102 protein-coding genes (1 of these 102 running past the window's edge) are annotated in these 115,343 nt (G+C 55.9%); 60 read left to right on the top strand and 42 right to left on the bottom strand.

Annotation, left to right across the window (positions count from 1 at the left end; all coding sequences use genetic code 11):
- From ftsA to mutT, 6 genes are all read left to right on the top strand, one after another.
- On the top strand, positions 1-475 hold the 3' end of the coding sequence (gene ftsA / locus N5C09_RS14475; RefSeq protein ID WP_003856340.1) for a cell division protein FtsA. It extends 782 nt beyond the left edge of the window; the window shows 475 of its 1,257 coding nt (coding positions 783-1,257); the start codon falls outside the window, past its left edge; the stop codon is at positions 473-475.
- Positions 476-535: 60 nt separating this feature from the next.
- Positions 536-1,687, top strand: coding sequence for a cell division protein FtsZ (gene ftsZ, locus N5C09_RS14470; RefSeq protein WP_003856338.1), 1,152 nt, complete (start codon positions 536-538; stop codon positions 1,685-1,687).
- A 101-nt stretch (positions 1,688-1,788) separates the two neighbouring features.
- Positions 1,789-2,706: a UDP-3-O-acyl-N-acetylglucosamine deacetylase gene (lpxC, locus tag N5C09_RS14465; protein ID WP_279749285.1), complete on the top strand. Its 918-nt coding sequence runs from the start codon at positions 1,789-1,791 to the stop codon at positions 2,704-2,706.
- A gap of 281 nt (positions 2,707-2,987) precedes the next feature.
- Positions 2,988-3,491: a secA translation cis-regulator SecM gene (gene secM, locus N5C09_RS14460; RefSeq protein ID WP_279749284.1), complete on the top strand. Its 504-nt coding sequence runs from the start codon at positions 2,988-2,990 to the stop codon at positions 3,489-3,491.
- 58 nt (positions 3,492-3,549) lie between these two features.
- A complete protein-coding gene (gene secA, locus N5C09_RS14455; RefSeq protein WP_063450652.1) occupies positions 3,550-6,255 on the top strand; it encodes a preprotein translocase subunit SecA in 2,706 nt (901 codons plus the stop codon).
- 56 nt (positions 6,256-6,311) lie between these two features.
- Positions 6,312-6,704: an 8-oxo-dGTP diphosphatase MutT gene (gene mutT, locus N5C09_RS14450; protein ID WP_279749282.1), complete on the top strand. Its 393-nt coding sequence runs from the start codon at positions 6,312-6,314 to the stop codon at positions 6,702-6,704.
- Between the two features lie 34 nt (positions 6,705-6,738).
- Here the strand turns inward: mutT and yacG are convergent, their stop codons facing one another.
- The 3 genes from yacG to coaE are packed head-to-tail and all read right to left on the bottom strand — an operon-like array spanning position 6,739 to position 8,306.
- Positions 6,739-6,933, bottom strand: a complete 195-nt coding sequence (gene yacG / locus N5C09_RS14445; RefSeq protein WP_003856332.1) for a DNA gyrase inhibitor YacG — start codon at positions 6,931-6,933, stop codon at positions 6,739-6,741.
- A 9-nt stretch (positions 6,934-6,942) separates the two neighbouring features.
- On the bottom strand, positions 6,943-7,686 hold the full coding sequence (gene zapD / locus N5C09_RS14440; RefSeq protein ID WP_063450650.1) for a cell division protein ZapD: 744 nt from the start codon (positions 7,684-7,686) through the stop codon (positions 6,943-6,945).
- Entirely contained in the window at positions 7,686-8,306 is a 621-nt protein-coding gene (coaE, locus tag N5C09_RS14435) for a dephospho-CoA kinase (protein WP_063450649.1), read from the bottom strand. Before coaE ends, zapD begins: the two co-directional genes overlap by 1 nt.
- Before the next feature lie 228 nt (positions 8,307-8,534).
- Here coaE and N5C09_RS14430 point away from each other — a divergent pair, with 228 nt between their 5' ends.
- Positions 8,535-9,578: a GMP reductase gene (locus tag N5C09_RS14430; RefSeq protein WP_022647054.1), complete on the top strand. Its 1,044-nt coding sequence runs from the start codon at positions 8,535-8,537 to the stop codon at positions 9,576-9,578.
- A 33-nt stretch (positions 9,579-9,611) separates the two neighbouring features.
- On the opposite strand, the gene hofC is transcribed toward N5C09_RS14430, so the two are convergent.
- The 4 genes from hofC to nadC form a co-directional block, all read right to left on the bottom strand.
- Positions 9,612-10,796, bottom strand: a complete 1,185-nt coding sequence (hofC, locus tag N5C09_RS14425; protein WP_279749281.1) for a protein transport protein HofC — start codon at positions 10,794-10,796, stop codon at positions 9,612-9,614.
- A complete protein-coding gene (gene gspE / locus N5C09_RS14420; RefSeq protein ID WP_279749280.1) occupies positions 10,786-12,165 on the bottom strand; it encodes a type II secretion system protein GspE in 1,380 nt (459 codons plus the stop codon). The genes hofC and gspE overlap by 11 nt, the downstream gene beginning before the upstream one ends.
- A 12-nt stretch (positions 12,166-12,177) precedes the next feature.
- A complete protein-coding gene (gene ppdD / locus N5C09_RS14415) occupies positions 12,178-12,615 on the bottom strand; it encodes a prepilin peptidase-dependent pilin (protein ID WP_131636677.1) in 438 nt (145 codons plus the stop codon).
- 175 nt (positions 12,616-12,790) lie between these two features.
- Positions 12,791-13,684 carry a carboxylating nicotinate-nucleotide diphosphorylase gene (gene nadC / locus N5C09_RS14410; RefSeq protein ID WP_102750019.1) on the bottom strand — a complete coding sequence of 298 codons (894 nt, stop codon included), beginning with the start codon at positions 13,682-13,684 and terminating at the stop codon, positions 12,791-12,793.
- A gap of 87 nt (positions 13,685-13,771) precedes the next feature.
- Here nadC and ampD point away from each other — a divergent pair, with 87 nt between their 5' ends.
- Together ampD and ampE are read left to right on the top strand one after the other, a co-directional pair.
- Entirely contained in the window at positions 13,772-14,335 is a 564-nt protein-coding gene (gene ampD, locus N5C09_RS14405) for a 1,6-anhydro-N-acetylmuramyl-L-alanine amidase AmpD (protein WP_279749279.1), read from the top strand.
- Positions 14,332-15,186 carry a beta-lactamase regulator AmpE gene (gene ampE / locus N5C09_RS14400; RefSeq protein ID WP_279749278.1) on the top strand — a complete coding sequence of 285 codons (855 nt, stop codon included), beginning with the start codon at positions 14,332-14,334 and terminating at the stop codon, positions 15,184-15,186. The genes ampD and ampE overlap by 4 nt, the downstream gene beginning before the upstream one ends.
- Before the next feature lie 18 nt (positions 15,187-15,204).
- Here the strand turns inward: ampE and N5C09_RS14395 are convergent, their stop codons facing one another.
- The 3 genes from N5C09_RS14395 to aroP all read right to left on the bottom strand — a co-directional run bounded on the left by N5C09_RS14395 (position 15,205) and on the right by aroP (position 19,098).
- Positions 15,205-16,155, bottom strand: coding sequence for a family 43 glycosylhydrolase (locus N5C09_RS14395; protein WP_279749277.1), 951 nt, complete (start codon positions 16,153-16,155; stop codon positions 15,205-15,207).
- Between the two features lie 10 nt (positions 16,156-16,165).
- A complete protein-coding gene (locus N5C09_RS14390; protein ID WP_063867466.1) occupies positions 16,166-17,563 on the bottom strand; it encodes an MFS transporter in 1,398 nt (465 codons plus the stop codon).
- A 164-nt stretch (positions 17,564-17,727) separates the two neighbouring features.
- On the bottom strand, positions 17,728-19,098 hold the full coding sequence (gene aroP / locus N5C09_RS14385) for an aromatic amino acid transporter AroP (RefSeq protein ID WP_279749276.1): 1,371 nt from the start codon (positions 19,096-19,098) through the stop codon (positions 17,728-17,730).
- A 536-nt stretch (positions 19,099-19,634) separates the two neighbouring features.
- Between aroP and pdhR the strand changes: the two genes are divergently transcribed.
- The 4 genes from pdhR (at position 19,635) to lpdA (ending at position 26,705) form a co-directional block, all read left to right on the top strand.
- On the top strand, positions 19,635-20,399 hold the full coding sequence (pdhR, locus tag N5C09_RS14380; RefSeq protein ID WP_006173806.1) for a pyruvate dehydrogenase complex transcriptional repressor PdhR: 765 nt from the start codon (positions 19,635-19,637) through the stop codon (positions 20,397-20,399).
- A 123-nt stretch (positions 20,400-20,522) separates the two neighbouring features.
- Positions 20,523-23,186: a pyruvate dehydrogenase (acetyl-transferring), homodimeric type gene (gene aceE, locus N5C09_RS14375; RefSeq protein WP_063867468.1), complete on the top strand. Its 2,664-nt coding sequence runs from the start codon at positions 20,523-20,525 to the stop codon at positions 23,184-23,186.
- A 14-nt stretch (positions 23,187-23,200) separates the two neighbouring features.
- Positions 23,201-25,105 carry a pyruvate dehydrogenase complex dihydrolipoyllysine-residue acetyltransferase gene (gene aceF / locus N5C09_RS14370; protein ID WP_279749275.1) on the top strand — a complete coding sequence of 635 codons (1,905 nt, stop codon included), beginning with the start codon at positions 23,201-23,203 and terminating at the stop codon, positions 25,103-25,105.
- A 175-nt stretch (positions 25,106-25,280) separates the two neighbouring features.
- A complete protein-coding gene (gene lpdA, locus N5C09_RS14365) occupies positions 25,281-26,705 on the top strand; it encodes a dihydrolipoyl dehydrogenase (protein WP_063450636.1) in 1,425 nt (474 codons plus the stop codon).
- Between the two features lie 51 nt (positions 26,706-26,756).
- On the opposite strand, the gene N5C09_RS14360 is transcribed toward lpdA, so the two are convergent.
- Together N5C09_RS14360 and N5C09_RS14355 are read right to left on the bottom strand one after the other, a co-directional pair.
- Positions 26,757-27,548, bottom strand: coding sequence for a DUF2950 family protein (locus N5C09_RS14360; RefSeq protein ID WP_107534705.1), 792 nt, complete (start codon positions 27,546-27,548; stop codon positions 26,757-26,759).
- 10 nt (positions 27,549-27,558) lie between these two features.
- A complete protein-coding gene (locus tag N5C09_RS14355; RefSeq protein ID WP_279749274.1) occupies positions 27,559-29,043 on the bottom strand; it encodes a DUF3300 domain-containing protein in 1,485 nt (494 codons plus the stop codon).
- A 388-nt stretch (positions 29,044-29,431) separates the two neighbouring features.
- On the opposite strand from N5C09_RS14355, the gene acnB reads away from it, so the two are divergent.
- Together acnB and yacL are read left to right on the top strand one after the other, a co-directional pair.
- Positions 29,432-32,029, top strand: coding sequence for a bifunctional aconitate hydratase 2/2-methylisocitrate dehydratase (gene acnB, locus N5C09_RS14350; RefSeq protein WP_063450633.1), 2,598 nt, complete (start codon positions 29,432-29,434; stop codon positions 32,027-32,029).
- 208 nt (positions 32,030-32,237) lie between these two features.
- A complete protein-coding gene (yacL, locus tag N5C09_RS14345; RefSeq protein WP_022647069.1) occupies positions 32,238-32,600 on the top strand; it encodes a protein YacL in 363 nt (120 codons plus the stop codon).
- Between the two features lie 31 nt (positions 32,601-32,631).
- Here the strand turns inward: yacL and speD are convergent, their stop codons facing one another.
- From speD to N5C09_RS14330, 3 genes are all read right to left on the bottom strand, one after another.
- Complete coding sequence (speD, locus tag N5C09_RS14340) at positions 32,632-33,426, bottom strand: adenosylmethionine decarboxylase (RefSeq protein ID WP_063450632.1); 795 nt, start codon at positions 33,424-33,426, stop codon at positions 32,632-32,634.
- The gene (gene speE / locus N5C09_RS14335) at positions 33,427-34,296 is read right to left on the bottom strand and encodes a polyamine aminopropyltransferase (protein WP_063867472.1); all 870 of its coding nucleotides are present in this window, start codon (positions 34,294-34,296) and stop codon (positions 33,427-33,429) included.
- Between the two features lie 101 nt (positions 34,297-34,397).
- Positions 34,398-34,745, bottom strand: coding sequence for a YacC family pilotin-like protein (locus N5C09_RS14330; RefSeq protein ID WP_003856306.1), 348 nt, complete (start codon positions 34,743-34,745; stop codon positions 34,398-34,400).
- A 145-nt stretch (positions 34,746-34,890) separates the two neighbouring features.
- Between N5C09_RS14330 and cueO the strand changes: the two genes are divergently transcribed.
- Positions 34,891-36,450 carry a multicopper oxidase CueO gene (gene cueO / locus N5C09_RS14325; protein WP_279749273.1) on the top strand — a complete coding sequence of 520 codons (1,560 nt, stop codon included), beginning with the start codon at positions 34,891-34,893 and terminating at the stop codon, positions 36,448-36,450.
- An 86-nt stretch (positions 36,451-36,536) separates the two neighbouring features.
- Here cueO and N5C09_RS14320 read toward each other — a convergent pair whose 3' ends face one another.
- Complete coding sequence (locus N5C09_RS14320; RefSeq protein ID WP_063450629.1) at positions 36,537-38,927, bottom strand: glucose/quinate/shikimate family membrane-bound PQQ-dependent dehydrogenase; 2,391 nt, start codon at positions 38,925-38,927, stop codon at positions 36,537-36,539.
- Between the two features lie 205 nt (positions 38,928-39,132).
- Here N5C09_RS14320 and hpt point away from each other — a divergent pair, with 205 nt between their 5' ends.
- Complete coding sequence (gene hpt / locus N5C09_RS14315) at positions 39,133-39,669, top strand: hypoxanthine phosphoribosyltransferase (protein ID WP_063450628.1); 537 nt, start codon at positions 39,133-39,135, stop codon at positions 39,667-39,669.
- Between the two features lie 90 nt (positions 39,670-39,759).
- Here hpt and can read toward each other — a convergent pair whose 3' ends face one another.
- Complete coding sequence (gene can, locus N5C09_RS14310; protein ID WP_003856301.1) at positions 39,760-40,422, bottom strand: carbonate dehydratase; 663 nt, start codon at positions 40,420-40,422, stop codon at positions 39,760-39,762.
- A 107-nt stretch (positions 40,423-40,529) separates the two neighbouring features.
- Here can and N5C09_RS14305 point away from each other — a divergent pair, with 107 nt between their 5' ends.
- The 4 genes from N5C09_RS14305 to N5C09_RS14290 all read left to right on the top strand — a co-directional run bounded on the left by N5C09_RS14305 (position 40,530) and on the right by N5C09_RS14290 (position 44,087).
- Complete coding sequence (locus tag N5C09_RS14305; protein ID WP_003856300.1) at positions 40,530-41,456, top strand: ABC transporter ATP-binding protein; 927 nt, start codon at positions 40,530-40,532, stop codon at positions 41,454-41,456.
- On the top strand, positions 41,453-42,223 hold the full coding sequence (locus tag N5C09_RS14300; RefSeq protein WP_006810078.1) for an ABC transporter permease: 771 nt from the start codon (positions 41,453-41,455) through the stop codon (positions 42,221-42,223). Before N5C09_RS14305 ends, N5C09_RS14300 begins: the two co-directional genes overlap by 4 nt.
- 112 nt (positions 42,224-42,335) lie before the next feature.
- A complete protein-coding gene (locus N5C09_RS14295; RefSeq protein ID WP_063867474.1) occupies positions 42,336-42,776 on the top strand; it encodes a PTS sugar transporter subunit IIA in 441 nt (146 codons plus the stop codon).
- A gap of 63 nt (positions 42,777-42,839) precedes the next feature.
- Complete coding sequence (locus tag N5C09_RS14290) at positions 42,840-44,087, top strand: polysaccharide deacetylase family protein (RefSeq protein ID WP_107534710.1); 1,248 nt, start codon at positions 42,840-42,842, stop codon at positions 44,085-44,087.
- Between the two features lie 3 nt (positions 44,088-44,090).
- Here the strand turns inward: N5C09_RS14290 and panD are convergent, their stop codons facing one another.
- The 9 genes from panD to thpR form a co-directional block, all read right to left on the bottom strand.
- Positions 44,091-44,471, bottom strand: coding sequence for an aspartate 1-decarboxylase (gene panD, locus N5C09_RS14285; RefSeq protein WP_006810068.1), 381 nt, complete (start codon positions 44,469-44,471; stop codon positions 44,091-44,093).
- Between the two features lie 32 nt (positions 44,472-44,503).
- Positions 44,504-45,355 (bottom strand): pantoate--beta-alanine ligase, encoded by an 852-nt coding sequence (panC, locus tag N5C09_RS14280; protein WP_107534717.1) that lies wholly within the window; start codon positions 45,353-45,355, stop codon positions 44,504-44,506.
- 11 nt (positions 45,356-45,366) lie between these two features.
- The gene (gene panB / locus N5C09_RS14275; RefSeq protein ID WP_203465670.1) at positions 45,367-46,158 is read right to left on the bottom strand and encodes a 3-methyl-2-oxobutanoate hydroxymethyltransferase; all 792 of its coding nucleotides are present in this window, start codon (positions 46,156-46,158) and stop codon (positions 45,367-45,369) included.
- A 123-nt stretch (positions 46,159-46,281) separates the two neighbouring features.
- Positions 46,282-46,761 carry a 2-amino-4-hydroxy-6-hydroxymethyldihydropteridine diphosphokinase gene (gene folK / locus N5C09_RS14270; RefSeq protein WP_279749272.1) on the bottom strand — a complete coding sequence of 160 codons (480 nt, stop codon included), beginning with the start codon at positions 46,759-46,761 and terminating at the stop codon, positions 46,282-46,284.
- Positions 46,758-48,155, bottom strand: coding sequence for a polynucleotide adenylyltransferase PcnB (gene pcnB / locus N5C09_RS14265; RefSeq protein WP_074177770.1), 1,398 nt, complete (start codon positions 48,153-48,155; stop codon positions 46,758-46,760). The genes folK and pcnB overlap by 4 nt, the downstream gene beginning before the upstream one ends.
- A 42-nt stretch (positions 48,156-48,197) precedes the next feature.
- Entirely contained in the window at positions 48,198-49,088 is an 891-nt protein-coding gene (gluQRS, locus tag N5C09_RS14260; protein ID WP_112791961.1) for a tRNA glutamyl-Q(34) synthetase GluQRS, read from the bottom strand.
- A 57-nt stretch (positions 49,089-49,145) separates the two neighbouring features.
- On the bottom strand, positions 49,146-49,601 hold the full coding sequence (gene dksA, locus N5C09_RS14255) for an RNA polymerase-binding protein DksA (protein WP_001155232.1): 456 nt from the start codon (positions 49,599-49,601) through the stop codon (positions 49,146-49,148).
- A gap of 176 nt (positions 49,602-49,777) precedes the next feature.
- Positions 49,778-50,482 carry a DNA/RNA nuclease SfsA gene (gene sfsA / locus N5C09_RS14250; RefSeq protein ID WP_112791960.1) on the bottom strand — a complete coding sequence of 235 codons (705 nt, stop codon included), beginning with the start codon at positions 50,480-50,482 and terminating at the stop codon, positions 49,778-49,780.
- Positions 50,472-51,026 carry an RNA 2',3'-cyclic phosphodiesterase gene (thpR, locus tag N5C09_RS14245; protein WP_279749271.1) on the bottom strand — a complete coding sequence of 185 codons (555 nt, stop codon included), beginning with the start codon at positions 51,024-51,026 and terminating at the stop codon, positions 50,472-50,474. The genes sfsA and thpR overlap by 11 nt, the downstream gene beginning before the upstream one ends.
- Positions 51,027-51,099: 73 nt before the next feature.
- Here thpR and hrpB point away from each other — a divergent pair, with 73 nt between their 5' ends.
- From hrpB to fhuB, 10 genes are all read left to right on the top strand, one after another.
- Positions 51,100-53,535: an ATP-dependent helicase HrpB gene (gene hrpB, locus N5C09_RS14240; RefSeq protein WP_279749270.1), complete on the top strand. Its 2,436-nt coding sequence runs from the start codon at positions 51,100-51,102 to the stop codon at positions 53,533-53,535.
- A gap of 152 nt (positions 53,536-53,687) precedes the next feature.
- Positions 53,688-56,213 carry a bifunctional glycosyl transferase/transpeptidase gene (gene mrcB / locus N5C09_RS14235; protein WP_063450612.1) on the top strand — a complete coding sequence of 842 codons (2,526 nt, stop codon included), beginning with the start codon at positions 53,688-53,690 and terminating at the stop codon, positions 56,211-56,213.
- 343 nt (positions 56,214-56,556) lie between these two features.
- Entirely contained in the window at positions 56,557-57,129 is a 573-nt protein-coding gene (locus N5C09_RS14230; RefSeq protein WP_279749269.1) for a fimbrial protein, read from the top strand.
- A gap of 42 nt (positions 57,130-57,171) precedes the next feature.
- Positions 57,172-57,885: a molecular chaperone gene (locus tag N5C09_RS14225; protein ID WP_279749268.1), complete on the top strand. Its 714-nt coding sequence runs from the start codon at positions 57,172-57,174 to the stop codon at positions 57,883-57,885.
- A gap of 20 nt (positions 57,886-57,905) precedes the next feature.
- Complete coding sequence (locus N5C09_RS14220) at positions 57,906-60,383, top strand: fimbrial biogenesis outer membrane usher protein (RefSeq protein ID WP_279749267.1); 2,478 nt, start codon at positions 57,906-57,908, stop codon at positions 60,381-60,383.
- A gap of 13 nt (positions 60,384-60,396) precedes the next feature.
- Positions 60,397-61,404 carry a fimbrial protein gene (locus N5C09_RS14215; RefSeq protein WP_279749266.1) on the top strand — a complete coding sequence of 336 codons (1,008 nt, stop codon included), beginning with the start codon at positions 60,397-60,399 and terminating at the stop codon, positions 61,402-61,404.
- A 202-nt stretch (positions 61,405-61,606) separates the two neighbouring features.
- Positions 61,607-63,817, top strand: a complete 2,211-nt coding sequence (gene fhuA / locus N5C09_RS14210; protein WP_063867487.1) for a ferrichrome porin FhuA — start codon at positions 61,607-61,609, stop codon at positions 63,815-63,817.
- 50 nt (positions 63,818-63,867) lie between these two features.
- Positions 63,868-64,665 carry a Fe3+-hydroxamate ABC transporter ATP-binding protein FhuC gene (gene fhuC, locus N5C09_RS14205; protein ID WP_279749265.1) on the top strand — a complete coding sequence of 266 codons (798 nt, stop codon included), beginning with the start codon at positions 63,868-63,870 and terminating at the stop codon, positions 64,663-64,665.
- The gene (fhuD, locus tag N5C09_RS14200) at positions 64,665-65,555 is read left to right on the top strand and encodes a Fe(3+)-hydroxamate ABC transporter substrate-binding protein FhuD (protein WP_279749264.1); all 891 of its coding nucleotides are present in this window, start codon (positions 64,665-64,667) and stop codon (positions 65,553-65,555) included. Before fhuC ends, fhuD begins: the two co-directional genes overlap by 1 nt.
- Positions 65,552-67,534: a Fe(3+)-hydroxamate ABC transporter permease FhuB gene (fhuB, locus tag N5C09_RS14195; RefSeq protein WP_279749263.1), complete on the top strand. Its 1,983-nt coding sequence runs from the start codon at positions 65,552-65,554 to the stop codon at positions 67,532-67,534. Before fhuD ends, fhuB begins: the two co-directional genes overlap by 4 nt.
- A 96-nt stretch (positions 67,535-67,630) precedes the next feature.
- Here fhuB and hemL read toward each other — a convergent pair whose 3' ends face one another.
- Positions 67,631-68,911 (bottom strand): glutamate-1-semialdehyde 2,1-aminomutase, encoded by a 1,281-nt coding sequence (gene hemL / locus N5C09_RS14190; protein WP_063450605.1) that lies wholly within the window; start codon positions 68,909-68,911, stop codon positions 67,631-67,633.
- A 177-nt stretch (positions 68,912-69,088) separates the two neighbouring features.
- Here hemL and clcA point away from each other — a divergent pair, with 177 nt between their 5' ends.
- Together clcA and erpA are read left to right on the top strand one after the other, a co-directional pair.
- Positions 69,089-70,489, top strand: coding sequence for a H(+)/Cl(-) exchange transporter ClcA (gene clcA / locus N5C09_RS14185; protein ID WP_063450604.1), 1,401 nt, complete (start codon positions 69,089-69,091; stop codon positions 70,487-70,489).
- An 85-nt stretch (positions 70,490-70,574) separates the two neighbouring features.
- Positions 70,575-70,919 (top strand): iron-sulfur cluster insertion protein ErpA, encoded by a 345-nt coding sequence (erpA, locus tag N5C09_RS14180; RefSeq protein ID WP_003856230.1) that lies wholly within the window; start codon positions 70,575-70,577, stop codon positions 70,917-70,919.
- Positions 70,920-70,977: 58 nt separating this feature from the next.
- On the opposite strand, the gene N5C09_RS14175 is transcribed toward erpA, so the two are convergent.
- The 3 genes from N5C09_RS14175 to mtnN are packed head-to-tail and all read right to left on the bottom strand — an operon-like array spanning position 70,978 to position 73,125.
- Positions 70,978-71,601, bottom strand: coding sequence for a TRIC cation channel family protein (locus N5C09_RS14175; protein ID WP_063450603.1), 624 nt, complete (start codon positions 71,599-71,601; stop codon positions 70,978-70,980).
- A 23-nt stretch (positions 71,602-71,624) separates the two neighbouring features.
- The gene (btuF, locus tag N5C09_RS14170; protein WP_279749261.1) at positions 71,625-72,434 is read right to left on the bottom strand and encodes a vitamin B12 ABC transporter substrate-binding protein BtuF; all 810 of its coding nucleotides are present in this window, start codon (positions 72,432-72,434) and stop codon (positions 71,625-71,627) included.
- Complete coding sequence (gene mtnN, locus N5C09_RS14165) at positions 72,427-73,125, bottom strand: 5'-methylthioadenosine/S-adenosylhomocysteine nucleosidase (protein ID WP_063867494.1); 699 nt, start codon at positions 73,123-73,125, stop codon at positions 72,427-72,429. Before mtnN ends, btuF begins: the two co-directional genes overlap by 8 nt.
- Positions 73,126-73,207: 82 nt before the next feature.
- Between mtnN and dgt the strand changes: the two genes are divergently transcribed.
- From dgt to N5C09_RS14150, 3 genes are all read left to right on the top strand, one after another.
- Positions 73,208-74,722: a dGTPase gene (dgt, locus tag N5C09_RS14160; RefSeq protein ID WP_063867495.1), complete on the top strand. Its 1,515-nt coding sequence runs from the start codon at positions 73,208-73,210 to the stop codon at positions 74,720-74,722.
- A gap of 132 nt (positions 74,723-74,854) precedes the next feature.
- Positions 74,855-76,291 carry a serine endoprotease DegP gene (gene degP, locus N5C09_RS14155; RefSeq protein ID WP_279749260.1) on the top strand — a complete coding sequence of 479 codons (1,437 nt, stop codon included), beginning with the start codon at positions 74,855-74,857 and terminating at the stop codon, positions 76,289-76,291.
- 146 nt (positions 76,292-76,437) lie between these two features.
- On the top strand, positions 76,438-77,595 hold the full coding sequence (locus N5C09_RS14150) for a CdaR family transcriptional regulator (RefSeq protein ID WP_003856217.1): 1,158 nt from the start codon (positions 76,438-76,440) through the stop codon (positions 77,593-77,595).
- An 89-nt stretch (positions 77,596-77,684) separates the two neighbouring features.
- On the opposite strand, the gene N5C09_RS14145 is transcribed toward N5C09_RS14150, so the two are convergent.
- The 4 genes from N5C09_RS14145 to map all read right to left on the bottom strand — a co-directional run bounded on the left by N5C09_RS14145 (position 77,685) and on the right by map (position 82,575).
- The gene (locus N5C09_RS14145; RefSeq protein ID WP_063867497.1) at positions 77,685-78,074 is read right to left on the bottom strand and encodes a DUF3461 family protein; all 390 of its coding nucleotides are present in this window, start codon (positions 78,072-78,074) and stop codon (positions 77,685-77,687) included.
- A 111-nt stretch (positions 78,075-78,185) separates the two neighbouring features.
- Positions 78,186-79,010, bottom strand: coding sequence for a 2,3,4,5-tetrahydropyridine-2,6-dicarboxylate N-succinyltransferase (gene dapD / locus N5C09_RS14140; RefSeq protein WP_003856214.1), 825 nt, complete (start codon positions 79,008-79,010; stop codon positions 78,186-78,188).
- A 32-nt stretch (positions 79,011-79,042) separates the two neighbouring features.
- Positions 79,043-81,718, bottom strand: coding sequence for a bifunctional uridylyltransferase/uridylyl-removing protein GlnD (glnD, locus tag N5C09_RS14135; RefSeq protein ID WP_203465680.1), 2,676 nt, complete (start codon positions 81,716-81,718; stop codon positions 79,043-79,045).
- Between the two features lie 62 nt (positions 81,719-81,780).
- Positions 81,781-82,575, bottom strand: coding sequence for a type I methionyl aminopeptidase (gene map, locus N5C09_RS14130; protein ID WP_022647104.1), 795 nt, complete (start codon positions 82,573-82,575; stop codon positions 81,781-81,783).
- A 321-nt stretch (positions 82,576-82,896) separates the two neighbouring features.
- Here map and rpsB point away from each other — a divergent pair, with 321 nt between their 5' ends.
- From rpsB to tilS, 20 genes are all read left to right on the top strand, one after another.
- Complete coding sequence (gene rpsB, locus N5C09_RS14125; protein ID WP_003856207.1) at positions 82,897-83,622, top strand: 30S ribosomal protein S2; 726 nt, start codon at positions 82,897-82,899, stop codon at positions 83,620-83,622.
- A 117-nt stretch (positions 83,623-83,739) separates the two neighbouring features.
- Positions 83,740-84,591 (top strand): translation elongation factor Ts, encoded by an 852-nt coding sequence (tsf, locus tag N5C09_RS14120; RefSeq protein WP_006810044.1) that lies wholly within the window; start codon positions 83,740-83,742, stop codon positions 84,589-84,591.
- A 149-nt stretch (positions 84,592-84,740) separates the two neighbouring features.
- Positions 84,741-85,466, top strand: coding sequence for a UMP kinase (gene pyrH, locus N5C09_RS14115; RefSeq protein WP_008501910.1), 726 nt, complete (start codon positions 84,741-84,743; stop codon positions 85,464-85,466).
- Positions 85,467-85,633: 167 nt separating this feature from the next.
- Positions 85,634-86,191, top strand: a complete 558-nt coding sequence (gene frr, locus N5C09_RS14110; RefSeq protein WP_003856180.1) for a ribosome recycling factor — start codon at positions 85,634-85,636, stop codon at positions 86,189-86,191.
- 92 nt (positions 86,192-86,283) lie between these two features.
- Positions 86,284-87,483: a 1-deoxy-D-xylulose-5-phosphate reductoisomerase gene (gene ispC / locus N5C09_RS14105; RefSeq protein WP_279749259.1), complete on the top strand. Its 1,200-nt coding sequence runs from the start codon at positions 86,284-86,286 to the stop codon at positions 87,481-87,483.
- Between the two features lie 185 nt (positions 87,484-87,668).
- A complete protein-coding gene (ispU, locus tag N5C09_RS14100; RefSeq protein WP_003856176.1) occupies positions 87,669-88,427 on the top strand; it encodes a (2E,6E)-farnesyl-diphosphate-specific ditrans,polycis-undecaprenyl-diphosphate synthase in 759 nt (252 codons plus the stop codon).
- A 12-nt stretch (positions 88,428-88,439) separates the two neighbouring features.
- Positions 88,440-89,297, top strand: a complete 858-nt coding sequence (gene cdsA / locus N5C09_RS14095) for a phosphatidate cytidylyltransferase (protein WP_023299368.1) — start codon at positions 88,440-88,442, stop codon at positions 89,295-89,297.
- Between the two features lie 11 nt (positions 89,298-89,308).
- Entirely contained in the window at positions 89,309-90,661 is a 1,353-nt protein-coding gene (gene rseP, locus N5C09_RS14090; protein ID WP_279749258.1) for a sigma E protease regulator RseP, read from the top strand.
- Between the two features lie 31 nt (positions 90,662-90,692).
- Complete coding sequence (gene bamA / locus N5C09_RS14085; protein WP_063450593.1) at positions 90,693-93,110, top strand: outer membrane protein assembly factor BamA; 2,418 nt, start codon at positions 90,693-90,695, stop codon at positions 93,108-93,110.
- Between the two features lie 123 nt (positions 93,111-93,233).
- The gene (skp, locus tag N5C09_RS14080; protein ID WP_006810039.1) at positions 93,234-93,728 is read left to right on the top strand and encodes a molecular chaperone Skp; all 495 of its coding nucleotides are present in this window, start codon (positions 93,234-93,236) and stop codon (positions 93,726-93,728) included.
- Positions 93,729-93,731: 3 nt separating this feature from the next.
- Positions 93,732-94,757: a UDP-3-O-(3-hydroxymyristoyl)glucosamine N-acyltransferase gene (gene lpxD / locus N5C09_RS14075; protein WP_107534733.1), complete on the top strand. Its 1,026-nt coding sequence runs from the start codon at positions 93,732-93,734 to the stop codon at positions 94,755-94,757.
- Positions 94,758-94,861: 104 nt separating this feature from the next.
- Positions 94,862-95,317, top strand: a complete 456-nt coding sequence (fabZ, locus tag N5C09_RS14070; protein WP_003856165.1) for a 3-hydroxyacyl-ACP dehydratase FabZ — start codon at positions 94,862-94,864, stop codon at positions 95,315-95,317.
- A gap of 3 nt (positions 95,318-95,320) precedes the next feature.
- On the top strand, positions 95,321-96,109 hold the full coding sequence (lpxA, locus tag N5C09_RS14065; protein ID WP_102750363.1) for an acyl-ACP--UDP-N-acetylglucosamine O-acyltransferase: 789 nt from the start codon (positions 95,321-95,323) through the stop codon (positions 96,107-96,109).
- Positions 96,109-97,257 carry a lipid-A-disaccharide synthase gene (lpxB, locus tag N5C09_RS14060; protein ID WP_279749257.1) on the top strand — a complete coding sequence of 383 codons (1,149 nt, stop codon included), beginning with the start codon at positions 96,109-96,111 and terminating at the stop codon, positions 97,255-97,257. The genes lpxA and lpxB overlap by 1 nt, the downstream gene beginning before the upstream one ends.
- Positions 97,254-97,850: a ribonuclease HII gene (gene rnhB / locus N5C09_RS14055; RefSeq protein WP_006810035.1), complete on the top strand. Its 597-nt coding sequence runs from the start codon at positions 97,254-97,256 to the stop codon at positions 97,848-97,850. The genes lpxB and rnhB overlap by 4 nt, the downstream gene beginning before the upstream one ends.
- Positions 97,851-97,888: 38 nt before the next feature.
- A complete protein-coding gene (gene dnaE, locus N5C09_RS14050; protein ID WP_063450589.1) occupies positions 97,889-101,371 on the top strand; it encodes a DNA polymerase III subunit alpha in 3,483 nt (1,160 codons plus the stop codon).
- 12 nt (positions 101,372-101,383) lie between these two features.
- Positions 101,384-102,343 carry an acetyl-CoA carboxylase carboxyl transferase subunit alpha gene (accA, locus tag N5C09_RS14045; protein ID WP_006810033.1) on the top strand — a complete coding sequence of 320 codons (960 nt, stop codon included), beginning with the start codon at positions 101,384-101,386 and terminating at the stop codon, positions 102,341-102,343.
- Between the two features lie 100 nt (positions 102,344-102,443).
- Positions 102,444-104,576, top strand: coding sequence for a lysine decarboxylase LdcC (locus N5C09_RS14040; RefSeq protein WP_063867504.1), 2,133 nt, complete (start codon positions 102,444-102,446; stop codon positions 104,574-104,576).
- Between the two features lie 66 nt (positions 104,577-104,642).
- On the top strand, positions 104,643-105,032 hold the full coding sequence (locus tag N5C09_RS14035) for a VOC family protein (RefSeq protein ID WP_063867505.1): 390 nt from the start codon (positions 104,643-104,645) through the stop codon (positions 105,030-105,032).
- Between the two features lie 58 nt (positions 105,033-105,090).
- The gene (tilS, locus tag N5C09_RS14030) at positions 105,091-106,377 is read left to right on the top strand and encodes a tRNA lysidine(34) synthetase TilS (protein ID WP_279749256.1); all 1,287 of its coding nucleotides are present in this window, start codon (positions 105,091-105,093) and stop codon (positions 106,375-106,377) included.
- Between the two features lie 26 nt (positions 106,378-106,403).
- Here tilS and rof read toward each other — a convergent pair whose 3' ends face one another.
- Both rof and N5C09_RS14020 read right to left on the bottom strand, forming a co-directional pair.
- On the bottom strand, positions 106,404-106,664 hold the full coding sequence (rof, locus tag N5C09_RS14025; RefSeq protein WP_063450586.1) for a Rho-binding antiterminator: 261 nt from the start codon (positions 106,662-106,664) through the stop codon (positions 106,404-106,406).
- A complete protein-coding gene (locus N5C09_RS14020) occupies positions 106,651-106,851 on the bottom strand; it encodes a YaeP family protein (RefSeq protein WP_003856146.1) in 201 nt (66 codons plus the stop codon). The genes rof and N5C09_RS14020 overlap by 14 nt, the downstream gene beginning before the upstream one ends.
- Before the next feature lie 195 nt (positions 106,852-107,046).
- Between N5C09_RS14020 and N5C09_RS14015 the strand changes: the two genes are divergently transcribed.
- The 3 genes from N5C09_RS14015 to nlpE are packed head-to-tail and all read left to right on the top strand — an operon-like array spanning position 107,047 to position 108,743.
- Entirely contained in the window at positions 107,047-107,592 is a 546-nt protein-coding gene (locus tag N5C09_RS14015; protein WP_279749255.1) for a YaeQ family protein, read from the top strand.
- Positions 107,589-108,005: an alternative ribosome rescue aminoacyl-tRNA hydrolase ArfB gene (arfB, locus tag N5C09_RS14010; protein ID WP_064910107.1), complete on the top strand. Its 417-nt coding sequence runs from the start codon at positions 107,589-107,591 to the stop codon at positions 108,003-108,005. Before N5C09_RS14015 ends, arfB begins: the two co-directional genes overlap by 4 nt.
- Positions 108,006-108,044: 39 nt before the next feature.
- On the top strand, positions 108,045-108,743 hold the full coding sequence (gene nlpE / locus N5C09_RS14005) for an envelope stress response activation lipoprotein NlpE (protein WP_279749254.1): 699 nt from the start codon (positions 108,045-108,047) through the stop codon (positions 108,741-108,743).
- Positions 108,744-108,788: 45 nt separating this feature from the next.
- Here nlpE and proS read toward each other — a convergent pair whose 3' ends face one another.
- From proS to metN, 6 genes are all read right to left on the bottom strand, one after another.
- Positions 108,789-110,507 (bottom strand): proline--tRNA ligase, encoded by a 1,719-nt coding sequence (proS, locus tag N5C09_RS14000; protein ID WP_063450582.1) that lies wholly within the window; start codon positions 110,505-110,507, stop codon positions 108,789-108,791.
- Positions 110,508-110,619: 112 nt separating this feature from the next.
- Entirely contained in the window at positions 110,620-111,327 is a 708-nt protein-coding gene (gene tsaA, locus N5C09_RS13995) for a tRNA (N6-threonylcarbamoyladenosine(37)-N6)-methyltransferase TrmO (protein WP_279749253.1), read from the bottom strand.
- A complete protein-coding gene (gene rcsF, locus N5C09_RS13990) occupies positions 111,324-111,728 on the bottom strand; it encodes an Rcs stress response system protein RcsF (protein WP_003856133.1) in 405 nt (134 codons plus the stop codon). The genes tsaA and rcsF overlap by 4 nt, the downstream gene beginning before the upstream one ends.
- Before the next feature lie 106 nt (positions 111,729-111,834).
- On the bottom strand, positions 111,835-112,650 hold the full coding sequence (gene metQ, locus N5C09_RS13985; RefSeq protein WP_006810023.1) for a methionine ABC transporter substrate-binding lipoprotein MetQ: 816 nt from the start codon (positions 112,648-112,650) through the stop codon (positions 111,835-111,837).
- A 40-nt stretch (positions 112,651-112,690) separates the two neighbouring features.
- On the bottom strand, positions 112,691-113,344 hold the full coding sequence (locus N5C09_RS13980; RefSeq protein ID WP_003856130.1) for a methionine ABC transporter permease MetI: 654 nt from the start codon (positions 113,342-113,344) through the stop codon (positions 112,691-112,693).
- Positions 113,337-114,368 carry a methionine ABC transporter ATP-binding protein MetN gene (gene metN / locus N5C09_RS13975; RefSeq protein WP_279749252.1) on the bottom strand — a complete coding sequence of 344 codons (1,032 nt, stop codon included), beginning with the start codon at positions 114,366-114,368 and terminating at the stop codon, positions 113,337-113,339. The genes N5C09_RS13980 and metN overlap by 8 nt, the downstream gene beginning before the upstream one ends.
- A 188-nt stretch (positions 114,369-114,556) precedes the next feature.
- Between metN and gmhB the strand changes: the two genes are divergently transcribed.
- The gene (gene gmhB / locus N5C09_RS13970; protein ID WP_102750352.1) at positions 114,557-115,123 is read left to right on the top strand and encodes a D-glycero-beta-D-manno-heptose 1,7-bisphosphate 7-phosphatase; all 567 of its coding nucleotides are present in this window, start codon (positions 114,557-114,559) and stop codon (positions 115,121-115,123) included.
- The last annotated feature ends 220 nt before the right edge of the window (positions 115,124-115,343 follow it).

The raw sequence follows: 115,343 nt of genomic DNA, 5'->3' as shown, positions 1-115,343 counted from the left end.
TGGTTGCGCGCTGGGCTCTATCGTCGGTAAAGACGAAAGCGTTGAAGTGCCGAGCGTAGGTGGGCGACCGCCGCGCAGCCTGCAACGCCAGACCCTGGCAGAGGTGATTGAGCCGCGCTATACCGAGCTGCTCAACCTGGTCAACGAAGAGATTTTGCAGTTACAGGAACAGCTTCGCCAGCAGGGTGTGAAACATCATCTCGCGGCGGGGATTGTATTAACCGGCGGGGCAGCGCAAATTGAAGGTCTTGCGGCCTGCGCTCAGCGCGTGTTCCATACGCAGGTGCGTATCGGTGCGCCGCTGAATATTACCGGTTTAACGGATTATGCTCAGGAGCCGTACTATTCAACGGCGGTGGGCCTGCTGCACTACGGGAAAGAGTCACATTTAAGTGGTGAAGCAGAGGTGGAAAAACGCGTCTCGGTGGGGTCGTGGGTCAAACGACTTAACACCTGGTTGCGAAAAGAATTTTAATTTTTTAAGAGACCGGAGAGAATTAGCGGTCTCGGGCGACAGGCACAACGGAGAGAAACTATGTTTGAACCAATGGAATTAACCAACGACGCGGTGATTAAAGTCATCGGCGTCGGTGGCGGCGGCGGTAACGCCGTAGAGCATATGGTGCGCGAGCGCATTGAAGGTGTTGAATTCTTCGCGGTGAACACCGATGCACAGGCACTGCGTAAAACGGCTGTTGGCCAGACTATTCAGATAGGTGGTGGCATCACCAAAGGTCTGGGAGCAGGGGCTAACCCGGAAGTGGGCCGTAACGCGGCTGAAGAAGATCGTGAAGCGCTGCGCGCTGCACTGGACGGTGCTGACATGGTCTTCATCGCAGCGGGTATGGGCGGCGGTACAGGTACCGGTGCAGCACCTGTCGTCGCTGAAGTGGCTAAAGATTTAGGTATTCTGACCGTTGCTGTCGTGACCAAGCCTTTCAACTTTGAAGGCAAGAAGCGTATGGCTTTCGCGGAGCAGGGTATCACCGAGCTGTCCAAGCACGTGGACTCTCTGATTACCATCCCGAACGACAAGCTGCTGAAAGTGCTGGGTCGCGGTATTTCTCTGCTGGACGCCTTTGGCGCAGCAAACGACGTGCTGAAAGGCGCGGTTCAGGGTATCGCTGAACTGATTACCCGTCCTGGCCTGATGAACGTTGACTTTGCAGACGTTCGCACCGTGATGTCCGAAATGGGCTACGCGATGATGGGTTCTGGCGTGGCAAGCGGCGAAGACCGTGCGGAAGAAGCGGCTGAAATGGCGATCTCTTCTCCACTGCTGGAAGATATCGACCTGTCCGGTGCGCGCGGCGTGCTGGTCAACATTACCGCTGGCTTTGACCTGCGTCTGGATGAGTTCGAAACCGTGGGTAACACCATCCGTGCGTTCGCCTCTGACAACGCGACCGTGGTAATCGGTACGTCACTTGATCCGGAAATGAACGACGAGCTGCGTGTGACTGTTGTCGCCACCGGTATCGGTATGGACAAGCGTCCTGAGATCACCCTGGTAACCAACAAACAGACTCAGCAGCCGGTGATGGATCGTTACCAGCAGCACGGTATGGCGCCTCTGACTCAGGAGCAAAAACCAGCGGCAAAAGTGGTGAACGACCCGACTCCACAAACGGCAAAAGAGCCAGATTATCTGGATATCCCGGCGTTCCTGCGTAAGCAAGCTGACTAAGAATTGGCTGGAATTTGGGGATTTGCGCTCTTTGTGCTAAACTGGCCCACCGTTAGTGATATACACTCTCGGTTGGATAGTTAATTTGGCGAGATTATACGATGATCAAACAAAGGACACTTAAACGTATCGTTCAGGCGACGGGTGTCGGTTTACATACCGGCAAGAAAGTCACACTGACGTTACGCCCTGCGCCGGCCAATACCGGGGTCATCTATCGTCGCACCGACTTGAATCCACCGGTAGATTTTCCGGCCGATGCCAAATCTGTGCGTGATACTATGCTCTGTACTTGTCTGGTGAACGAGCATGACGTGCGGATTTCTACCGTAGAGCACCTGAACGCCGCCCTGGCGGGTCTGGGTATCGACAACATTATTATTGAAGTCGATGCGCCAGAAATCCCGATCATGGACGGGAGTGCTGCTCCGTTCGTTTATTTGCTGCTGGATGCCGGCATCGAAGAACTGAACTGCGCGAAGAAATTTGTTCGCATTAAAGAGACCGTTCGCGTCGAAGATGGCGACAAATGGGCTGAATTCAAACCGTACAATGGTTTCTCGTTGGACTTCACCATCGATTTTAACCACCCGGCGATTGATTCCAGCACCCAGCGCTACGCGATGAACTTCTCTGCGGATGCGTTTATGCGTCAGATCAGCCGAGCGCGTACCTTCGGCTTCATGCGTGATATCGAATATTTGCAGTCCCGCGGCCTGTGCCTGGGCGGCAGCTTCGATTGTGCCATCGTTGTTGACGATTATCGCGTACTGAACGAAGACGGCCTGCGTTTTGAAGATGAATTTGTTCGTCACAAAATGCTGGATGCGATCGGCGACCTCTTCATGTGTGGTCACAATATCATTGGTGCCTTTACCGCGTTTAAATCCGGTCATGCACTGAACAACAAACTGTTGCAGGCAGTCCTGGCAAAACAGGAAGCCTGGGAATATGTGACCTTCGAAGACGAAGCTGAACTGCCGCTGGCGTTCAAAGCACCGACTATGGTCCTGGCGTAACGGTTAAACCCGTTTCGTAAGAAAAGCGACTGGTTCACCTGGTACTCTCTCCGACCAGGGAAGCCAGTCGTTTTTATTTCTACCTTTCTTTGATTTGCCCCTCTCACCCCTGGCGCGTGTCAGGTGCCGAATAACGGTGTGTTCGCTGCATTATTGACCGTTTTTACCTGCTGCAAGGTGTCATTCCTGCTGCCGTGTATTGGCTTTAGTGGTAATATCTGGGCGCTAAAAAAAGAATAACTGAATTCAGCCTGCACCGGCGGGCGAACGTGGTGGAGCAAGTGAGCGGAATACTGACGCGCTGGCGACAATTTGGCAGACGTTACTTCTGGCCGCATCTCTTATTAGGGATGGTCGCGGCGAGTCTCGGCTTGCCTGTGCTCAGCAACAGTGCAGACGCGGCAACGCCAGCACGTTCCACGACGACCAAACACGATCTCACCACGCGGGTTAACTTTACTAATCTCGCCTGGCTTGAAGCCAGCCGTCGTCCCAATTTCTCCGTTGATTACTGGCAGCAACACGCCATTCGCACCGTTATCCGCCATCTGTCGTTCGCGATGGCGCCGCAGACGATGCCCGTTGCTGAAGAAACGCTGCCGGTTCAGGCCCAGCATCTTGCCCTGCTTGATACGCTTAATGCGCTGCTGACGCAGGACAATCAGCCGCCTGTGACCGTAAGCCAGACGGCACAAACCGATTTTGTTCCCCCTTCCTCCTTCTCTGTTTCGACATGGATTAGCCAGGTTCATGGCATCCGTGCCGGGCCTCTGCGCCTCAGCTAAATTAATCTTTTTCAATACCTTAATTTATCTGCCCGTCTGGGGCGTTTGAGAATTTATTATGCTAATCAAATTATTAACCAAAGTTTTTGGTAGTCGTAACGATCGTACCCTGCGCCGTATGCGCAAAGCTGTAAACGTCATCAACGGTATGGAACCGGCGATGGAGAAGCTCTCTGATGATGAGCTGAAGGCGAAAACTGCGGAGTTCCGCGCGCGCCTGGAAAAAGGCGAAACCTTAGAAAGCCTGATCCCGGAAGCCTTTGCCGTCGTTCGTGAGGCGAGTAAGCGTGTGTTTGGCATGCGTCACTTCGACGTACAGCTGCTGGGCGGCATGGTGCTCAACGAGCGCTGCATCGCCGAAATGCGTACCGGTGAAGGTAAAACCCTGACCGCTACGCTGCCGGCCTACCTGAACGCGCTGACCGGGAAAGGCGTTCACGTTGTTACCGTCAACGACTACCTGGCGCAGCGTGACGCCGAAAACAACCGTCCACTGTTCGAATTCCTCGGCATGACCGTCGGCATTAACATGTCCGGCCTGCCAGCACCTGCCAAGCGTGAAGCCTATAACGCGGATATTACTTACGGAACGAACAACGAATACGGCTTCGACTACCTGCGCGACAACATGGCGTTCAGCCCGGAAGAGCGCGTCCAGCGTAAGCTGCACTATGCGCTGGTGGATGAGGTTGACTCCATTCTGATCGATGAAGCGCGTACCCCGCTGATCATCTCCGGCCCGGCCGAAGACAGCTCCGAGATGTACCGTAAAGTCGACAAAATCATTCCACATCTGCTGCGTCAGGAGAAAGAAGACTCCGATACCTTCCAGGGTGAAGGTCACTTCTCCGTGGATGAAAAAGCGCGCCAGGTGAACCTGACCGAACGCGGTCTGGTGAAAATTGAAGAGCTGCTGGTGGCTGAAGGCATTATGGAAGAGGGCGAGTCCCTGTATTCCCCGAGCAACATCATGCTGATGCACCACGTGACCGCCGCACTGCGCGCGCACGCGCTGTTCACCCGCGACGTTGACTACATCGTGAAAGACGGTGAAGTCATCATCGTCGATGAACATACCGGTCGTACCATGCAGGGCCGTCGCTGGTCCGATGGCCTGCACCAGGCCGTGGAAGCGAAAGAAGGCGTGGACATTCAAAACGAAAACCAGACGCTGGCATCCATCACCTTCCAGAACTACTTCCGTCTGTACGAGAAGCTGGCGGGGATGACCGGTACCGCAGATACCGAAGCGTTTGAATTCAGCTCTATCTACAAGCTGGATACCGTGGTGGTGCCAACCAACCGTCCAATGATCCGTAAGGACATGCCGGACCTGGTGTACATGACCGAAGCGGAAAAAATTCAGGCGATCATCGAAGATATTCGCGATCGCACTGCGAAGGGGCAGCCGGTTCTGGTGGGGACCATCTCCATCGAGAAATCCGAAGTGGTGTCTAACGAGCTGACCAAAGCGGGCATTAAACACAACGTACTGAACGCTAAGTTCCACGCAAAAGAAGCGGATATCGTAGCTCAGGCGGGTTATCCGGCTGCCGTGACCATTGCCACCAACATGGCGGGTCGTGGTACCGATATTATGCTCGGTGGTAGCTGGCAGGCCGAAGTCGCGGAGCTGGAAAACCCAACGCCAGAGCAGATCGCGCAGATCAAAGCCGACTGGCAGGTGCGTCACGACGCGGTGCTGGCATCCGGTGGTCTGCACATCATTGGTACCGAGCGACACGAATCTCGTCGTATCGATAACCAGCTGCGTGGCCGTGCGGGCCGTCAGGGTGATGCCGGTTCTTCCCGCTTCTACCTGTCTATGGAAGATGCGCTGATGCGTATTTTCGCCTCTGACCGCGTGTCCGGCATGATGCGTAAACTGGGCATGAAGCCTGGTGAAGCCATTGAGCACCCGTGGGTGACTAAAGCGATCGCTAACGCCCAGCGTAAAGTGGAAAGCCGCAACTTCGATATTCGTAAGCAGCTGCTGGAATATGATGACGTGGCCAACGACCAGCGTCGTGCGATCTACACCCAGCGTAACGAACTGCTGGACGTGTCTGACGTGAGCGAAACCATCAACAGCATTCGTGAAGATGTGTTCAAAGCCACTATCGACGCGCACATTCCGCCGCAGTCTCTGGAAGAGATGTGGGATATCGAAGGCTTGCAGGAACGTCTGAAAAATGACTTCGACCTCGAGCTGCCAATCAAAGAGTGGCTGGACAAAGAGCCTGAGCTGCACGAAGAGACGCTGCGCGAGCGTATCTACGAAACCGCGCTGGACGTCTACAAGCGTAAAGAAGAAGTGGTTGGCGCTGAGATGATGCGTCACTTCGAAAAAGGCGTTATGTTGCAGACGCTGGATTCCCTGTGGAAAGAGCACCTGGCGGCAATGGACTACCTGCGTCAGGGTATCCACCTGCGTGGTTATGCGCAGAAAGATCCGAAGCAGGAGTACAAGCGTGAATCCTTCGCCATGTTTGCTGCCATGCTGGAATCGCTGAAGTATGAAGTCATCAGCACCCTGAGCAAAGTTCAGGTGCGTATGCCGGAAGAGGTGGAAGCGATGGAGCAGCAGCGCCGTGAAGAAGCTGAGCGTCTGGCGCAGATGCAGCAGCTGAGCCACCAGACCGATGAAAGCGAAGCCGCAGCGGCAATCGCCGCGCAGACGGGCGATCGTAAGGTCGGTCGTAACGATCCGTGCCCATGCGGTTCCGGCAAAAAATACAAGGCGTGCCACGGCCGCCTGAGCTAAGACATAACCACTCGAAAAGGCGCAGACTTCTGCGCCTTTTTTATGGACGTGACAAGATGAAAACACTGCAAATTGCTGTCGGGATCATTCGCAACCCGCAAAATCAGATCTTCATAACCCAACGCGCCGCCGATGCGCACATGGCGAACAAATGGGAATTTCCGGGCGGGAAAATTGAATCCGGTGAAACACCGGAGCAGGCGCTGGTGCGCGAGCTTCAGGAAGAGGTCGGCATTACTCCGCTTGGCGCAACGCTGTTTGATAAGCTGGAATACCAGTTTCCGGACAGGCACATCACGCTGTGGTTCTGGCTGGTGGAAAGCTGGGAAGGTGAACCGTGGGGCAAAGAGGGGCAACCGGGGGGCTGGGTTACGCTTCACGCGAGTGATGCCGAAAAATTTCCTCCGGCAAATGCGCCCGTCATATTCCGGCTAACGGGCAACCTGTAGGCCTGCTAAGCGAAGCGCCAGCAGGCTTCAGAGCTTACTGCTGGTTCTCGCTCCAGTCATCGCTATCGGAGAGATCGCCTTCGCTGGGAATGCGTTTCTCTTCCGCCGCCCATTCGCCCAGGTCTATAAGCTGACAGCGCTTGCAGCAGAACGGGCGAAACGGGCTCACTTCTCCCCAGACGACAGTTTTCCCACAGGTTGGGCAGTTTACGGTGGTTACGTCAGACATCGGCACTCCTTAACAACAGGCCAGTTCAAAATCGAGGCGTTCCGGCACGGTGCCATGTTCACTGTCCAGCGGCATGAAGCGGATCGCGAAACGGCTTTTATGCCCGGAAATTTGCGGGTAAAGCTGCTCGCCAAGAGCCAGATTCAGACGCAGAAGATCGGCGTCGTCGCCGTTATCCTGATAGAAACCGTTGAGACTGGTTTGCTTGCGGAACGGGGCGGAGTTACGCACAAGATCGAGGATCAGCGATAACGTCTGATTCATCGGCTCCAGGCTGCCCAGCCAGCTGTTTACCTGACGATCGCGCTGCTCCTGCGGCATGTGCAACCACATATGCAGCGTTGGCAGGTCAAAGCTACAGCACCCGCCCGGTATGCTCAGGCGCTGGCGCACCAGCGCAATGAGACGGTCCTCTCGTAAAAACTGCCCAACGCGCGGCGCAGCCATCAGCGTAGTGCTGCTGTTTTTCAATTGCTGACGTAGAGCGTCGATGCGACTTTGATCGACGCCCGGCACTTCGGCCCAGGCCTGCAATTTGCGCTGCTGGCGCTCCAGCTCTTTCAACAGCTCCGTGCGGACATCGCCGCGTTCAATCACATCCAGCAGATCGCCCACGTTGCGGAAAAAATGCAGCGCGGTGGCGTGATCGTTGACGGGCAGATGTTGTGAAAGCTGTTGAATAAGGAATTCTATGCGTAGCCAGGTACGCATTTTTTCGTTAAGCGGGTGCTCAAAAAGGATATGAGTCGACATTATGGTTTTTCCTGTGCAACGGCCTGCGCGGCGAAGGTCAGATACTGCGCGTGCAGACGAGCAACATCCGATGCAATGGCATCTGGTGCGCCGTTATTATCAATAACATCATCCGCAACGGCGAGGCGCGCTTCGCGCGTGGCCTGTGCGGCAAGAATTTGTTCAGCATGCTCGCGTGAAACGTGGTCACGCGCCATGGTTCTCTGGATTTGCGTTTCGCGGGAAACGTCAATCACCAGCGTTCTGTCTGCTTTATTCTGAAGCTGATTTTCAACCAGTAACGGGACCACCCACAACACATAGGGCGAACGGGCTGCGGCAATTTGACGCTGGGTTTCCTGGTGGATAATGGGGTGGAGCAGGGCATTAAGCCAAGCTTTTTCCGCTGGATCGGAAAATATGCACTCGCGCAGCTGCCGACGATTCAGGGTGCCGTCAGCCTGTATAACGCTGCGACCAAAATGCGCTTCGATGGCGTTTAAGGCGGGTGTATTGGGTTCTACCACCTGACGGGCAATGATGTCGGCGTCGATAATCGTGATGCCGAGACGAGCAAACGCCTGCGCAACGGTGCTTTTACCACTACCGATGCCGCCGGTTAATGCGACGATATACCCCATTAAATCGGATCCTGGGAATTATTCATTTTTAAAATCAGTTGCTTAAAATTCAAACTTACAACAGCCAATGTTTAGCTCTCTTTACCCGCTTTTTACCAGGTAAATTTATAGGATTGTAGCGTAAAAAAAGAGAATTTCGCAGTCTTGCGGAGCAGGTATTAGTGCGTATGATAGCGTCACTGGAGTTGTGCTTTTAATAAATTTGCCTCTAACCCCAGGAATCCGCACATGCGTATCGAAGAAGATCTGAAGTTAGGTTTCAAAGACGTTCTTATCCGCCCTAAACGCTCTACACTGAAAAGTCGCTCAGACGTTGAACTTGAACGTCAATTCACCTTTAAGCATTCCGGTCAGACGTGGTCTGGCGTGCCGATTATCGCGGCCAACATGGACACGGTCGGGACCTTCGAGATGGCGACCGCACTGGCGCAATTCGACATCCTTACTGCGGTACACAAACACTACAGCCCTGAGGAGTGGAATGCGTTTGTCGCCTCCGCCTCCGCTGACGTGGTGAAGCATGTGATGGTCTCGACCGGTACGTCTGATGCCGACTTCGAGAAAACCAAACAGATCCTGAACGCGAATCCTGCGTTGAATTTTGTCTGCATTGACGTGGCAAACGGGTATTCCGAGCATTTCGTCCAGTTCGTCAGCAAGGCGCGTGAAGCCTGGCCAACCAAAACCATCATCGCGGGCAACGTGGTGACCGGAGAAATGTGTGAAGAGCTGATTCTCTCCGGTGCCGACATTGTGAAAGTGGGCATTGGCCCGGGGTCCGTATGCACCACGCGCGTGAAAACCGGTGTGGGTTATCCGCAACTGTCTGCGGTCATTGAATGCGCTGACGCCGCGCACGGTCTGGGCGGCCAAATCATCAGCGACGGTGGCTGCACTATGCCGGGCGATGTCGCGAAAGCCTTTGGCGGCGGCGCAGACTTCGTGATGCTCGGCGGCATGCTGGCAGGCCACGAAGAGAGCGGCGGTACCGTAGTGGAAGAGAACGGCGAGAAATTCATGCTGTTCTACGGCATGAGCTCTGAATCTGCGATGACCCGTCACGTGGGTGGCGTAGCCAAATACCGTGCGGCGGAAGGCAAAACCGTTAAGCTGCCGCTGCGTGGCCCGGTCGAGAACACGGCGCGCGATATTCTCGGCGGTCTGCGCTCCGCCTGTACCTACGTTGGGGCTTCCCGCCTGAAAGAGCTGACTAAACGCACGACGTTTATCCGCGTTCAGGAGCAGGAAAACCGCGTATTTAATAGCCTCTGACGGCTACGGCTGGCGCGCGTCCGTGCGCCAGCGTTACCCCACGCTCATTGCATCCCCCAGATGAAAAATCGGCAGATACATCGCCACCACCAGCGTGCCGATAATCAGTCCCGTCACGACAAGTAACAGAGGCTCAAGCAGCGCCGCCAGATTGTCTGCCTGCTGAAATGTCTGCTCCGTATGGTGACGGGCCAGATTCATCAGCATTACATCCAGCGAACCCGATATTTCGCCGGTGCGAATGAGCTGAATACACAGTGGCGTAAAAACAGAGGCCTTCTGAAAGGAGGACCACACGGGCATGCCCTGTTCGATATCGCTGCGTATCGCGCGGAGTTTTTCCTGCCAGTAGCCACGCTCAACGATCTCCTCCGCGCTTTCCAGCCCTTGTAAAAAGGTAATGCCGGCCTGCTGGGTTAATGACAGCACGGTAAAAATTTGTCCCAGCTTTTGCCCGCGCGTCAGCGTGCCCATTACCGGTACGTGTAACAAGACATACTGCCAGCGTGGGTGCCGCCGCAGTTTACAGGCGATGATAGCCAATATGATGAGCAGGGCGACAAGGGTAAGAATATGCGTCTGAACAAAGGCCGCCAGCCCCATGACTGCCTGCGTGAGCAAAGGGAGCGGGGTGTTAAACGTTTTGTAGATTGCAGCAAACTCGGGCAACACCAGCGTGACCATAGCCAGCACCACGAAAACGGCCAGCGTCAAAATGATCGTTGGATAGCGCAGCGCTTTCTTTACCTTTGCATTGAGCTGCTGCTGGGATTTCTGCTGCTGCGCAAGCTGACGGCAGCACGCTTCGAGCTTTCCCGTCAGCTCACCCGTTTTCACCATGGAGACATACAGGGGACTGAACACCTCAGGCCATTTCTTCATGGCCTCTGACAGGGCGCAGCCTTCACTGAGGTCATCAGCAAGACTGTGCAGCAGCGCCTGCCACTGTTTCAAAGGATGCTGTTCCGCCAGCATTTGCAGGCTTTGGGACAGCGTGAGTCCGGCCTGTAACAGCGTGGCGAGCTGGCGAAAAATCTCGTAGCAGTGCTGCACCTGCCATCGGTGGCGTCCCTGACAGCGCTTGAGCGCCAGCGGGTGCAGCTGTTTAAGCATCAGTGCGGTGAAAGCTGCGTCACGGTCGATGGCCCAGAGGGTGCCCGTTTGCACGTCCCCCTCGGTGGTAAGAGCACGCCAGCGCCAGAGCGAATTAGCAGCCATCGGGCATTCCCAGTACGCGCAACAGCTCTTCGAGCGTGGTCAGCCCTTGCTCCACGGCCATGCAGCCATGCTCAAACAAAGAGGCCATTCCCGCCTGTCGTGCGCTGGAGCCGATCACCTCCGTACTTGCTCCGCTGGCAATGGCCTGACGGAGCGCATCGTCAATGACCAGCACTTCAAAAATGGCTACGCGACCGTAAAAACCGTGATAGCAGCGATCGCAGCCGGTGGGTTGCCAGCGAGGAAGCGGACGGGGCCACAGCGTGCGCGGCAGTTCGGCGTGGCGGCTGGTTTCCTGCCGGCAGTACGGACATAAACGGCGTACCAGCCGCTGGGCAATTACCATCGAGAGCGCCGAGGAGATCATCCAGCGTGCGACGCCCATCTGTTGCAGCCTGACCAGCGTTTCAGTCGTCGAGTTAGTATGAAGGGTGGACAGCACCAGATGCCCGGTTTGCGCGGCCTTAATCGCAATTTCTGCCGTTTCGCCGTCGCGAATTTCACCCACCATAATGATGTCAGGATCCTGCCTGAGCAGCGCGCGCAGCACGCTCTGAAAGGTCAGCCCCGCGCGCGGATTAATCTGCGTCTGGTTTAAGCCTGCAAGGGGAATTTCCACCGGATCTTCCACGCTGCAAATATTGACGTCAGGGGTATTCCGGGCCTGCAACGCGCTGTACAGCGTCACCGTTTTCCCGCTACCGGTTGGGCCGGTGACCAGAATTAAACCCTGAGGGCTGTTAAGCACTCCGGCAAAACGGGCCTGCTGGTCTGCGCTCATTCCCAGCTGTTCAAGCTCCAGAGCTTGCTGTACCTGATGAAGCAGGCGGAGCACGATTTTTTCTCCACCGCTACAGGGAAGGGTTGCGATACGAAAAGAGACGGGGACGCTTGCCAGCTCCACCGTAAACTGACCGTCCTGCGGCAGGCGACGCTCTGCAATATCCAGCTGGCCCAGCACCTTCAGGCGTGCGGCAAGCGTCGTCCCGAGGGCGGCAGGGATCGGCGGCTGCGGGTAGAGAACGCCGTCAATTCGCAACCGGATCTGGTAGCCGTTGTCCGTCGGTTCAATATGGATATCGGAGGCCCGCTGGTTTACTGCCTGCTGCAACGTTGTGTTGAGCACATCTGCGGCTGAGTTCGGCGCTATGCCCGGCAGATGTGATAATGAGACGGGCTGTAGCCGTTTTTCCATCCGCTCGGTCGTCCAGCACTCGATATCAATGCGCTTTTGTGTGGCGAAGCGTAACGCCTCCATCAGCTCAGAGGCAGGGTTACCCACCACCGCAATGCTGATCGTGTCGGTGTCGCTTGCGAGCAGCAGTGCATGATGGCGCTGACAGAGCGTCATAAGCTGTTCGGTATTCATTGCCCACTCCTGTCAGTTGGTGTCGAAGCGGAAAACATCTTCACAGGCTTGTCTGAGCGCACTGTCGGACGCAATTTTGCAGTCGCGCGTCCAGCCCGTCATACCGTTACCGTCGCTCCAGATCGGCGTCATCAGCACTTCGAGTCCGTTAAGACTTTCCTGCCCTGTTAACGATACGACCCCCTTCGCCACGCTCATCGCCGAAACGTAACGCGTGGTTGTCGGAGAGGGAATTCCATTGGTGCCTGCGTCGCAGCGATCCACACCCCCACGATCCAGGGCGCAAAGCTCAATGGCGGTACGGTAGGGAATGAACGTTTGCAGCATATCGGTGAGCGCCGCTTTTCGCAGGTAGTTCTGGTAGGCCGGGACGCCAATCGCGCTCAGGATGGCAATAATGCCAATGACGACCATTAGCTCAATCAGCGTAAATCCTTGTTGTCTGTTCATGTCTGCTCCTTACGTTAGGTGGCGCTACTCTGGCAGTGCCGGGACGCAGAAACGAGGGGCAAAAGCGTGAACGTGAAGGGGCTTTCAGGGAAATGATTCAGCGTTGCAGAGATGGACAGCGTAATTGCGAGCGGTTTCGTATTTCCCCCCTCCGGGCGGAGAGGGGAAGGGCAAATTATTTGAAGCGCATCGAGAGGTCGAGGGCGCGTACGTGCTTGGTCAGCGCGCCAACGGAGATGTAGTCGACGCCGGTTTCAGCAAATTCGCGGAGGGTGTCGAACGTCACGTTGCCGGACACCTCCAGCTGCGCCTGGCCGTTTGTGCGTTTGACCGCTTCACGCATCTGCTCCGTGTCGAAGTTATCAAGCATGATGATGTCAGCCCCCGCCTTAATGGCCTCGTCCAGCTCGTCCAGATTTTCCACTTCTACTTCGACCGGCACATCCGGATGCAGCCAGAAGGCTTTTTCTACTGCCTTGCGCACCGAGCCGGAGGCAATAATGTGGTTCTCTTTGATCAGGAAGGCATCGGATAAGCCCAGACGATGGTTTGCGCCGCCGCCGCAGAGCACGGCGTATTTCAGCGCGGTGCGCAGGCCCGGCAGGGTTTTACGGGTGTCCAGCAGCTGCGTGCGGGTACCTGCCAGCAGGTCAACGTAGCGGCGCACTTCGCTGGCGACGCCAGAGAGCGTTTGCACAAAGTTGAGCGCGGTGCGTTCGCCGGTCAGCAAGACGCGGGACGGACCGTCCAGCTCGAAAAGGGGCTGATTCGCACTGACCGCATCACCGTCGTCAACGTGCCATGTTACCTGCACCTCGTCGCCCGCCAGCTGGGTAAAGACCTCCTCAACCCAGCGTTTGCCGCAAAATACGCCGTCTTCGCGGGTGATGATGACCGCGTGCGAGCGTGTCTCTTTTGGCAACAATTGGGCGGTAATATCGTTATCGGCGCTGACGTCGCCGCCCAAGTCTTCTTTCAGAGCATGGGCAACGCTTGTCGGAATATCACTATTAATACGTTCCAGAAGCGCGTCACGTCGGTGGTCGGGGTTATAGCGGCGAGGCGGCATGATAAAACTCCAAATTGGTAACGAATCATAATATTGAAACATGCTACTCTGAACCGAGTAACTGCACCATAGATAAGGAGTTCCAGCATGTTGTTAGAAAACGGATGGCTGGTGGACGCGCGACATGTACCGTCGCCGCACCACGATTGCCGCCCGGAGGATGAAAAACCCACACTGCTGGTGGTTCATAATATTAGTCTCCCGCCGGGTGAATTTGGCGGTCCGTGGATCGACGCGTTATTCACTGGAACGATAGATCCCGATGCCCACCCTTTCTTTGCTGAGATTGCACACCTGCGCGTATCGGCGCACTGCCTGATCCGTCGTAACGGCGAAGTGGTTCAGTATGTTCCCTTTGATAAGCGAGCCTGGCATGCGGGCGTGTCGATGTACAAAGGACGCGAGCGCTGCAACGATTTTTCCATTGGAATAGAGCTGGAAGGCACCGACACCACGCCTTACACCGATGCGCAATATCAGAAACTGGTTGCTGTGACGCAAACGTTAGTCGGGCTTTATCCCGCTATTGCAGACAATATTACGGGGCACAGCGACATCGCCCCCGAAAGAAAAACTGACCCCGGCCCGGCGTTTGACTGGTCCCGGTTTCACGCCATGCTTACCACGTCGTCAGATAAGGAGATAACATGACGTTGTTTACCATGCTGCTGGTTATGATCGCCGAACGCCTGTTTAAGCTCGGCGAGCACTGGCATCTGGATCACCGGCTGGAAGTGTTATTCCGCCGCATCAGGCATTTTTCCATGCTACGCACGCTGCTGATGACGGCCGGTGTGATGGTCATTACCTTCCTGCTGCTGCGCGCGCTTTACGGCCTCTTTTTCAACGTGCCGCTGCTGGTGGTGTGGATCCTGCTGGGCGTGCTGTGCATCGGCGCGGGCAAGGTGCGTATGCACTATCATGCCTACCTGAAAGCCGCCTCACGGGACGATGCCCACGCGCGCGGCGCGATGGCAAGCGAGCTGACGATGATCCACGGCGTGCCGCCGGACTGCGATGAACGCGAGTTCCTGCGCGAGCTGCAAAACGCGCTGCTGTGGATCAACTTCCGTTATTACCTGGCGCCGCTGTTCTGGTTTGTGGTGGGCGGCCCGTGGGGGCCGGTTCTGCTGATGGGCTATGCGTTCCTGCGCGCCTGGCAGACCTGGCTTGCCCGTTATCTGACCCCGCATGAGCGTTTGCTTTCCGGCATTGATGCCATTCTGCACGTGCTCGACTGGATCCCGGTGCGTCTGGTGGGGGTGGTCTATGCCCTTATCGGTCACGGCGAAAAAGCGCTGCCCGCGTGGTTTACCTCCCTTGCGGACCGCCATACGTCGCAGTATCAGGTGTTAACCCGCCTGGCGCAGTTCTCGCTGGCGCGTGAGCCGCACGCGGACAAAGTCGAAACGCCAAAAGCAGCCGTCTCGATGGCGAAGAAAACGTCGTTTTTGGTGGTGGTGGTGGTGGCGCTGTTGACGATTTACGGCACGCTGGTCTAAGCCAGCGCGCCGAAGCCGTTACAGCGTATCCGCAGGCGGGATGCCGAAATCAGGCATCCCGTTTTCGTCCCAGCGGACGCGCTTCAGGCGAGTGTGGCGATTGGGATCGTACAGCGGATCGCCTTCAATTTCAGTGTAGTTTCGCGCGTGGTAGACCAGCACATCGTCGCCCTCAGGGGTCTGCGTAAAGCTGTTATGGCCTGGCCCATACTGCCGGTTTTCATAGCTGGTGACGAACACCGGGCGCGGGGATTTCTGCCAGTTAGCCGGGTTTTGCAGATCGGCGTTCACGTCTATCCACAGTAATCCCATGCAGTAGTTCTCGTCGGTGGCGCTGGCGGAGTAGCTGATGAACAGCTTATCGCCGTGGAGCAGCACTGCCGGGCCTTCGTTAACCCAGAACCCGCGGCACTCCCAGTCATATTCCGGCTTGCTGAGCATCACCGGTTCGCCCTTCAGCGTCCACGGATTTTCCATTTCACACAGGTAAAGATTGGAGTTACCGGAAATATCCGGGGCTTTTTGCGCCCACAGGTACCAGCGTTTGCCCTGATGAACAAAGGTGGTGGCGTCCAGCGCGAAGGTGTCGAAAGGCGTTTTGATTTGCCCTTTTTCCACCCACGACCCGGTAAGCGGATCGCTGTCGGCGCACGCCAGCGCAAACATGCGGTGCTGGAACATCCCCAGCTTGTCGAGCGCCTGCGTATGCGTGGCGGCAAAATAGATGTACCACTTGTTGTCAATGTGGTGCAGTTCGGGTGCCCAGATCAGCTGGCTCATCGGGCCGGCGTCAGGCTTGCGCCAGACCACCACTTCTTCGGCATCGCGTAAACCTTCCAGCGAGTCCGCGCGGCGGATCGCCAGCCGATCGTACTCCGGCACGGAGGCGATAAAGTAATATTGCCCATCGTGGCGCAGGATGTACGGGTCGGCGCGTTGTTCAATAAACGGGTTTGGCCAGGTTTGCATTCGGCTTTCCTTATTTAGTCTCAGCGGCGCTGATTTCCTGATACTCGTTCAGCTCGCGATAGTTAATGCGGCGCTTCTCCAGGTCTTCCTGGATCCGCTTCATCGTCTCCCGGTCAACTTTCAGCAGACGCACCACGCCAGCGGTTATGAGATACCCGACGCCCGGAATGACGGTAAAGAGCAGCATGATGCCGTTGATGGCATCCGCGCTCTGCGCTTTCGCCCCCGCGTCGTAACCGTACCAGGAGAGCAGAAAGCCCACCATCGCCCCGGCAATCGCCAGGCCCAGCTTGAGGAAGAAGATGTTGCCGGAGAAGCTGATCCCGGTGATGCGCTTCCCGGTTTTCCATTCGCCGTAGTCGTCCACGTCGGCCATCAGGGACCAGTGCAGCGGGGAGGGGATCTGGTGCAGGATATTGAGCAGGACGTAGAGCACCACGATGGTGACGGTGGCTTTCGGGTCGAAGAAGTAGAAGGCGCAGGAGAAGATCGCCAGCGCGATGTTGGTCCAGAAGAAGACCTTCAGCTTACACCAGCGGTCGGTCAGCACTTTCGCCAGCATGCTGCCAAACATCATGCCGACAACGCCCAGGCTGATAAACAGCGTGGCAAAATGGGTGCTTTGACCCATTACCCAGGTAACGTAATACATGGTGGCCGCCATTCGGATAAAGCCCGGGCAGACGTTGCATAGCGTCAGCAGCAGAATACGCACCCACTGGTCGTTCTTCCACACGTCCTTCAGGTCATTTTTCAGCTCGTCATGGGTTTGCACCGCCGGACGTACGCGCTCGCGCACGGTGGCGAAGCAGAACAGGAACATGCAGGTACCCACCAGCGCCAGCACGGTCATCGCCATCTGGTAGCCTTTGGCTTTGTTATCCCCGCCGAACCAGTCGGCCATCGGCAGCAGCGTTAAGGAGAGCAGCAGCGTGGCGATACCGACCATCACAAAACGATAGGACTGGCAGGCAACGCGCTCTTTCGGGTCGTTGGTGATCACGCCTCCGAGCGAGCAGTACGGAATGTTGATGGCGGTATAGGTCAGCGACAGCAGGAAATAGGTGACGAACGCATAGATAACCTTGCTGTTATAGCTCCAGTCGGGCGTGGTAAACATCAGGATGCTGAACAGCGCATAGGGGAAGGCAATCCACAGCAGCCATGGACGAAACCGGCCATATTTGCTGCGGGTACGGTCGGCAATCGCGCCCATGATCGGGTCCGTTACGGCATCGATGACGCGTACAGAAAGCAGCAAAACGCCAACCAGCGCAGGCGCAAGACCAAAAATATCCGTATAAAAATAGTTAACAAATAACATGATGGCGCCAAAGATAATGTTGCATCCGGCGTCACCCATGCCATAGCCGATCTTTTCTTTTACTGACAGTTTGTTGTTATCCATCGACAGCTCTCCGGGTTTCGGTATGGAGAGAATTATTCGCTGGCAAACGAATATATGCGTTGCAGTATAAGGGCGGTGATATGGATGATTTTGCTGTTGGCGTGAATTTGTGAGGAAGGTAACAAGACGCTGCGCCCGGCAGGACGGGCGCAGCGAGAAAACACTTAGTGCGCTTTCACCGTTTTAGCATTTTTCTGCTTCACCAGGTAGCCCACGCCGAGGATCGCAATCCAGACCGGGATCAGGTAAACGGAGATTGCCATGCCGGGGGTGATGAGCATGATAACCAGCACGGCCGCCATGAACACCAGGCAAACCCAGTTCCCCAGCGGATAGAGCAGGGCAGGGAAGCGAGTGGTGACGCCCTGCTGCTGCTTGGCACGGCGGAACTTGATGTGCGCGAGGCTAATCATCGCCCAGTTGATCACCAGCGCGGAAACCACCAGCGCCATCAGCAGGCCGAAGGCCGATTCCGGGGCCAGGTAGTTAATCAGCACGCACAGCGCCGTCACGACCGCCGACACGATAATGGTGTTAACCGGCACGCCACGTTTATCAACGGTAAGCAGCGCTTTCGGCGCGTTGCCCTGCTGCGCCAGGCCGAACAGCATACGGCTGTTGCAGTAAACACAGCTGTTATAAACAGAGAGCGCGGCGGTCAGCACCACGACGTTGAGCGCGTTCGCTACGAAGGTGTCGCCCAGCTCGTGGAAGATCAGCACGAACGGGCTGGTATCCGCCGTGACGCGCGTCCATGGCAGCAGGGAGAGCAGTACCGCCAGGGAGCCCACATAGAAGATCAGAATACGGTAGATAACCTGGTTAGTGGCTTTCGGGATACTCTGCTCCGGGTTGTCGGCTTCGGCGGCGGTGATGCCCACCAGCTCAAGACCGCCGAAGGAGAACATAATGATCGCCATCATCATCACCAGGCCGGTCATGCCGTGCGGCAGGAAGCCACCCTGTTCCCAGAGGTTGCGTACGGAGGCCTGCGGGCCGCCGTTGCCGCTGAAGAGCAGCCAGCCGCCGAAGATGATCATCGCCACCACGGCAATGACTTTGATAATCGCAAACCAGAACTCCATCTCGCCGAACACTTTTACGTTGGTCAGGTTAATGGCGTTGATGATAACGAAGAAGGCCGCGGCTGACGCCCAGGTGGGGATCTCCGGATACCAGAACTGAATGTACTTCCCGACCGCGGTTAGCTCGGCCATGGCAACCAGAACGTACAGAACCCAGTAGTTCCAGCCGGAGGCGAAGCCCGCAAAGCTGCCCCAGTATTTGTAGGCAAAGTGGCTGAACGAGCCTGCGACCGGCTCCTCGACGACCATTTCACCCAGCTGGCGCATAATCAGAAAAGCAATGAAACCCGCAATCGCGTAACCCAAAATAATGCCTGGACCGGCAGACTGGATTACGGATGCGCTGCCCAGAAACAGGCCAGTACCAATAGCACCGCCCAGGGCGATGAGCTGAATATGGCGGTTTTTAAGGCCGCGCTTTAGCTGATCGCCATGCTGTTGAGCTTCCATTTGAAACCTCGTGTGTGGTTGTTATGTTCACGCTGTGCGTGTGTAATTATGAAAGTCCATATTCTGTATTTATTTCTTTACGGTTAACGATGCCGAAAAAAGCGGAGATGGCTTCCGTTAGCGCCAGAATAGTGGTAAGCGCAGCCGAATGCACCTGCTTTATGAAGGGATGAAGACGACTTGAATAAAAAGAAACCAATTGTAAATCGGTACGTTAACCCCTCATACCCAACCTATAGAATAGAAATGCGTCAAAAGCGGGCGAATTTTCATATTTTGCCCTGTTGAATCGCTTCAGATTGCAATAACCCTCGTTTAATTATGGTTAAAACTGCCTCTTTGGGAGTAACCATTTCATTTGTGCAAAGTTACATTCCTGAAACGTTAGTTCTGTAAGGTTGTTAAAATCTGCCGGGTTTACTGATTTCAATCAAAACCAATATGGACAGAAGGTGAATACTTTGTTACTTTAGCGATACGAACATGAAATTGGTAAGACCAATTGACTCCGGGCAAAAAGGCGTAAGACAGGGAATATGGCCTACAGCAAAATTCGCCAACCAAAACTTTCCGATGTGATTGAGCAGCAGCTGGAGTTTTTAATTCTCGAAGGGACACTGCGCCCGGGCGAGAAGCTCCCGCCAGAACGCGAGCTGGCCAAACAGTTCGACGTTTCACGTCCCTCTCTGCGTGAGGCGATTCAACGTCTCGAAGCAAAGGGCCTGTTGCTCCGTCGCCAGGGTGGCGGAACCTTTGTGCAAAACAGCCTGTGGCAGAGCTTCAGCGATCCGCTGGTCGAACTTCTCTCTGACCACCCAGAATCCCAGTTTGATCTGCTTGAGACCCGTCACGCGCTGGAAGGTATTGCGGCCTATTACGCCGCCCTTCGCAGCACTGATGAAGATCGCGTGCGTATTCGCGAGCTGCATCAGGCCATTGAACGGGCACAGCAGTCCGGCGATTTAGACGCCGAGTCCAGCGCCGTCGTCCAGTATCAAATTGCCGTCACCGAAGCTGCACACAACGTGGTGCTCCTCCATCTGCTACGCTGCATGGAGCCGATGCTGGCCCAGAACGTTCGTCAGAATTTTGAATTGTTGTATGCCCGTCGGGAGATGCTCCCGCTGGTAAGCAACCATCGCACCCGAGTATTCGAGGCGATAATGGCCGGGGAACCGGAGCAGGCGCGTGAAGCGTCGCACCGCCATCTGGCTTTCATTGAGGAAATCTTGCTGGACCGCAGCCGTGAACAATCGCGTCGCGAACGTTCATTACGCCGCATACAGCAACGAAAGGATTAAGCGCCAGGTACTTTTAGAGCGCGGCAACTAAACGCAGAACCTGTCTTATTGTGTTTTCTGGGGAAAATACAATGGGACAGGTTCCAGACAAATCAACGTATTAGATAGATAAGGAATACCCCCATGTCAGAACGTCTCCAAAATGACGTGGATCCGATCGAAACTCGCGACTGGCTACAGGCGATCGAATCGGTCATCCGTGAAGAAGGTGTTGAGCGCGCTCAGTATCTGATTGATCAGCTGCTTTCAGAAGCGCGCAAAGGCGGCGTGAAAGTGGCTTCAGGTGCAGGGGCTAACAACTACGTAAACACGATTGCCGTCGAAGACGAACCGGAATACCCGGGCAATCTGGATCTGGAACGCCGTATCCGTTCTGCTATCCGCTGGAACGCCATCATGACCGTTCTGCGCGCATCCAAGAAAGACCTGGAGCTGGGTGGCCACATGGCGTCCTTCCAGTCTTCAGCGACCGTTTACGAAGTGTGCTTCAACCACTTCTTCCGTGCAGCTAACGAGAAAGATGGCGGCGATCTGGTGTACTTCCAGGGCCACATCTCTCCGGGCATCTATGCGCGTGCCTTCCTGGAAGGTCGTCTGACTGAAGAGCAGATGAACAACTTCCGTCAGGAAGTTCACGGTAAAGGTCTGTCTTCTTACCCGCACCCTAAACTGATGCCTGAGTTCTGGCAGTTCCCGACCGTTTCTATGGGTCTGGGCCCAATCGGTGCGATCTACCAGGCTAAATTCCTGAAGTATCTGGAACACCGTGGTCTGAAAGACACCTCTGAGCAGACCGTTTACGCCTTCCTGGGCGACGGTGAAATGGATGAGCCAGAATCTAAAGGTGCGATCACCATCGCAACCCGTGAGAAGCTGGACAACCTGTGCTTCATCATCAACTGTAACCTGCAACGTCTGGATGGTCCGGTAACCGGTAACGGCAAGATCATCAACGAGCTGGAAGGCATCTTCGCGGGCGCTGGCTGGAACGTGATCAAAGTCATGTGGGGCGGTCGTTGGGATGAGCTGCTGCGTAAAGACACCAGCGGTAAGCTGATCCAGCTGATGAACGAAACCGTTGACGGCGACTACCAGACCTTCAAATCCAAAGACGGTGCGTACGTACGTGAACACTTCTTCGGTAAATACCCTGAAACCGCAGCACTGGTTGCAGACTGGACTGATGAGCAGATCTGGGCCCTGAACCGTGGCGGTCACGATCCGAAGAAAGTCTACGCTGCACTGAAAAAAGCGCAGGAAACCAAAGGTAAAGCGACTGTAATCCTGGCCCACACCATCAAAGGTTACGGCATGGGTGATACCGCAGAAGGTAAAAACATCGCTCACCAGGTTAAGAAAATGAACATGGACGGCGTGCGTTACATCCGCGACCGTTTCAACGTTCCAGTGACCGATGAGCAGGTAGAAAACCTGTCTTACATCACCTTCCCGGAAGGTTCTGAAGAGCACAAGTACCTGCACGAACGTCGTCAGGCGCTGAAAGGCTACCTGCCTGCTCGTCAGCCTAACTTCACCGAGAAGCTGGAACTGCCAGCGCTGGAAGACTTCTCTCAGCTGCTGGAAGAGCAGAACAAAGAGATCTCCACTACCATCGCTTTCGTTCGTGCCCTGAACGTGATGCTGAAGAACAAGTCGATCAAAGATCGTCTGGTTCCAATCATCGCCGACGAAGCGCGTACTTTCGGTATGGAAGGTCTGTTCCGTCAGATCGGTATCTACAGCCCGAACGGCCAGCAGTACACCCCGCAGGACCGTGAGCAGGTTGCCTACTACAAAGAAGACGAGAAAGGTCAGATCCTCCAGGAAGGTATCAACGAGCTGGGTGCAGGCGCATCCTGGCTGGCTGCTGCGACCTCTTACAGCACCAACAACCTGCCGATGATCCCGTTCTATATCTACTACTCCATGTTCGGGTTCCAGCGTATCGGTGACCTGTGCTGGCAGGCAGGCGACCAGCAGGCTCGCGGCTTCCTGATCGGTGGTACTTCTGGTCGTACGACCCTGAACGGTGAAGGTCTCCAGCACGAAGATGGCCACAGCCATATTCAGTCTCTGACTATCCCGAACTGTATCTCTTACGATCCGTCCTACGCGTACGAAGTGGCAGTCATCATGCATGACGGCTTGCAGCGCATGTACGGCGAAGCGCAAGAGAACATTTACTACTACATCACCACCCTGAACGAAAACTACCACATGCCGGCAATGCCAGCAGGTGCCGAGGAAGGTATCCGTAAAGGTATCTACAAACTCGAAACCATTGAAGGTAGCAAAGGTAAAGTTCAGCTGCTGGGCTCCGGCTCTATCCTGCGTCACGTTCGTGAAGCAGCGCAGATCCTGGCGAAAGACTACGGCGTCGGTTCCGACGTGTACAGCGTTACCTCCTTCACTGAACTGGCGCGTGATGGCCAGGATTGTGAGCGCTGGAACATGCTGCACCCACTGGAAACCCCACGCGTTCCGTACATCGCTCAGGTGATGAACGACGCGCCAGCGGTGGCGTCTACTGACTATATGAAACTGTTCGCTGAGCAGGTTCGTACTTACGTTCCAGCTGATGATTATCGCGTACTGGGTACTGACGGCTTCGGTCGTTCTGACAGCCGCGAAAACCTGCGTCACCACTTCGAAGTTGATGCTTCCTACGTGGTGGTAGCAGCACTGGGCGAACTGGCTAAACGTGGCGAAATCGATAAGAAAGTGGTTGCGGACGCAATTACCAAATTCAACATCGATGCAGATAAAGTTAACCCGCGTCTGGCATAAGAGGTAAAAGAATAATGGCTATCGAAATCAATGTACCGGACATCGGGGCTGATGAAGTTGAAATCACCGAGATCCTGGTCAAGGTGGGCGACAAAGTTGAAGCTGAACAGTCGCTGATCACCGTAGAAGGCGACAAAGCCTCTATGGAAGTCCCGTCTCCTCAGGCTGGCATCGTTAAGGAGATCAAAGTTTCCGTTGGCGATAAAACCGAGACCGGCAAACTGATCATGATTTTCGATTCCGCCGACGGTGCAGCAGCTGCTGCACCTGCGCAGGAAGAGAAGAAAGAAGCCGCTCCGGCCGCCGCTGCTCCAGCAGCTGCCGCAAGCGCGAAAGACGTTAACGTGCCTGACATCGGCGGTGACGAAGTTGAAGTTACCGAAATCCTGGTGAAAGTGGGCGACAAAGTTGAAGCTGAGCAGTCACTGATCACCGTAGAAGGCGACAAAGCCTCTATGGAAGTACCGGCGCCGTTCGCGGGTACCGTGAAAGAGATCAAGATCAACACCGGTGACAAAGTGTCTACTGGTTCCCTGATCATGGTCTTTGAAGTGGCGGGCGCTGAAGGCGCTGCGGCTCCAGCGAAAGCGGAAGCTGCTCCGGCTCAGGCGGCTGCACCAGCGGCTGCTGGCGGTGCGAAAGACGTTAACGTACCGGACATCGGCGGTGACGAAGTTGAAGTCACCGAAGTGATGGTGAAAGTGGGCGATAAAGTTGCCGCTGAACAGTCACTGATCACCGTTGAAGGCGACAAGGCTTCCATGGAAGTGCCTGCGCCGTTCGCCGGTACCGTTAAAGAGATCAAAATCAGCACCGGCGACAAAGTGTCTACCGGGTCGCTTATCATGGTCTTCGAAGTGGAAGGCGCTGCGCCTGCCGCAGCTCCGGCTGCCGCGGCTGCTCCAGCACCGGCTGCTGCACCGGCTCAGGCTGCTAAACCAGCGGCTGCCCCTGCTGCGAAAGCGGAAGGCAAATCTGAGTTCGCTGAAAACGACGCTTACGTCCACGCAACTCCGCTGATCCGTCGCCTGGCGCGCGAGTTCGGCGTGAACCTGGCGAAAGTGAAAGGCACCGGCCGTAAGGGTCGTATCCTGCGCGAAGACGTTCAGACCTACGTGAAAGACGCGGTGAAACGCGCCGAAGCTGCACCTGCGGCAGCCGCTGGCGGCGGTATCCCGGGCATGCTGCCATGGCCGAAAGTGGACTTCAGCAAGTTCGGCGAAATCGAAGAAGTGGAGCTGGGCCGTATCCAGAAAATCTCTGGTGCTAACCTGAGCCGTAACTGGGTGATGATCCCGCACGTTACCCACTTCGATAAGACCGATATCACCGATCTGGAAGCGTTCCGTAAACAGCAGAACGCCGAAGCCGAGAAGCGTAAGCTGGACGTGAAATTCACCCCAGTGGTCTTCATCATGAAAGCCGTTGCCGCTGCTCTGGAGCAGATGCCACGCTTCAACAGCTCCCTGTCCGAAGACGGCCAGAAGCTGACGCTGAAGAAATACATCAACATCGGTGTTGCGGTAGATACGCCAAATGGTCTGGTTGTTCCGGTCTTCAAGGACGTGAACAAGAAGAGCATTACCGAGCTGTCCCGTGAACTGACCACCATCTCCAAGAAAGCGCGTGATGGTAAGCTGACTGCCGGCGAAATGCAGGGCGGCTGCTTCACTATCTCCAGCATCGGCGGCCTGGGGACCACCCACTTCGCGCCGATTGTTAACGCGCCGGAAGTGGCTATCCTCGGTGTGTCCAAGTCCGCGATGGAGCCGGTGTGGAATGGCAAAGAGTTCGTGCCGCGTCTGATGATGCCAATCTCTCTGTCCTTCGACCACCGCGTGATCGACGGGGCTGATGGTGCGCGTTTCATCACCATCATCAACAACACCCTGAGCGACATTCGCCGCCTGGTGATGTAATCGAAAAGCCGGCCAATCGGCCGGCTTTTTTCTGATAATCTCATGGGGCTTTTGAGGTTATTGGTGAAAGCGATAATTCGTGAGCCGTTTGTTGTTTCAAAATTGTTAACAATTTTGTAAAATACGGGCGGATAGAACGACCCGGTGGACGACGGGTATACATTAAGAGGTCATGATGAGCACAGAAATCAAAACTCAGGTCGTAGTACTTGGGGCAGGCCCGGCAGGTTACTCCGCAGCATTTCGCGCAGCGGATTTAGGTCTGGAAACCGTCATCGTAGAACGTTACAGCACCCTCGGCGGTGTTTGTCTGAACGTCGGCTGTATCCCTTCTAAAGCGCTGCTGCACGTAGCGAAAGTTATCGAAGAAGCCAAAGCGCTGGCTGAACACGGTATCGTCTTCGGCGAGCCAAAAACCGACATCGACAAAATCCGTACCTGGAAAGAGAAAGTTATCACTCAGCTGACCGGTGGTCTGGCTGGCATGGCGAAAGGCCGTAAGGTAAAAGTGGTTAACGGTCTGGGTAAATTCACCGGTGCGAACACCCTGGAAGTGGAAGGCGAAAACGGCAAAACCGTGATCAACTTCGACAACGCGATCATCGCGGCAGGCTCTCGCCCAATCGAACTGCCATTCATTCCACATGAAGATCCGCGCGTGTGGGATTCCACCGATGCCCTGGAGCTGAAAACCGTTCCTAAGCGCCTGCTGGTGATGGGCGGCGGTATCATCGGTCTGGAAATGGGTACCGTGTACCATGCGCTGGGTTCAGAGATCGACGTGGTTGAAATGTTCGACCAGGTGATCCCGGCTGCTGACAAAGACATCGTTAAAGTCTTCACCAAGCGCATCAGCAAGAAATTCAACCTGATGCTGGAAACCAAAGTGACTGCCGTTGAAGCGAAAGAAGACGGTATTTACGTTTCCATGGAAGGCAAAAAAGCCCCTGCTGAACCACAGCGTTACGACGCCGTGCTGGTGGCTATCGGCCGCGTGCCGAACGGTAAAAACCTCGACGCCGGTAAAGCGGGCGTGGAAGTGGACGACCGTGGCTTCATCCGCGTTGATAAACAGCTGCGCACCAACGTGCCGCACATCTTTGCTATCGGCGACATCGTCGGTCAGCCAATGCTGGCGCACAAAGGCGTTCACGAAGGTCACGTTGCCGCTGAAGTTATCGCCGGCATGAAGCACTACTTCGATCCGAAAGTGATCCCATCTATCGCGTACACCGAGCCAGAAGTGGCATGGGTCGGTCTGACCGAGAAAGAAGCGAAAGAGAAAGGCATCAGCTACGAAACCGCCACCTTCCCGTGGGCTGCTTCTGGCCGTGCTATCGCGTCCGACTGCGCAGACGGTATGACCAAGCTGATCTTCGACAAAGAGACTCACCGCGTGATCGGTGGTGCGATTGTCGGCACCAACGGCGGCGAGCTGCTGGGTGAAATCGGTCTGGCTATCGAAATGGGCTGTGACGCGGAAGACATCGCGCTGACCATCCACGCGCACCCGACTCTGCACGAGTCCGTGGGCCTGGCGGCAGAAGTGTTTGAAGGTAGCATCACTGACCTGCCAAACGCGAAAGCGAAGAAGAAATAAGTTTCTTCAGATGAAAAAGCGGCCTGAGGCCGCTTTTTTTATGCGCTGCGTTCAGGGGGCGACAGGCTGCCAGGTTTTATCCGGGTGATATTCAGACAGAGCCTGCGCTTTCTGCGCTGAGTCATTACCGAGATCAGCCTGATAGACCTGATCATCCTGGTTTACAACAAAGCTCATTATCCCCGTCTGACCGTAGCTCACGGGCCAGGCAACCATGGCAAAGCCATTCTTATCCGACAGGATGCGGAAGCGATAGCCATGGTAACCCGCCCCCGGCTGTGGTGGACTAAACGCCGGACCAAGCGGACTTGGCGCATCGCCTGGCGAGACGGGCCAGTACAGCCCATCCTTTTTCCCTTCAGAACTGACAATTTTCTGCGCGTATTTCTGGTTCAGTGCAAAGTACCGCTGCTGCGCATCGACGTAGGCGTGAAGCGCTTCGATGGCCGCGAGCTCGTTGCGACCGATTTCGCGGGTCTGGATCTCTTCAGCGGCTTTCTGCATGTCGAACTGCCAGCCTGAGGCGGTTTTGATTACCGGTATCGGCAGCTGCCAGCCGTTCTCGCCCACCGCCAGGTGCGCCACGTCGCCATTGACGACGGTTTCATGGCGAACTTTCCAGTCTCTCAGAAAACGATCCACGGCATCGGGATCCACCCCTTCGGGCGGCAGAACGTCGCGCCATTTTTCGCCGAGCAGCGCGCTCATCGCGCTTTCGTTGTGCTCGCTGATGGCGGTTGCCAGCGCGCGGGTCGCCCGATCCGGCGAGCTGAAGGATTGCTGCGCCATAACCGCTGCCGATACCATGAACAACACCATTCCACTGAGTAGTTTACTTTTCATCTCGGCTCCCTTAACGATGACGGAATTCGCGGTGTTCGGTACGGTCGGCGGTGCGCTGTCGGGGATGCTGCTGTGCCGACAGGTGACGGCTTTGCGCCCCGCGCTGCTGCTGGGCCTGCCAGGAGGCCGAGCGGCTGTCGTTGCCGCTCAGGGCATTGGCGCGGTGTGCGCTGGCAGGGTGCCGCGCCGTCTGCGTAATACGCTTCTCAGGAGCCTGATGATTTTCATGCTGCGGCGCGCTGGTCCGTTGTACGGCTTGCGGTCTGGCGTCATACCCGCGGAAATTATTGCGCTGTGATATTTGCTTAAGCTGCTGCGTTGAGGCCAGACGCTGAGCGTCTCGCGCATCCGTATGTGTCGATGGTGGGAACGTTTTTCCCGTCGCTTTTTCCATCTGGCTGAGAGCGGCCTGGCGCTGGCTGTCGCGATTGACCGGCCTTTGCTGGGTCGCACTTAATCCCGTCGCCGCGTTCGTGGGGTGGAAACGGTTAGCCAGTTGGTTATTTGGATAAGCCACGCCTTCACGATAAGCAGGGTTGTGCTGCCAGGTGCGGTCATTGCCGTTCAGGTGCTGCCCGCTGATTCTGTTGAAGTTATCCACGTTGATATTGATATTGTTATCACCGTTACGGTTATAGCCGCCGTGATTGTCCCAGTCATCATCGTGATGATGGTGATCCCAGTCGTCGTCGTCCCAGTCGATATTGCTGAAGATGGCGTAGGTTGTCGCGACCCCGAGGCTGAAGCCTAACCCTTTAACGAGGCTGTCGGTAAACTGTTCGCCGGATGAGGGCGGGAGATAGACGGGCGGGTACGCGGGTTCAGGCCAGGTGCCGTAAACCGTATTCGGGTTATAGGTAGGGACATACACCACCTGCGGATCGGCGGATTCAATCTTGATCACCGTTGGGCTGGAGGGGGTTGCGGTTTTTGTCGGTGCAGCCTTCGTGACGGTAGTGACCGTCTGCTGCGGCGTGGATTGTAGCGCACCCGTTTGTTGAGCCAGCAGGCGTAAACGCTGTACAGAATCCATCACATCTTTCGGCTGCGCGAGAAACGCATCCCCCAGGTTTTGTACCCACGGCGGATTTTCACCCATCAGCGACATCAGCTGAGGAAAGGCGACCAGCGATTTTACGCTGGGATCCCATGGCTGGTTGGCGACCGCCTGAATGGCGGCATCCCCCTGCATTTTGGGGTTATCCTTTGACCACTGCGCGGCCTGTATAACGTTAGACGGGTAGGTCGACGCCATCAGGATTTGCGACAGCAAGGCATCCGGGTAAAGCGCGACAGGGGCTACCCACTGGTCGATTTGCGCAGCAGTGTAGGCCGGGGTAGCGACGGCAGCAGGTTGGGCTGCCGGTGGGGCAGAGGGCTGTGCAACCGGAGCAGGCTCCGTTACGCGGCTTTTAACAAACATGACGCCCGAGGCGGCGAACAGTCCCGCACTGCAAAGCAGAACAAGAAGATGGGGTTTAAAAGGCAACTTCATAAAATGGCTCCAACGAGACGAGTGCAGTGCCGGGAGGCGTTGCTGTTGCCGCGAGTATCATTCACCCGTGTTTTACCGTTTTGACTTTTCTTGGGAAACCACCCGGCGCGTCCGGATAAAGAGTGTGTGCATTTATTACACAATTATATCTGGTGGCTAAAAAAGACGCAGGGAAAGAGAGCGAAAGTCGACGTGTCTCCCCGCTACACCATGCTTAACGATTCAGCAAATAATTTAATGTTGCTTTTTTGTAAACAGATTAACACTGTGCAGAAATCCTGCTATGCTGCCCGACGCGGTATCGGGCATTTACCCTACAAACTGCTGTCTCACAGGAGCGTGAAGAGAACGCCCGCCGCATATGACAATGAGAGCGAGGAGAACCGTCGTGCTAGAAGAATACCGTAAGCACGTAGCAGAACGTGCCGCCGAGGGAATTGTACCCAAACCTTTAGATGCAACCCAAATGGCCGCGCTCGTCGAGCTGCTGAAGAACCCGCCTAAGGGCGAAGAAGAATTCCTGTTAGATCTGTTGATCAACCGTGTACCGCCTGGCGTAGATGAAGCTGCCTACGTAAAAGCCGGATTCCTTGCCGCCGTTGCCAAAGGCGAAGCCACCTCCCCACTGGTTACTCCTGAAAAAGCGATTGAACTGCTCGGCACCATGCAGGGCGGCTACAACATTCATCCGCTGATTGATGCGCTGGATAATGACACGCTGGCACCGATTGCCGCCAAAGCGCTCTCTTCAACGCTGCTGATGTTCGATAACTTCTACGATGTGGAAGAAAAAGCCAAAGCGGGCAACGTTTACGCGAAGCAGGTCATGCAGTCCTGGGCCGATGCCGAATGGTTCCTGAACCGCCCTGCGCTGGCTGAAAAAATTACCGTGACCGTCTTTAAGGTGACCGGTGAAACCAACACCGATGACCTGTCTCCGGCACCGGACGCGTGGTCTCGTCCTGATATCCCGCTGCACGCTCTGGCGATGCTGAAAAACGCCCGTGAAGGGATCGAGCCGGATCAGCCGGGCGTAGTGGGCCCGATCAAACAGATCGAAGCGCTGCAACAAAAAGGTTTCCCGCTGGCCTACGTCGGCGACGTTGTGGGTACCGGTTCTTCCCGTAAGTCCGCAACCAACTCCGTGCTGTGGTTCATGGGCGACGATATTCCGCACGTGCCGAACAAGCGCGGCGGCGGCCTGTGCCTCGGCGGCAAAATTGCACCGATCTTCTTCAACACTATGGAAGATGCGGGCGCGCTGCCGATCGAAGTGGATGTTTCTAACCTGAACATGGGCGACGTGATTGACGTTTACCCGTTCAAGGGCGAAGTGCGCAATCACGAAACCAACGAACTGCTGGCAAGCTTCGAGCTGAAAACCGACGTGCTGATCGACGAAGTGCGTGCCGGTGGCCGTATCCCGCTGATCATCGGTCGTGGCCTGACCACCAAAGCGCGTGAAGCGCTGGGTCTGCCGCACAGTGACGTATTCCGTCAGGCGAAAGACGTGGCGGAAAGCAACCGCGGCTTCTCGCTGGCACAGAAAATGGTGGGTCGCGCCTGCGGCGTTGCCGGTATCCGTCCTGGCGCCTACTGCGAGCCGAAGATGACCTCCGTGGGGTCTCAGGACACCACTGGCCCAATGACCCGTGATGAACTGAAAGACCTGGCGTGCCTGGGCTTCTCTTCTGACCTGGTGATGCAGTCCTTCTGCCACACGGCGGCGTATCCTAAGCCGGTTGACGTGACCACGCACCACACGCTGCCGGACTTCATCATGAACCGCGGCGGTGTCTCCCTGCGTCCGGGCGACGGCGTCATCCACTCCTGGCTGAACCGCATGCTGCTGCCGGATACCGTGGGCACCGGCGGTGATTCTCATACCCGTTTCCCAATCGGGATCTCCTTCCCGGCGGGCTCCGGCCTGGTGGCGTTTGCAGCGGCGACCGGCGTAATGCCGCTCGACATGCCTGAATCCGTGCTGGTGCGCTTCAAGGGCAAAATGCAGCCGGGCATCACGCTGCGCGACCTGGTTCACGCGATCCCGCTGTACGCCATCAAACAGGGGCTGCTGACCGTTGAGAAGAAAGGGAAGAAAAACATCTTCTCTGGTCGCATTCTGGAAATTGAAGGGCTGCCGGATCTGAAAGTTGAGCAGGCGTTCGAGCTGACCGACGCCTCCGCCGAGCGTTCTGCGGCAGGCTGTACCATCAAGCTGAACAAAGAGCCGATTATCGAGTATCTGACCTCCAACATCGTGCTGCTGAAGTGGATGATTGCAGAAGGCTACGGCGACCGTCGTACGCTTGAGCGTCGTATTCAGGGCATGGAAAAATGGCTGGCGGATCCGCAGCTGCTGGAAGCCGACGCTGACGCAGAGTACGCGGCGGTGATCGACATCGATCTGGCGGATATCAAAGAGCCGATCCTGTGTGCGCCAAACGATCCTGATGATGCGCGTCTGCTTTCAGACGTGCAGGGCGATAAGATCGACGAAGTGTTCATCGGCTCCTGCATGACCAACATCGGCCACTTCCGCGCCGCCGGTAAGCTGCTGGATACCCACAAGGGCCAGCTGCCGACCCGCCTGTGGGTGGCGCCGCCAACCCGTATGGACGCGGCACAGCTGACGGAAGAAGGCTACTACAGCGTGTTCGGAAAGAGCGGGGCGCGTATTGAAATCCCTGGCTGTTCCCTGTGCATGGGCAACCAGGCGCGCGTGGCCGACGGTGCGACGGTAGTTTCCACCTCTACCCGTAACTTCCCGAACCGTTTAGGTACCGGTGCGAACGTCTACCTGGCCTCTGCGGAGCTGGCGGCGGTTGCGGCGCTGATTGGCAAACTGCCAACTCCGGAAGAGTACCAGACCTTTGTGGCGCAGGTGGATAAGACGGCGGTGGATACCTATCGCTATCTGAACTTCGACCAGCTCTCTCAGTACACCGAGAAGGCTGACGGGGTGATCTTCCAGACGGCGGTATAAATGCTACCCTCTCCCGTGGGAGAGGGGCTGGGGGTGAGGGCACCAGACCGCACCTGACCCATTGCCCGGTGGCGCTACGCTTACCGGGCCTACAAAACCCATCGCAACGTCGGTGGGTTTTTTTATTTTCATTCCTCCCACCTCTCCCGCTTTTTTTCTTCCTCTCTGCTGCGATAATTACCCTAATGGCTTTGCAGAGGAAAACGCTATGGATTACGAATTTTTGCGCGACATCACCGGCGTGGTGAAAGTGCGAATGTCGATGGGGCACGAAGCCGTTGGGCACTGGTTTAACGAAGAGGTGAAAGAGAACCTCGCGCTGCTGGATGAAGTCGAACAGGCGGCGGAAACGGTGAAAGGCAGTGAACGCTCCTGGCAACGTGCCGGGCATGAGTACACCCTGTGGATGGATGGCGAAGAGGTGATGGTGCGCGCCAACCAGCTGGAGTTTTCGGGGGATGAGATGGAAGAGGGGATGAGCTACTACGACGAAGAGAGCCTGTCGCTGTGCGGTGTGGAAGACTTCCTGAAAGTGGTGAACGCCTACCGCGACTTTATGAAACAGAAGTAACTCCCCGAAGCGTCCCTGCTTCGGGTCACGTTTACACGGTCGGAATATTGCGGCCGTAGTAAATCTCGCGCATCTCTTTCCAGAGAAGGTCGGTAATGACCTTACGCTCTTCTTCACTCAAATCTTCCGGCCTGGTGTGGAACATATAGTGCTTAAGGTCGAACTCCTTAAGCATCATCTTGGTATGGAAGATATTTTCCTGATAGACGTTCACATCCATCATGTCGTACAGCGACTTCATATCGTCGGACATGAAGTTCTGAATGGAGTTGATCTCATGATCGATGAAGTGCTTCATGCCGTTGATATCACGGGTAAAACCACGCACGCGATAATCAATGGTGACGATGTCTGATTCCAGCTGGTGGATTAAGTAATTCAACGCATTCAGCGGTGAAATCACCCCGCAGGTCGACACTTCAATATCCGCGCGGAACGTACACAGTCCGCCTTCAGGGTGGCTTTCCGGGTAGGTGTGAACACAGATATGGCTTTTATCGAGGTGCGCCACCACCACTTCGGGCAGCGGGCCGGGATGTTCGGTTTTGTCGATCAGCTGCGGGTCAACCGGCTCTTCACTGACCAGGATGGTGACGCTCGCGCCCTGAGGCTCATAATCCTGGCGCGCAATGTTCAGGATGTTCGCGCCGATAATCGAGCAGGTCTCTGACAGGATCTCGGTCAGACGGTTGGCGTTGTAGAGTTCATCGATATAGGCGATATAACCATCGCGCTCTTCTGCCGTTTTGGCGTAGCAGATATCGTAAATACAAAAACTCAGGCTTTTGGTCAGATTGTTAAAGCCATGCAGTTTAAGCTTTTTCAATTAGTTCACCTCCTTTGAGGACAGCGCGTCTTGCAGGTATTGAGGCAACGCAAAGGCTGCGGTGTGGATCGCCGGATTGTAGTATCGGCACGTGAGTCCGGCCTGGTGGAAGCGGGCCTGAATGATTTCGGTGGAGAGATGGCGCAGGACGTCGTTATCCGTCGCCCAGGCAAAGGTCATAATCCCGCCGTAGTAGGTCGGGATCGCCGCCTGATAGAAGCTGACGTCGCTAAAATAGGTGCTCAGCTTACGGTGGCTATCCAGCGCTTCATCCTGTTGCAGGAAGCAGACGCCGTTTTGTGCCACAAAAATCCCGCCAGGTTTCAGGCAGCGCTTGCAGCCTTCGTAAAACGAAGAGGTAAACAGCGACGCGCCGGGGCCGATAGGGTCGGTACAGTCAGAGATAATGACATCAAACGTTTGCGTAGTCTGGTTAACAAAATTGACGCCATCGTCGATAACCAGCTGAAAGCGCGGATCGTCATAGCTGCCGGCATTGTGGTTTGGCAGATACTGGCGGCAAAACGACACCACCCCGGCGTCGATTTCCACCATGGTGATGGTTTCGACATTCTGGTGGCGAGAGACTTCACGCAGCATGGCGCCGTCACCGCCCCCAATTATCAACACGTGCTTCGCGTGGCCGTGGGCCAGCAGCGGGACGTGGGTCATCATTTCGTGATAGATAAACTCGTCGCGCTCGGTGGTCTGCACCACGCCATCCAGCGCCATGACGCGGCCAAAGGCAGCGTTCTCGAAGATTATCAGATCCTGATGATCGGTTTTCTCATGATAGAGCACGTTATCCACGGCAAAATATTGACCAAACTGGTCATGCAGCGTTTCTTGCCATACCGTTTTATCGGTCATGGGGAGCACCTCCTTCGTTAACATCCATTACATCCGGCAGATGGGCGCAACACAAAACCGCCGTGAGGCGGTTAGCGGGTCAACAAGGGGCGTCGGGAAGGTTACTTCACGTAGGCGAGCAGGCTGAGTGAATCGCGTGCCAGCGCTTTGCATTTTTTAGCAGTGGGAATACCGATACCGCTTAAATCACGGTAGCTGTCTTCACCGAGCGCCTTCATGTCGAAGCTGTCGTAGTTGCTGAGGTCCCATTGGTTCTGCTGGGCAAAAAAGACCAGTGCGCGACGAATTTGCCCATTGGGTAAATTCTGGTAACCACAATCGTTCTTCAGAAAAACAAAAACTGCCGTCAGATCGGCCATATCTTCCGCTTCGTTTTCACTAAGCGCGTAACTGTTCGCACACATCGCCATCAGGCTGGCGAACAAAATTGTTCTGAAAAACGTCTTCATTGCCTTTACCACTGCATCACGGAAAATTAACGTTAGCATACTTGATGCCAGGCCGACGATCTTTATTATTGCCGCCGTGCTTGACCTTCCGGTAAGGGGAGGGTTTATGCTCAAAAGATCGCCGCCTGGAAATAAGGAAATGCACATGCAACGTCGTGATTTTTTAAAATATTCTGCCGCGCTGGGGGTTGCCAGCGCGTTACCGCTCTGGAGCCGCGCTGTTTTTGCCGCCGACAGACCTGCTTTACCGATCCCTGAGTTACTCAGCGCAGATGCCCGTAGCCGCATCCAGCTTGTGGTGCAGGCAGGCAAAACCACGTTCGGGCAACACGCCGCGACGACGTGGGGTTATAACGGCAATCTGCTCGGCCCGGCGTTGCAGCTACGAAAAGGGAAAGCGGTGACGGTAGACATTCATAACTCGCTTTCTGAAGAAACCACGCTGCACTGGCACGGGCTGGAAGTCCCGGGCGAAGTGGATGGTGGTCCCCAGGGGGTTATCAAGCCTGGGGGTAAACGCAGCGTAACCTTTACCCCTGACCAGCGGGCGGCCACCTGCTGGTTCCACCCGCATCAGCATGGCAAAACGGGCCATCAGGTGGCGATGGGGCTGGCCGGGCTGGTGTTGATTGAGGATGACGAAAGCCGTCTCCTGCGCCTGCCAAAACAGTGGGGTATCGACGATGTGCCGGTGATTGTGCAGGACAAAAAATTCAGCGCTGACGGGCAAATTGACTATCAGCTGGATGTGATGAGCGCGGCGGTGGGCTGGTTTGGCGATACGTTGCTGACCAACGGGGCAATCTACCCGCAGCATGCCGCCCCGAAAGGCTGGCTGCGCTTACGCCTGCTTAACGGCTGTAACGCCCGCTCGCTGAACTTCGCCACCAGCGATAAGCGCCCGCTTTACGTGGTGGCAAGCGACGGCGGCCTGCTGCCGGAACCGGTAAAAGTGAGCGAGCTGCCGATGCTGATGGGCGAACGCTTCGAGGTGCTGGTGGATATCAGCGATGGCAAAGCGTTTGATCTCGTGACCCTGCCGGTCAGCCAGATGGGGATGGCCGTCGCGCCGTTTGATAAACCACACCCGGTGTTGCGCATTCAGCCACTACAGATCACCGCCTCCGGCACGCTGCCAGATACCCTGACCACGCTGCCTGCGCTCCCGTCGCTGGATGGGCTCACGCAGCGTAAGCTTCAGCTCTCTATGGACCCGATGCTCGACATGATGGGCATGCAGGCGCTGATGAAGAAGTATGGCAATCAGGCGATGGCGGGAATGCACCACGGCCAGATGATGGGCCACATGAATATGGACCACGGCAAGATGGGCGGCATGGATCACGGCGGTCATGGTTTCGATTTCCATAACGCCAACCGTATCAACGGCCAGGCGTTCGATATGAACACACCGATGTTCGCCGCCACGAAAGGGCAGTTTGAGCGCTGGGTCATTTCAGGCGAAGGCGACATGATGCTGCACCCGTTCCATATCCACGGCACGCAGTTCCGCATTCTCTCCGAGAACGGTAAAGCGCCGGACGCGCATCGCGCGGGCTGGAAAGATACGGTGAGTGTGGAAGGCGGCGTCAGCGAGGTGCTGGTGAAGTTCGACCACGAGGCGCCGAAAGAATTTGCTTATATGGCGCACTGTCACCTGCTGGAGCATGAAGATACGGGGATGATGCTGGGCTTTACCGTATAAAAAAAGCCGGGTGGCGGCTTCGCCTTACCCGGCCTACATAGGACACCCGAAAGCCCGGTATGCGTTAGCGCCACCGGGCTTTTTCATTACTTAGCGTCGTCAGGCAGTGCATACGCGACAATATAGTCGCCCATCTTCGTACCAAACGAACCGTGACCACCCGCAGAGATGACAACGTACTGCTTGCCATTCACTTCATAGGTCATCGGCGTTGCCTGGCCACCGGCCGGCAGACGGCCCTGCCACAGTTTTTCACCGTTGGTCATGTTGTACGCGCGCAGGTAGTTATCTGCGGTCGCCGCGATGAACAGCACGTTACCGGCGGTGGAAATTGGGCCACCCAGCATTGGCATACCCATATTGAACGGCACCGGAACCGGCATCGGGAACGGCATGCTGTCCTGTGGCGTACCAATACGTTTCTTCCAGACAATCTTGTTGGTCTTCAGATCCAGGCCGGAGATATAACCCCAGGCAGGCTGTTTACACGGCAGACCGAACGGAGAGAGGAACGGATTCAGAGTCACACCGTAAGGAACGCCATACTGCGGCTGGATACCGGCTTCGGTACCACTGCCTTTCGCATCTTTCGGCTGCTCCATTGGGTTACCCGGACCGCGTGGGATCAGACGGGACACGAACGGCAGCGCCATTGGGTTAGCGATAGCGACCTGACGGTTCGGGTCAACGGAGATCCCGCCCCATTCGAACATCCCCAGGTTACCCGGGAAGACCAGCGTACCCTGCTCTGACGGTGGGGTGAAAATCCCTTCGTAGCGCAGCTGGTGGAACATCACGCGGCATACCAGCTGGTCAAACATGGTGGCACCCCACATGTCTGCACCGCTGAGGTTTTTCTCCGGACGGAAGCTCAGGTCAGAGAACGGCTGCGTTTTGGTGACGTAGTCGCCTTTGGCAGCGCCCTGTGGAACCGGTTTTTCCGGCGCAGGCACAACCAGCTTACCGTTGCTGCGATCCAGTACGAAGATGTTGCCGGTTTTCGCCGGGGCGTAAATCACCGGAACGGTTTTGCCGTTAACGGTAATGTCCGCCAGCGTCGGCTGGGATGGCATATCCATATCCCACAGATCGTGGTGAACGGTCTGATAGCTCCACGCCAGTTTACCGGTCGTTGCGTTCAGCGCCACGATGGAGCTGGCGTAACGTTCCTGCTCCGGCGTGCGGTTACCGCCCCAGATATCCGGCGTGGTCACGCCCATTGGCAGGTAAACCAGGTCCAGCTTCGCATCATACGCGGCCGGTGCCCAGGAGTTCGGCGAGTTAAAGGTAAAGGTGTGCTCGTCAGACGGGATTGCGTTTGGATCTTTCGCGCCCGGGTCGAAGGCCCACAGCAGTTTACCGGTGTTCACGTCGAAACCACGGATAACGCCGGAGGTTTCACGGGTAGAGAAGTTATCCGTTACCGAACCGGCAATCACGATGGTTTTATCGGTGATGATTGGCGGGGAGGTTGGCTCATACAGACCCGGCGTGGTGTCCGGCATGTTGGTCTGAAGATTCAGGATACCTTTGTTGGCGAAGGTTTCGCACAGCTTGCCGGTCTCAGCGTTAATGGCAAACAGGCGGCCATCGTTAACCGGCAGCATAATGCGGCGAGGACAGTCGGCAATGACTTCCGGGCTGGCATTATCCGCGCGCGCTTCGTGGTAAGAGACGCCGCGGCAGGTGATGTGCTGGAACGACGGGTTGGAGTTCAGCTGTGGATCGAAGTGCCATTTCTCTTTACCGGTGGCCGCGTCGAGCGCGAACAGACGCTGGTGCGCCGTACACAGGTAGAGCATGTTGCCCACTTTAATCGGGGTCACTTCGTTGGTCAGCTCACCCGGATCGTTCGGCATTTTCAGGTCGCCGGTGCGGAATACCCAGGCTTCCTTCAGGTTTTTCACGTTGTCCGCGTTGATCTGCTTCAGCGGGGAGTAGCGTTGACCTTCCTGATTACGGCCATAGGCGGGCCAGTCGCCGTCAGCCACCTGCGAAATAGCCGCGGCTGGCGTGGATTCTGTGTTCAGCGTACCGTGGATCTCCTGCGGGTCATTGAAACCGGCCCAGGTCAGGATACCGCCGCTAATCAGCAGGGCAACGAGCAGGCCGGCTACGGCACCGCTGGACGGGACGATCAGGCGACGCCAGACAAACGGCAGGATCAGCCAGATACCGAAGAAGACCAGAATGTCGCTGCGCGGCGTCAGCGCCCAGAAGTCGAACCCGACTTCCCACACGCCCCAGATCATGGTGGCAAGGAGCAGGGCGGCATACAGCCACAGAGCAGAACGCTTTCTCCGCAACAGCAGGACGGTTACGCCAACCATAACCAGACCCGCAATCGGGTAGTACCAGGAGCCGCCAATAGCGACCAGCCAGACGCCACCGATCAACAAATACAGCGCGCAGAATGCGGCAAACGCAGCTGTTAATGTTACCAGTAGACGCGGCTGCTTAGTTTTTGTTTCAGCCATAGAAAAGTACTCGTCAGTTTTGTTAATTATTTGCTAGCAATTAATTATAGGTATTAACAACTGTGATCGGAATCACAAATATTGCTTTTATAACTCATACGCCAGGCTTATCCATTTACTGATATAATGGCTGGCTTGCGTATCGATGCCGGAGCAAGATTCATCCGCATTGAGAGATTTTCATTAAAATCATTTGGTTAGTAATATGAAACATACTGTTGAAGTGATGATCCCGGAAGCCGAGATCAAAGCGCGTATCGCCGAACTGGGTCGTCAAATCACCGAGCATTACAAGGACAGCGGCAGCGAAATGGTGCTGGTTGGTCTGCTGCGCGGTTCTTTCATGTTCATGGCAGACCTGTGCCGTGAAGTGCAGGTACCGCACGAGGTCGATTTTATGACCGCTTCCAGCTACGGCAGCGGCATGTCCACAACCCGTGATGTGAAAATCCTGAAAGATCTGGATGAAGATATTCGTGGCAAAGATGTGTTGATCGTTGAGGACATCATCGACTCCGGCAACACGCTCTCTAAAGTGCGGGAGATCCTGAGCCTGCGCGGACCTAAATCGCTGGCGATTTGTACCCTGCTGGACAAGCCTGAGCGCCGTGAAGTGCAGGTGCCGGTGGAGTTCGTTGGCTTCTCCATCCCGGATGAATTCGTCGTGGGTTACGGCATTGATTACGCCCAGCGTTATCGTCATCTGCCGTATGTTGGCAAGGTCGTGATGCTGGACGAGTAATCGTGGCGTGTTGCCCGGTGGCGCTCCGCTTACCGGGCCTACGAAGGGCACGTGTAGGCCGGGTAAGGCGCAGCCGCCACCCGGCTTTGTTTATTTGTGGTTAACGTGCTTAAGCTTGAGGTTGGCAATCCCCGAGCGGTAACGCTGCTCCAGCGTTTCGCGGTTGGTGGCGGTCACTTCCAGATTGCGCAGCAGGCCGTCGTGAATACCGTACGCCCAGCCGTGGATAGAGACCTTCTGCCCGCGTTTCCACGCCGACTGCATAATGGTAGAGTGGCCCAGGTTGTACACCTGCTCCATCACGTTCAGCTCGCACAGGGTGTCGAGACGGCGTTCCTGCGGCATTTCGCCCAGCAGTGAGCTATGTTTGAACCAGATATCACGAATGTGCAGCAGCCAGTTATCGATTAGCCCCAGCTCTGTATTTTCGACCGCCGCCTGCACGCCGCCGCAGCCGTAGTGGCCGCAGATAATAATGTGCTCGACCTCCAGAACATCAACGGCATACTGAACAACCGAAAGGCAGTTGAGATCGGTATGAATAACCAGATTAGCAACGTTGCGGTGAACAAACAGTTCGCCAGGCTCAAGACCGGTCAGACGTTCGGCGGGGACGCGGCTGTCGGAACATCCAATCCAGAGAAAGCGCGGGTTCTGCGCTTGTGCAAGTTTTCCAAAAAATCCGGGGTCTTCCTCCACCAGCATTTTTGACCATAGTGCATTGTTGCTGATGAGTGTATCTATGTCGTTCATGGAGGTTAGCGACCTGTAACCAAGTGATTGCGTTGCGCTACTATAGGGTAACCCGACTTTTAATGAAACCACACAACGTGTGTCAGAACTTAAGGTAAGTTGAATTCATGGCGATTGCACTGGAGCTGGAACAGCTCAAAAAAACCTACCCGGGAGGCGTTCAGGCGCTGCGCGGGATAGATCTTAAAGTCGAAGCGGGAGATTTCTACGCGCTTCTGGGGCCGAACGGGGCGGGGAAATCCACCACCATCGGGATCATCAGCTCGCTGGTCAACAAAACTTCCGGTCGCGTCAGCGTGTTTGGCTACGATCTGCAAAAAGACGTGGTCAACGCCAAGCGTCAACTTGGGCTGGTGCCGCAGGAGTTTAACTTCAACCCGTTTGAAACGGTGCAGCAGATTGTGGTTAACCAGGCGGGCTACTACGGCGTCGAGCGTAAAGAGGCGCTGGAGCGCAGCGAAAAGTACCTGAAACAGCTCGATCTGTGGGAAAAGCGTAACGAACGTGCGCGGATGTTGTCCGGGGGGATGAAGCGCCGCCTGATGATTGCCCGCGCGCTGATGCATGAGCCAAAGCTGCTTATTCTCGATGAGCCGACTGCCGGGGTGGATATTGAACTGCGTCGATCCATGTGGGGTTTCCTGAAGGATCTGAACGATAAAGGCACCACCATCATTCTGACCACGCACTATCTGGAAGAGGCGGAAATGCTGTGCCGCAATATCGGCATTATCCAGCACGGCGAGCTGGTGGAAAACACCTCGATGAAGAATCTGCTCTCCAAGTTGAAATCAGAGACCTTTATCCTCGATCTGGCAGCGAAAAGCGCGCTGCCGAAGCTGGAGGGGTATAACTACCGTCTGGTCGATACCTCGACGCTGGAAGTGGAAGTGCTGCGCGAGCAGGGGATCAACAGCGTTTTTTCACAGCTGAGCGCGCAGGGCATTCAGGTATTAAGTATGCGTAACAAAGCGAACCGACTGGAAGAGCTGTTTGTCTCTCTGGTGCACGATAAACAAGGAGACAAGGCATGACGCATCTTTACTGGGTCGCGCTGAAAAGCATCTGGGCGAAAGAGATCAACCGCTTTATGCGTATCTGGGTGCAAACCCTGGTGCCGCCGGTTATCACCATGACGCTCTACTTCATCATTTTCGGTAACCTGATTGGTTCCCGCATCGGTGAGATGCACGGTTTCACCTATATGCAGTTCATCGTGCCGGGCCTGATCATGATGGCGGTGATCACCAACGCTTATGCGAACGTGGCCTCGTCGTTCTTCAGCGCCAAGTTCCAGCGCAACATTGAAGAGCTGCTGGTGGCGCCGGTGCCAACGCACGTCATCATCGCCGGTTACGTGGGCGGCGGCGTGGCGCGCGGGCTGTGCGTGGGGATCCTGGTAACGGCCATTTCGCTGTTCTTCGTGCCGTTCCAGGTTCACTCCTGGCTGTTCGTGGCGCTGACGCTGCTGCTGACGGCAATCCTGTTCTCGCTGGCCGGCTTGCTGAATGCGGTGTTCGCGAAAACGTTCGACGACATCAGCCTGATCCCGACCTTTGTGCTGACGCCGCTGACCTACCTCGGCGGGGTGTTCTACTCCCTGACGCTGTTGCCGCCGTTCTGGCAGGCGCTCTCGCACCTGAACCCGATTGTCTACATGATCAGCGGTTTCCGCTTCGGTTTCCTCGGCATTACCGACGTGCCGCTGTTCACCACCGTCGTCGTGCTGGCGGTGTTTATCGTGGCGTTCTACCTGCTGTGCTGGTATCTGATCCAGCGCGGTCGCGGCCTGCGCAGCTAAACCTCTGCTTTCTGCCCGGCGGCGTACCGTCTGCCGGGCACTTTCTTTGACAGTTATCACCGTAAACTAACCTTCACTCCGGTAAACTACTCGCCTGCTAAGGAGAGACGTTATGCTGGGATGGGTGATCACCTGCCACGATGAAGTGGCGCAGGAAATGCTGCTGAAGCTGGAGGCCCGATTTGGTCCCCTGGCGCAATGCCGCGCGGTAAACTACTGGCGAGGGCTAAGCACCAACATGCTCAGCCGAATGATGTGTGACGCGCTGCATGAAACCGACACCGGTGATGGGGTGATTTTTCTCACCGACAGATCGGGCGCGGCGCCTTATCGTTCAGCGGCATTAATGAGCCACAAGCACGATAATTGTGAAGTGATCTCCGGTATCAGCCTGCCATTACTCGAAGTCATGTACCCGCTACGCGCAACGTTGAGCAGCGCTGAGTTTCGCCACGCCATTGTGGCGCAGGGCTTGCCGGGCGTGAGTAGCTTATGGCACCAGCAGCAGAAAAACCCGCCTTTCGTTCTGCTTCACGATCTGTATAAGCATTAAACATTGGTATTGATGACGCTTTTGCTACAATGGCGGCTGATTTTCCGTGTCGATTTATATCCCATGCTCATGCGCGTTATCTTTATCCTTCTGCTACTGGTATCCGGTGGGGCGTCTGCCAGCCTGACCAGTCAGCAAGGCCTGCCTGCTCAATATATGCAAACCACTGAAGATGCGGCCATATGGGCGCAGGTGGGTAACGCCGTGGTGAACGTGGGTAACGTCCGCGCCGGGCAGATCCTCGCCGTTTTTCCGGCGGCAGCTGATTACTACGAATTTCGTTTTGGATTTGGCACGGGCTTTATTGATAAAGACCACCTTGAGAAAGTGCAGGGTAAACAACGCGTTGAGGATAGCCTGGGCGACCTCAACAAGCCGCTCAGTAATCAAAACCTCATTACCTGGAAAGACACACCTGTCTATAATGCCCCCAGCAGCGGAAGCGCGCCGTTTGGGACCTTAAGCGCCAATCTTCGCTATCCGATCCTGAATAAGCTGAAAGACCGCCTGAACCAGACCTGGTTCCAGATCCGTATCGGCAATCGTCTGGCGTGGATCAGCAGCCTGGACGCGCAGGAAGATAACGGGCTGCCGGTTCTGACCTATCATCATATCCTGCGTGATGAAGAGAACACCCGTTTTCGCCACACCTCCACGACGACCAGCGTACGCGCGTTTAATAACCAGATGGCCTGGCTACGCGATCAAGGCTATACCACGCTGACGATGTACCAGCTGGAAGGGTACGTACGTAACAAAATGAACCTCCCCGCGAAAGCGGTGGTGATCACCTTTGACGACGGCCTGAAGTCGGTGAGCCGCTACGCGTATCCGGTGCTGAAAAAGTATGGCTTCAACGCCACGGCGTTTATTATTTCATCCCGTATCAAGGGCCATCCGCAGAAGTGGGACCCAAAATCGCTACAGTTCATGAGCGTTCAGGAAATTAAGAGCATCCAGGACGTGTTCGACATCCAGTCTCACACCCATTTTCTGCATCGCGTGGATGGGTATAAACACCCCATCTTACTGAGCCGCAGCTATCATGTGATCCTGTTTGATTTTGAACGCTCGCGGCGTGCGCTGGCGCAGTTCAATCCGCGCGTGCTGTATCTGTCGTATCCGTTTGGCGGCTATGACAAAAAAGCGATAAAGGCGGCGAATGATGCCGGTTTCCATCTGGCCGTGACGACGATGAAGGGGAAGGTGAAGCCGGGGGATAATCCGTTCTTACTGAAACGCCTGTATATCTTAAGAACGGATTCGCTGGAGACGATGTCGCGGCTGATCAGTAATCAGCCGCAGGGGTAAGCGTCAGGCAACCTGAACCGGAATCGCCTTAGCGGTGCGCTTCATGTCGTTATCGCCTTCAAAGTAAGCGACCTTTGGCTGCCAGCGGCGCGCTTCTTCATCAGACATCATGACGAAGCTGGCGATGATCACAATATCACCTACGTCCGCGCAGTGTGCCGCCGCGCCGTTCACGGAGATGATTTTAGAGCCGCGCTCGGCGGCGATCGCGTACGTGGAGAAGCGTTTGCCGTTATTCACGTTCCAGATATCAATCGCTTCGTTTTCGAGAATACCCGCCGCGTCGAGAAAATCCTGGTCGATCGCGCAGGAGCCTTCATAGTGCAGGTCGGCCTGAGTGACTTTCACACGGTGAAGCTTACCTTGCAGCATTTTGCGAATCATTACGTTTACCTTTCATCTTCCGGGTAGAAAAACTACGCCAGCTCAACCACTTTGTTGTCGATAAGGCGGGCCTGGCCGAGCCATGCCGCCACCAGAATTACCGCACGTTTGCTGGTCTCTGAAAGCGCCAGAAGCGTGTCGGCATCCCGAATTTGCACGTCGTCAGCGCGAAGACCTTTGTCGTTCAGCGCCTGTTCAGCCAGAGCAACAATTTCTTCTGCGGTTAACTCTTTCGCCAGCAGCTGCTCTGCCATGGTATTCATGACCTTGCTTAAGCCCGGCGCAATTTTACGCTGTTCGGCGGTCAGGTAGCCGTTACGGGAACTGAGCGCCAGGCCGTCTTTCGCACGCACAATCGGCACGCCGACAATCTCTATGTCGTAGCCCATGTCGGCAACCATTTTGCGGATCAGCGCCAGCTGCTGGAAATCTTTCTCACCGAAGCAGGCGATGTCCGGCTGCACCAGGTTAAACAGCTTGCTGACGATGGTGGAGACGCCGCGGAAATGGCCCGGGCGGCTGGCGCCTTCCAGCATGGTGGAAATGCCCGGTACGTCCACGTAGGTCGCTTCACCGGTTCCCTGTGGATAAACGTCTGCCGGAGCCGGCGCGAAGACGATATCCGCATGACGTTTTTTGAGCTTCTCGCAATCTTCCTGCAAGGTGCGCGGGTAGCGCGCCAGATCGTCTTCACGATCGAACTGCATCGGGTTAACGAAGATACTGACTACCACGATATCTGCACGGGCTCTCGCTTCATCGACCAGCTTCATATGGCCGTCGTGCAGGTTGCCCATGGTTGGGACCAGTGCGATACGTTTACCTTCCTGACGCGCCCGGCGGATATGCTGGCGCAGCAGCGGCAGGGTTTCTATGATTAGCACACCATGACTCCTTAATGGAAACTGTGTTCTTCGCCCGGATACACGCCGGACTCAACCTCGGCAATATACTGCCGCACCGCAGCGCGCATGTCGCCTGCTTCTGTCAGGAAATTTTTGGCGAATTTTGGAATATGTCCGCCGGTGATCCCGAAGGCATCATGCATCACCAGAATCTGGCCGTCGGTGACGTTGCCCGCGCCGATGCCGATAACCGGAATCGACAGCGCCTCGGTGATGCGTTTAGCCAGCTCAACCGGCACGCACTCCAGCACCAGCAGCTGCGCGCCGGCGGCTTCCAGCGCCACGGCGTCATCGAACAGCGTCTGCGCCGCATCGCCGCGCCCCTGAACCTTGTAGCCACCAAAAATGTTTACTGACTGCGGCGTCAGCCCTAAGTGCCCGCAAACCGGCACGGCGCGTTCGGTGAGCATTTTCACCGTGTCCACCAGCCAGGCGCCGCCTTCAATTTTGACCATATTGGCGCCGGCGCGCATCACGGCTGCCGCATTTTCAAAGGCCTGTTCCGGGGTGGCGTACGCCATAAACGGCAGATCGGAAAGCAGCAGGCAGGTGGGGGCACCCCGGCGCACGGCGCGGGTATGGTATGCAATATCGTCGACCGTGACCGGCAGAGTGGAATCATGCCCTTGTACCGTCATCCCTAACGAATCTCCGACCAGCATGACGTTGATCCCCTCTTCGGCAAACAGTTTTGCGAAGCTGTAGTCATACGCGGTGATGGTGGCGAAGCGTTTTTTTTCCTGTTTGCATTTCTGCAATAAGGAGATGGTGGTTGGTTTCATACTGTTTCCTGATGGCCCAAAAGCGAATCTTTGCGCATTCTAACAGTAACATTCGAGGGAACAATGATTTTAGGCAATCGATTAACCACAATTAACAAATGGCTAATCGACGGTGACGCGGGATTACCAGCGGGCCGGTTTTTCCACGTTCAGGTTTTGCAGAACGGTCTTCAGCGAGATGCCGTCAGGGAAGGTGAGATCGGGGGCGATTTCAGACAGCGGCCAGAGCATAAACCCACGGTTTTTCATGTCGTAATGCGGAACGGTGAGGCGTTCGGTGTTAATCACCTCGTGGCCGAAAAGCATCATATCCAGGTCGAGCGTGCGCGGCCCCCAGCGTTCGGCTTTGCGGACGCGACCCTGCTGTAGCTCAATGCGCTGGGTGTTATCCAGCAGCGTTTCAGGATCAAGGACCGTTTCCAGCGCCACGGCGGCATTCAGATAGTCAGGCTGATCCTGCGGGCCGAGCGGTGGCGTACGATAAAACGAAGAGACCGCAACGATACGGCTTTGTGGGATCTCCCCCAGCGCCTGCACGGCAGCGTTAACCTGCTCCAGCGGAGAGGCCAGATTGCTGCCGATGGCGATATACGCGAGGGTCATGCTGTGCCTTCACGACGCGGTGCGCGCTTGCGCGGACGACGGTGACGACGGCGCGGTGCCGGCTCATCATCCAGATCCGTAAGCATATCTTTTTGCTCCGGTGGTGCAGAAACCTGAAACTCGCCCCACCACTGCGCCAGGCGCTGTAGCTCCGGGTTCCTTTCCACTTCAGCACGCAGAGAGAGCAGGTCGAACGCGGCGCGGAACTTCGGATGCTCCATCAGCTTCCAGGCGCGTTTACCCTGACGGCGGGACATGCGCAGCTGAAGCTGCCAGATATCACGCACCAGCGTGGTAATACGTTTCGGGATCGCCAGCGTGCGACAGCCTTCGTCCAGCACGTCGTTTGCCGCCAGCGCGAACGCATCATAATAGGCGAGACCGCTCTCCTGCGTGATGCGCTGTGCCGTTTCCAGCAGCGGATACCAGAACATGGCCGCGAACAGGAATGCCGGGTTAACACGCATATCGTTATGAATGCGGGTGTCAGTGTTCTTCAGCACCTGCGCAATCATCCGCTCCATTGCGCTGTCACCGTTTTCGGTGAAGTAGCGGGTAATGGTCGGGAACAGCGGCTGGAACAGGTTGTATTCACGCAGCAGATTGTAGGTTTCAAACCCGTAGCCTGCCTGGAGCAGCTTTAATGACTCTTCGAACAGACGGGCAGGGGGCACGTCGTTAATCAGCGTTGCCAGGCGTGGAATAGGTTCTGCGGTTTCCGGGCTGATACGCATGTTCAGCTTGGCGGCGAAACGCACGGCGCGCAGCATCCTGACCGGATCTTCGCGATAGCGCGTTTCTGGCGTGCCGATCAGACGAATCAGGCCGTCTTTCAGATCCTGCATGCCGCCGACGTAATCACGCACGGTGAAATCCGCCACGCTGTAGTAAAGGCTGTTGATGGTGAAATCGCGACGCTGAGCATCTTCTTCAATAGAGCCGAAGATGTTGTCGCGCAGCAGCATGCCGTTTTGACCGCGCTGGGAAGTGGTGCGATCGTTGACGCCCGCTTCGTGGTGACCGCGGAAGGTCGCCACTTCAATAATTTCCGGGCCAAACATCACGTGCGCCAGACGGAAACGGCGGCCAACCAGACGGCAGTTGCGGAATAATTTACGCACCTGCTCAGGCGTGGCGCTGGTCGTCACGTCGAAATCTTTTGGCTTTTTGCCCAGCAGTAAATCGCGAACCCCGCCGCCGACGAGATAGGCCTCGTAGCCTGCTTTATTCAGACGATAGAGCACCTTGAGGGCATTTTCACTGATATCTTTGCGGGAAATGTTGTGCTGCTCACGCGGAACGACCGACATGTGTGGCTGTGCAATAGCGTCGTTCGCCATGCTCTCTTCGCGGCTCAGCACTTTACGGCAAAAATTAGCGACTCGGGTAAAAATAGTACACCTCGTAGTGTGTTTTGTTATCAAAAAAGCGGCTAATCATAGCTCAGCGCAACGCATTTGAGAATGCTGGATTTTTGGCACGGCCATTAGCGTCCAGCCAGCAACCGCTCTTTTCAGCAATTCATCCAGACTCAGATCCTGCCATTCCTGCGTTACATTCTGGTTGAGAAATCGCAGCGCGTCGATCAAAACCGGGCGCGGATCGCCGTCAGGCAGCGCCGGGGCATGGTTCTGTTTTGACAGCTTATTCCCCTGTTCATTGACCGCCAGCGGCAGATGGATGTAATCCGGCACCGTCCAGCCAAACTGCTGGTAAAGCGATATCTGCCGCACGGTAGGTTCGACGAGATCCGCTCCACGCACGATTTCCGTGACGCCCTGAAAATGGTCATCGACAACGACCGCCAGATTATAGGCAAACAGACCATCACGACGGTGAATAATAAAATCCTCACGCGCCAGGCGTTCGTCCGCCTGAAGGGTGCCTGAGAGCACGTCGGTAAAGTGCGTCACCGGAGAGCGCTGTATCAGCCGTACGGCGGCATTTTCAGGACCGTTGTGCAGCGTACGGCAGTGGCCGTCGTAAACACCACCCACGCTCTGAATACGCGCGCGCGTGCAGGTGCAGTTATAGGAAAGACCCTGTTCAGCAAGCCATGCCAGGCGTTCACGGTAGGCATCATGGCGTTGAGACTGCCAGAGCACTTCGCCGTCCCAGTGAAGACCGTAATGTTCCAGCTGACGCAGAATGGTTTCTGCTGCACCGGGAACTTCACGCGGAGGATCGATATCTTCAATGCGGACCAGCCATTTACCCTGACGGGCGCGAGCCTGTAGGTAGCTGCCTAGCGCGGCAATTAATGAGCCGAAGTGTAATTCACCGGAGGGAGATGGCGCAAAGCGCCCAATATAGTGAGATTCAGACATATCAACGGTAACAAGGCGGGAGAGACTCCCGCCTTTGCAGTAGTGAGAGGGCGGGCGTTAACCGGCCATCTGTTTTTCGCGGATTTCTGCCAGCGTTTTACAGTCGATGCACAGATCGGCTGTTGGACGCGCTTCCAGGCGACGAATACCGATTTCAACACCGCAGGATTCGCAGTAGCCAAAATCTTCGTCCTCGACCTTCTTCAGCGTTTTTTCGATCTTTTTGATCAGTTTGCGCTCGCGGTCACGGTTACGCAGTTCGAGGCTGAACTCTTCTTCCTGAGCGGCACGGTCGACCGGATCCGGGAAGTTAGCAGCTTCATCCTGCATATGTGTAACGGTGCGATCGACTTCATCCCTGAGTTGATTACGCCATGCTTCAAGAATACGCTTGAAGTGCGACAGCTGGGCTTCGTTCATATACTCTTCGCCCGGCTTCTCTTGATACGGCTCCACCCCAGCGATGGCGAGAATACTCAGGGACGATGTTTTACGGTTTTGCCCTTCTTGCATGTTGCTTCTCCTTAACACGCACTATCGATCCCCATGTTGGGGGAAAAATCAGGTCGCTATAAATAGCAGATGCTTTTCCGTATGGCAATTATCTAAACGTAACACTTGACAACCCTGTGAGGAAAAGCGTATTTGCGCACGCGGCCAGAACACTTATTAGTCAATCGTCTAATCCCTTATAAGACAATGGGAAGAGAGGATCTCAGAGTCATATTATCGGCAGAAAGTTCCGCTTTATAAGCCAAAATCTCTACCCCCTGCTTTTGTGCCTCATTCAACAATTGCGCGTATTTAGGATCAATATGACGGGCCGGGGAAAACCGTTCAATGGCTGAATGCAGAACCGCAAACAGCAACACGGCGCGCTTGCCCGCCGCCGCCACACTCATTAGCTCTCGCAGATGCTTCTGGCCACGTAGCGTTACCGCATCCGGAAAGAAGCCGTTTTCCTGTTCTGCTAACGTCACTGATTTCACTTCAATATAGCACTCAGGCCGGTCTTCCGCCTGGAGCATAAAATCAATTCTGCTGCCTTCATCGCCATATTTCACTTCGCTTTTTTGCGTGCCGTAACCCACAAGTTCAGGAAGGGTTCCCTGGGTCAGGGATTCCTTAACCAGCTGATTGGCGCGCAGGGTATTAACGCAAATAAATGCCCCGTTTTGCGTTTCGGTCATTTCCCAGGTATGGGGATATTTGCGTTTAGTATTTTCTGAAGTGGAATACCAGACCGTATCACCCGGCGTGGCGCAACCGGTCATGGCGCCGGTGTTAGGGCAGTGCAGCGTGAGCGTTTCGCCCTCAGGCGTGATTACATCAGCGAGAAAGCGTTTGTAACGCTGGATCAGCGTGGCGGGCTGGAGTGCAGGGCTAAACTTCATCAGGATTCCTTAGCGTGTCGCCCAGCGTCCAGCGCTGGAGCGGAGTATAGCGGGTGCGTCCTTGTACAAAGGCAGATTCGTAAAGCGCAAATTCCTTCACCTCAAAGGACCAGTGAAAGCCCGGTGGCGGGATGGCAACGGCCTGACCCGCATCGCGCAGCAGGGTAATGTGGGGATGAAACGGCTGCGGGCTCTGGTAACAGCCGCTGCGCGCGGCCTGCGCTCGCAGCATGCTGGCGAGCTGGAGCAGCCCGCGAGGGGGCTGACGCGTCCCCAGCCAGACCACCCGAGAGCGCAGCCATTGCCCGGCATCGTCAAGATGCAGCGTAAACCCCGGCTGGGAAATGCGTCCGGCCAGTGCGCTTAAGGCGCGCTGCTTTTCAGCGCTTACCTCGCCGAGAAACGCTAACGTCAGGTGCATATTGGCGGCAGCGACAGGGCGGCCCGCTTCTGCCGGGAAGTGGCTGGCGCGCCAGCGAACAATTTGCCGTTGAAGCGAGGCGGGTAATTCAATGGCGAAGAATAGCCGTTTTGACTCAGACATGCGCAAGACTCGGTAATGATATGCGCCGATGCTACAATGTACGCCGATTAATGTTAACCCTCTGGAGCCGTAAGTGTCTTCTTTGCCCGTTGCCGTCGTCCTTCCTGAGCTTCTTGCCGCCTTAGAACATGCGCCACAGGTTTTGCTCAGCGCGCCCACGGGAGCGGGTAAATCTACCTGGCTGCCCCTGCAAATCCTGCGTGAGGGGAACATCAGCGGGAAAATTATCCTGCTGGAGCCGCGCAGGCTGGCCGCGCGCAACGTGGCGCAGCGCCTGGCGGAACTGCTGAATGAAAAACCGGGCGAGACGGTAGGGTACAGGATGCGCGCCGAAACCTGCGTTGGCGCGTCCACGCGGCTGGAGGTGGTCACCGAGGGTATTCTCACCCGTATGCTGCAAAACGATCCGGAGCTGACCGGCGTCGGGCTGGTGATCCTTGATGAATTTCACGAGCGCAGCCTACAGGCCGATCTGGCCCTTGCGCTGCTGCTCGACGTTCAGCAGGGGCTGCGCGACGACCTTCGCCTGCTGATTATGTCGGCGACGCTGGATAACGAGCGGCTCCGGCAGACGCTCCCCGACGCGCCGATGATTGCCTCCGAAGGACGAGCCTTTCCGGTTGAGCGCCGCTATCAGCCGCTGCCTGCCCATCAGCGCGTTGACGAAGCCGTTGCCATCGCCACCGCCACCGCCGAACTGCTCCGCCAGGAGCCCGGCTCGCTGCTGCTGTTTTTACCCGGCGTAGGTGAAATCCAGCGCGTACAGGAGCAGCTGGCGTCACGGGTGAGCAGCGATGTCGCGCTTTGTCCGCTGTATGGCGCCCTGTCGTTAAGCGACCAGCGCAAAGCAATCCTTCCCGCCCCGGCGGGGCAGCGCAAAGTGGTGCTGGCGACCAATATTGCCGAAACCAGTTTGACCATCGAAGGCATTCGCCTTGTGGTGGACAGTACACAGGAGAGAGTCGCCAGCTTTGATCCGCGCACCGGGCTGACCAGGCTGCTGACGCAGCGTATTAGCCAGGCCTCGATGGTGCAGCGCGCAGGGCGAGCCGGGCGTCTTGAGCCGGGTATTTGTCTGCATTTAACCAGCGCCGAGCAGGCGGAGCGTGCGGCATTACAAAGCACGCCTGAAATTTTACAAAGCGATCTCTCCGGGCTGGTGATGGATTTGATGCAGTGGGGCTGCCCGGATCCTGACCAGCTCACCTGGCTTAATCCTCCGCCTGTCGTGAACCTCACCGCCGCGCGCAGCCTGCTGACCCAGCTTGGCGCGCTGGAAGGCGAGCGACTGACGGCGCGCGGCCAGAAAATGGCGGCGCTGGGCAACGATCCGCGACTGGCAGCGATGCTGGTGGCCGCGCAGGGCGAAGATGAAATTGCCACGGCTGCGAAACTGGCGGCTATTCTTGAGGAGCCGCCGCGCGGCGGCAGCAGCGATCTGGGGCAGGCCTTTTCACGCAATCAGGGAAACTGGCAGCAGCGGGCACAGCAGCTATGTCATCGCCTGAAGTGCCGGGGAGGATCGCCTGACAGCGATAAAATGACTTCTCTGCTGGCACAGGCTTTTCCGGACAGGATTGCGCGCCGCCGCGGACTTGATGGCCGCTATCAGCTGGCAAACGGGATGGGCGCGATGCTCGACAGCGATGATGCCCTGACGCGTCATGAATGGCTCATTGCCCCTCTGCTGCTACAGGGCAGCCATTCCCCGGATGCGCGCATTTTGCAGGCGATTGCGGTGGATATTGACGCACTGACGCGTGCCTGTCCGCAACTGCTTCAGCAATCTGACATCGTCGAATGGGATGATGCCCAGGGTACGCTGAAGGCGTTCCGTCGTAGTCAGATTGGTAAACTGACGCTCGGGACGACACCGCTGGCGAAGCCGTCGGAAGAAGAGTTACACCAGGCGATGCTGAACGGCATTCGGGAAAAAGGGCTGAGCGTACTGAACTGGACACCGGAGGCGGAGCAGTACCGTATTCGTCTGCACTGCGCCGCGAAATGGCTGCCGGCATACGGCTGGCCGGCGGTGGATGACGATACCCTGCTCGCGACGCTTGAACAGTGGCTACTGCCGCAGATGAGCGGCGTGCACTCGCTGCGCGCCCTTAAGGCGCTTGATGTTAAGGCAGCGTTACAGAATTTACTGGACTGGTCGTTACGTCAACGTCTGGATAGTGAACTGCCTGGGCATTACACTGTGCCAACCGGGAGCCGGATTGCTATTCGTTATCATGAGGATAATCCTCCGGCGCTGGCGGTTCGGATGCAGGAGATGTTTGGTGAGGCCACCACGCCGTCGATCGCTGAAGGGCGCGTGCCGTTAGTGCTTGAGCTGCTTTCGCCCGCGCATCGTCCCTTGCAGATCACCCGCGATCTGGGCGCGTTCTGGGCGGGGAGCTATCGTGACGTGCAGAAAGAGATGAAAGGGCGGTACCCCAAACACGTCTGGCCGGACGATCCGGCGAATACCGCGCCGACGCGGCGCACGAAGAAATATACGTGATGAATCGAAAGGGGGAGTGCGGCCTGATGCTCTCACCCCGGCCCTCTCCCACGGGGAGAGGGAGAAACAAACTTTGAGAGATTTCTTCTTTCACTGACCTGTGCAAGATAAGAAAATCTGGCCTTTGCGCCTGAATGTTGCGGAGAAAAAGCATGGCGGGGAATGACCGCGAGCCAATAGGACGTAAGGGAAAGCCAGCGCGTCCGGCGAAAGAAAAGGTAAGCCGTCGTCGCCTCAGAGATGAGGAGTATGACGATGACTATGAAGACGATTATGAGGATGAAGAACCGATGCCGCGTAAAGGGAAAGGCAAAGGGCGTAAGCCTCGTGGGAAGCGCGGCTGGTTCTGGCTGCTGCTGAAGCTGTTCATTGTTTTTGTTGTTCTGATCGCGATTTACGGCGTGTATCTGGATCAGAAGATCCGCAGCCGTATCGACGGGAAAGTCTGGCAATTGCCGGCGGCAGTGTATGGTCGCATGGTGAACCTTGAGCCGGACATGTCCATCAGCAAAAACGAGATGGTGAAACTGCTGCAAGCTACGCAGTACCGTCAGGTCACGAAAATGACCCGTCCGGGCGAATTTACCGTCCAGGCGAAAAGCATTGAGATGATCCGCCGTCCGTTCGACTTCCCGGACAGCAAAGAGGGCCAGGTGCGCGCGCGTCTGACCTTTGACGGCGATCGCCTGGAAACCATTGAGAACATGGATAACGATCGCCAGTTCGGTTTCTTCCGTCTCGATCCGCGCCTGATCACCATGCTGTCGTCCGCAAACGGCGAACAGCGCCTGTTCGTGGCGCGTAACGGCTTCCCGGATCTGCTGGTGGATACCCTGCTGGCAACCGAAGACCGTCACTTCTACGAGCACGACGGTATTAGCCTCTACTCCATTGGCCGTGCGGTGCTGGCGAACCTGACCGCCGGGCGTACGGTGCAGGGGGCGAGTACGCTTACCCAGCAGCTGGTGAAAAACCTGTTCCTCTCCAGCGAGCGCTCTTACTGGCGTAAAGCCAACGAAGCGTACATGGCCGTGCTGATGGATGCGCGCTACAGCAAGGATCGTATCCTTGAGCTGTACATGAACGAGGTGTACCTCGGCCAGAGCGGCGATAACGAAATCCGCGGCTTCCCGCTGGCGAGCCTGTACTACTTTGGCCGTCCGGTGGAAGAGCTGAGTCTTGATCAGCAGGCGCTGCTGGTGGGCATGGTTAAAGGGGCGTCAATCTATAACCCGTGGCGCAACCCGAAACTGGCGCTGGAGCGTCGTAATCTGGTGCTGCGTCTGCTGCAACAGCAGCAGGTGATTGACCAGGAGCTGTACGACATGCTGAGCGCGCGTCCGCTGGGCGTTCAGCCGCGCGGTGGCGTGATCTCCCCGCAGCCTGCCTTTATGCAGATGGTGCGTCAGGAGCTGCAATCTAAGCTTGGAGATAAAGTAAAAGATCTCTCCGGAGTGAAGATCTTTACCACCTTTGACTCCGTGGCGCAGGATGCGGCAGAAAAAGCGGCGGTGGAAGGTATTCCGGTTCTGAAGAAGCAGCGTAAGCTGAGCGATCTGGAAACCGCGATGGTGGTGGTTGACCGCAACACCGGTGAAGTTCGCGCCATGGTGGGCGGTGCCGAGCCGCAGTATGCGGGCTATAACCGTGCGATGCAGGCGCGTCGTTCGATTGGTTCTCTGGCAAAACCGGCGACCTATCTGACCGCGCTGAGCCAGCCGAACCTCTATCGCCTGAACACCTGGATTGCCGATGCGCCCATCTCCCTGCGCCAGCCTAACGGCCAGGTATGGTCTCCGCAGAACGACGATAAGCAGTTCAGCGGTCAGGTGATGCTGGTGGATGCGTTAACCCGCTCAATGAACGTGCCGACGGTTAACCTCGGGATGGCGCTGGGCCTGCCGGCCATCACCGATACCTGGCAGAAGCTGGGCGTGCCGAAAGATCAGCTGCACCCTGTTCCGGCCATGATCCTGGGGGCGCTTAACCTGACGCCAATCGAAGTGGCCCAGGCGTTCCAGACCATCGCCAGCGGCGGTAATCGTGCTCCGCTTTCCGCCCTGCGTTCGGTGATAGCGGAAGATGGCTCCGTGCTGTATCAAAGCTTCCCGCAGGCTGAGCGCGCGGTTCCGGCGCAGGCAGCCTATATGACGTTATGGACGATGCAGCAGGTTGTACAGCGCGGTACCGGGCGTCAGCTGGGGGCGAAGTATCCGGGTCTGCATCTGGCAGGTAAAACCGGGACCACCAACAACAACGTTGATACCTGGTTTGCCGGTATTGACGGCCGTGAAGTGGTGATCACCTGGGTGGGTCGCGACAACAACCAGCCGACCAAACTGTATGGTGCAAGCGGTGCAATGTCGATTTACCAGCGCTATCTGGCAAATCAGTCTCCGGTGCCGCTGAACCTCGTTGCGCCGGAAGATATCGTCGATATGGGCGTGGACAGCTCAGGTAACTTCATCTGCGGCGGCGGCGTGCGTTCGCTGCCGGTCTGGACGACCAATCCGGATGCGCTGTGCCAGCAAAGCCAGCCTGAGCAGCCAACGGGCAATCCGTTTGACCAGTCTTCTCAGCCTCAGCAGCCGCAGCAGCAACAGCCGCAGCAGCAGGACGAGAAGAAAGACAGCGACGGCGTCGCCGGCTGGATCAAGGACATGTTCGGCGGAAATTAATTAATTCCCTGAATTTAAAAGCCGCTTTCTCGTAAAGCGGCTTTTTTTATTTCTCTCCGTTGCTTTATTATAATTATTAAATACTGATTGTAGAATTATTAATCTTATAGCTTGGTTTTATAAATCAGGAGGTTGTAATAATCGTGACCGATTTTACCCTTTTGCACGCTGGACATGATAAAGACTAATCTGATGTAATCCCGCCATGAAATTCATCATTCATCAGGACATTCTTATTTGGATGGGGTGGAAAATGAATGATGTCTCGCTTTACCTGACATTCTGATGCAAATTCGCTTTGCCGGGAATGGATACCTTCATCAGCAAATATAAGGATATTGTTATGCGTAAATATATTATTACTTCTTTACTGAGCGGAAGCATTTTGGCGGCGCTGTCGCTTCCGGTTTTAGCATCGAATGATTCCGGCACCGTGAACTTTGCCGGGAAAATTGTTGCGGATACCTGCGAAATTAACGTTGATGGCACCGGTACGAATGCATCGACCGTAACGTTTGCCGATACCTATCCTTCGGATTATAGCGGCGACGGCTCGGTGGGAACGTCAAAAGCGTTCAAAATTGAGGTGAAGAAATGTGACCCGCTGGTCGCAAAACTGAACCTGAAGTTCAGCGGCTCCACCACGGACGCCGCCTACAAACGTCTTCAGAACGATCTGACCGGTGAAGGTAACGCCACCAACGTCGGTATCATTGTCAGCAATGAGAATGGCACGAAAGGGGACGTGATTTTTGACGGATCTACCCCTGACGCGGGCACTGACGTTGCGAACGATGCGACGGGGCAGGCTGCTTCCGTCTTTAACTACACCGCGAAGGTTATTCAGGTTGGAGAAGACGCGCCAACGGCGGGTCATTATGCCTCCTCTGCCACGTTCGAGGTTGTTTATCGCTAAAAAAATCGGGCAGCCTGAAAAGGCTGCCTTCTGGAACGCAGGATGAAACCTTTAATTAAAGTGTTATGCGGCTGCCTGGTTATTTCCTGCTGTACAGCGCAGGCCAGCGTGGTTCTCGGTGGAACGCGAATCGTTTATCCATCGAATAAGTCTGAAGTGCAAATTGCCCTCAAAAATAAAGATCCTCATACGCGTTATTTGGTACAGAGCTGGGTAAGCTATCCCGATAATGCGAAAGCGCCCTTTGTTATCACACCTCCCGTGTATAAATTACAGGAAAATCGCCAGACGCTTTTACATATTATTTTTACCGGAGATAAAAAAAGCCTGCCTGCGGATCGGGAATCGCTATTTCTGGCTAACGTTAAATCCGTTTCGGCCTTATCACCGGAATTAAAAGATAAGAATACCCTTCAGTTTGCGATGAAGACGCGTCTGAAGCTGTTCTGGCGCCCTGCGCAACTGAAAGAAACGGACGCGCTACACGCCTTTGAAAAAATCACGTTTCGCCGTCAGGGGGACACCCTGATTGCAAAAAATTCCAAGCCTTTTTACGTCTCATTTGGCGAACTGGCCGTTGGCGGCAAAAGCGTGCCGGTGGTGGATAACAAAACCACGCCAGGAGCGATTTCCATGATGGTTGCGCCATTCAGCGAGCAGCGTTTCGCCCTGCCCGGATCGGCAAAAGGCGTCGTGACGTGGACGGCAATCAATGATTTCGGCGCGCAAACCCCTCAACGCAGTCAGGCACTGTAAACCGATCATGCTGGTATCGTATGTCATCATCGTCACGGCTCAAACAGGTTCTGAAGGGGATCGCGCTGGCATTGCTGGCCGCGATCCAGCCTGCGGCGGCTGATGATGACTTCAATCTGCGGATTCTGGAGCTGGATACACCGCTTGAAAATACCGCAACGCTGAAAAATTTCATCAATGATAACGGCCTGCTGCCCGGCAGTTACCAGACCACGATCCTCTGGGACGGGGATGTGCTGGATAAGCGCCCCGTAACGTATGTTCTCTCGGCGGACAAACAGCGCCTGCTGCCTGAGCTGACCAAAGCCGAGCTGCGCGCGCTGGGAGTAAAGGTCGATGCCATTGCCGATATGGCCGGGCTGGACGACGCGGCGCACATCGACGATATCTCCCGTTTTATAAAAAATGCCCGCTACGAATTTAATCAGGATAATCAGACGCTGACGCTGGTTATCCCCCAGATGTACCGCGATCGGGCGACGGCAGGGGCCATCAGCCCTAAGCTGTGGGATGACGGTGCTCCGGCGGCCTGGACCAGCTATCAGCTTAGCGGTTCGCAGCAGCGCTATAGCGGGGGCAATACCTCGTCAACCTGGCTGGGCCTGGACTCCGGTATTAACGTGGGCGCATGGCGCCTGCGCAACAACAGTACCTGGAGCGATACTGCCGGCTGGGACGCTATCGCCACCACGCTACAGCGCGACGTTAAGCCCCTGCAAAGCCAGATGGAGATCGGCCAGACCTATACCAACGGTGAACTTTTCGACAGCATTCAAATGACCGGGGTGAAGCTCGAGACCGATACGTCCATGCTTCCCACCGGCCAGCAGGGTTTTGCTCCGGTCATACGCGGCATTGCGAACAGCGACGCGAAGGTCACCGTGAAGCAAAACGGCTACACGATTTACCAGAGCAACGTCTCGCCGGGGCCGTTCGCGATCCGTGATTTGAGCCAGGTGGCGTCGGGCACCGATCTGGAAGTGACCGTCGAAGAGGCCGATGGCAGCGAGCACAGCTTTATCCAGGCCAGCGCGTCGGTGCCGGTGCTCCAGCGCGAAGGAAACCTGAAATATTCTCTGGCGATGGGGCGCTATCGCGGCAGCGAGGGCGAGAATGCGCCTGCGTTTGCCCAGGGAACGGCGATCTATGGCTTTCCGTATGGCATAACGGCCTATACCGGCGTGCTGGGCGCGTCGCTCTATCACGCGGCGCTGGTCGGGGCGGGGGCGGATTTGGGGCGCTTCGGTTCGGCATCGGTGGATGTCACGGGTGCCCGCACCGCTTTTGATGACGGTCGTGATGACGCGAGCGGATTATCCTGGCGCGCGCAATATGCGAAAGATATTCCGGATACGAATACCACCGTCACGCTTGCCAGCTACCGCTACTCCACCGCCGGTTTTTATACCTTTCAGGAGGCGATTGACCAGCGCGACGATGAGATAGACGACGGGATTTATACCTATCGCCTGACCAACAACCGGCGAAGCCGTATGCAGCTTAACCTTTCTCAGCGCCTTTCGGACTGGGGGTCGGCTTACCTGAACACCTATCAGCAGGATTACTGGGACATGGATGGCCGCGAGCGCAGCGTCAGCGCCGGGCTGAGCTCCAGCTGGCGCGATATCTCCTGGTCATTAAGCTACAGCCTGACCCGGACGCCCGATGCGGATGCTGACCGGCAGATGGCCCTGACGCTGAATATTCCCTTCTCCCACTGGCTGCCCAACGCCTGGGCGAGCTACAGCGTCAACACCGCCAGCGGAGGTTTTGTTTCGCATCAGGTGGGGCTCGGCGGCACCGCGCTTGAGGATAATAAGCTCAGCTACAGCCTTCAGCAGACGTATGCTAATCACGATACCGGCTACGGCGGCAGCCTGTCCGGCCGCTATCGGGGAGCCTCCGGCGATCTGGGGCTGGGGTACAGCTATGGCGGCGATAACCGGCAGTGGAACTACAGCGCGCAGGGCTCCGTCGTGGCGCATGAGCATGGCGTGACCTTAGGGCAGCCGGTCCGCGACGCGTTCGCCGTTGTGCATATCGAGGGCGGCGACAACGTTAAGGTTCAGAACGGTCGGGGGATTTCAACCGATCGCTTTGGCAACGCGGTTGTCCCGTCGCTGACGGCCTACCGGCATAACGTCATCACGGTAAATACCCAGGATCGGGACGATATCGATATTGAGGCAGCGACGCAGGATCTTGTCCCGACGAAAGGGGCGGCGCTGGCCGCAACGTTCGACGCGCGCGTCGGGCGGCGGGCGCTGGTCACGTTGCTTCATCGGGGCAAGGCCGTACCGTTCGGGGCCGTGCTCGCCCTGCAAAACGCGACCGCCATCGTGGGAGACGAAGGGGAAGTGTATTTAACCGGGCTGCGCGGCAGCACAGCGTTTAACGTGCAGTGGGGAGAAGAGGGGGACACGCAGTGCCGCGGCACGCTCGACGTGCCCGCCGACGGCGCGACAGGCATTTTTAAAACAACGGTAAACTGCCAATAAAATGGGTGAAACAATGCGTCTACACTTTTCATTTTCCTCGCTTATCGCCTGCGCGTTGGCGCTGGGCGCGGTTATCTTTATTCACCCGGCGAGTGCCAGCTGTAGCTTTAGCGGCGGCGAGGGCAACGGCGGGGTCGTCACGTTCCAGCTGCCTGCGGTCATCGCCGTTGCGCCTGACGCGCCGGTGGGCACCGTGATTTATGACGGTAGCGTTGAAAGTCATGAAATTACCGTGGATTGCGGTGGCGCCGACGCCCAGATCCGCCGCGGCTATTTGTCCATCACCAGCGCCGACGCGCGCGAAGACGTCATGCCCGGCGTGTACAGAACCAACGTGCCGGGAATCGGGATCCGCGCTGCCTCATCCACGGAAAAGCACCCCAGCTATACGTCAGGCGATCTCGTGCGCCCATGGGACTTTCTGGGAACCATGCATGGTTATTCGCATCAGGTATTGACCTTCCGCGCCGCCGCGCAGCTGCTGGTGATCGGGAATGTTGAAGAGGGGAACCTCGATACCGGACGATTAACCGCGCAGGATACGCTGGGCGGCGCGGTTATCGGCGAAATGCGCTTCTCGCCCACCAGCGTGCGCATTACGACCAATACCTGTAACCTGGTCGACCGGAATATTTACGTCCCGCTGAAGACCGTTAATACGCAGGATTTCACCTGCCAGTACACTGGCGTGCTGACCGATAACAGCTTTAAAATTGAGATAAGCGAGTGTGCGGCAGGCACAAAGGTGGATTATCAGTTTACGAGCACAGGATCGACGGGCGTCACAAACGGAAATACGTTAGGCATTGCCGCCGGGGATCATGCCGCCGCGGGAGTCGGGATCCAGATTCTGGACGGCAATAATACGGTGCTGCAATTCGACCATAGCTATACGGCGATAACCAGCACGCAGGATAACGTGCCCGTGGAAATTCCGCTGAAAGCGCGCTACGTCAAAACGGGAGAGGTGAAAGCCGGCAAGGTTGATGCGGTTGCCACTTTTGAACTTTTTTATCGCTGATCGCCGCCCGCCCGCGAGGGTTTTTACGATCATTTCCCTACACTTTTTAACCCTCTCTTTTCATCTGGTTATTTCTTAAACCCTCAATTCTTGTAGGGCCGCATATCGCTTGCTATGCCGCCAGCGTTTCGCATATTATTCTGCGGTCATAATAATAATTCTCGTTTACGTTATCATTCACCTTTTTCATCAGAGATCCATCATGGCGCTTTCCAATACTGCTCAGCCAATTAACACGTCGCTGCGTAAAATCGCAGCCGTCGTAGCCACAGCGGTTGCCGGCATGTCTGCTTACGCACAGGCCGCTGAAACCCCCAAAAAAGAAGAAACCATCACCGTGACTGCCGCACCGGCTGCACAGGAAAGTGCCTGGGGTCCTGCACCGACGATTGCGGCAAAACGTACCGCAACGGCGACGAAAACCGATACACCGATTGAGAAAACCCCGCAGTCTATTTCCGTGGTAACACGCGAAGAGATGGACATGAAACAGCCGGGGACGGTTAAACAGGCGTTGGCCTATACCCCAAGCGTTTTCGCAACGCGCGGCTCATCCACAACTTACGATGTGGTTTCGATTCGTGGTTTCACTACCTCCAGCACCGTGAATACCAACCAGTATCTGGATGGTATGAAGTTGCAGGGGGACAACTACTCTGAAGCGTCCATGGATCCGTACTTCCTTGAGCGCGTAGAGCTGCTGCGTGGCCCGACGTCCGTACTGTATGGTAAAAGCCATCCGGGCGGCGTGGTAAGCATGGTCAGCAAGCGTCCGACTACTGAACCGTTGAAAGAAATTCAGTTCAAAATGGGGACGGATAACCTCTGGCAGACCGGGTTTGATTTCAGCGACGCGATTGACGATAACGGCGTATGGTCATACCGTCTGACCGGCCTGGGACGCAGCGAGAACGCGCAGCAGGATATGGTGAAGTCTACTCGTTACGCGATTGCGCCGTCTTTCAGCTGGCGCCCCGATGATAAAACCGACTTCACTTTCCTGAGCAACTTCCAGAGCGATCCGGATGCAGGTTACTACGGCTGGCTGCCGCGTGAAGGTACGGTCGTGCCTTACTATGATGCAGCCGGAAAGGCGCATAAGCTGCCGACCGACTTCAACGAAGGCGATGAAGACAACAAGATCTCCCGCCGTCAGAAAATGGTGGGGTATAGCTTCGCGCATGAATTTAACGACACCTTCACCGTGCGCCAGAACCTGCGGTACACCAAAATCAACACGCTTTACCGTTCAGTTTACGGTAACGGCTATATCGCCCCGGCCCAGATCAGCCGTGCGTACGTCCGTTCTGATGAAGACCTGAACTCGTTTACGGTTGATACCCAACTCCAGTCAAAATTCGCGACCGGCGCCGTTGACCATACGCTGCTGACGGGTGTGGATTACCTTCGCATGCGCAATGACATTGATGCTGACTACGGCACTGCCGATCCCATCAGCATGAATAATCCGCAGCACGGCAACGCGAACGTCAATGTGAACTTCCCGTATGCCATGCTCAATCGCCAGGAGCAGACCGGGCTCTATGCGCAGGATCAGGCGGAATGGGATAAGTGGGTACTCACCATGGGTGGCCGCTATGACTTTGCGAAAACGTCTGCCTTTAACCGTAATAACGGGACCACTGCGGAAATCAACGATCGGGCATTCACCTGGCGCGGGGGGATTAACTACCTGTTCGACAACGGTATCACCCCATACTTCAGCTACAGCGAATCCTTCGAGCCTATTTCGGGTACCACCCAGGGCGGCAAACCGTTCGATCCGGCTCGCGGCAAGCAGTATGAAGCGGGCGTGAAGTATGTGCCGAAAGATCTGCCTGTTGTAGTGACGGCAGCGGTATACCAGCTGACCAAGAACAACAACCTGACCGCCGATCCGGCGAACCCGACCAGCGGCTTTAGCGTGCAGGGCGGTGAAATTCGCTCCCGTGGCTTTGAGCTGGAAGCGAAAGCGGCGGTGTCGGCTAACGTGAACGTGACGGCGGCCTACAGCTATACCGATGCGGAATATACCCACGATACCTGGTATGAAGGACGTCGTCCGGCGGAAGTGCCGCGCAACATGGCGTCCCTGTGGGCAGATTACACCTTCCACGAGACCGCGCTGAGCGGCCTGACCGTCGGTGCGGGCGCGCGTTATATCGGTGACACCGTTTCCTACTACTCTTCGGCGTCGCCTAAAGCCTATGAGTCCTTTAACGTCGCGGGCTATGCTCTGGCGGATGCGACGGTGAAATACGATCTGGCGCGCTTTGGTTTGCCGGGCTCTTCCGTCGGCGTCAACGTGAACAACATCTTTGACCGCGAGTACGTCTCCAGCTGCTACAGCGAGTATGCATGCTACTGGGGAGCAGGACGCCAGGTTGTCGCCACCGCGACCTTCCGCTTCTAACCTCTTTATGGGCACGGTTCGCCGTGCCCTTTTTATTTAAGTTGGCTGACATGCAGGATAATAAAACGCAATCCGACTCCACCTTCACGCTCAACAATCTCTCCTTCCGCGTACCCGGGCGTACCTTGTTGCATCCGCTCTCTTTGACCTTTCCCGCAGGTAAAGTTACCGGCTTAATCGGCCACAATGGTTCGGGTAAATCGACCCTGCTCAAGATGCTGGGCCGCCATCAGCCGCCGTCCGAGGGCGACATTCTGCTGGATGACCATCCGTTGGCAAGCTGGAGCAGTAAGGCCTTTGCCCGCAAGGTGGCCTATCTGCCGCAGCAGCTGCCGCAGGCGGAGGGGATGACGGTGCGCGAGCTGGTGGCGATTGGACGTTATCCGTGGCACGGTGCGCTCGGGCGTTTTGGCGTCGCTGACAGAGAGAAAGTGGAAGAGGCGATTACGCTGGTCGGGCTCAAACCGCTGGCGCACCGTCTGGTGGATAGCCTGTCCGGCGGCGAGCGTCAGCGCGCGTGGATCGCGATGCTGGTGGCGCAGGATAGCCGCTGCCTGCTGCTCGACGAACCTACCTCGGCGCTGGATATTGCCCATCAGGTTGACGTGCTGGCGCTGGTGCATCGCTTAAGCCAGCAGCGCGGCCTGACGGTGATTGCCGTTCTGCATGACATCAATATGGCGGCGCGCTATTGCGACTATCTGGTGGCGCTGCGCGGCGGTGAAATGATCGCTCAGGGCACACCTGACGAGCTGATGCGCAGCGAAACGCTGGAGCATATCTACGGTATTCCAATGGGGATCCTGCCTCACCCTGCCGGGGCCGCTCCCGTGAGCTTTGTTTACTGATGCTGGATTCAACATACATTAGCCGCCGTCGTTTGCTGACGGCCATGGCGCTCTCGCCGCTGCTGTTGAAGATGGCCCCGGCCCGCGCCGCCGCTATCGATCCGCACCGCATCGTGGCGCTGGAGTGGTTACCCGTCGAGCTGATGATGGCCCTGGGTATCACACCCTACGGCGTGGCCGACATTCCCAACTACACCCTGTGGGTGAATGAGCCAAAACTGCCGGACTCGGTCATCGATATCGGTCTGCGCACGGAGCCAAACCTTGAGCTTCTCACGCAGATGAAACCGTCTTATTTGTTCTGGTCTGCGGGGTATGGCCCGTCGGAAGAGATCATGGCGAAGATTGCGCCGGGACGAGGCTTTTCCTTTAGCGACGGTAAAAAGCCGTTGACCATGGCAAAAAAGTCTATCCACGAGATGGCCCAGTTCCTCAACCGGGAAGCGGAAGCAAAACAGCATCTCGATGAGTTTGATGCGCTGATTGAGTCCCTTAAGCCGCGCTTTGCCCGCCGAGGCGATCGGCCTCTGCTGATGGTGACGCTGCTGGACGCCCGCCATATGCTGGTCTTTGGAAAAAACTGCCTGTTCCAGGAAGTGCTCGACAGCTTCGGCATTCCCAACGCCTGGGAAGGCGAGATGACGTTCTGGGGAAGCACCGCCGTGGGCATCGACCGCCTGGCGGCGTTTCGCGACGTCGACGTGCTGTGCTTTGACCACGGCAACGAGCGTGAAATGCAAACCCTGATGGCAACCCCGCTCTGGCAGGCGATGCCGTTCGTTCGCGAGCAGCGCTTCCTGCGCGCTCCTGCGGTATGGTTTTACGGCGCGACGCTGTCGGCAATGCACTTTGCCCGCGTGCTGGACAACGTGATGGGGGGCAAAGCATGAGTACGCGTATTGCCCGTTTCCCGGTGCTACTGCTGGGGCTGATTTTTCTGGCGGCGCTGGCGCTAACTGGGTTCAACCTCTCCACGGCACTGCCGCGCGAGCAGTGGGCGGCCGCGTTTGCCGCTCCGGATATCGATAATATTCAGCAGATGCTCTTCCACTACAGCCTGCTGCCGCGTCTTAGCATCTCCTTGCTGGTCGGCGCGGGGCTGGGACTGGTGGGCGTGCTGTTCCAGCAGGTGCTGCGTAACCCGCTGGCGGAACCCACCACGCTGGGCGTGGCGACGGGGGCACAGCTGGGGATCACCATCACTACCCTCTGGACCCTGCCGGGGGCGTTAACCTCGCAGTTTGCCGCGCTGGCAGGCGCCTGCGTCGTGGGCGCGCTGGTCTTTGGCGTGGCCTGGGGAAAACGTCTCTCGCCGGTCACGCTGATCCTCGCCGGGCTGGTCGTCAGCCTCTACTGCGGCGCAATCAACCAGCTTCTGGTGCTGTTTCACCATGACCAGCTGCAAAGCATGTTTATGTGGAGCACCGGCACGCTCACCCAGACCGACTGGAGTATCGTCCAGCGCCTGTGGCCGCAGCTGTTTGGCGGCGTGGTGCTCACGCTGCTGCTGCTGCGCCCGCTCACGCTGATGGGGCTGGATGACGGCGTGGCGCGCAACCTGGGGCTGGCGCTGTCGCTGGCCCGCCTGGCGGCCCTGACGCTCGCGATTGTGCTGAGCGCGCTGCTGGTTAACGCCGTCGGCATCATCGGGTTTATCGGCCTGTTTGCGCCGCTGCTGGCAAAAATGCTCGGCGCGCGCCGTCTTCTGGCGCGCCTGATGCTGGCGCCGCTGATTGGCGCGCTGATCCTCTGGCTTTCCGATCAGCTCATTCTCTGGCTGGCGCGCGTCTGGATGGAGGTCTCCACGGGGTCGGTGACGGCCCTTATCGGCGCGCCGCTGCTGCTCTGGCTGCTGCCGCGCCTGCGCAGCATTAGCGCGCCGGCGATGGACGCCGGGGATAAGGTCTCGGCAGAACGTCAGTCGATAGTGTGGTTCAGCCTTGCCGGGCTGGCGGTGCTGGCGATCGCTTCGTTCGCCGCGCTCTCGCTGGGGCGCGACGCTACCGGCTGGCACTGGGCTACCGGTGATTTACTGAATGAACTTATGCAGTGGCGCTGGCCGCGGATCTTCTCCGCGCTGATTGCGGGCGTGATGCTGGCGGTGGCGGGCTGTATTATCCAGCGCCTGACCGGCAACCCGATGGCAAGCCCGGAAGTTCTGGGGATCAGCTCCGGTGCCGCGTTTGGCGTGGTGTTGATGCTGTTCCTCGTGCCGGGAAATGCGTTCGGCTGGCTGATGCCTGCTGGCAGTATCGGTGCGGCGGCGACGCTGATGATTATCCTGATCGCCTCCGGGCGGGGCGGATTCTCGCCTCATCGTATGCTGCTGGCCGGGATGGCGCTGAGCACCGCGTTTACCATGCTGCTGATGATGTTGCAGGCGAGCGGCGACCCGCGCATGGCGCAGATCCTGACCTGGATTTCCGGTTCAACGTACAACGCCACCGGCAGCCAGGTGGTGCATACGGGGATCGTGATGGTCGTGCTGCTGGCGATAGTGCCGCTGTGCCGTCGCTGGATGACCATTCTGCCGCTGGGCGGTGACACCGCGCGCGCGGTCGGGCTGGCGCTGACGCCAACGCGTATCGCCCTGCTGCTGCTGGCCGCGTGCCTGACGGCGACGGCCACCATGACTATCGGCCCGCTCAGTTTTGTTGGATTGATGGCACCGCACATCGCCCGTATGATGGGCTTTCGCCGGACAATGCCGCATATCGTCATGTCTGCGCTGATGGGCGGGGCGATCCTGGTCTTTGCTGACTGGTGCGGAAGGATGGTGCTGTTCCCGTATCAGATCCCGGCTGGCCTGCTGTCGACCTTTATCGGCGCGCCGTACTTTATTTATCTGTTGAGAAAGCAGAGTCGGTAGTCAGGTGCGGCCTGATGCCCTCACCCCGTCCCTCTCCCACGGGGAGAGGGAGAACATCGTAGGCCGGGTGAGCGTTAGCGCCACCCGGCAATGCCCTCAAAGCTTCGCAAACGCCTTACGCGCCGCGTCGATGGTGTTATTGATATCTTCTTCGCTGTGCGCCACGGACATAAAGCCCGCTTCAAACGCTGACGGGGCCAGGTACACGCCTTCCTCCAGCATCAGGTGGAAGAAGCGTTTGAAGCGTTCCACGTCGCACTTCACCACGTCCTGATAGCAGGTCACGGTTTTCGCCTCGGTGAAGAAAATCCCGAACATACCGCCAACGTGGTTCACCACCAGCGGAATACCCGCTTCTTCAGCGGCTTCCAGCAGGCCGTTCGCCAGCTGCGTCGTGCGGGCGGTCAGGGTTTCGTGGATGCCTGGCTGGGCGACTTCGGTCAGACAGGCGAAGCCCGCCGCCATCGCAATCGGGTTACCGGAGAGCGTGCCCGCCTGGTAAACCGGACCGGTTGGCGCCAGCGCGTCCATCACGTCCTTACGGCCGCCAAACGCGCCGACGGGCATGCCGCCGCCGATGATTTTGCCGAGGCAGGTCAGATCCGGCTCTACGCCGTAATATGACTGCGCGCCCGCCAGCGCTACGCGGAAGCCGGTCATCACTTCGTCGATGATCAGCAGTGCGCCAAACTCATCGCACAGCGCGCGCAGGCCCGGCAGGAAATCTGGCTGCGGTGGAATGCAGTTCATGTTGCCCGCCACCGGCTCAACGATAATGCAGGCGATCTCCTGCGGATACTGCTCGAACGCCGCACGAACGGTGTTCAGATCGTTATAGGTGCAGGTCAGCGTGTGCTTCGCGAAATCAGCCGGCACGCCCGGGGAGTTCGGCTGGCCGAGGGTCAGCGCACCGGAGCCCGCTTTCACCAGCAGGCAGTCGGCGTGGCCGTGATAACAGCCTTCGAACTTGATGATTTTGTCACGGCCGGTAAAACCGCGCGCCAGGCGGATAGCGCTCATGGTGGCTTCGGTCCCGGAGTTCACCATACGTACCATGTCCATCGTTGGCACCAGCTCGGTGACCAGCTCCGCCATTTTAACTTCCATCTCGGTTGGCGCGCCGAAGCTCAGGCCGCGCTGAGCGGCTTCAATCACCGCGTTGCGGATCGCCGGGTGGTTATGCCCCAGCACCATCGGGCCCCAGGAGCCGACGTAATCGACATAGGCTTTGCCATCCACATCATACAGATACGCGCCGTCCGCACGTTCGATAAACAGCGGGGTGCCGCCCACGCCGGTAAAGGCGCGCACCGGAGAGTTCACGCCGCCCGGGATTAGCTCGCGGGCTGCACTGTAGAGGTTTTCAGACTTGCTCATGGCGTCGTTCCTGGTTCGTAGAAATAAGTTAAGAGGACTATTCTAAGTGATCCAGAAGAGGTTATAAAATTTTTGCCCCTCAGCGGGCTTAACAATTGTTAAGTATTTTTCAGGAGACGAGGGGATTGTCTCTGGTAGAATCCTTGCGGCCTTTTGTATGACGAAACAGAACAGGTAATGAACGAGAACACGCCTTCTTTTGAACAACAACAATTTACGCGCGCGAAGCACCGGGTCAGCATCCGGCGGTTGCTCAACCGTGACAAAACCCCGTTAGCCATTCTGCTGGCAGCCGCCGTGGTGGGTACGCTGGCCGGGCTGGTGGGCGTCGCGTTTGAAAAGGCCGTCAACGCGGTGCTCAACTGGCGCATCGGTACCGTTGCCAGCTTTGCGGATCGGGAATGGCTGGTCTGGGTGTTGGCATTTGGCCTTTCGGCGCTGTTCGCCATGGTGGGATATTTCCTGGTGCGTAAATTTGCGCCCGAAGCCGGCGGCTCGGGGATCCCCGAAATTGAAGGGGCGCTGGAAGAGCTGCGTCCGGTTCGCTGGTGGCGCGTGCTTCCCGTGAAATTCATCGGCGGGATGGGGACGCTCGGGGCGGGCATGGTGCTGGGTCGCGAAGGGCCAACGGTACAGCTGGGCGGCAACGTCGGGCGGATGGTCGGCGACCTGTTCCGCATGCGCAGCGCTGAAGCACGCCATACGCTGCTGGCGACGGGGGCGGCGGCGGGGCTGTCTGCCGCGTTTAACGCGCCGCTGGCGGGTATCCTGTTCATCATCGAAGAGATGCGCGCCCAGTTCCGCTACAACCTGATCTCCATTAAAGCGGTGTTTACCGGCGTGATTATGTCGAGCATTGTCTTTCGCCTCTTCAACGGCGAAGGGGCGGTGATTGAGGTTGGCAAGCTGACCAATGCCCCGGTCAATACCCTGTGGCTGTATCTGGTTCTTGGGATGATTTTTGGCATCGTCGGCCCGCTTTTCAATACCCTGATTTTACGTGCGCAGGATATGTTTCAGCGCATCCATGGCGGAAATACCACGAAATGGGTGCTGGTGGGAGGCCTGCTTGGCGGCGTGTGCGGGATCCTCGGCTTTATCGAACCGAACGCGGCGGGCGGCGGTTTCGGGCTGATTCCCATTGCCGCGGCGGGGAATTTCAGCGTGGGGCTGCTGCTGTTTATGTTTATCTCGCGGGTGATCACGACCGTGCTGTGCTTCTCCTCCGGCGCGCCGGGCGGCATTTTTGCCCCGATGCTGGCGCTGGGAACGCTGCTGGGCACGGCGTTTGGCATGGCGGCAGCGGTTGGCTTCCCGGCTTATCATCTGGATGCGGGGACGTTTGCGGTGGCGGGAATGGGGGCGCTGCTGGCGGCCTCCCTGCGCGCGCCGCTGACCGGGATCGTGCTGGTGCTGGAGATGACCGACAATTACCAGCTCATTTTGCCAATGATCATTACCTGCCTTGGCGCGACACTATTAGCCCAATTCCTGGGTGGAAAACCGCTATACTCCACCATTCTTGCCCGTACCCTGGCAAAACAGGAGGCTGAACAGGCCCTGAAGCAGAATACTTGAATGAATTACCAGGGTATTAGATAATGACAAAAAGAATTGGGTGATTTTTACCCAATAGCAGTCGCAGTATTCATGGGAGCATAAGATGAGTGATGACGTAGCGTTGCCGCTGGAATTTACCGAAGCCGCAGCGAAAAAAGTGAAAACCCTGATTGCCGACGAGGACAATCCGGACCTTAAACTGCGTGTTTATATTACCGGCGGCGGCTGTAGTGGCTTCCAGTATGGTTTTACCTTTGACGACCAGGTCAACGATGGTGATATGACTATCGAGAAACAGGGCGTCGCGCTGGTGGTTGACCCGATGAGCCTGCAATATCTTGTGGGCGGTTCAGTGGACTACACTGAAGGTCTGGAAGGTTCGCGCTTTGTGGTGACGAACCCGAACGCAACCAGCACCTGCGGGTGTGGTTCATCGTTCAGCATTTAAGCCTGAATGCGGATTCTAGGCCCGGTAAGCGCAGCGCCACCGGGCTTATCAACAACCCCTACCTTGAATTTTCATCCAGCGCAAACGTCGGCAGCTTCAGGTGCCAGCGTATCGCCGCTAAACGGATCGCCAGCGTGACCACCATCCCCAGCATCGCCGCATTTTCCAGCGGGACAGCGAAGGTGTAATACGCCGTGGCGTGAACAATTCCCCCAATAATACAGGCCGTCGCGTAGATCTCCGTTCGCAGGATCATCGGGACTTCTCGCGCCAGAATGTCGCGAATAATCCCCCCGCCCACGCCGGTCAGTACGCCCATGCAGATCGCCACCAGCGGCCCTGTCCCGGCAATAAAGGCTTTGTTGACGCCTATGCCCACAAAGACGGCCAGGCCGACGGCGTCCAGCACCGGCAGCACCCATTTGGGGAGCCTGCGCGGCTGACGCACCAGCACGATGGTCAGCAGGCAGGTGACCATTGCCACCACCAGATCCGTCGGATCTTTTACCCAGAATACCGGGCCGTTTGCCAGCGCCATATCGCGGATCGTTCCGCCGCCTACCGCCGTAACGACGCCGAGCACCAGTACGCCAAAGGGATCCATGCGCAGTTTTCCGGCAAGCAGAACGCCGGAGATAGCAAAAACGGCTGTGCCAAGAATATCCAGCCAATACACGAGCATCGTTAAATCCTCGAATAGGGTATTTATCTGTTTGAGTGACGCTCTGCCAGTTCGGCGCAGAGTTGTTTTGCGGCGAGGATAATACGCGGGCTGGCGCGTTCAAACCAGTCGCTGTTGAGGGCGATCACCGGAATTTTAAGCTGGTGATGCCAGAATTGTTTAATTTTGGGAATGTCTCTCGCATTTCCGACCACCACAATGGCCTGCGGCTGCCGCGCCAGGACCTGCTCACGGCTGACCTGCGGCCACGGCACCCGGCTTTCGGCAAAGATATTTTCACCTCCACAGGTCTCAAGCACCTGATTCTGGATCGAACCTTTCCCGGTAGTGAACAGCGGCTGGCTGCCAAATTGCAGAAAAACGCGTTGTTTCGGCTGCGTGCCGTACCGGGCTTTTAGCGCGGCAAAATCGTTGAGCATCTGCTGTGCTGCCTGCCCGGCGCGTTGTGGGGTCGGGCTGAAGGGCGCGAGGTCACGCAGGGCTTGCGCCACCTGTTCGATGCTCACCGCATCCACCCATTTCACGGTTATTCCCAGCGATGAGAGCTGGTTCACCTGCCGTTCGGCATTACCGCCGCGCCAGGCGAGGACGAGATCGGGCTTGAGCGCCACAATGCGTTCCAGATTCATTCCCTGCCAGGTGGCAACCTGTTCGATATGGGCGGCCTGCGGGGGGTAATCGGAAAAGCTGCTCACCGCAACGGGCGTGATCCCCGCGGCAAACGCCAGTTCCGTATTGGCAGGGGAGAGGGTAATCACCCGCGGCGCGGCGGTGAGCCAGGCCGGGGCGAGCAGAAGCAGGGCGGCCAGCGCCCTGAAGAACACCTTACCCACGCGCCAGTTTCTGCACCAGGGTTTCCACCATCACGGTGGACTGTTTTGCCGCAACGGCCAGGAATTCGTCGAAGCTGATGTGGGACTGCTGGTCCGCCACGTCAGAGATCGCGCGAACGACCACGAACGGCACGCTGAAGTTATGGCACACGTGCGCGATGGCCGTGGCTTCCATTTCAACGGCGACAGCCTGCGGGAAGTTATGACGGATTTTCGCCAGACCGACAGAGCCGTTGATAAAGGCATCGCCGCTGACAATCAGGCCACGTACCGCGTTGAGGTTCAGCTCGTTGATACAGCTTTCAGCGGCGGTAATCAGCTTATCATCCGCCTTAAACCCGGCCGGGCAGCCCGGAAGCTGACCATATTCGTAGCCAAATGCGGTGACGTCTGCATCGTGGTAACGCGCTTCGTCGGAAACCACGATATCACCCACTTTCAGCGTTGGCGCCAGACCGCCCGCAGAGCCTGTGTTAATGATAACGTCAGGCTTGCAGCGCTCAAGCAGCAGGGTCGCGCCCAGGGCCGCTGCAACTTTACCGATGCCTGATTTCAGCAGAGCCACGTCAACGCCGTTCAGCTGGCCGGTGTAGATCTCACAGCCACCGAGGGAGAGGGTCTGACGGTTCTCAATTTTGTCACGCAGCAGCGTAACTTCTTCTTCCATTGCACCAATAATGCCGATTTTCATAGATTTACTCGCGATGTGCCTTGTTAAGATGCATAGTCTATCATGCGGTTAAGGGGAAACGCATTCTCACGCGGGGGAGCACATGGCACCAATCGATTTTCGCACCAAAATTAACTGGCACCGACGTTTCCGTTCGCCGCAGGGCGATAAGAGCGAACATGAGATCCTGCGTATTTTCGAAAGCGATCGCGGACGCATCATCAACTCGCCTGCTATCCGCCGGTTACAGCAAAAAACCCAGGTCTTCCCGCTGGAGCGTAACGCCGCGGTGCGTACGCGGTTAACGCACTCCATGGAAGTGCAGCAGGTGGGGCGCTACATTGCAAAAGAGATCCTCAGCCGTCTCAAAGAGCAACGTCTGCTGGAAACCTACGGGCTGGATGAACTGACCGGGCCGTTCGAAAGCATCGTTGAGATGGCCTGCCTGATGCACGATATCGGCAATCCGCCCTTTGGTCATTTCGGCGAGGCCGCTATAAATGACTGGTTTAAACAGCGGCTTTTTCCCTCTGACGCCATAAGCCAGCCGCTTAGCGATGACCGCTGCGTGGTCCGCGATTTATGCTTGCGCGAGGGCGAAGAGAGCCTGAACGACCTGCGCCGCAAGGTGCGTCAGGATCTGTGTCATTTTGAAGGTAACGCGCAGGGTATTCGCCTGGTGCACTCCCTGATGCGCATGAATCTGACCTGGGCGCAGGTGGGCTGCATTCTTAAATACACGCGTCCCGCGTGGTGGATGGGGGAAACGCCCGCCACCCATAGCTACCTGATGAAAAAACCGGGCTATTACCTGTCGGAAGAAGCGTACGTTGAACGGCTGCGTAAAGAACTTTCGCTAACGCCGAATGGCCGTTTTCCATTGACGTGGATTATGGAAGCCGCCGACGATATTTCCTATTGCGTGGCCGACCTGGAAGATGCGGTTGAAAAAAGAATATTCAGCGTCGAAGAGCTGTATCAGCATCTTCATGATGCCTGGGGGGAGCATGAAAAAGGGTCTCTGTTTGCGCAGGTCGTCGAAAATGCGTGGGAGAAATCGCGTTCAAATACCCTAAGCCGCAGCACCGAAGATCAGTTCTTTATGTATTTGCGGGTCAATACGCTGAATAAACTGGTGCCGTATGCGGCCGCCCGTTTTATTGATAATTTGCCGATGATATTTAGCGGGGAATTTAATCACGCCCTGCTGGAAGATGAGAGCAGTTTTAGTCAGCTTCTTGAATTATATAAAAACGTGGCGGTTCGCCATGTTTTCAGCCACCCGGATGTCGAACAGCTTGAGCTGCAAGGATACCGGGTTATCAGTGGGTTGCTGGAGATCTATGGCCCACTGCTCCAGCTGACGGTCGATGAGTTCAGCGAGCTGGTAGAAAATGAGCGTGTTCGCCGTCTGCCAATTGAATCTCGCCTCTATCAGAAACTTTCAACCCGTCACAGGCTGGCATACATTGAAGCCGTCAGTAAAATAGATCGCCATTCTTCACAATGGCCGGTTATGGAATATTATTATCGCTGCCGGCTTATCCAGGACTATATCAGTGGGATGACCGATTTGTATGCCTGGGATGAATACCGCAAGCTGATGGCCGTTGAATAAGCCATGAGTTTTGTAAAGACGACCAATAAATTTTTACTTTTTCCATAAACTTAATCCCGGAACTAAGCGGTATAAAACGAATCTGAGTTACACAGCAATTTTGCGTTATCTGGTAAATCGAGATTGAGAAACATGAAAAAAACCACATTAGCAATGAGTGCACTGGCTCTGAGTTTAGGTTTAGCGCTGTCTCCTCTGGCAGCGACGGCAGCCGAGACAGCTTCCTCGGCAGCGACTGCGCAGCAGATGCCAAGCCTGGCCCCGATGCTCGAAAAAGTGATGCCATCGGTGGTGAGTATTAACGTCGAGGGCAGCACAACCGTCAATACGCCGCGTATGCCGCGTAATTTCCAGCAGTTCTTCGGCGACAATTCGCCATTCTGCCAGGACGGTTCGCCATTCCAGAGCTCCCCGTTCTGTCAGGGCGGCGGTGCAGGGGATGACGGCATGGGCGGCGGCCAGCAGCAGAAATTCATGGCACTTGGCTCGGGCGTGATCATTGATGCAGCCAAAGGCTACGTGGTGACCAATAACCACGTGGTAGATAATGCGAACGTTATTAAAGTGCAGATGAGCGATGGCCGTAAATTCGATGCCAAAGTGGTCGGTAAAGACCCACGCTCCGACATCGCGCTGATTCAAATTCAGGATCCGAAGAACCTGACGGCGATTAAGCTTGCCGATTCTGACGCGCTGCGCGTCGGTGACTACACCGTCGCCATCGGTAACCCGTTCGGTCTGGGCGAAACCGTGACCTCGGGTATCGTCTCTGCGCTGGGACGCAGTGGCCTGAACGCAGAAAACTATGAAAACTTCATCCAGACGGATGCGGCCATTAACCGCGGTAACTCCGGCGGTGCGCTGGTGAACCTGAACGGCGAGCTGATCGGTATCAACACCGCTATCCTCGCACCGGACGGTGGCAACATCGGTATTGGCTTCGCTATTCCGAGTAACATGGTGAAAAACCTCACTTCGCAGATGGTCCAGTATGGGCAGGTGAAACGCGGTGAGCTGGGTATCATGGGTACCGAACTGAACTCAGAACTGGCGAAGGCGATGAAGGTGGATGCTCAGCGCGGCGCGTTCGTAAGCCAGGTCATGCCGAACTCCTCGGCGGCGAAGGCCGGTATCAAAGCGGGTGACGTGATCACCTCTCTGAACGGTAAGCCGATCAGCAGCTTTGCCGCCCTGCGTGCGGAAGTTGGTTCTATGCCAATCGGCAGTAAAGTGACCCTCGGCCTGCTGCGTGAAGGTAAGCCGGTCAACGTGAGCCTGGAACTTCAGCAGAGCAGCCAGAATCAGGTGGATTCCAGCACTATCTTCAGCGGTATTGAAGGTGCCGAGATGAGCAACAAAGGGGCAGATAAAGGCGTGGTGGTGAACAACGTGAAAGCGAACTCACCTGCTGCCCGTATCGGCCTGAAAAAAGGTGATGTGATCATGGGCGCTAACCAGCAGCCGGTGAAAAACATTGCTGAACTGCGCAAAATCCTCGACAGCAAGCCTTCCGTGCTGGCGCTGAATATTCAGCGTGGTGATACCTCTATTTATCTCCTGATGCAGTAATCTTCTTAAGCCCCTGTTCGCAGGGGCTTTCTCGTTTCTGTGACCTTTCCCACAACTCCATACATCTCTCTCTGCCTTTGGGCATCTGCACAATGCAGCCTTAGCTGAACTTCCCTATGCTTGAGCTCTGCTCACGGGAGGGTTATATGGCTGGCTGGCATCTGGATACCAAAATGGCGCAGGATATCGTGGCGCGAACCATGCGCATCATCGATACCAATATCAACGTAATGGATGCCCGCGGGCGCATTATCGGCAGCGGCGATCGTGAGCGTATTGGTGAATTGCACGAAGGCGCGTTGCTGGTGCTCTCTCAGGGGCGCGTGGTCGACATTGACGACGCCGTGGCGAAACATCTGCACGGGGTCCGTCAGGGGATCAACCTGCCGCTGCGTCTGGAAGGGGAAATTGTTGGCGTTATCGGACTGACCGGCGATCCTGAATCGCTGCGTAAATACGGCGAGCTGGTCTGCATGACGGCGGAGATGATGCTGGAGCAGTCGCGCCTGATGCACCTGCTTGCCCAGGACAGCCGCCTGCGTGAAGAGCTGGTGATGAATTTGATCCAGGCGGAGGAGCATACGCCTGCCCTGAGCGAGTGGGCGCAGCGTCTGGGCATTGACCTGAATCAGCCCCGCGTGGTTGCCGTCATTGAGGTAGATAGCGGTCAGCTTGGCGTTGACAGCGCCATGGTAGAGCTCCAGCAGCTGCAAAACATGCTGGCGACGCCGGAGCGTAACAACCTGGTGGCGATTGTCTCTTTGACGGAAATGGTGGTGCTTAAGCCTGCGCTTAACCAGTTTGGTCGCTGGGACGCGGAAGATCATCGTCGTCGCGTGGAGCTGCTCATTGAGCGCATGAAGGAGAACGGTCAGCTCCGTTTTCGCGTCGCGCTGGGGAATTACTTTACCGGTCCGGGGAGTATCGCCCGTTCATGGCGAACCGCGCGCACCACCATGATGGTAGGTAAACAGCGCATGCCGGAGAGCCGCAGTTATTTCTATCAGGACTTGATGCTGCCGGTCCTGCTCGACAGCCTGCGCGGTGGCTGGCAGGCCAACGAGCTGGCGCGTCCGCTGGTGCGTCTGAAAGCAATGGACAACAACGGTCTGCTGCGCCGCACCTTGCAGGCGTGGTTCCGGCATAACGTGCAGCCGCTGGCAACGTCAAAAGCGCTGTTTATTCATCGTAATACGCTTGAGTATCGGCTAAACCGCATCTCGGAGCTGACGGGGCTGGATTTAGGGAATTTTGACGACCGGCTGCTGCTGTATGTGGCGTTGCAGCTGGATGAACAGAGATGATGCTGTTTGCCGGGTGGCGGCTTCGCCTTACCCGGCCTACATGCGTTCGTAGGCCCGGTAAGCGAAGCGCCACCGGGCAATAAAACGGCTCATTTGTTACGCGTCAATTTCTCAAGATCTGCTTCAATCTCGCTGATCTTATTGGTTACGACGCTTTCAAGGTGACGAAGATCGTCAAGGATCTTACGTTTCAAATCGATTTCGCTGCGATCGCGCTGGCAGATCTGATCGAGTTCGTCGATCACATAGCGCAGGTTAGGGCTGATTTCCTGTACTTCTTTATATCCCTGACCGATACCGTCAGCGACAACGGTCTTACGCTGGCGTGGGTATTTAAACTTCACGCTTTTGGCGAAAAACTCTCCTTTGTCCTTGTGAAAATAGATTTTCAAAATATCGTTATTCGCTTCCTGGCGGAGACTATAACGATCAATTTCATCAGGATTGGTAATGCCCAGACTTTTCAGATTATCATACATAGCGGTACCCTTGATCTCAACATAACCTATGAATAATTAACGAAAAAATCTATTTCCGCCACCTTCAGATATAAAAAAAGCGGGGTTGCCCCCGCTTTTTGTTATACCTGATTAATCGATGGTGCGCAGCAGTTCGTTGATACCCACCTTACCGCGGGTTTTCGCGTCCACTTTTTTCACGATAACCGCGCAGTACAGGCTGTATTTACCATCTTTAGACGGCAGGTTGCCGGAGACCACAACGGAACCGGCTGGTACGCGGCCGTAATGGATTTCACCGGTTTCGCGGTCGTAAATACGGGTGCTCTGACCGATGTAGACGCCCATGGAGATCACAGAACCTTCTTCGACGATCACGCCTTCAACCACTTCGGAACGCGCGCCGATGAAGCAGTTGTCTTCGATGATGGTTGGGTTAGCCTGAAGTGGCTCCAGAACGCCACCGATGCCCACGCCGCCGGACAGGTGAACGTTTTTACCGATCTGCGCGCAGGAACCGACGGTGGCCCAGGTGTCTACCATGGTGCCTTCGTCAACGTAGGCGCCGATGTTCACGTAGGATGGCATCAGCACGGTATTGCGTGCGATGAAGGCACCCTGACGAACCGCCGCCGGTGGCACCACGCGGAAGCCCTCTTTCTGGAAGCGTGCTTCGTCGTAGTCCGCAAATTTCATTGGCACTTTGTCGAAGTAGCGGCTTTCTGCTCCGTCGATAACCTGGTTATCGTTGATACGGAAAGAGAGCAGCACAGCTTTCTTCAGCCATTGATGAGTGACCCACTGACCGTCGATTTTTTCTGCCACGCGCAGTGCGCCGGAATCCAGCAGGGAAATAACCTGGTTAACCGCTTCACGGGTCACGGTATCCACATTTGCCGGAGTGATGTCGGCGCGACGCTCAAAAGCGGACTCAATAACGTTCTGTAACTGCTGCATTGTTTACTCTTTCCATTTCACTAAAAAACACGTCACCCTTTATCGTTTGGATTGAGGGCTGCTGTCAACCGTTGTTGCACTTCAAGTTGCAGGTCATTATTAAGGGCACGCCGGTCGGCGGTGGCGATTATAAATAAATCTTCTACTCGCTCGCCAATGGTTGTAATTCGGGCGCCGTGAAGCGAAATTCCCAGATCGGCAAAAACCTGGCCGACGCGGGCGAGCAGCCCTGGCTGGTCGAGCGCGATCAGCTCCAGGAACGATTTACGATCGGTATGGGTCGGCAGGAAATTCACCTCGGTATCGACGGTAAAGTGGCGCAGTTTCGCCGGCTGACGGCGCGGCTGCGGCGGCTGCCAGCTGCGCTGGGTAATCGCCTGTTCCAGACCAAAGCGTATTCCTTCATGACGATCGGCTGAGAGCGGGCTGCCGTCCGGCTCCAGCACAATAAAGGTGTCCATGGCCATTCCGTCGCGGGTGGTAAAAATCTGCGCGTCGTGAACGCTCAGGTTACGCCTGTCCAGCTCTGCACAGACCGCAGCAAACAAATAGGGCCGGTCCGGGCTCCAGATAAAGATCTCCGTCCCGCCGCGCGTGGCCTGCGGGCTGAGCAGGATCATCGGTTTCGTCAGGTCATGCTTCAGCAGATGCCGGGCGTGCCAGGCAAGCTGGTTTGGGCTGTGGCGCACAAAATAGTTGGCGCGACAGCGCGCCCAAATCTGATGCAGCGCCTCTTCGTTGATGTTATCCATGCGCAGCAGGGCCAGCGCCTGCAACTGGTGGTGACGCACGCGCTCGCGCATGTCCGGGGTGTTCTGCATCCCGCGACGCAGCTGTTTTTCGGTGGCGAAGTACAGCTCGCGCAGCAGGCTTTGCTTCCAGCTGTTCCACAGGGTTTCGTTGGTGGCGCAGATATCGGCCACCGTCAGGCAGACCAGATAGCGCAGGCGGTTTTCCGTTTGTACCTCTTCGGCGAACTGCTTGATCACTTCCGGATCCTGAATGTCACGACGCTGAGCGGTAACCGACATCAGCAGATGATGGCGAACCAGCCAGGCCACCAGCTGCGTTTCGCGCGAGTTCAGGCCGTGCAGCTCGGCAAATTTCAGTACGTCCTGGGCACCGAGTACGGAGTGGTCGCCGCCGCGTCCTTTGGCGATGTCGTGGAACAGGGCGGCAATCAGGATCAGTTCCGGGTGCGCCAGACGTGGCCACAAATCAACGCACAGCGGATGGCGGGATCGCGTTTCTTCTTTAGCGAAACTTTCCAGCTTCAGCATGACGCGGATCGTGTGCTCATCTACCGTATAGGCGTGAAACAGGTCAAACTGCATCTGCCCGACAATATGCGACCACTGCGGCATATAGGCCCACAGCACGCTGTGGCGGTGCATCGGCAGCAGACCGCGGCTGACGGCACCCGGATGACGAAGCATGCTCAGGAACAGCGAGCGCGCCTCCGGGATGTAGCACAGCGGTTGCTTCAGATGACGCCGTGCATGGCGCAGGTGGCGCAGGGTGGTGGAGTAGATCCCGGTAATCGTGCTGTTGCGCACCATGGTGTAAAACATTCGCAGGATCGCTTCCGGTTCGCGGATGAACAGCGTTTCGTCGCGCAGATCGATCAGCGTGCCGCGCAGCTGAAACTCGTCATCAATCGGACGCGGTTTTTCATCCGCCGTCAGCGCGAGGATCGCCTCATCGAACAGCTGCAACAGCATCTGGTTGAGTTCAGAGACGCGGCGGGTGACGCGGAAGAAATCCTTCATCATCTGCTCAACCGGCTCGTTGCCTTCGCCCTGGTAGTTCAGACGCTGCGCCACGCTGAGCTGGCGGTCAAACAGCAGGCGGTTATCATAGCGGGTGACTTCCAGATGCAGGGCAAAACGGATGCGCCAGAGCAGGTGCAGACACTCATTGAGTTCATTACGTTCGGCTTCGGTCAGAAAACCGAAACCGACCATTTCGTCCAGCGAAGTTGCCCCAAAATGACGACGGGCGACCCATTGCAGCGTGTGAATATCGCGCAGGCCACCGGGGCTGCTTTTGATATCCGGCTCAAGATTATAGCTGGTGCCGTGATAGCGCTGGTGGCGCTGGTTTTGTTCTTCGACTTTTGCGGCGAAGAATTTTTCCGAGGGCCAGAAGCCGTCGCTAAATATGTGCTTTTGCAGCTCGAGGAACAGCGCCACGTCGCCAATCAGCAGGCGGGTTTCAATCAGGTTGGTGGCGACGGTCAGGTCAGATAACCCCTCCAGCAGACACTCTTCCAGCGTGCGCACGCTGTGGCCCACCTCCAGTTTTACGTCCCAGAGCAGAGTCAGCAGTTCACCGATTTTTTGCGCCCGATCGTCCGGCAATTTTCTACGGCTTAAGATCAGCAGGTCGATATCAGAGAGCGGATGCAGTTCACCCCGGCCATAACCGCCGACCGCAACCAGCGCGACGTCGCTCACCTGCCCGAAACCGTAGTCGATCCACAGACGTTGCAGGAGCTGGTCGATAAACTCGGTACGCGCTTCAATGAGCTGCTCGGCTGACACGCCTGCGTCAAACGCGCTACCCAGCCAGCGATGGAAAACCGCCATATGGGCTTTGATATGCGCGCAGGTCAGCTCATGCGCCGGCCAGACGCCCGGGTTGTCAGGCTGGTCGGGGAGGGTGGGAAGAGCCGTGTTAGCATACTGTTCGGGTAAAAGATTACTCATCGTGCGCCACCCATAAGAAAAAGCTATCGCCATTAAAAAAGCCGGCATTCGCCGGCTTCTTATCACTCAATGTTCGTCAGTATCGCCGGGATGGTGTCATCCTTGCGCAACGTCATAATTTCGCAGCCGTTGTCTGTTACCACAATAGTATGCTCGTACTGGGCCGACAAGCTTCTGTCCTTGGTTTTTACCGTCCAGCCATCTTTCATGGTGCGGATGCGGTAATCGCCCGCGTTGACCATTGGCTCAATGGTGAAGGTCATGCCTTTTTGCAGGACCACGCCGCCGTCGTCAGCATCGTAATGCAGTACCTGCGGCTCTTCGTGGAACACGCGGCCAATGCCGTGACCGCAGTATTCGCGCACCACGGAGAAACCTTCCGCTTCCACGAACTTCTGAATTGCCGCGCCGATAGTGCGCAGGCGGATGCCCGGCTTCACCATCTTCAGCGCCAGGTAGAGGCTGTCCTGGGTGACTTTGCACAGGCGCTCGCCCAGAATGGTTGGCTTGCCAACGATGAACATCTTAGAGGTGTCACCGTGGTAGTCGTCTTTAATGACGGTCACGTCGATGTTGACGATGTCGCCATCTTTCAGCAATTTCTCGTCATCCGGAATGCCGTGGCAAACCACTTCATTGATAGAGATACAGACGGATTTCGGGAAACCGTGATAGCCCAGGCAGGCGGAGACCGCGTGCTGCTCGTTGACGATATAGTCGTTACAGATGCGATCCAGTTCGCCAGTGCTGACGCCCGGTTTCACAAACGGTTCGATCATTTCCAGCACGTCCGCGGCCAGACGACCGGCGACGCGCATCTTTTCAATTTCTTCAGGTGTCTTAATAGAGATAGCCATGTAATCTGTCCATCGGTGTCGATTTTTTCGACAATACTAGTGTAAGTGTTGTCAATGGTATCAGTCAGGCGCACCCCGTGCCAAATTGAGAATCATTAACAGCACACTCAGCCAACAACTATTGGTTTCCGACCGTGTTTTATGGTATAAAGCGCGCCGGACTTCCGATCCATCTCAGATACACAGGCTGGACGGGAGCGACAAATCTCACTTTGTGTAACAACACACACGTATCGGCACATATTCCGGGGTGCCCTTCGGGGTCGGTAATATGGGATACGTGGAGGCATAACCCCAACTTTTAATATAGAGGTTTTAAACATGGCAACTGTTTCCATGCGCGACATGCTCAAGGCTGGTGTTCACTTCGGTCACCAGACCCGTTACTGGAACCCGAAAATGAAGCCTTTCATCTTCGGCGCGCGTAACAAAGTTCACATCATCAACCTTGAGAAAACTGTACCAATGTTCAACGAAGCCCTGGCTGAGCTGAACAAGATCTCTTCCCGTAAAGGTAAGATTCTGTTCGTTGGTACCAAGCGCGCTGCAAGCGAAGCTGTGAAAGATGCTGCTAACAGCTGCGACCAGTTCTTCGTGAACCATCGCTGGTTGGGCGGCATGCTGACCAACTGGAAAACTGTTCGTCAGTCCATCAAGCGCCTGAAAGATCTGGAAACCCAGTCTCAGGACGGTACTTTCGATAAGCTGACTAAGAAAGAAGCGCTGATGCGCACTCGTGAGCTGGACAAGCTGGAAAACAGCCTGGGCGGTATCAAAGATATGGGCGGCCTGCCAGACGCGCTGTTCGTAATCGATGCAGACCACGAGCACATCGCAATCAAAGAAGCTAACAACCTGGGTATCCCGGTATTCGCTATCGTTGATACCAACTCCGATCCGGACGGTGTTGACTTCGTTATCCCGGGTAACGACGACGCAATCCGTGCTGTTAGCCTGTACCTGAGCGCTGTAGCTGCTACCGTTCGTGAAGGCCGTTCCCAGGATCTGGCTTCTCAGGCGGAAGAAAGCTTCGTAGAAGCTGAATAATAAGGTTTTACCCCTTATTAGTACCGTGTATGAATAGGGGCCCATTATCGGCCCCTTTTTTCAATTTATACTGTTTGGCTCCCGGCCGGGCAGTTCACATCTCCCGAGGATTTAAGAATGGCTGAAATTACCGCATCCCTGGTAAAAGAGCTGCGTGAGCGTACTGGCGCAGGCATGATGGATTGCAAAAAAGCGCTGACCGAAGCGAACGGCGACATCGAGCTGGCAATCGAAAACATGCGTAAATCCGGTGCGATCAAAGCAGCTAAGAAAGCAGGCAACGTGGCTGCTGACGGCGTGATCATCACCAAAATCGACGGCACCTACGGCATCATTCTGGAAGTTAACTGCCAGACTGACTTCGTTGCTAAAGATGCTGGTTTCCAGGCATTTGCTAACAAAGTTCTGGACGCAGCGGTTGCAGGCAAAATCACTGACGTTGAAGTGCTGAAAGCACAGTTCGAAGAAGAGCGTGTTGCGCTGGTTGCTAAGATCGGTGAGAACATCAACATCCGTCGCGTTGCTTCCCTGGAAGGTGACGTTCTGGGCTCTTACCAGCACGGCGCACGTATCGGTGTTCTGGTTGCGGCTAAAGGCGCTGACGAAGAGCTGGTTAAACAGCTGGCAATGCACATCGCTGCAAGCAAGCCAGAATTCGTTAAGCCAGAAGACGTGTCTGCTGAAGTGGTAGAGAAAGAGTACCAGGTTCAGCTGGACATCGCGATGCAGTCTGGTAAGCCAAAAGAAATCGCAGAGAAAATGGTTGAAGGCCGCATGAAGAAATTCACCGGCGAAGTTTCTCTGACTGGCCAGCCTTTCGTTATGGATCCAAGCAAGTCTGTTGCTCAACTGCTGAAAGAGCACAACGCTGACGTGACTGGCTTCATCCGCTTCGAAGTGGGCGAAGGCATCGAGAAAGTTGAGACTGACTTCGCAGCAGAAGTTGCTGCAATGTCCAAGCAGTCTTAATGATGCAAAAGGAGCCGCCTGAGGGCGGCTTCTTTTTGTCACCCGTCTCACGAAATCAGACAGGCTCCAGTATCGCTGTGCTGATATGCGACATATCATGTCGCCAGAATTAACCCCATCTTAATCGTTGACAGTCTCAGGAAAGAAACATGGCTACCAATGCAAAACCCGTGTACAAACGCATTCTGCTTAAGCTGAGTGGCGAAGCGCTGCAAGGATCGGAAGGCTTCGGTATTGACGCAAGCATCCTTGATCGCATGGCACAGGAAATCAAAGAACTGGTCGAACTGGGTATTCAGGTTGGCGTGGTCATTGGCGGTGGCAACCTTTTCCGTGGTGCTGGTCTGGCGAAAGCGGGGATGAACCGCGTTGTGGGCGACCACATGGGTATGCTGGCAACCGTGATGAATGGCCTGGCGATGCGTGATGCGCTTCATCGCGCCTATGTGAACGCTCGCCTGATGTCCGCGATTCCTTTGAATGGCGTATGCGATAACTACAGCTGGGCAGAGGCCATCAGCCTGCTGCGCAACAACCGCGTGGTGATCCTCTCCGCCGGTACGGGTAACCCGTTCTTTACCACCGATTCCGCTGCCTGCCTGCGCGGTATCGAAATCGAAGCCGATGTGGTGCTGAAAGCGACCAAAGTGGATGGCGTGTTTACTGCCGATCCGGCAAAAGATCCGTCTGCGACCATGTACGATCAGCTAAGCTACAGCGAAGTGCTGGATAAAGAGCTGAAAGTGATGGATCTTGCCGCCTTTACGCTGGCTCGTGACCACAAACTGCCGATTCGTGTCTTCAACATGAACAAGCCTGGCGCGCTGCGTCGCGTTGTGATGGGCGAAAAAGAAGGCACTTTGATCACGGAATAATTTCCGTCGACGATAAATACAGGTAAGATTCCGCTTTACTTTGTAGTGGTATCTTACCTGGACGCGCCTTTGGCGCTGTCATGATTTAAACGCGACTATACTTAGCACACCTGTAGCGCTGTGCTGGCGGATAGTCTGCCTGAGACAAGTTTTCAAGGATTCGTAACGTGATTAACGACATCAGAAAAGATGCTGAAGTACGCATGGACAAATGCGTAGAAGCGTTCAAAAACCAAATCAGCAAAATCCGTACTGGCCGTGCTTCCCCAAGCCTGCTGGATGGCATCATCGTAGAATACTACGGTACGCCAACGCCACTGCGTCAGCTGGCGAGCGTGACGGTAGAAGATACCCGTACCCTGAAAATCAACGTGTTCGATCGCTCGATGAGCCCGGCCGTTGAAAAAGCCATTATGGCATCTGACCTGGGTCTGAACCCAAGCTCAGCGGGCGCGGACATTCGCGTTCCACTGCCTCCGCTGACCGAAGAGCGTCGTAAAGACCTGATCAAAGTCGTGCGTGGTGAAGCTGAGCAGGGTCGCGTTTCCGTACGTAACGTGCGTCGCGATGCGAACGATAAAGTGAAAGCGCTGCTGAAAGAAAAAGAGATCAGCGAAGACGATGATCGTCGTTCACAGGACGACATTCAGAAAATGACCGACGCGGCGATCAAGAAAATTGATGCGGCGCTGGCAGAAAAAGAAGCGGAACTGATGCAGTTCTGATTTTCGCTGTACACTGATAAACGCCGTTCAGAAGGACATTGAGTCTTGCTGGCGGCGTTTTGCTTTTATCTGGTCTAACTTTTGGGCATCTCATGAAGCATCTCACTCTCCTCGGCTCGACTGGCTCTATCGGTTGCAGCACTCTCGACGTTGTTCGTCATAATCCTGACTGCTATACCGTGACCGCTCTCGTGGCTGGAAAAAACGTGCAGCGAATGGTCGAGCAGTGTCTGGAGTTTACCCCCCGTTTTGCGGTGATGGATGATGAAGAGAGCGCACGGCAGGTGAAAGCGCTGTTACTGGAGAAGGGCAGCCGTACCGAGGTGCTCAGCGGGCAACAGGCGGCCTGCGATATGGCGGCGCTGGATGAGGTTGATCAGGTGATGGCGGCAATCGTCGGGGCGGCGGGTCTTCTGCCGACGCTTGCCGCTATAGATGCGGGAAAAGATGTCCTGCTCGCGAACAAAGAGTCACTGGTTACCTGCGGCCGCCTGTTTATGGAGGCGGTAAAACAGCGTGGGGCGCGTCTATTGCCGGTCGATAGCGAGCACAACGCGATTTTTCAGAGTTTGCCTCAACCTTTTCAGCAGAACCTGGGGTACGCTGACCTCGAGCAGAATGGGGTTGTGTCGATTCTGCTTACCGGGTCTGGTGGCCCGTTCCGTGAAACGCCACTGTCTGAACTGCGCGCAATGACGCCGGATCAGGCGTGTCGCCATCCGAACTGGTCGATGGGGCGTAAAATCTCCGTCGATTCGGCCACCATGATGAATAAAGGTCTGGAATACATTGAAGCTCGCTGGCTGTTTAACGCGTCGGCGAAACAGATGGAAGTGCTGATCCACCCGCAGTCGGTGATTCACTCAATGGTGCGCTATCAGGACGGCAGCGTGCTGGCGCAGTTGGGCGAACCGGATATGCGTACGCCTATTGCTCATTCGATGGCGTGGCCAAACCGCGTGAAATCCGGCGTAAAGCCGCTCGACTTTTGCAAGCTGAGTTCACTGACGTTTAGCGAGCCGGATTACGACCGATATCCGTGCCTGAAGCTGGCGATGACGGCGTTCGATCAGGGGCAGGCGGCGACAACAGCGCTTAATGCAGCCAATGAAGTGACCGTTGAAGCCTTTCTGAATCAGCAGATCCGCTTTACTGATATCGCCGCGCTGAATTTAACCGTGCTGGAGATGATGGATCTGCGTGAGCCACAAAGTGTGGAAGAGGTGCTGGCCGTGGATGCACAGGCACGCATTGTTGCGCGTAAACAGGTGACACGTCTCGCAAGCTGGTGATAAAGCAAGCACTAGTCGTCGTGCTATTTGTTAGCGTTGGGCTTCAGTGATATAGTCTGCGCCACCTGATCGCAGGTATTTGGCTTTAAGTGGTCAGGTAAGCCGTGGTTTGACACGGCTTTTTTATGTATAGGCTTCAGTATTCCTGTGTACCGTTAAATCCTTTCAGGGACTAAAAACGCGTTATGTTGTCTGCGAATCAACCAATAAGCGAAAACTTGCCAGCACATGGCTGTCGCCATGTTGCAATCATCATGGATGGCAATGGCCGCTGGGCGAAAAGACAAGGGAAGATACGAGCCTTTGGGCATAAAGCTGGGGCGAAATCTGTTCGCCGCGCCGTTTCTTTTGCCGCCAATAACGGCATTGATGCGTTAACGCTCTATGCTTTTAGTAGTGAAAACTGGAATCGACCTGCGCAGGAAGTGACTGCGTTGATGGAACTGTTTGTGTGGGCGCTCGATAGCGAAGTAAAAAGCCTGCACCGCCACAACGTCCGCCTGCGTATTATTGGCGAAACCAGTCGTTTTAACTCACGTCTACAGGAACGGATTCGCAAAGCAGAAGCGCTGACGGAAAATAATACCGGCCTGACGCTCAATATCGCGGCGAATTACGGCGGACGCTGGGATATTATCCAGGGGGTTCGGCATTTGGCTGAGCAAGTTCAGGAAGGGCTGCTAAGACCCGACCAGATTGATGAAGAGGCGCTGAGTCAGCAAATCTGCATGAATGAACTGGCACCCGTGGATTTGGTTATAAGGACAGGGGGGGAACATCGAATCAGTAACTTTTTGCTGTGGCAAATTGCCTACGCCGAACTTTACTTTACGGATGTTCTTTGGCCAGATTTTGATGAACAAGACTTTGAAGGTGCGCTGCATGCCTTTGCCAATCGAGAGCGTCGTTTCGGCGGCACCGAGCCTGGTGGCGATAACGCCTGATGGGGGTAGCTTTTGCTGAAGTATCGCCTGATTTCCGCTTTTGTATTAATACCCGTCGTTATCGCAGCGCTGTTTTTACTGCCTCCGGTGGGATTCGCTATTGTTACGCTGGTGGTGTGTATGCTCGCCGCGTGGGAATGGGGGCAGCTTAGCGGCTTTACCTCGCGCACTCAGCGGGTATGGCTGGCGGTACTCTGTGGTTTTTTACTGGCCCTGATGCTGTATACCTTGCCTGAATACCATCACGACGTTCACCAGCCGCTGGTGGCCGGATCTTTATGGATATCGCTGGCGTGGTGGATTGCTGCGCTTGTTTTAGTGCTTTTCTATCCGGGCTCTGCGGCAATCTGGCGTAACTCTAAAGTGTTGCGCCTTATTTTTGGCCTGCTCACCATCGTTCCGTTTTTCTGGGGAATGGTTGCGCTGCGCGCCTGGCACTACGACGAAAACCACTACAGCGGCGCGATATGGCTGCTTTATGTCATGATTCTCGTCTGGGGGGCTGACTCCGGGGCCTATATGTTTGGTAAACTGTTTGGCAAACATAAGCTGGCGCCAAAAGTTTCCCCAGGTAAAACCTGGCAAGGCTTCATCGGCGGCCTGTTTACGGCGGCGATCATCTCCTGGGGCTATGGCGTCTGGGCGAATCTTGAGGTTGCCCCCTCAACGCTGCTGATATGTTCGATTTTCGCGGCGCTGGCATCGGTACTGGGTGATTTAACCGAGAGTATGTTTAAGCGTGAAGCAGGGATTAAGGACAGTGGTCACCTGATTCCAGGACACGGCGGAATACTGGATCGCATTGACAGCCTGACAGCGGCTGTTCCAGTGTTTGCTTGCCTGCTTTTACTGGTGTTTGGGACGATATAACGGAAGGTTTTATGCTGAGCATTCTCTGGAATCTGGCGGCGTTCATTGTTGCACTGGGTGTACTGATTACCGTGCATGAATTTGGCCATTTCTGGGTTGCCCGGCGCTGTGGTGTGCGGGTAGAGCGATTCTCGATTGGCTTTGGCAAATCGCTCTGGAAGCGCACCGATAAGCATGGCACCGAGTTTGTCATTGCTCTGATTCCTCTGGGCGGCTACGTCAAAATGCTCGACGAACGCGTTGAGCCCGTCGCCCCGGAACTTCGACATAGCGCGTTTAACAACAAAACGGTTGGACAACGTGCTGCCATCATCGCTGCCGGCCCGGTAGCCAATTTCATCTTCGCTATCTTCGCCTACTGGCTGGTGTTTATCATCGGCGTGCCTGGCGTGCGCCCGGTTGTGGGCGAAATCACCACGGGTTCCATTGCGGCAACGGCGCAAATTGCACCGGGAATGGAACTTAAAGCGATTGATGGTATCGAAACCCCTGATTGGGATGCCGTGAGGTTACAACTGGTCGCCAAAATCGGTGATGAGCAGACAACCGTCAGCGTATCGCCTTTTGGTTCCGACCAGCGGCAGGAAAAAGTGCTGGATTTACGCCACTGGCGCTTCGAGCCTGATAAAGAAGATCCCGTCGCCGCACTGGGGATTCGCCCGCGCGGCGCGCAGATCGAGCCGGTGTTAGCCGAAGTACAGTCTCATTCGGCGGCAAGTAAAGCAGGTTTACAAGCGGGTGACAGGATCGTTAAAGTCGATGGTCAACCATTAACACAATGGATGACCTTTGTTACTCTGGTGCGCGATAATCCAGGCATGCCGCTCGCGCTGGAAGTGGAAAGGCAGGGGAGTTCGCTCTCGCTGACCCTCACCCCGGATACCAAATCGGGCGGCGGTAAGGCGGAAGGGTTTGCCGGCGTTGTGCCGAAAGTGATCCCACTGCCAGATGAGTACAAGACAATACGCCAGTATGGGCCGTTTAGCGCCATCGTTGAGGCCACGGATAAAACATGGCAGCTGATGAAGCTAACGGTCAACATGTTGGGGAAATTGATAACCGGTGATGTCAAACTGAACAACCTCAGTGGGCCAATTTCGATTGCTCAGGGGGCTGGGATGTCAGCGGAGTTCGGGGTGATTTACTATCTCATGTTCCTTGCGCTGATTAGCGTGAACCTGGGGATAATCAACCTGTTCCCGCTTCCCGTATTAGATGGGGGCCATCTGCTGTTTTTAGCGATTGAAAAGCTAAAAGGCGGACCGGTATCCGAGCGAGTTCAAGACTTTAGTTATCGCATTGGCTCGATTTTGCTGGTGCTGTTAATGGGGCTTGCACTTTTCAATGATTTCTCTCGGTTGTAAGAGAGTTAGTTAGGAAGAACGCATAATAACGATGGCGATGAAAAAGTTGCTCATAGCGTCGCTGCTGTTTAGCAGCGCGACCGTATACGGTGCTGACGGGTTCGTAGTGAAAGATATTCATTTCGAAGGCCTTCAGCGTGTCGCCGTTGGTGCGGCCCTCCTCAGTATGCCTGTGCGCCCCGGCGATACGGTTAATGATGAAGATATCAGTAACACCATCCGTGCTCTGTTTGCCACCGGCAACTTTGAGGACGTCCGCGTCCTGCGCGATGGTGATACGCTGGTGGTTCAGGTAAAAGAACGTCCAACGATTGCCAGCATCACTTTCTCCGGTAACAAGTCGGTGAAAGATGACATGCTCAAGCAGAACCTTGAGGCATCGGGTGTTCGTGTGGGGGAATCACTGGACCGCACAACGCTTGCAGACATTGAAAAAGGTCTGGAAGACTTCTACTACAGCGTCGGTAAGTACAGCGCGAGCGTGAAAGCGGTTGTCACTCCGCTGCCGCGTAACCGCGTTGACCTGAAGCTGGTCTTCCAGGAAGGTGTTTCTGCGAAGATCCAGCAGATCAACATCGTGGGTAACCACGCCTTCAGCACCGACGAACTAATCTCCAACTTCCAGCTGCGTGACGAAGTGCCGTGGTGGAACGTGGTGGGCGATCGTAAATACCAGAAACAGAAGCTGGCGGGTGACCTTGAAACCCTGCGTAGCTACTACCTGGATCGCGGTTACGCCCGTTTCAACATCGATTCAACTCAGGTGAGTCTGACTCCGGACAAGAAAGGTATCTACATTACCGTTAACATCACAGAAGGCGATAAGTACACGCTTTCGGGTGTAGAAGTCAGCGGCAACCTGGCAGGGCATTCAGCTGAAATTGAATCTCTGACCAAAATTCAGCCGGGCGATCTGTACAGCGGTTCTAAAGTGACCAAAATGGAAGACAGCATTAAGAAGCTGCTCGGCCGTTATGGTTATGCGTATCCGCGCGTGCAAACGCAGCCGGAAATTAACGACACGGATAAAACCGTTAAGCTTCACGTTAACGTTGATGCGGGCAACCGTTTCTACGTGCGTAAGATCCGCTTCGAAGGTAATGACACCTCCAAAGATTCCGTTCTGCGCCGTGAAATGCGCCAGATGGAAGGGGCATGGCTGGGAAGCGATCTGGTAGACCAGGGTAAAGAGCGTCTGAACCGTCTGGGCTACTTCGAAACGGTTGATACCGATACGCAGCGTGTACCGGGCCGTCCGGATCAGGTTGACGTTGTTTATAAAGTTAAAGAACGTAATACCGGTAGCTTCAACTTTGGTATTGGTTACGGTACTGAAAGTGGCGTGAGCTTCCAGGTTGGCGTTCAGCAGGATAACTGGCTGGGTACAGGCTACTCTGTCGGGATCAACGGGACGAAAAACGACTACCAGACCTATTCTGAGTTCTCCGTAACTAACCCATACTTCACCGTTGACGGTGTAAGCCTGGGCGGTCGTATCTTCTATAACGACTTTAAAGCGGACGACGCGGACCTCTCCTCGTATACCAACAAGAGTTACGGTCTGGATGGTACGCTCGGCTTCCCGGTTAACGAATACAACACCCTGCGTGCAGGTTTAGGGTACGTGCATAACGACCTGTCCAACATGCAACCGCAGGTGGCAATGTGGCGTTATCTGGATTCCATCGGCCAGTCGGCGAGTACGTCCAGCGATGACAACGGTTTCGCCGCGGATGACTTCACCTTCAACTACGGTTGGACCTACAACCGTCTTGACCGTGGCTTCTTCCCAACGGAAGGTTCACGCGTCAACCTGAACGGTAAAGTGACGATCCCGGGCTCCGATAATGAGTTCTATAAGGTCACGCTGGATACGGCGTCCTACTTCCCAATTGATGACGACCACAAGTGGGTCGTCCTGGGTCGTACCCGCTGGGGCTATGGTGACGGTATCGGAAGCAAAGAACTGCCGTTCTATGAGAACTTCTACGCCGGTGGTTCAAGCACCGTTCGTGGCTTCCAGTCCAATAACATTGGTCCGAAAGCGGTTTACTACGGCGGTAATGACGAAGATAACTGCGCAAGCCGCGATCCGAAACAGGTCTGTAGCTCTGATGATGCGGTAGGCGGTAACGCCATGGCCGTGGCGAGCCTTGAGTTCATCACGCCGACGCCGTTTATCAGCGATAAGTACGCGAACTCTGTCCGTACCTCCTTCTTTATGGATGCAGGTACGGTGTGGGATACCAACTGGGAGAACACCGCCCAGATGCGTGCAGCGGGCGTTCCGGACTACAGCGATCCGGGCAACATTCGCATGTCCGCAGGTATCGCATTACAATGGATGTCACCGCTGGGGCCGTTGGTCTTCTCATACGCCCAGCCGTTCAAGAAATACGATGGAGACAAAGCGGAGCAGTTCCAGTTTAACATTGGTAAAACCTGGTAATAATCCGCTGCAATGGAATGCGTTGGCAGTGTAGCGCTGACAACCGGCGATCGGTAAAACGGTCGCCTTGCCACGCAAAGAACGGCACCCCACGGGTGCCAATGGGATGGTAAGGAGTTAATTGTGAAAAAGTGGTTATTAGCTGCAGGTCTCGGTTTAGCGATGGCAACTTCTGCTCAGGCAGCGGACAAAATTGCAATCGTCAACATGGGTAATTTGTTCCAGCAGGTCGCGCAGAAAACCGGTGTTTCTGCAACTCTGGAAAACGAATTCAAAGGCCGTGCGAGCGAACTGCAACGTATGGAAGGTGATCTTCAGTCCAAGATGCAGCGTTTACAGCGTGATGGTTCTACCATGAAAGCGAGCGAGCGCAGCAAACTGGAAAAAGACGTCATGTCTCAGCGCCAGACCTTCTCTCAGAAAGCGCAGGCTTTCGAGCAGGATCGTCAGCGTCGTTCTAACGAAGAGCGTGGCAAGCTGGTGACTCGCATTCAGTCTGCCGTTAAAGCAGTAGCAGCCGATCAGAGCATCGATCTGGTTGTTGATGCGAACGCCGTTGCATTCAACAGCAGCGATGTTAAAGACATCACCGCTGATGTTCTGAAACAGGTTAAATAAGTAATGCCTTCAATTCGACTGGCTGATTTAGCTCAGCAGTTGGATGCAGAATTACACGGTGATGGCGATATCGTCATCACCGCTGTTGCGTCCATGCAATCAGCTAAAGCAGGCACTATTACCTTCATGGTAAGCCCTAAGTACCGTGAACACCTGGCCCAGTGCCAGGCGTCTGCCGTTGTTCTGACGCAGGACGATCTTCCGTTTGCCGCTTGCGCTGCGCTGGTAGTGAAAAACCCCTACCTGACGTATGCACGTATGGCCCAAATTCTTGATACCACGCCGCAGCCGGCACAGAACATTGCAGCCAGTGCTGCGATTGATCCGACGGCGCAGTTGGGTAACAACGTAGCAGTCGGCGCAAACGCCGTTATCGAGTCCGGCGTTGTGCTGGGCGATAACGTGGTGATTGGCCCTGGCTGCTTTGTTGGAAAAAATACGAAAATTGGCGCAGGGACTCGTCTGTGGGCCAATGTTTCTGTCTACCATGAGGTTGAGATTGGCGAGCATTGTCTCGTTCAGTCCAGCACGGTGATTGGTTCTGACGGATTTGGTTACGCCAACGATCGGGGTAACTGGGTTAAGATCCCTCAGCTGGGTCGCGTGATTATTGGCGATCGCGTTGAGATCGGCGCGTGCACAACCATTGATCGTGGTGCGCTTGACGACACCATTATTGGTAACGGTGTTATCATTGATAACCAGTGCCAGATTGCACATAACGTTGTGATTGGCGACAATACCGCAGTTGCGGGTGGTGTTATCATGGCAGGCAGCCTGAAAATTGGCCGCTACTGCATGATTGGCGGTGCCAGCGTGATCAATGGCCATATGGAAATATGCGACAAAGTCACGGTGACGGGGATGGGCATGGTGATGCGTCCCATCACTGAGCCCGGCGTTTACTCCTCGGGTATACCGCTGCAACCGAACAAGGTCTGGCGTAAAACAGCTGCTCTGGTGATGAATATTGATGATATGAGCAAGCGACTCAAAGCGATTGAGCGCAAAATCGATCAACAAGACTAAGCGTTCATCCGTTTAACGCTAAATTTCCCGGCCTGTCGGCTTTGTTTATAAACCGGCAGGCCGTGTTATTATTGCTACTTAGTACATTTGACAGGAAGAGTATTTTGACTACTGACACTCATACTCTGCATATTGAAGAGATTTTAGAACTTCTGCCGCACCGCTACCCGTTTTTGCTGGTAGACCGTGTGCTGGATTTTGAAGAAGGTCGTTTTCTGCGCGCAGTGAAAAATGTCTCCGTTAACGAGCCGTTCTTCCAGGGGCACTTCCCTGGTAAGCCTATCTTCCCGGGTGTGTTGATCCTGGAAGCGATGGCACAGGCTACTGGTATTCTGGCGTTTAAAAGCGTAGGTAAACTGGAGCCGGGTGAACTCTATTACTTCGCGGGTATCGATGAAGCGCGCTTCAAGCGTCCGGTCGTGCCTGGTGATCAAATGATCATGGAAGTCACTTTTGAAAAAACGCGTCGCGGCCTGACTCGCTTTAAAGGCGTAGCTATGGTTGACGGCAAAGTTGTTTGCGAAGCGACAATGATGTGTGCGCGTAGCCGGGAGGCCTGATACGTGATTGATAAATCCGCCTTTATTCATCCTACCGCCATTGTGGAAACGGGTGCCATCATTGGCGCAAACGTCCACATTGGCCCGTTTTGTATCGTTGGACCCCAAGTCGAAATTGGTGAGGGTACAGTACTGAAATCTCACGTTGTGGTGAATGGTCATACGACCATTGGCTGCAATAATGAGATCTATCAGTTCGCCTCCATCGGCGAAGTTAACCAGGATCTTAAGTATGCTGGCGAACCGACCCGTGTGGAAATCGGCGATCGTAACCGCATTCGCGAAAGCGTCACCATTCATCGTGGTACAACGCAAGGCGGTGGATTGACGAAGGTGGGCAGCGACAACCTGTTTATGGTTAATGCGCATATTGCACATGACTGTACCGTGGGTGACCGCTGTATTCTCGCCAACAACGCAACGCTGGCGGGACACGTATCGGTTGATGACTTCGCAATTATCGGCGGCATGACCGCAGTCCATCAGTTCTGCATCATTGGTGCACACGTGATGGTTGGCGGATGCTCCGGTGTGGCGCAGGACGTTCCACCGTTTGTGATTGCGCAGGGCAACCATGCCACGCCGTTTGGCGTGAACATCGAAGGCCTCAAGCGTCGTGGCTTCAGCCGCGAAGCGATTACAGCGATCCGCAACGCGTACAAATTGCTGTACCGTAGCGGCAAAACGCTGGAAGAGGCGAAGCCGGAAATTGCCGAACTGGCGAATAAGCACGATGAAGTGAAGGCGTTCATGGAATTCTTTGAACGTTCCACGCGTGGTCTGATTCGTTAATGGTCGACAGTCGTCCGCTTACCATCGCCCTGGTCGCCGGAGAAACCTCCGGCGATATTCTTGGTGCAGGTCTTATCCGCGCGCTGAAAGCCCGCGTACCCAACGCCCGCTTTGTTGGCGTGGCTGGCCCGCTGATGCAGGCCGAGGGCTGTGAAGCCTGGTACGAAATGGAAGAGCTGGCCGTGATGGGCATCGTCGAGGTGCTGGGTCGCCTGCGTCGTCTGCTGCATATCCGCGCCGATCTTACCCGCCGTTTTACCGACCTCAAACCCGATGTGTTTGTCGGTATTGATGCGCCTGATTTCAATATTACCCTTGAAGGGAACCTGAAAAAGCAGGGTATCAAAACTATCCATTATGTCAGTCCGTCCGTCTGGGCGTGGCGACAGAAACGCGTTTTCAAAATCGGACGGTCCACCAATCTGGTGTTGGCTTTTCTGCCTTTCGAAAAAGCGTTTTACGACAGATTTAATGTCCCGTGTCGTTTTATCGGCCATACCATGGCGGATGCCATGCCGCTGGATCCGGATAAAAACGCCGCGCGTTACGAGCTGGGCATCCCGCACGATGTTCACTGTCTGGCGCTGCTGCCGGGAAGCCGGGGCGCAGAAGTGGAAATGCTCAGTGCTGATTTCCTGAAAACGGCGCAAATTCTTCGCAAGACTTACCCCGATCTTGAAGTGGTGGTGCCGCTGGTGAATGCCAAACGCCGCGAGCAGTTTGAGCGTATCAAAGCCGACGTTGCTCCGGATCTTCACGTCCGCCTGCTGGACGGGAAAGGGCGTGAGGCCATGTTTGCGAGCGATGCCGCGCTGCTGGCTTCCGGCACGGCTGCGCTGGAGTGTATGCTGGCAAAATGCCCAATGGTGGTCGGTTATCGCATGAAGCCGTTTACCTTCTGGCTGGCAAAACGTCTGGTAAAAACGGATTACGTATCTCTGCCAAACCTGCTTGCGGGTCGCGAGCTGGTGAAAGAGCTGTTGCAGGATGAATGCCAGCCGCAGGCGCTGGCTGATGCATTACTGCCGCTGCTGGCCAACGGTAAAACCAGCCACCAGATGCACGATACGTTCCGTGAGCTGCATCAACTGATCCGCTGTAATGCTGATGAGCAGGCAGCCGATGCGGTGCTGGAGTTAGCACAATGATGGAATTTATCTATCCCCATACCCACCTCGTTGCCGGTGTGGATGAAGTTGGTCGTGGCCCGCTGGTGGGTGCGGTCGTGACCGCGGCGGTGATCCTCGATCCCGCCCGCCCGATCGTGGGCCTGAACGACTCGAAAAAACTGAGCGAAAAGCGTCGCCTGGCGCTGTTCGATGAAATTAAAGAGAAGGCGCTGGCCTGGAGTCTCGGGCGCGCAGAGCCGGAAGAGATCGACGATCTGAACATTCTGCATGCCACCATGCTGGCGATGCAGCGTGCCGTTGCGGGCCTGAAGATTGTGCCCGAGTATGTGCTGATTGACGGTAACCGTTGCCCGGCGCTGCCGATGCCTTCAATGGCTGTTGTTAAAGGCGATAGCCGCGTCGCAGAAATCAGCGCGGCGTCAATCATTGCCAAAGTGACGCGCGACGCCGAAATGGCCGCGCTGGACCTCACCTATCCCGCGTATGGTTTCGCCCAGCATAAGGGATATCCAACGGCTTTCCATCTGGAAAAGCTGGCTGAACATGGCGCAACTGAACATCATCGGCGCAGTTTTGGCCCGGTGAAACGCGCGCTGGGACTGGTGTCCTGAATCAAGACGCAAGCAATTAAGTAACGCGGGATCTGAAGATGGCTGAACCACGTTTCGTACACCTGCGGGTGCATAGCGACTACTCCATGATCGATGGGCTGGCAAAAACCGGGCCGCTGGTAAAAAAGGCGGCCTCGCTTGGCATGCCTGCGCTGGCGATAACCGATTTTACCAACCTGTGTGGCCTGGTGAAGTTCTACGGAACGGCGCATGGCGCAGGATTAAAGCCCATCGTCGGCGCGGATTTTCACGTGCAGAGCGATCTGCTCGGCGATGAGATGACGCAAATATCCGTGTTAGCCATGAATAACACGGGTTATCAGAACCTCACTCTGCTGATTTCAAAAGCCTACCAGCGCGGCTACGGTGCGCTGGGTCCGTGGATTGACCGCGACTGGCTGGCGGAGCTGAACGAAGGTCTGCTGCTGATCTCCGGCGGCCGTATGGGCGATGTCGGCAAAAGCCTGCTGCGCGGTAACAGCGCGCTGGTGGATCAGTGCGTCTCGTTCTACGAAGAGTATTTCCCGGATCGCTATTATCTGGAGCTGATCCGTACCGGGCGCGCAGACGAAGAGAGCTATCTGCATGCGGCAGTCGCCCTCGCGGAAGAGCGTGGCCTGCCTGTTGTGGCCACCAACGACGTGCGCTTCCTCGAGGCGGGTGATTTTGACGCGCACGAAATCCGCGTTGCGATCCACGACGGCTTTACCCTCGACGATCCTAAACGCCCGCGCAACTACTCCTCGCAGCAGTACATGCGCAGCGAAGAAGAGATGTGCGAGCTTTTCTCGGACATCCCGGAAGCGCTGGAAAACAGCGTAGAAATTGCCAAGCGCTGTAACGTCACCGTACGTCTCGGCGAATACTTCCTGCCGCAGTTCCCGACGGGCGACATGACCACGGAAGATTTCCTGGTCATGAAATCGAAAGAGGGCCTTGAAGAGCGTCTGGAATTCCTTTTCCCGGATGAAGCGGTCCGTAAAGAAAAGCGTCCTGAATATGACGAGCGTCTGGATATTGAACTCCAGGTGATCAACCAGATGGGGTTCCCGGGCTACTTCCTGATCGTGATGGAGTTCATCCAGTGGTCGAAGGATAACGGCGTGCCGGTAGGCCCGGGCCGTGGTTCCGGTGCCGGCTCGCTGGTGGCGTATGCGCTGAAAATCACCGACCTCGATCCGCTGGAATTTGACCTGCTGTTCGAACGTTTCCTTAACCCGGAACGTGTCTCCATGCCCGACTTCGACGTCGACTTCTGCATGGAAAAACGTGACCAGGTGATTGAGCACGTGGCCGATATGTACGGTCGTGATGCGGTTTCGCAGATCATTACCTTCGGTACGATGGCGGCGAAAGCGGTTATCCGCGACGTAGGCCGTGTGCTGGGCCACCCGTACGGTTTCGTCGATCGTATCTCGAAGCTGGTGCCGCCCGATCCGGGCATGACCCTGGCGAAAGCCTTTGAAGCCGAACCTCAGCTGCCGGAAATCTACGACGCCGACGAAGAGGTGAAAGCGCTCATCGACATGGCGCGCAAGCTGGAAGGCGTGACGCGAAATGCCGGTAAGCATGCGGGGGGCGTGGTTATCGCCCCGACCAAAATCACTGACTTCGCGCCGCTGTACTGCGACGAAGCGGGCCAGCATCCGGTAACCCAGTTCGACAAGAACGACGTGGAATACGCCGGGCTGGTGAAGTTCGACTTCCTCGGCCTGCGTACGCTCACCATCATCAACTGGGCGCTGGAGATGATCAACGCCCGCCGTGAGAAGAACGGCGAGCCGCCGCTGGATATCGCGGCTATCCCGCTTGATGACAAGAAAAGTTTCGACATGCTGCAACGCTCGGAGACGACAGCCGTCTTCCAGCTTGAATCCCGCGGCATGAAAGATTTGATTAAGCGTCTGCAACCAGACTGCTTCGAAGATATGATCGCGCTGGTGGCCCTGTTCCGTCCGGGCCCGTTGCAGTCGGGGATGGTGGATAACTTCATCGACCGTAAACATGGGCGCGAAGAGATTTCCTACCCGGACGTGCAGTGGCAGCATGAAAGCCTGAAACCGGTACTGGAGCCGACCTACGGCATCATCCTGTATCAGGAACAGGTCATGCAGATCGCCCAGGTGCTTTCTGGTTACACCCTTGGCGGCGCGGACATGCTGCGTCGTGCGATGGGTAAGAAAAAGCCGGAAGAGATGGCCAAGCAGCGTTCCATCTTTGAAGACGGGGCGAAGAAAAACGGCGTCGATGGCGAACTGGCGATGAAAATCTTCGACCTGGTGGAGAAATTCGCCGGGTACGGATTTAACAAATCCCACTCCGCCGCCTATGCTTTGGTGTCGTATCAAACGCTGTGGCTCAAGGCCCACTATCCCGCTGAGTTTATGGCGGCGGTCATGACCGCCGATATGGACAACACCGAGAAGGTGGTTGGCCTGGTGGACGAGTGCTGGCGCATGGGGCTGAAGATCCTGCCGCCGGATATTAACTCGGGTCTGTACCATTTCCACGTTAACGATGACGGGGAAATCGTCTACGGGATCGGCGCGATCAAAGGCGTGGGTGAGGGGCCGATCGAGGCGATCATCGAAGCGCGTAATAACGGCGGCTATTTCCGTGAGCTGTTCGATCTGTGCGCCCGTACCGATACCAAAAAACTGAACCGCCGCGTGCTGGAAAAACTGATCATGTCCGGCGCGTTTGACAGGCTGGGGCCACACCGCGCCGCGCTGATGAACTCGCTCGGCGATGCGTTGAAGGCGGCCGATCAGCATGCGAAAGCGGAAGCCATTGGCCAGGCGGATATGTTCGGCGTGCTGGCGGAAGAGCCAGAGCAGATCGAGCAGTCCTATTCCAACTGCCAGCCGTGGCCAGAACAGGTAGTGCTGGATGGAGAGCGGGAAACGTTAGGTCTGTACCTGACGGGGCACCCGATCAACCAGTATCTTAAAGAAATTGAGCGCTATGTCGGCGGCCACAGGCTTAAAGACATGCATCCGACAGAACGTGGTAAAATCACCACGGCTGCGGGGCTCGTGATTGCTGCAAGGGTAATGGTCACCAAGCGCGGCAATCGTATCGGCATCTGTACGCTGGATGACCGTTCCGGGCGTCTGGAGGTGATGTTGTTCACCGACGCGCTGGATAAATACCAGCAATTGCTGGAAAAAGACCGCATACTTATCGTCAGCGGACAGGTCAGCTTTGATGACTTCAGCGGGGGGCTTAAAATGACCGCCCGCGAAGTGATGGACATTGACGAAGCCCGGGAAAAATATGCTCGCGGGCTTGCTATCTCGCTGACGGACAGGCAAATTGATGACCAGCTTTTAAACCGACTCCGTCAGTCTCTGGAACCCCACCGCTCGGGGACCATTCCAGTACATCTCTACTATCAGAGGGCGGATGCACGTGCGCGGTTGCGCTTTGGTGCAACGTGGCGTGTCTCTCCGAGCGATCGTTTACTGAACGATCTCCGTGGCCTCATTGGTTCGGAGCAGGTGGAACTGGAGTTTGACTAATACAGGAATACTATGAGTCTGAATTTCCTTGATTTCGAACAGCCGATTGCAGAGCTGGAAGCGAAAATCGATTCTCTGACAGCAGTTAGCCGTCAGGATGAAAAACTGGATATTAACATCGACGAAGAAGTGCATCGTCTGCGCGAAAAAAGCGTAGAGCTGACGCGCAAAATCTTTGCCGATCTCGGCGCATGGCAGATCGCCCAGCTGGCGCGTCATCCACAGCGTCCGTACACCCTGGATTATGTCCGCCTGGCGTTTGACGAATTTGACGAACTGGCAGGCGACCGTGCATACGCTGACGATAAAGCTATCGTTGGCGGTATCGCGCGTCTGGATGGACGTCCGGTGATGATCATTGGTCACCAGAAAGGCCGTGAAACCAAAGAGAAGATCCGTCGTAACTTCGGTATGCCAGCACCAGAAGGCTACCGTAAGGCCCTGCGTCTGATGGAGATGGCTGAGCGTTTCAATATGCCAATCATCACCTTCATCGACACGCCGGGTGCTTACCCGGGTGTTGGCGCGGAAGAGCGCGGTCAGTCTGAAGCCATCGCACGCAACCTGCGTGAGATGTCTCGCCTGAGCGTACCGGTCATCTGTACCGTTATCGGTGAGGGTGGTTCCGGCGGTGCGCTGGCAATTGGCGTGGGCGATAAAGTGAATATGCTTCAGTACAGCACCTATTCCGTTATCTCTCCGGAAGGCTGTGCCTCCATTCTGTGGAAAAGCGCCGACAAAGCGCCGCTGGCTGCGGAAGCGATGGGTATCATTGCCCCGCGTCTGAAAGAGCTGAAGCTGATCGACACCGTCATCCCTGAACCGCTGGGTGGCGCACACCGTAAGCCAGAAGTGATGGCCGCGTCCCTGAAAGCGCAGCTGCTGGCAGACCTGGCGGACCTGGACGTGCTGAGCAAAGAAGATCTGCTCAACCGTCGTTACCAGCGTCTGATGACCTACGGTTACGCATAAGCCTCACAATTATCCTAAAAGCCGCACATTGTTGCGGCTTTTTTTATACCTGCCGTTTACCTTAACTATGCTTATCTGATGTTTTTCAAGGAGGTAAACCATGAACATCATCGCCATCATGGGGCCACACGGCGTCTTTTATAAAGACGAACCCATCAAGGAGCTTGAACAGGCCCTTAAGGCACGCGGTTATCAGCTGATCTGGCCGCAAAACAGCGCCGACCTGCTGAAATTCATCGAACATAATCCGCGCATCTGTGGCGTGATATTCGACTGGGACGAATACGACATGGAGTTGTGCAGCGAGATCAATAAGCTCAACGAATATCTTCCGCTGTACGCCTTTATCAACACCCACTCGACCATGGACGTGAGCGCGCACGATATGCGCATGGCGCTGTGGTTCTTCGAGTACGCGCTCGGCGTGGCTGAGGACATTGCGACCCGCATTCAGCAGTACACCGGTGAATATCTGGATAACATCACGCCGCCGTTTACGCGCGCGTTGTTCACCTATGTGAAAGAAGGAAAGTACACCTTCTGCACGCCAGGCCATATGGCGGGGACGGCCTATCAAAAAAGCCCGGTAGGGTGCCTGTTCTACGATTTCTTTGGCGGCAATACGCTGAAGGCGGATGTGTCGATTTCAGTGACCGAGCTGGGCTCGCTGCTGGATCATACCGGCCCGCATCTGGAAGCTGAAGAGTACATCGCCCGCACCTTTGGCGCCGAGCAAAGCTACATGGTGACCAACGGTACCTCGACGTCGAACAAAATCGTCGGGATGTACGCCGCGCCTGCCGGCAGCACGTTGCTGATTGACCGGAACTGCCACAAGTCGCTGGCGCATTTGCTGATGATGAGTGACGTGGTGCCGCTCTGGCTGTCGCCCACGCGTAACGCGCTGGGAATTCTCGGCGGCATTCCTCGCCGCGAGTTCACCCATGCCGCCATCGAAAATAAGGTCGCGGCGACTCCTGAGGCAAGCTGGCCCGTTCACGCGGTGATCACCAACTCCACCTATGACGGGCTGCTGTATAACACTAACTGGATCAAGCAGACGCTGGACGTGCCGTCGATCCACTTTGATTCCGCGTGGGTGCCTTATACCAACTTCCACCCGATTTACTCGGGCAAAAGCGGGATGAGCGGCGAGCGCGTGCCGGGCAAGGTCTTTTTCGAAACGCAGTCGACGCACAAAATGCTGGCCGCGTTTTCCCAGGCGTCTCTCATTCACATCAAGGGCGAGTACGACGAGGATACCTTCAACGAAGCCTTTATGATGCACACCACCACCTCACCGAGCTATCCGCTGGTAGCGTCCATCGAAACGGCGGCGGCGATGCTGCGCGGAAATCCGGGTAAACGCCTGATCAACCGTTCGGTGGAGCGGGCGCTGCATTTCCGCAAAGAAGTTCAGCGGCTCAAAGATGAAGCGGACGGCTGGTTCTTTGATATCTGGCAGCCGGAAGAGATCGACGAGGCGGAGTGCTGGCCCGTCGCGCCGGGGGAGAGCTGGCACGGCTTCCGGGATGCCGATGCGGACCATATGTTCCTCGATCCGGTTAAGGTGACGATCCTGACGCCGGGCATGGACGAGCAGGGCGTGATGGGCGATGAGGGGATCCCCGCCGCGCTGGTGGCGAAGTTCCTCGACGAGCGCGGCGTGGTGGTGGAAAAAACCGGCCCTTACAATCTGCTGTTCCTGTTCAGTATTGGGATCGATAAAACCCGCGCGATGGGTCTGCTCCGCGGGCTGATGGAGTTTAAGCGCGCCTACGATCTGAACCTGCGGGTGAAGAACATGCTGCCGGATCTCTACGCGGAAGATCCTGACTTTTACCGCAATATGCGCATTCAGGATCTGGCGCAGGGGATCCACAGGCTGATCCGCCAGCACGATCTGCCGCGCCTGATGCTCCAGGCTTTTGACGTGCTGCCGGAAATGAAGCTGACGCCGCACAAGGCGTGGCAGCAGCAGGTGAAAGGGGAGGTGGAAACCGTTGAGCTGGAGAACCTGGTGGGACGGGTATCGGCCAACATGATCCTGCCTTATCCGCCGGGCGTGCCGCTGCTGATGCCGGGCGAGATGATCACCGAGAAGAGCCGGTCAGTGCTCGACTTCCTGCTGATGCTCTGTTCGGTGGGGCGCCACTATCCGGGCTTTGAGACGGATATTCACGGCGCGAAACGCGATGATAACGGCGTGTACTGGGTGAGAGTCCTAAAATAAAAGGGGCCGCTTGCCAGGGGCTGGCTGTCGGTTGTAACGTTCAGGGCATCATAAAAAGGAGAAGCTATGCTGGGTTTAAAAGCTGTTCATCATATTGCGATTATCGCCACCGATTACGCGAAAAGTAAGGCATTCTACTGTGACGTACTCGGCTTCACGCTGTTAAGCGAGGCCTACCGTGAGGAGCGCGACTCCTGGAAAGGCGATCTGGCGCTGAACGGGCAATATGTGATTGAGCTGTTCTCTTTTCCTTTCCCGCCCGCTCGTCCTTCGCGCCCGGAAGCCTGCGGCTTGCGCCATCTGGCCTTCAGCGTCGACGATCTGGACAGCGCGGTAAAACATCTGGAAGCCCACGGCGTGGCCTGTGAAGCGATTCGCGTCGATCCCTTTACCGATAAGCGTTTCACCTTTTTCAGCGATCCGGACGGCCTGCCGCTGGAGCTTTACCAGCAGTAATCGCCGTCATGTGTGATAATGCCCGTTCATTTCGGGCATTTTTTATGTGTGATTTCCTATGACCTTACCCGCTATCGCGCACGCCGTTTCGCCCTACCGCCAGCTGCTGGTGGGGTTCAGCGGTGGCCTGGATTCCACCGTTTTGCTTCATCGCCTTAAGCTTTGGCGCGACCGCGAGCCTGACGTCCAGCTGCGGGCGATGCATATCCATCACGGCCTGAGTCCCCATGCTGATGACTGGGTGGCGCACTGTGAAGCGGTGTGCGCAGCGTGGGCAATCCCGCTGATCGTGGAACGGGTCACGCTGGAGGAGGAAGGGCTGGGCGTTGAAGCGCAGGCGCGAAAAGCCCGCTACGCTGCGTTTTCCGGCGCATTGCGGCCTGGAGAAGCGTTGGTTACCGCCCAGCATCTGGACGATCAGTGTGAAACGTTCTTGCTGGCGCTCAAGCGGGGGAGCGGGCCCGCGGGCTTATCCGCCATGCCTGAGCGTGCTGATTTTGCCGGAACAGAACTCATCCGTCCGCTGCTGAACGAGACGCGCGCGTCACTGGAGGCCTGGGCCCATCACTATCATCTGCGCTGGATAGAAGACGAAAGCAATCAGGACGACAGTTATGACCGTAACTTCCTGCGTTTGCGCGTTTTACCGCTTCTGACCGAGCGCTGGGCACATTTTTCCGAAGCGGCAGCCAGAAGCGCCATACTGTGTGCTGAACAGGAAAGCTTGCTGGATGAGCTGCTGAGCGAGGAGCTGACTGCGCTGATTACCGCTGACGGCGCGCTGGATATTGCGCCGTTGAAGATGATGAGCCCCGCGCGTCGGGCTGCCCTGATCCGTCGCTGGCTGGCTTTTCACCGTGCGGCTATGCCGTCCCGGGCGATGCTCAACCGTATCTGGGACGAGGTCGCCCAGGCAAGAGAGGATGCCGCGCCGTGCGTACACCTGAACGGTTTTGACGTCAGGCGCTATCAGGACCGGCTCTGGTGGGTAAAATTCGCGCCATCGCTGGCTGACGTTGTGCTCGACTGGCCGTCGCCGGAGAAAGCATTAACGCTACCGTTGAATGCGGGCGTGGTTGCGTTGAGCCGTCCGGGTAACGTGCGTTTACCCGAGCCGGACGAGAAGGTCACCGTTCGCTTCAGGGCCAGCGGCATGCTGCACATCGTCGGGCGTAACGGCGGGCGTAAGCTGAAGAAAATCTGGCAGGAGAATAACGTTCCGCCCTGGAAGCGTGATACCACGCCGCTCCTGTTTTACGGCGATACGCTCGTGGCGGCGGCAGGGGTGTTCATCACGGAAGAGGGGTGGGCTGAAGCGGGTGTGAATTTTGAGTGGAAAGCGTAACGGGCAGCCTGGCTGCCCGTTGGTTATCAGGATTCGCTCACCACGACAGTGCCGATTTCCGGATGGCTGAAACTGGCAATCCTGTCGAGGCGCAGCTCGCGGGTTGCACCTGCATCTTCTACAACCAGATACTCCACGTTTTTACGGGAAACCAGATCGCTGGCCTTTGCCTTTAGCACTTCGCCATCTTTGAGTTCCAGCGTCAGTATTAAATGATGCTGGCAGGCGAGTTCGAGGTTGTCATAGTCATCACAATTGATGGGTTGATAGGTATCATTCATCGACATAATCGCTCACCAGTAAATTCGCCGCAGCATACGCTGCTTTTTCCCTGACCGATTCAGAAAGGCTCTCATCAGAGGCCACTTCATTTAGCACGTTCAATACACAGCCCAACGCATCCGGGATGTACCCCAGATCTCCGCTGGCGATTTCTGCATACCGTCTGCGAATCAACTCACAATAATTATTCACATCCCCTCCTGCCAGCGTACTGACTTACTGTGAGATATCATTAAGCCTACGAAGTTAAACTCGGTTTAGCAAGGTGACTATACCATACTCATTTAAGCATTATCAGCGCCTTGATAAGGGGGATTCGCCACCTCATAACAGCCTTTTGCTGCGGTTTTCGCTACAATGTACGCCTGATTCGAAAGGAGTTCTCTCATGGCGCTGAAAGCGACAATTTATAAAGCTGTGGTCAACGTGGCGGATCTTGACCGTAACCAGTTTCTGGATGCGTCATTGACGCTGGCGCGTCACCCCTCTGAAACCCAGGAGCGCATGATGCTGCGCCTGCTGGCGTGGATTAAATATGCCGATGACCGCCTGCAATTTACCCGTGGCTTAAGCGCGGAAGATGAACCGGAAGCCTGGTTACGCAACGATCACCTGGGTATCGACTTATGGATTGAGCTTGGCCTTCCGGATGAACGCCGGATCAAAAAGGCATGCACCCAGTCCGCAGAGGTGGCGCTGTTTGCCTACAACCAGCGCGCCGCGGAGATCTGGTGGCAACAAAACAAAAATAAGTGTGCGCAGTTCAAAAATCTTACCGTCTGGTATCTGGATGATGAACAGCTGGCACAGCTGAGCGCGTTCGCCAGCCGGACAATGGCGCTCCAGGCAACCATTCAGGACGGCGCTATCTGGCTTTCTGATTCTCAGAATAATCTGGAAATTCATCTTGCGGCCTGGCAGCCCGCATCATGATTGTGTTGTCCCGAAACGTCAGCATTCCTGATAACGAGCTGGAGATCACCGCCATCCGGGCTCAGGGAGCAGGGGGCCAGCACGTTAACAAGGCCTCAACGGCTATCCATTTGCGCTTTGACATTCGGGCCTCCAGCCTGCCAGAGTATTATAAAGAAAGCCTGCTTGCCGCCAGCCATCACCTGATCACCAGCGAAGGGGTGATCGTGATCAAAGCGCAGGAATATCGCAGCCAGGAAATGAACCGGGAAGCGGCACTTTCCAGACTGGCGGCGGTCATAAAAGAATTAACAACCGTGCAAAAAAGCCGCCGGGCAACGCGTCCAACGCGGGCATCGAAAGAACGTCGATTGTCATCGAAGGCGCAAAAATCCACCGTAAAATCACTGCGTGGCAAAGTCCGTCACCCGTAATGTGACGAAAGGGACACCCTTTTTCATAAGGAATGTATTGTGAAAAAAGCATTATTATCAGCGCTGGCCGTGACGAGCCTGTTCGCGCTTTTTGGCTGTAACAACCGTTCGGAAACACAGGTATTACCGCCAACGCAAAATGAAGAATTAAAGCCGATGCAGCAGAGCTGGCGCGGCGTATTGCCATGTGCAGATTGTGAAGGCATCGAAACTTCCCTGTTCCTGCAAAAAGATGGCACCTGGGTAATGAACCAGCGATATCAGGGAGCGAAAGAGCCGTCATCTTTTGCAACTTACGGAACGTGGGCGCGTACGGCTGAGAAGCTGGTATTGACCGATACCACGGGCGATAAAACCTATTTTCGCGCCAAAGGCGAGGGGATGGAGATGCTCGATCGCGAAGGCAACCCGATTGAATCCCAGTTCAACTACACGCTGGCCCCGGTGAAAGCGTCTCTGCCCGCAACCCCAATGGCGATGCGAGGGATGTATTTCTACATGGCGGATGCGGCGATCTTCACGGACTGCGCAACCGGTAAGAAAGTCAGCGTGGCGAACAATGCCCAGCTGGAGCGTGACTATGCCGTCGCGCGCGGCAATGACAGTAAGCCCGTGTTGCTGACGGTTGAAGGGCACTTTACGCTGGAGCCAAACCCGGATAGCGGCGAGCTGGTGAAAACGCTGGTGGCTGATAAAGACGCGAAGTTTGCTGCGGGTGAAAACTGCGAAAGCAAATAGGATTTAGCCATTAAAAAACCCCGCGCTTGCGGGGTTTTTTGTTTCTTAACCTTTGATGGCTTTCACCAGGTAATCAAGAATGTCGCCCGTCTTGATCATCTGTTTTTCGCCGTTGCGACGGTATTTGTATTCAATCTCGTCGCTGTCGAGGTTACGGTCGCCGATGACGACGGTGTGCGGAATACCGATCAGTTCCATGTCAGCAAACATCACGCCAGGACGCTCTTTACGGTCATCCATAAGTACGTCGATACCTTTCGCGCTCAGCTCAGCGTAGAGTTTTTCGGCCAGCTCCTGCACGCGGTAAGACTTGTGCATGTTCATTGGCAGGATCGCCACCTGGAACGGTGCGATGTTATCCGGCCAGACGATACCGCGCTCGTCATAGTTCTGCTCAATAGCGGCAGCAACCACGCGGGTTACGCCAATGCCGTAGCAGCCCATGGTCAGAACCTGATTACGGCCATCTTCGCCCTGAACCGCCGCGTTCATTGCGCGCGAGTACTTATCGCCCAGCTGGAAGATGTGACCTACTTCGATACCGCGTTTGATCATCAGGGTACCCTTGCCGTCCGGGCTTGGATCGCCTGCGACCACGTTACGGATGTCAGCCACTTCCGGCGTCGCCACGTCACGATCCCAGTTGATGCCGAAGTAGTGTTTCCCGTCAATGTTTGCGCCCGCAGAGAAGTCGCTCATTGCCGCAACGGTGCGGTCAATCACCACAGGAACAGGCATATTCACCGGACCCAGAGAGCCTGGGCCTGCGTTCACCACGGCGCGGATTTCGGCTTCCGTCGCGAAGGTTAGCGGGCTGGCAACCTGCGGCAGCTTCTCGGCCTTCACTTCGTTGAGCTCGTGATCGCCACGGACCAGCAGGGCAACCAGCGGGTAAGCGCTGCCTTCAGCAGATTTCACCAGCAGCGTTTTAACCGTTTTTTCGATCGGCAGAGTAAACTGCTCAACCAGCTCGGCGATGGTTTTCGCGTTTGGCGTATCAACCAGCGTCATCTCTTGGGTTGCTGCCGCACGAGGTTCTTTTGGTGCCAGCGCCTCTGCGAACTCAATGTTGGCGGCGTAATCAGAGGAGTCAGAGAAAATGACATCGTCTTCGCCGCTCTGCGCCAGAACCTGGAATTCATGAGAGGCGCTGCCGCCAATTGAACCGGTATCAGCCTGTACAGCACGGAAATCCAGCCCCATGCGGGAGAAGATTTTGCTGTAAGCCACGTACATTTTGTCGTAGGTCTCTTGCAGAGATTCCTGAGAGGTATGGAAAGAGTAAGCGTCTTTCATCAGGAATTCGCGAGAGCGCATAACGCCAAAGCGTGGGCGCACTTCGTCACGGAACTTGGTCTGGATCTGGAAGAAGTTCAGCGGCAGCTGTTTGTAAGAGCTCAGCTCGTTACGGATCAGATCGGTGATCACTTCTTCATGCGTTGGGCCGAGAACAAATGGACGATCGCCACGATCGGCAATACGCAACAGCTCCGGGCCGTACTGCTCCCAGCGACCGCTCTCCTGCCACAGTTCAGAAGGCTGAACCACCGGCATTAACACCTCGATTGCACCGGCGTTGTTCATCTCTTCACGCACGATGTTTTCGACTTTTTTCAGGACGCGCACGCCGGTCGGCAGCCAGGTGTATAACCCGGAGGCCAGCTTGCGGATCATCCCGGCGCGCAGCATCAGCTGGTGGCTGATCACCTCGGCGTCGGCAGGTGTCTCCTTCAGAGTGGAGAGCAGATATTGGCTAGTACGCATGTTGTTACGGTTCCATTTCGACGATTGGAACAGGCTGAAACGCCAGCCTGACACAAAAAAAGTGGTTTAGTTTACCAGTGTGGCAAAGATGCCAAAAGAGAGGAGAACAAAATTACCTGGGTTCCAGGGCAAACACTTCAAAACCCGCATCAGTCACGCGCCAGCGCACGTTAAAGTCCAGCAGCCAGACGGCGTACGTTTTTCCGGCGTCTTCCTCTTTACGGTAGGCGGGACGAGGGTCCTGCGCCAACACTTCAACGATAAAGTCACGCAGACGCGGATAGCGTTTTTCCAGCTGGCCGATTTGCGTCGTTATTTCAGACGTAAAGTGAACCGGCATATCTGCCTGCGGCGCGTCCTGAGCATAGCTTGCACGGGCATTCGGCAGCGCTTCGGCAAAGGGCAGGTAAGGCTTAATATCAATGACCGGCGTGCCGTCTACCAGGTCAAGGCTGCCTAACTCCAGGATCACCCGATCTTTCTGACAGCGTATCCCTTTCAGTTCGACCAGCGACATCCCGACTGGATTCGGTCGGAACGTTGAGCGGGTGGCAAAAACCCCCATTCTGGCATTACCGCCCAGACGAGGCGGGCGCACGGTCGGACGCCAGCCGCCTTCCATGGTCTGGTGAAATACAAAAACCACCCATAAATGGCTGAACGCCTCAAGCCCGCGCACCGCATCGGCCTGATTGTAGGGCGCGACGAGATGCAGCTCGCCGCCGCCGTTAATGACCAGACCCGGCTGACGCGGCACGGCGAACTTTTCTTTATAAGGAGAGCGGATAACGCCTATCTGCTCGAACTGAAATTCAATCATTTCGCCGTGATGTTAAGCGCAGAACCGATGCATACCGCCTGACGGTAGCAGCCTGGCGTACCGCTGGTGACTTCACAGCTGTGCAGCAGCACCGCGTTGGCTTTCATTTTCGACGCGTTGATTTGCATACGCTTGCGGGCTGTTGGGATATTTGGAGGGGAGTCCTGATTCGTTGCCTGGCAGGATTCGCCGCTCACTTCGCCCAGTTCACGGAATGGCTTACCGACCAGCTCGTCGGCTTTGGTAATAATACGTACCGGCGCAGCGCGAGGCGCTTTCGGTTTTGCTGGCTCCGCTTTTGGCGGGGTTGCAGTGCTTTGAACGGGTTCAACAGGAGATCTGCTTAGCATAGAACAGCCGCTCAGCATCAGTGCTAAAAGACAGATCGGTAAAGCACGCATAATAATTCCTCAGTGGATAATCAAAACGTCAGATATTGAAGCAGTTGACCGCACAAATGACAAGACGGGCAAATGCCCGTCTTGATGATATTACACTGAGGTGAGATTACCAGCCTTTAACAGCGCCGCCGTTAAACACCTTATTGGCTTCCTGGTAAACTTCTTCAGACTGATATGCCTGAAGGAATTTCTTCACGTTTTCCGCGTCTTTGTTGTCTTCGCGAGTCACGATCAGGTTGACGTACGGGGAATCTTTGTCTTCAACGAAGATGCCATCTTTCGCAGGGGTCAGGCCGATCTGGCTGGCGTAAGTGGTGTTGATAACGGCCAGCGCGATCTGTGCATCGTCCAGAGAACGTGGCAGCTGAGGGGCTTCCAGTTCAACAATTTTCAGATTTTTCGGGTTTTCGGTGACGTCAAGAACGGTCGGCAACAGGCCAACACCTTCTTTCAGTTTAATCAGGCCCACTTTCTGAAGCAGAAGCAGCGAACGGCCTAGGTTGGTTGGGTCGTTAGGGACGGCAACCTGTGAACCCGGCTGGAGTTCATCCAGAGATTTAATTTTCTTGGAATAACCGGCAATCGGGTAAACGAAGGTGTTACCGACAGCAACCAGCTTGTAGCCGCGATCTTTGATCTGCTGATCCAGGTACGGTTTATGCTGGAAGGCGTTAGCGTCAATGTCGCCTTTGCTCAGCGCTTCGTTCGGCAGAACGTAATCGTTGAAGGTCACCAGCTCAACATCCAGGCCGTATTTTTCTTTCGCGATTTTCTGCGCGGCCTCAGCAACCTGCTGCTCTGCACCGACGATAACGCCTACCTTGATGTGGTTTGGATCTTTTTCGTCCTGACCGCAACCCACCAGTGCCAGCGAACCAATCAGTGCGCCTACTGCTGCAAAGGTCTTAAATTTAAACGCCATGTTATATCCTTAACTCGTCGAGTTTGTGTTGTTTGTAACGTTATTTATGCGTAACAGCCCGGACGATACGATCGCCAGAGAATTGGATTAAGTAAACCAGCACAACCAGCAATACCAGAACGGTATTCATTACGGTAGCGTTATAGCCAATATAGCCGTACTGATACCCAATCTGGCCTAAACCGCCGGCACCCACGGCTCCGCCCATCGCGGAATAACCGACCAGCGTGATAAGCGTGATGGTTGCTGCATTCACCAGCCCTGGTAACGCCTCAGGCAGCAGAACTTTACGAACGATCTGCATTGGCGTTGCACCCATCGCGCGGGAAGCTTCAATCAGGCCCGTTGGGATTTCCAGCAGGGCGTTTTCCACCATGCGGGCGATAAACGGCGCGGCGCCTACGGTTAGCGGGACGATTGCCGCCTGCAAACCAATCGACGTCCCGACAATCACGCGGGTAAACGGAATCATCCACACCAGCAGAATAATGAACGGTATAGAACGGAAAATGTTGACCAGCGCAGAAAGCGTGCGATACAGCTTCGCGTTTTCAATAATTTGACCCGGGCGCGTGACGTACAGCAGCACGCCGACCGGCAGCCCAATCACAAAACCAAAAAAGCCCGATACGAAGGTCATTGCCAGCGTTTCCCAAACGCCGCGAACCAGTAGCCACATCATCGGCTCAGACATAACCCAGTACCTCTACTTTTACATGATGTTCTTGCAGCCAGGCAATTGCCGCCTGGGTTTCTTCCTGCGTGCCGTGCATTTCCGTCAGCATGATGCCGAACTTCACGCCGCCGGCGTAATCCATCTGCGCGCTGATAATGTTGTTGTTCACGTTAAAGCGACGCGCGGCTTCGGAAAGCAGCGGGGCGTCTACGGACTGGCCCGTAAATTCCATGCGCAGCATTGGCACGCTGTCCGCCGCAGCGTCTGTTTTCAGACGTTCCAGATAATCTTCCGGGATATCCAGATGCAGCGTGGACTGAATGAACTGCTGAGCCAGCGGCGTCTTAGGATGTGAAAACACTTCGCTGACCGTGTCCTGCTCGATCAGCTCACCGTTGCTGATGACGGCGACACAGTCGCAGATACGCTTCACCACGTCCATCTCGTGCGTAATAAGGAGGATAGTCAGGCCCAGACGACGGTTAATGTCCTTCAGCAGTTCCAGGATAGAACGCGTAGTGGCCGGATCCAGTGCGCTGGTGGCTTCATCACACAGCAGCACTTTTGGGTTACTTGCCAGCGCGCGCGCAATCGCCACGCGCTGCTTTTGCCCGCCGGAGAGATTGGCCGGGTAGCTGTCATGCTTATCATCCAGCCCAACCAGATCCAGCAGCTCGGTGACGCGACGCGTAACTTCTTCCTTCGGCGTGTTGTCCAGCTCCAGCGGCAACGCCACGTTTCCGAAAACGGTGCGTGAGGCCAGCAGGTTAAAGTGCTGGAAAATCATGCCGATCTGACGACGTGCTTTCGTGAGTTCTTTTTCGGAGAGCGCCGTAAGCTCCTGGCCGCCAACTTCTACGCTGCCCTGGGTTGGGCGCTCAAGCAGGTTAACACACCGGATCAGCGTACTTTTACCTGCACCCGATGCGCCAATGACGCCATAAATTTGACCAGCAGGCACATGCAGGCTGACGTTGTTCAGCGCCTGAATGGTACGGTTCCCCTGCTGGAACACTTTGGTGATATTGGAAAGTTTAATCATTAGATTATTTTTATCGTAAGTAAGTTAGCCGTGGCATTTTCTTCTGCCAGATACGGGGTATGACCGTAAACGAAATGGATGTTAAGGCATCCAGACGTCTAAATCAATCCAACTCTGTGCGATGAGCACTTTATTGCGCTGCGATTCATGAGATACTAGCTGAACAAGCCTTTTTCAGGAGCAAACCGGTGGCAAAATCTGTACCCGCAATTTTTCTCGATCGTGATGGCACTATTAATGTGGATCACGGTTACGTCCATGAGATTGATGAGTTCGAATTTATTGAGGGCGTAATAGATGCCATGCGCCAGCTGAAAGAGATGGGTTACGCGCTGGTGGTGGTAACTAATCAGTCCGGTATCGCCCGCGGGAAATTCACCGAAGCACAGTTTGAAACGCTGACGGAATGGATGGATTGGTCTCTGGCCGATCGCGGCGTCGATCTTGATGGCATCTATTATTGTCCGCATCATCCACAGGGAACCGTAGAAGCGTATCGTCAGACCTGTGATTGCCGTAAACCGCATCCGGGCATGTTTATCTCTGCCCAGGAATTCCTGCACATTGATATGGCCGCGTCTTATATGGTGGGCGATAAACTGGAAGATATGCAGGCAGCGGCGGCGGCAGGTGTGGGAACCAAAGTATTAGTGCGGACCGGTAAACCTGTCACCCCTGAAGCAGAAAATGCAGCCGACTGGGTGATAAACAGTCTGGCTGATCTGCCAAAAGAGATTAAAAAGCACCAAAAATAGACGTTTTGGTGAAAAGGTGAGCGGTTGAAATAAAAATGCATTTTTCCGCTTGTCATTCCTCGGCGGCTCCCTATAATGCGCCTCCATCGACACGGCGGATGTGAATCACTTCACGGACAACCCGGTCGGTTGAAGAGAAAAAATCCTGAAATAACGGGTTGACTCTGGAAGAGGAAAGGGTAATATACGCCACCTCGCGACAGAGCGCTGAAGCGCGTCG

The organism is Enterobacter sp. GD03975, from assembly GCF_029838645.1.
Lineage (GTDB): Bacteria > Pseudomonadota > Gammaproteobacteria > Enterobacterales > Enterobacteriaceae > Enterobacter > Enterobacter quasihormaechei.
Note: the sequence above shows the minus strand (reverse complement) of the source record. Positions and strands in the feature narration are given on the sequence as shown.

Excerpts from the sequence above, each read along its gene's own strand:
- thpR (WP_279749271.1), bottom strand. The coding sequence starts at position 51,026 with ATGTCTGAGTCAAAACGGCTATTCTTCGCCATTGAATTACCCGCCTCG.
- pyrH (WP_008501910.1), top strand. The coding sequence starts at position 84,741 with ATGGCTACCAATGCAAAACCCGTGTACAAACGCATTCTGCTTAAGCTG.
- ampD (WP_279749279.1), top strand. The coding sequence starts at position 13,772 with ATGTTGTTAGAAAACGGATGGCTGGTGGACGCGCGACATGTACCGTCG.
- N5C09_RS14300 (WP_006810078.1), top strand. The coding sequence starts at position 41,453 with ATGACGCATCTTTACTGGGTCGCGCTGAAAAGCATCTGGGCGAAAGAG.
- ispC (WP_279749259.1), top strand. The coding sequence starts at position 86,284 with ATGAAGCATCTCACTCTCCTCGGCTCGACTGGCTCTATCGGTTGCAGC.
- N5C09_RS14035 (WP_063867505.1), top strand. The coding sequence starts at position 104,643 with ATGCTGGGTTTAAAAGCTGTTCATCATATTGCGATTATCGCCACCGAT.
- speE (WP_063867472.1), bottom strand. The coding sequence starts at position 34,296 with ATGACCGATAAAACGGTATGGCAAGAAACGCTGCATGACCAGTTTGGT.
- erpA (WP_003856230.1), top strand. The coding sequence starts at position 70,575 with ATGAGTGATGACGTAGCGTTGCCGCTGGAATTTACCGAAGCCGCAGCG.
- hofC (WP_279749281.1), bottom strand. The coding sequence starts at position 10,796 with ATGGCTGCTAATTCGCTCTGGCGCTGGCGTGCTCTTACCACCGAGGGG.
- N5C09_RS14395 (WP_279749277.1), bottom strand. The coding sequence starts at position 16,155 with ATGCAAACCTGGCCAAACCCGTTTATTGAACAACGCGCCGACCCGTAC.
- tsaA (WP_279749253.1), bottom strand. The coding sequence starts at position 111,327 with ATGATTGAATTTCAGTTCGAGCAGATAGGCGTTATCCGCTCTCCTTAT.
- N5C09_RS14355 (WP_279749274.1), bottom strand. The coding sequence starts at position 29,043 with ATGAAGTTGCCTTTTAAACCCCATCTTCTTGTTCTGCTTTGCAGTGCG.
- yacG (WP_003856332.1), bottom strand. The coding sequence starts at position 6,933 with ATGTCTGACGTAACCACCGTAAACTGCCCAACCTGTGGGAAAACTGTC.
- zapD (WP_063450650.1), bottom strand. The coding sequence starts at position 7,686 with ATGTCGACTCATATCCTTTTTGAGCACCCGCTTAACGAAAAAATGCGT.
- dapD (WP_003856214.1), bottom strand. The coding sequence starts at position 79,010 with ATGCAGCAGTTACAGAACGTTATTGAGTCCGCTTTTGAGCGTCGCGCC.
- can (WP_003856301.1), bottom strand. The coding sequence starts at position 40,422 with ATGAACGACATAGATACACTCATCAGCAACAATGCACTATGGTCAAAA.
- nadC (WP_102750019.1), bottom strand. The coding sequence starts at position 13,684 with ATGCCGCCTCGCCGCTATAACCCCGACCACCGACGTGACGCGCTTCTG.
- rnhB (WP_006810035.1), top strand. The coding sequence starts at position 97,254 with ATGATGGAATTTATCTATCCCCATACCCACCTCGTTGCCGGTGTGGAT.
- ftsZ (WP_003856338.1), top strand. The coding sequence starts at position 536 with ATGTTTGAACCAATGGAATTAACCAACGACGCGGTGATTAAAGTCATC.
- tsf (WP_006810044.1), top strand. The coding sequence starts at position 83,740 with ATGGCTGAAATTACCGCATCCCTGGTAAAAGAGCTGCGTGAGCGTACT.
- dnaE (WP_063450589.1), top strand. The coding sequence starts at position 97,889 with ATGGCTGAACCACGTTTCGTACACCTGCGGGTGCATAGCGACTACTCC.
- fhuB (WP_279749263.1), top strand. The coding sequence starts at position 65,552 with ATGAGTACGCGTATTGCCCGTTTCCCGGTGCTACTGCTGGGGCTGATT.
- fhuC (WP_279749265.1), top strand. The coding sequence starts at position 63,868 with ATGCAGGATAATAAAACGCAATCCGACTCCACCTTCACGCTCAACAAT.
- ispU (WP_003856176.1), top strand. The coding sequence starts at position 87,669 with ATGTTGTCTGCGAATCAACCAATAAGCGAAAACTTGCCAGCACATGGC.
- rseP (WP_279749258.1), top strand. The coding sequence starts at position 89,309 with ATGCTGAGCATTCTCTGGAATCTGGCGGCGTTCATTGTTGCACTGGGT.
- tilS (WP_279749256.1), top strand. The coding sequence starts at position 105,091 with ATGACCTTACCCGCTATCGCGCACGCCGTTTCGCCCTACCGCCAGCTG.
- aroP (WP_279749276.1), bottom strand. The coding sequence starts at position 19,098 with ATGGAAGCTCAACAGCATGGCGATCAGCTAAAGCGCGGCCTTAAAAAC.
- mtnN (WP_063867494.1), bottom strand. The coding sequence starts at position 73,125 with ATGAAAATCGGCATTATTGGTGCAATGGAAGAAGAAGTTACGCTGCTG.
- panD (WP_006810068.1), bottom strand. The coding sequence starts at position 44,471 with ATGATTCGCAAAATGCTGCAAGGTAAGCTTCACCGTGTGAAAGTCACT.
- mrcB (WP_063450612.1), top strand. The coding sequence starts at position 53,688 with ATGGCGGGGAATGACCGCGAGCCAATAGGACGTAAGGGAAAGCCAGCG.
- proS (WP_063450582.1), bottom strand. The coding sequence starts at position 110,507 with ATGCGTACTAGCCAATATCTGCTCTCCACTCTGAAGGAGACACCTGCC.
- map (WP_022647104.1), bottom strand. The coding sequence starts at position 82,575 with ATGGCTATCTCTATTAAGACACCTGAAGAAATTGAAAAGATGCGCGTC.
- clcA (WP_063450604.1), top strand. The coding sequence starts at position 69,089 with ATGAACGAGAACACGCCTTCTTTTGAACAACAACAATTTACGCGCGCG.
- metN (WP_279749252.1), bottom strand. The coding sequence starts at position 114,368 with ATGATTAAACTTTCCAATATCACCAAAGTGTTCCAGCAGGGGAACCGT.
- secA (WP_063450652.1), top strand. The coding sequence starts at position 3,550 with ATGCTAATCAAATTATTAACCAAAGTTTTTGGTAGTCGTAACGATCGT.
- dgt (WP_063867495.1), top strand. The coding sequence starts at position 73,208 with ATGGCACCAATCGATTTTCGCACCAAAATTAACTGGCACCGACGTTTC.
- hpt (WP_063450628.1), top strand. The coding sequence starts at position 39,133 with ATGAAACATACTGTTGAAGTGATGATCCCGGAAGCCGAGATCAAAGCG.
- ppdD (WP_131636677.1), bottom strand. The coding sequence starts at position 12,615 with ATGAACAGACAACAAGGATTTACGCTGATTGAGCTAATGGTCGTCATT.
- N5C09_RS14040 (WP_063867504.1), top strand. The coding sequence starts at position 102,444 with ATGAACATCATCGCCATCATGGGGCCACACGGCGTCTTTTATAAAGAC.
- rof (WP_063450586.1), bottom strand. The coding sequence starts at position 106,664 with ATGTCGATGAATGATACCTATCAACCCATCAATTGTGATGACTATGAC.
- N5C09_RS13980 (WP_003856130.1), bottom strand. The coding sequence starts at position 113,344 with ATGTCTGAGCCGATGATGTGGCTACTGGTTCGCGGCGTTTGGGAAACG.
- pdhR (WP_006173806.1), top strand. The coding sequence starts at position 19,635 with ATGGCCTACAGCAAAATTCGCCAACCAAAACTTTCCGATGTGATTGAG.
- bamA (WP_063450593.1), top strand. The coding sequence starts at position 90,693 with ATGGCGATGAAAAAGTTGCTCATAGCGTCGCTGCTGTTTAGCAGCGCG.
- folK (WP_279749272.1), bottom strand. The coding sequence starts at position 46,761 with ATGACCCTCGCGTATATCGCCATCGGCAGCAATCTGGCCTCTCCGCTG.
- coaE (WP_063450649.1), bottom strand. The coding sequence starts at position 8,306 with ATGGGGTATATCGTCGCATTAACCGGCGGCATCGGTAGTGGTAAAAGC.
- N5C09_RS14430 (WP_022647054.1), top strand. The coding sequence starts at position 8,535 with ATGCGTATCGAAGAAGATCTGAAGTTAGGTTTCAAAGACGTTCTTATC.
- lpxD (WP_107534733.1), top strand. The coding sequence starts at position 93,732 with ATGCCTTCAATTCGACTGGCTGATTTAGCTCAGCAGTTGGATGCAGAA.
- N5C09_RS14015 (WP_279749255.1), top strand. The coding sequence starts at position 107,047 with ATGGCGCTGAAAGCGACAATTTATAAAGCTGTGGTCAACGTGGCGGAT.
- N5C09_RS14230 (WP_279749269.1), top strand. The coding sequence starts at position 56,557 with ATGCGTAAATATATTATTACTTCTTTACTGAGCGGAAGCATTTTGGCG.
- N5C09_RS14220 (WP_279749267.1), top strand. The coding sequence starts at position 57,906 with ATGTCATCATCGTCACGGCTCAAACAGGTTCTGAAGGGGATCGCGCTG.
- dksA (WP_001155232.1), bottom strand. The coding sequence starts at position 49,601 with ATGCAAGAAGGGCAAAACCGTAAAACATCGTCCCTGAGTATTCTCGCC.
- N5C09_RS14290 (WP_107534710.1), top strand. The coding sequence starts at position 42,840 with ATGCTCATGCGCGTTATCTTTATCCTTCTGCTACTGGTATCCGGTGGG.
- lpxB (WP_279749257.1), top strand. The coding sequence starts at position 96,109 with ATGGTCGACAGTCGTCCGCTTACCATCGCCCTGGTCGCCGGAGAAACC.
- degP (WP_279749260.1), top strand. The coding sequence starts at position 74,855 with ATGAAAAAAACCACATTAGCAATGAGTGCACTGGCTCTGAGTTTAGGT.
- N5C09_RS14175 (WP_063450603.1), bottom strand. The coding sequence starts at position 71,601 with ATGCTCGTGTATTGGCTGGATATTCTTGGCACAGCCGTTTTTGCTATC.
- metQ (WP_006810023.1), bottom strand. The coding sequence starts at position 112,650 with ATGGCGTTTAAATTTAAGACCTTTGCAGCAGTAGGCGCACTGATTGGT.
- rcsF (WP_003856133.1), bottom strand. The coding sequence starts at position 111,728 with ATGCGTGCTTTACCGATCTGTCTTTTAGCACTGATGCTGAGCGGCTGT.
- N5C09_RS14305 (WP_003856300.1), top strand. The coding sequence starts at position 40,530 with ATGGCGATTGCACTGGAGCTGGAACAGCTCAAAAAAACCTACCCGGGA.
- hemL (WP_063450605.1), bottom strand. The coding sequence starts at position 68,911 with ATGAGCAAGTCTGAAAACCTCTACAGTGCAGCCCGCGAGCTAATCCCG.
- aceE (WP_063867468.1), top strand. The coding sequence starts at position 20,523 with ATGTCAGAACGTCTCCAAAATGACGTGGATCCGATCGAAACTCGCGAC.
- fhuA (WP_063867487.1), top strand. The coding sequence starts at position 61,607 with ATGGCGCTTTCCAATACTGCTCAGCCAATTAACACGTCGCTGCGTAAA.
- N5C09_RS14145 (WP_063867497.1), bottom strand. The coding sequence starts at position 78,074 with ATGTATGATAATCTGAAAAGTCTGGGCATTACCAATCCTGATGAAATT.
- glnD (WP_203465680.1), bottom strand. The coding sequence starts at position 81,718 with ATGAGTAATCTTTTACCCGAACAGTATGCTAACACGGCTCTTCCCACC.
- N5C09_RS14320 (WP_063450629.1), bottom strand. The coding sequence starts at position 38,927 with ATGGCTGAAACAAAAACTAAGCAGCCGCGTCTACTGGTAACATTAACA.
- gspE (WP_279749280.1), bottom strand. The coding sequence starts at position 12,165 with ATGAATACCGAACAGCTTATGACGCTCTGTCAGCGCCATCATGCACTG.
- N5C09_RS14360 (WP_107534705.1), bottom strand. The coding sequence starts at position 27,548 with ATGAAAAGTAAACTACTCAGTGGAATGGTGTTGTTCATGGTATCGGCA.
- gluQRS (WP_112791961.1), bottom strand. The coding sequence starts at position 49,088 with ATGTCTGAATCTCACTATATTGGGCGCTTTGCGCCATCTCCCTCCGGT.
- yacL (WP_022647069.1), top strand. The coding sequence starts at position 32,238 with ATGGATTACGAATTTTTGCGCGACATCACCGGCGTGGTGAAAGTGCGA.
- lpdA (WP_063450636.1), top strand. The coding sequence starts at position 25,281 with ATGAGCACAGAAATCAAAACTCAGGTCGTAGTACTTGGGGCAGGCCCG.
- N5C09_RS14215 (WP_279749266.1), top strand. The coding sequence starts at position 60,397 with ATGCGTCTACACTTTTCATTTTCCTCGCTTATCGCCTGCGCGTTGGCG.
- arfB (WP_064910107.1), top strand. The coding sequence starts at position 107,589 with ATGATTGTGTTGTCCCGAAACGTCAGCATTCCTGATAACGAGCTGGAG.
- ampE (WP_279749278.1), top strand. The coding sequence starts at position 14,332 with ATGACGTTGTTTACCATGCTGCTGGTTATGATCGCCGAACGCCTGTTT.
- N5C09_RS14225 (WP_279749268.1), top strand. The coding sequence starts at position 57,172 with ATGAAACCTTTAATTAAAGTGTTATGCGGCTGCCTGGTTATTTCCTGC.
- N5C09_RS14330 (WP_003856306.1), bottom strand. The coding sequence starts at position 34,745 with ATGAAGACGTTTTTCAGAACAATTTTGTTCGCCAGCCTGATGGCGATG.
- mutT (WP_279749282.1), top strand. The coding sequence starts at position 6,312 with ATGAAAACACTGCAAATTGCTGTCGGGATCATTCGCAACCCGCAAAAT.
- fhuD (WP_279749264.1), top strand. The coding sequence starts at position 64,665 with ATGCTGGATTCAACATACATTAGCCGCCGTCGTTTGCTGACGGCCATG.
- N5C09_RS14150 (WP_003856217.1), top strand. The coding sequence starts at position 76,438 with ATGGCTGGCTGGCATCTGGATACCAAAATGGCGCAGGATATCGTGGCG.
- accA (WP_006810033.1), top strand. The coding sequence starts at position 101,384 with ATGAGTCTGAATTTCCTTGATTTCGAACAGCCGATTGCAGAGCTGGAA.
- N5C09_RS14390 (WP_063867466.1), bottom strand. The coding sequence starts at position 17,563 with ATGGATAACAACAAACTGTCAGTAAAAGAAAAGATCGGCTATGGCATG.
- N5C09_RS14295 (WP_063867474.1), top strand. The coding sequence starts at position 42,336 with ATGCTGGGATGGGTGATCACCTGCCACGATGAAGTGGCGCAGGAAATG.
- panB (WP_203465670.1), bottom strand. The coding sequence starts at position 46,158 with ATGAAACCAACCACCATCTCCTTATTGCAGAAATGCAAACAGGAAAAA.
- sfsA (WP_112791960.1), bottom strand. The coding sequence starts at position 50,482 with ATGAAGTTTAGCCCTGCACTCCAGCCCGCCACGCTGATCCAGCGTTAC.
- cueO (WP_279749273.1), top strand. The coding sequence starts at position 34,891 with ATGCAACGTCGTGATTTTTTAAAATATTCTGCCGCGCTGGGGGTTGCC.
- rpsB (WP_003856207.1), top strand. The coding sequence starts at position 82,897 with ATGGCAACTGTTTCCATGCGCGACATGCTCAAGGCTGGTGTTCACTTC.
- aceF (WP_279749275.1), top strand. The coding sequence starts at position 23,201 with ATGGCTATCGAAATCAATGTACCGGACATCGGGGCTGATGAAGTTGAA.
- lpxC (WP_279749285.1), top strand. The coding sequence starts at position 1,789 with ATGATCAAACAAAGGACACTTAAACGTATCGTTCAGGCGACGGGTGTC.